Source organism: Acerihabitans sp. TG2 (assembly GCF_035013185.1).
GTDB lineage: Bacteria > Pseudomonadota > Gammaproteobacteria > Enterobacterales > Enterobacteriaceae > Acerihabitans.
On sequence record NZ_JAYGJO010000022.1, the window covers coordinates 1 to 99,223 of the forward strand.

Consider the following 99,223-nt stretch of genomic DNA (forward strand, 5'->3'; position numbering starts at 1 on the left):
AGTACCGGTGGCAACATGGTCATAGTGATATCCTTGTCATAAAACCAATATTCACTGACCTGAAAAAGCGGCATGCTACCGCCCATCGCCGTTAATCCCACAGGCGCATCAGGTCATCAGTGTCACCCGGCGCACCAAACCTGCGCAGCCGGAATTAGTGTCAACGGCGCACCAAACCTGCGCAGCCGGAATTAGTGTCAACCGGCGCACCAAACCTGCGCAGCCGGATGTTGTTGAACGCCACATTTACCCCGGCAGGGCCAATGGCAATAACTGCTGCAGCGAGAGCTGCAATCCAACGAATAAACCCACGGTCACCAGCACGGATAGTACGATCCATAGCACACGGGAATGCAGCAAGGTATTCCGCGCGTGTGGGCGATAATGCACCATGATGGGGGTCGGCAGCGGGTGTTCAAAAGCAGGCACTAACGCATTGAGCGAATCCAGCAAGGCCTGGCGTTCTGGCGAATTCTCGCTGAAGCGTCCATGAAACCCCAGGCTCAACACCCGCTGGTAACAGGTCAGCACCCCCCGGTCAGGGGCTGGTTCGCGCAGCAGGGCGTTAATGCGCTCCACGACCTCGGTACCCGCATTAAGTGTGGAAAAGAAACGCGCTTGAAGCGGTAACGCATGCCAGGCGAGATTGATTTTACTGTCTTTGCCGTGCATTCCAGGATTAAGGCGAGTGAGTACGGTTTCATCCAGTAAGGCGCATTGCGCGTAGGTGATGGCATCAATATGGCGTGCTTCGATGCCACGCTCATTAAGCGCAGTGCGCACATTCTCGACCCGGGTTATTGCTTGATGGTAAGTCGCCTCACTGACAAAAGCCGAGGGATCATTTTTTACCTGTAGCACAAACAGCCAGGTGTCTTGCAATAGGGTATCAATGAGATCAACGGGATTGTCAGCAATACTGTCCATGAATAAACCTGACCAGGATAAAACTAAAAGATTACCATGCGACTCGCGAGGCTATGATAAACATCATTAAAATGAATTTCAGATAGTTGACGTCAGAAGTGGGGCACAAAAAAAAACCCCACCTTTCGGTGGGGGAAGACAGGGATGGTGTCTATGGCAAGGAAAAAAGGTGTACTGATATATGCTACTTACTGCTGGCTTCTGGGGAGAAGTTTGGTTCAATGCAACATCCGCAGCTTAATTTCGGCAATGCGCTGCTGATGTTTTTCATCTAAAATGTGTCTTTGCTCTGGCGTCAGCAGGTTGTACATTTGGTTGCGTATCTTGGCCATGTGTACCTGCCGAACAAGATCTTGTTGCGCGATTAATTCCATTTGCGCCCGAACAGCCGGTTCATCAAATTTTTCGGCTGTTACCAGTGTATGCAGTCGTTCCGTTTCGCTAACATTAATATAAGGTATTCCAAGGCGCTCCTGACTCATCAAATCACGCATTTGCTGTCGTTGTTGCTCAGTGAGCCTTACGCCATCAAACATGCTGTAATGCGTATCGCTGAGATCGTTTGCGATATCATCATGATGCCGACCGCTCGTTATCGTCTGACCGCCGGCGGCAGCGGTACCGGAAACCACCCCGGATGCCAATGCGGCTGCGATGACTAAAACGTTAAGTTTGTGCATCCCTAACCCCTTGGCTTATCTCTTTGCTGCTTGATGATGAAATCATTCTACTGGCGCTGCTGCAAACATGCGTCAGGGGATGTAAAGCTACGTAAAGTCATGGATTGGTAGTGATTGATGAAGTATTTTGCGTCATGAGGTGAATAAAAATGAATAAACTCCTTTTAGTTGATGACGACCGTGAATTAACCGCATTGTTAAAAGAATTGCTCGAGATGGAAGGGTTTGAAGTCCTGGTGGCCTATGACGGCGAACAGGCGTTAAACGCACTGGACAGCTCGGTAGATTTATTATTGCTTGATGTGATGATGCCCAAGAAAAATGGTATCGATACGCTAAAGGAGTTGCGTCAGCAACACCAAACGCCGGTCATTATGCTGACCGCCCGCGGTAGTGAGCTGGATCGGGTGCTGGGGCTGGAGTTGGGCGCGGATGACTACCTGCCCAAGCCTTTCAACGATCGTGAACTGGTGGCCCGAATTCGGGCCATTTTACGCCGTTCCCAGTGGACCGAGCAGCAGCAAAATGGCGATCCGGGCACACCGTCGCTGGAAGTCGACTGCTTGCGTCTGAATCCTGGGCGCCAAGAAGCCACTTTCGACGGCGTTGCGCTGGAACTTACCGGTACGGAGTTCACTTTGCTCTACTTACTGGCTCAACATCTTGGCCAAGTGGTTTCCCGCGAACATCTGAGCCAGGAAGTCCTGGGAAAACGCTTAACCCCGTTTGACCGCGCGATAGATATGCACATCTCCAACCTGCGGCGCAAACTGCCGGAGCGTAAGGATAGGCATCCCTGGTTCAAGACGCTCAGAGGTCGAGGATATTTAATGGTATCCGCAGGATGATCAACAGTTTGACTGCACGCATTTTTGCCATTTTCTGGTTAACCCTGGCGCTGGTATTAATGCTGGTACTGATGGTACCCAAGCTGGATTCACGCCAGCTCACGCCGCTACTCGACAGTGAGCAACGCCAGGGCATCATGCTGCAACAGCATGTTGAAGCCGAGCTCGCCGGCGATCCGGCCAATGACCTGATGTGGTGGCGGCGGTTGTTTCGCTCGATTGATAAATGGGCGCCTCCCGGTCAGCGGCTGATCCTGGTCACCAGCGAGGGTCGAGTGATCGGTGCCCAACGCAATGAAATGCAGGTGATTCGCAACTTTATTGGCCAGTCCGATAACTCCGATCACCCACAAAAGAAAAAATATGGCCGAATTGAATTAGTTGGCCCATTTCCGGTTAAAGATGGGGATGATAATTATCAGTTATATCAAATTCGACCGGCGGGAAATTCCCAATCGGACTTCATCAATCTGATGTTTGACCGGCCGCTGCTGCTGTTGATCGTCACCATGTTAATCAGCATACCGTTGTTACTTTGGTTAGCCTGGAGCCTGGCGAAACCGGCACGTAAACTTAAGCATGCCGCTGATGAAGTCGCCCGGGGCAATCTACGTCAGCACCCAGAACTGGAAGCCGGACCGCAGGAATTTTTAGCCACCGGTGTCAGTTTTAACCAGATGGTCAGCGCGTTGGAAAGAATGGTCAACGCTCAACAGCGTCTGCTTTCTGACATATCCCATGAGCTACGCACCCCCTTAACCCGCTTGCAATTAGCCACGGCGCTGATGCGCCGCAAACAAGGCGAGGGGCACGAACTGGCGCGCATTGAGACCGAAGCACAGCGACTGGACGCCATGATCAACGATTTACTGGTCTTGTCGCGTAATCAGCACAAAAACGAGCTGACCCGCGAAATCATCAAAGCTAACGAGCTTTGGTCCGATGTGCTCGATGATGCCAAGTTTGAAGCCGAGCAGATGGGTAAAACCTTGCGCATTACCACGCCACCGGGTGGTTGGGTCATCGTCGGCAACCCGGCCGCGTTGGATAGCGCGCTTGAAAACGTGGTGCGCAATGCTCTGCGCTACTCTACCGAGCAGATTGCCGTTGCCTTCACCGCCGATCAGCAGGGCATCACTATCACCGTGGATGATGATGGTCCGGGCGTTAGCGTCGAAGACCGGGAACAAATTTTCCGCCCGTTCTATCGAACCGACGAAGCGCGCGATCGTGCGTCAGGGGGCTCGGGGCTCGGTTTGGCTATTGTCGAAAAGGCAGTAGAACAGCACCAAGGCTGGGTCAAAGCGGAAGATAGCCCGCTTGGGGGCCTACGCTTATTGATATGGTTACCCTTGCAACATCGCCGATCGATTGATACCAAACCGAAAAGTTAACACCCACGATCGCGCAGAGTTGCGGCGCGGCGTCGGCTTTTTTGTTATCCTTCGCCCTCGTCAAGGGGGCATCATGCTACATATCGTTTTATTTGAACCGGAAATCCCGCCGAACACCGGCAATATTATTCGCCTGTGCGCGAATACCGGTTTCCAGCTACATCTTATCGAGCCACTGGGTTTCACCTGGGATGATAAGCGCTTGCGCCGCGCCGGTCTGGACTACCATGAGTTCGCCGATATAAAACATCACCATGACTATGAGACGTTTTTGGCTCAGGAGACGCCAGAAAGAATATTTGCATTGACCACAAAAGGCACGCCAGCTCATAGCGAGGTGGCTTATCGACAGGAAGATTATCTGCTGTTCGGCCCGGAAACGCGCGGTCTGCCTTCCGCCATTTTGGATACTCTGGCGCCAGACCACAAGATTCGCATACCCATGCAAACCGGCAGTCGCAGCATGAATCTGTCCAATGCCGTATCCGTGGTGGTGTATGAAGTCTGGCGGCAGTTGAACTACGCAGGGGCGCGAATCTAGGTTAAGCGACCTTCCATCATGGCACCCTAGTACCAGGACTCAGATACCGTCACCATATTCAAAACCATGGTCACCAAACAGCTGGTTCATATCCATAGACGGCGTGTCGCTTTCTGGCCGGCCGACAATTCTAGCGGGTACGCCAGCGGCGGTGGTATGGGCTGGTACTGACTGCAGTACGACGGAACCCGCGCCGATTTTAGCCCCGCGCCCAACGTCGATATTGCCTAAAATGGTGGCGCCAGCGCCAATCATCACGCCCTCGCGTATTTTTGGGTGGCGATCACCACAGGTTTTGCCCGTACCGCCAAGTGTTACCGACTGAAGAATAGAGACGTCGTTTTCCACAACAGCAGTTTCACCGATGACGATACCCGTGGCGTGATCGAGCATAATACCGCAGCCGATATTGGCAGCCGGATGGATATCCACCCCAAAGGACACCGAAATTTGGTTCTGAAAATAAATCGCCATGGCTTTACGATCCTGGCCCCATAACCAATGACCAATGCGGTAGGCCTGCAATGCGTGAAACCCTTTTAGATACAGCAGCGGCGTCGAGTACTTATCCACGGCCGGGTCGCGCAGGCGCACAGCGTGAATATCCCTGGCAGCGGAGATAATCATCTGTTCATCTGCACTGTAGGCCTCTTCGACGATTTCACGAATGGCAATGGCGGGCATGATCGGATTGGCGAGTTTGTTGGCCAGCATGTAGCTCAACGCGCTACCCAGGTTTTCATGCTTAAGTAGCGTTGCATGGAAAAAACTGGCCAGCATGGGTTCACAATCCGCCAGCAATCTTGCCTCGGCCTTAATGTTATTCCACACCCATTCCAATTCTTCTTTCGACATACTCACTACCTTCCAAGGGTTGATTGCTGATCACACCACATCGTGTCAAATGCCGGTTTTTTCGTCTTTTTGTGCGCGTCCAAGCAAGCTTCTGGCTGCTTCACCGGCATTTTTGTTCTGGTACAGCACCTCATATATTTGCTCGGTGATCGGCATTTCGACGCCGAAACGCCCAGCCAGCGCTAATACTTCTTTGGTATTGCGGTATCCTTCCACCACTTGACCGATCGTATCCTGGGCGGAAATAACGTCAATACCCTGCCCCAGCAGCATACCAAAACGCCGGTTGCGGGATTGATTATCAGTGCAGGTTAATACCAGATCGCCCAACCCCGCCATGCCCATAAACGTACTGGCATCCGCGCCCAGAGCGGCGCCTAAGCGGGACATCTCCGCCAGACCACGGGTAATCAGTGCGGTGCGGGCGTTGGCACCAAACCCCATGCCATCCGACATTCCGGCGCCGATGGCGATAACATTTTTCACCGCACCACCAAGCTGAACACCGATAAAATCGGGGTTACTGTAAACACGAAAACTTTTGCCACAGTGCAGCAATCGTTGTAGATCGGCGGAAAAGCGGGCATCGGTTGCCGCCAACGCGATGGCAGTGGGTAAACCGGCGGCCAGCTCGCGGGCGAACGTCGGCCCGGAAATCACGGCCAAAGGAATACCAATACCCAGCACTTCACGAGCCACATCCCCCAACAGCCGGCCGGTTTCCGCCTCCAGCCCTTTGGTCGCCCACACGATCCGCGCGTCGGTCCGCAGGTGAGGTTTCAATTGGGATAGCACGCTACCAAAAACATGGCTTGGAACCACGATCAGCACATTGCGGCCCGCAGCAAGGGCCTGGGGTAAATCGGCCTCCAGGCGCAACGACGGGGGAAAAGGGACGTCGGGCAAAAACGCCTGGTTGCACCGTGCGCGCTGCAAAGCGTGAATATGCTCGCCGTCGTGCCCCCACAACACCACCTGATGACCATTACGGGCCAGGGTGATGGCCAGAGCCGTACCATAGGAGCCAGCACCGATGACCACCATGGAAGCTTGGTTCGAGTGGGCATGATCTTGGGGACCACTCTCTATGGGGGCACCCTCTATGGGGGCACTCTCTATGGGGGCACTAGGTTGCATTATCAGGCTTCCTGAACCGGTTGGCTTTCTTCGCCATCAGTCTGCTGTTGCAGATAGTTCATAAACAAGGCGTCAAAATTGACCGGCGCCAGATTCAGCTGCGGGAATGTACCGCGTGAAACCTGGCTGGTAATGCATTCCCGTGCGTAAGGGAACAGAATGTTCGGGCAATAAGCACCCAGGCAGTGTGCCATCTGGGCACCGTCAATGCCGGACACCGTGAAAATTCCCGCTTGCTGGACTTCACACAAAAATGCAGTTTCCTCGCCCAATAAGGCGGTCACGGTCACACGCAACACCACTTCATAAATATCTTCCGCCAACTGGCTGGATGCGGTGTCCAAATCCAATTTGATTTCAGGTTGCCATTCCAGTTGGAAAACCTTTGGCGCGTTCGGCGCTTCAAACGAGACGTCCTTGGTATAGATCCGCTGGATTTGGAACGCCATCTCGGTACTGTTTTGTTCAGACATTAAAAAAACCCTTTGATTAATTAACCGCATGCGCCCGGGCGCGATGTCTTGTCCCAGCCTATTTAAGCAGGGGGTCCAGGCCACCGCGCGCATCTAGCGCGTGTAAATCATCACAGCCACCCACATGCTGTCCGTCGATGAAAATCTGGGGAACCGTGGTTCGCCCACTGCGTTTTATCATTTCTTCCCGTTTGTCCGTATCCCCATCGATGGGTATTTCCTGGAATACGGCTTTTTTCCGGGTGAGCAATGCTTTGGCACGATGGCAATATGAACATGTTTGTTTGGTGTAAACTTCGATATTGGCCATGGTTCCCCCTCTTCAGATAATCAATTATTTACCCCGAACGAGAGGTAAATTTTCTCCACTCCAGCCGGAGATACCCTCTTTTAGGAAATAAACCTGATCAAAACCGGCTTTATTCAATTTTTCGGCGGGCTCGCGCGACGTGGTACCATTGGCGCAGACGACGATCACGGGTTTGGTCTTGGCTTTGTCTAATTCACCTAAACTGCCGTTTTTAATTTCCGACGACGTTAGGTTAAGCGCGTTGGCAATATGCCCTTTACGGTAGTCATCCCGATTGCGCACATCAACTATCACCGCGTCTTCCTTGTTGATCAAACGGATAGCTTCGCCGCGAGACACTTCATTAACCTTGGAAAAGCGACTTTTGAACGTTGTGACGATGACCGCGATCAATAAAGCGACCCACGCTAGGGATAGCATGGGGTGAGCGCTGACGAACTGCGTAATTTCTTGCATGGGGTGTAAAAGCTCCCGTTAGTTGTTGCCACGTTTCAAAGCCTTCGAGTATACCCTCGCATTACAGCAAATTCAGCCAATATACATGACCGGAAAGAAGAAACTACCGTCAATGCGCGTCATGTCGCTAAAAAACGTGACCTTTATCAAGTGAGATGACCCATTCCAAAGGGATTTGCAGGTAGAGATCCGCCATAGATGACTGGTAAGCTGCTGTTCATCGTGGAATAATCAGGCCAATGAAGGGAAAGGCATTGTTAAACAAATCGCATATCAGGGAAAATGGCCATCATCGCCGACTATCCCCGTTAAAGCAGGTTTTTTGCGCCGGCATGATTTACGCAGGCGTAATACTATTGCCATTTTCCGGCCAGGCTGCTGATAATCAACAGCAACTGAAAACCCTGCAGCAAAGTATTGCCGAAAAGGAGAAAAGTGTCCACCAGCAGCAACAGCAGCGCAGCAGGCTGTTGGCGTTGCTTAAACAGCAGGAAATTTCAATTTCCCACTCCAGCCGGGCTCTGCATGAAACCCAGGAGACGCTTGCCGACCTGGATAAAAATATCACGCGCCTCACCCAATCCATCAAGCAGTTGGAGTCGCGTTTGGCCGCACAGCAAAAGTTATTGGCCCAACAGCTCGACGCCGCGTTTCGCCAGGGGCGTAATAGCGGCCTGCAGCTCATTTTGAGCGGCGAGGAAAGCCAACGTAACGCGCGAATTTTCGCTTATTTCAGCTATCTGAATGAAGCCCGCGAAAAAAACATCAAGGAACTTGGGGCCACTAAGACACAACTGGCGGATCAGCGAAAAGATCTACAACAACAGCAATTACGGCAAACCTCCTTGCTTGAACAGCAACATGCGCAACAAAACACGCTGGAAAGCGCTCAACTGGCACGTAAAAAAACCCTAACATCGCTTGATTCCTCGATTTTGCAAGATCAGCAAAATCTCAGCGAACTGCGGCAAAATGAATCGCGGCTGCGCGATAAAATCGCCCGGGCCGAACGCGAGGCCAAAGCGCAGGCTGAAAAAGAAGCGCGGGAAGCTCAGCGGGTAAAGGATCGCCAAGAGCAGGCCAAACGGCAAGGTTCGACCTATAAAACATCCCCCAGTGAACGCGCATTGGTCTCACGTACCGGCGGTTTGGGTAGGCCGGCTGGCCAATATATTTGGCCGGTAAGAGGCCGCACTCTTCATCGTTTTGGCGAACCGCTGCAAGGTGAGCTACGCTGGAAAGGGTTGGTTATTGCCGCAGCCGAAGGCAGTGAGGTAAAAGCCATTGCCGATGGTCGAGTATTAATGGCAGACTGGCTGCAAGGCTACGGCTTGGTCGTGGTCATTGAGCATGGCAAGGGCGACATGAGTCTTTACGGCTATAACCAGAGCGCGTTAGTCAGCGTGGGTACCCAAGTGAGAGCCGGACAGCCCATCGCGCTGGTCGGCAGCAGCGGCGGTCAAGGCACCCCATCATTGTATTTCGAAATTCGCCGCCAAGGCCAAGCGGTGAACCCTGTACCTTGGCTAGGAAGATAACTAGGAAGATGGTTTGCTCAGGATAAAATTCAACGCCGCGATACTCTTCAGCCTGCTTATGCTCTCGGCCGGCGCAAAAGCAGGCAGGTTGGCTATCGTCATCGACGATATCGGTTACCGCCCCCATGAAGAGCAACAGATTCTGGCCCTGCCCACCGCCATATCGATTGCGATATTGCCCAATGCGCCCCACGCCAGGGAGATGGCCACCAAAGCCCACCAACAAGGACGGGAAGTGTTAATCCACTTACCCATGGCGCCATTGAGTAAACAACCACTGGAACGTGACACGTTGCGCCCCGATATGAGCCAAGAGGAGATTGCGCGAATTATCCGTGACGCCGTGAATAAAGTGCCTTTCGCGGTAGGATTGAATAACCATATGGGTAGCGCCATGACCTCCAGTGCGCAGGGCATGTACCATGTCATGCAGGTGCTCAAGCAGTATCCCTTCTATTTCCTTGATAGCATGACCATCGGCAATAGCCAATCAACCCAGGCGGCTCGTGGCACCGGCATCAACGTGATTAAACGTAACGTTTTTCTGGACAATACCAGCAACGAAGCGGATATCAGACGGCAGTTCAACCGTGCCGTCGCGTTGGCCCGGCGTAATGGCTCAGCGATAGCCATCGGCCATCCGCATCCCAATACCGTGAGGGTCTTGCAGCAAATGTTGCTGACATTACCTACGGATATCGTATTGGTTGCCCCCAGCACATTGCTACACGAAGCCGATCGCTCTGCCCCCGAGTCGTCACCGCAGCCCAACCGTCCGCGTAATCCGTTTAGAGGCGTTCCTTTATGCCTGGCGCATCAGTTACCGCCACCGGTATATGCGAATGCAATGTTCACGGTGATTTTCTCGAGTCTGAATAATACTGTGGGGATAAGGCTGCCACCCACCGTATGCTGGAGCTGTTTAAGTGTATCGATCGTGAAAAATTCGATTCCTGCGGTTGTCTCGACCCTCATTGTGCCCACACAAACGATAAAACGGTGAGTTGTGCATTAGCCGCAGCCACGCTAGCGGCAAGGGGATATGTCTTACTGATAAAGATAAGAATTTGGCTTAAATTGTCGCCAGTTCAAACCTTTTAACGATAGCGCCGTGGCATCTTGATCGCATAGATATTAAGGCCACGGAGGAAATGCTATGATATGAGTATCAGGAGCAGGCGCAGTGCCGACTCCATCAAGTTGAACAAGGGTAACCCATGATCGTCGTCACCGGTGGGGCTGGATTTATCGGCAGTAACATTGTTAAGTCGCTTAATAAGCTTGGGTACAGCGATATCCTGGTGGTGGATAACCTCAAAAACGGGACTAAATTCATTAATCTAGTGGATCTGAATATCACTGATTATATGGATAAAGAGGACTTTATCGCCAGCATCGTCGCCGGGGATGATTTCGGCGATATCGAAGCGGTATTCCATGAAGGGGCCTGTTCCTCCACCACCGAGTGGGACGGCAAGTATATGATGGATAATAACTATCAGTACTCCAAGGAATTACTGCATTTCTGTCTGGAACGTTCCATCCCCTTCCTATACGCATCTTCTGCGGCCACCTATGGCGGCAGGACCGAAAACTTTATTGAACAGCGTCAATACGAACAGCCGTTAAATGTATATGGGTACTCTAAGTTTTTGTTTGATCAGTATGTTCGTAGCATTTTGCCGAAAGTTGAATCCCAGGTCTGCGGCTTTCGCTATTTCAATGTTTATGGCCCGCATGAAGGTCATAAAGCCAGCATGGCCAGCGTCGCCTTTCATCTGAACAATCAGATCAACGCCGGTGAAAATCCGAAGCTGTTCTCCGGAAGCGAAGGTTTTAAACGCGATTTTATCTACGTTGAAGACGTTGCCGCGGTCAATATATGGTTCTGGAAAAACAGTACCTCCGGTATATTCAACTGTGGTACTGGCCGGGCGGAATCTTTCCAGGCAGTAGCAGATGCGGTATTGGACTTTCATAAGAAAGGTCAGATTGAATATATTGATTTCCCTGAAAAACTGAAAGGTCGTTACCAAGCCTATACCCAAGCCGACCTGACTGCGCTACGGGCCGCGGGTTACGATAAACCGTTTAAAACGGTAGCCGAAGGCGTGGCGAACTACCTGGCTTGGTTGAACCGCAATCGTTAAATTCGTGCAAGGAAAGATACTCGTCGTATGAAAATACTGGTTATCGGGCCGTCATGGGTTGGTGACATGATGATGTCACAAAGTGTCTATCGCACGGTGATGTCACTTCATCCCGATGCCGACATTGACGTGATGGCACCGGCCTGGTGTCGTCCATTATTGAATCGTATGCCTGAAGTCAGGCACGCCTTGTCCATGCCGCTCGGCCATGGCGCTTTGGCGTTAATGGAGCGCCGGCGGCTTGGCCTCACGCTGAAAAACCAAGGTTACACTCAAGCCCTGGTATTGCCAAACTCCTTTAAATCCGCTTTGGTGCCTTTTTTTGCCGGTATCGGTAAACGTACCGGCTGGCGAGGTGAAATGCGCTATGGCCTGCTAAACGATCTCAGGGTGTTGGATAAAAAAGCGTTTCCTTTGATGGTGCAGCGTTATGTGGCTCTGGCATACGATCGCACGGATATCCATGACGCCGGCGATTTACCACAGCCATTACTTTGGCCGCGTTTGCAGGTTGCACAGGATGAAATCCTGACCGCCAGAGACAGCTTTGGTCTTGGGACCGGCAGGCCAACCCTGGGATTTTGCCCCGGCGCGGAATTTGGACCGGCCAAACGCTGGCCCCATTATCACTATGCCGCCCTGGCGGAAACCGCAATTGCCCGTGGCTATCAGATCGTGCTATTCGGTTCTGCCAACGATCGCTCGGCGGGCGACGATATTTGTGCCATGCTGCCGCCCTTCGCCCACGAACATTGCCGCAACCTGGCGGGCCAGACCACCTTGGAACAGGCAGTGGTACTGATTGCCACCTGTCAGGCTATTGTCAGTAACGACTCTGGACTGATGCACATTGCCGCCGCACTGGGGCGCCCACTGGTCGCATTATATGGCCCAAGTAGCCCCGATTTCACCCCACCGCTCTCCCACCAGGCCCGTGTCATCCGCGTGATCAGCGGCTATCAACGCATCCGCAAAGGGGACGATAGCCAGGGTTATCATCAGAGTTTGATCGATATTCAACCCGAAAGGGTCATGAGTGAACTCGATGACCTCCTTGCTGCCGGTAAGGAGCATTGATGCGGGTGTTAATCGTCAAAACCTCGTCTATGGGAGATGTGCTGCATACCCTGCCCGCCCTCACCGATGCCATGAGCGCCATACCCGGCATCCGTTTCGACTGGGTGGTGGAAGAAAATTTTGCGCAAATCCCCTCCTGGCATCCGGCGGTGGATCAGGTGATCCCGGTGGCCATCAGGCGCTGGCGGAAAAACTGGTTCGGGAATATTGCCCGCCAGGAACGCTGCGATTTTAAAAAAGATCTGCGGCACCGACAATATGACAAGATCATTGATGCCCAGGGGCTGATTAAAAGTGCAGCCTTGGTCACCCGCGTCGCCAAGGGAGAAAAACACGGCCTGGACGGTAAAAGCGCCCGCGAGCCGTTCGCCAGCTGGTTTTACAATCAGCGTCACGCCATCGCCCGCAATCAGCATGCGGTGGAGCGCATTCGCCAGCTCTTTGCCGTCAGTCTGGGTTATGACGTCCCGCCGGGGAAAGGTAATTATGCCATCGCGTCGCATTTCCGCCTGCCGGCGGACCAGCCTGCTGCCGCGCCATACCTGGTATTTCTCCATGCCACCACCCGGGCTGAAAAACACTGGCCGGAATCGCACTGGCGTGAATTGATCGAACTCATGGCCGCCAGTGGCCTGAAGATCAAATTACCCTGGGGTTCCCAGCCGGAATTTCAGCGCGCGGTACGACTTTCAGAAAATTTTCCCTTTGTTAACGTACTGCCAAAACTGACTCTCAGTGAGGTTGCACAGGTGCTAGCCAGCGCAAAAGCGGTGGTGTCGGTCGATACCGGTTTAAGTCATCTGACCGCCGCATTGGACCGTCCCAATATCGTGCTCTATGGTCCCACCGACCCCAGGCTGATTGGCAGCTATGGTAAAAACCAGATTTTTGTGACTGCACCGGCCGGGAGCAAAGACATGAAAGATATCAAACCCGCTACTATTGCAAAATTGCTTGACAATAATGAGTGAACGATGAGTACATTTTTTAAGCAAATCTATCGGTACACTCGCCCACGGGACTACCGGCATAACGAGAACCTTTGGCCGTATGTAAAAATAAACCGTGCGCACAGTGGTGAGATAACGTCGCTGCGCTACCGAGGCGAATCGATAAAGATGCAAAAGATCTCATCCTTGCAGGAGCGTTATTCCGGGAGGATTCTGATCACCGCTACGGGTCCGTCCATTAATGATATGGATTTTTCACGCTTTCCCCCCATGCCGGTCATCGGAGTCAATGGCGCTTATGCCCTGCAGGGAAAAATAAATTTCCAATTCTATGTCATCGTTGATATGACCTTTATCGACAAGAAGATAGACGTTGTGCAAGGCGTCATATCCAACCCCGAGATCACGCTGTTTACCACCCTGCATGGTATTGTGAAAGTCATCAATGCCTTCAGCTCATCAAAAATAAAATGCCAGGTGGTGATCATTGAAGACGCCTGTTATAAAATATATAAACGTAAAGTGATGCCGGGTAGTATATGGGACACTTATTGCAATGCTAGGGAAGTCTCAATATGCCCTGACCATAAACATATTGCCTTTAATCATGATATCCGCACCGGAATTTTTGATGCCGGCACCGTGGTCTACTGGGCATTGCAAATTGTGGCGTTTCTTGGCTTTCAAACGGTGTATATCGCCGGCCTGGATATGAATAATTTCAATCAGCCACGTTTTTACGAGAACGAGAAAAATAAACTGCCCTGCTTCCTCGATGAAAAATTCGCCAATCTGATAGAACCCGCGTTTAGGCATGCCAGCCAGGTATTGAAGAAAAAAGGCATTATTGTTAAAAACCTTTCCACACACAGTGCATTGGGTAATGATATATTTGAAAAGGTCAATTATGATGACATCCATTAGGATTAAACAATTTTCAGAAAAAAATTATATTTTTTTCTTCCAGTTGTTTTTATTTTTTAGCGCGATATTTTGCGATTACACCAGGGTTAATAATCTATACCACTTATCCCTGATCTTGCTGATAATAACTTTTTTTACCGACAATAAAAATTTGGTGAACAGTTTCCTTAATGATACGGTATTTAAAAAAGGATTTGTTATCACCGCGGTATTTCTTCTTTATTTTTGTATAAGTACGCTGTGGTCGAGTACGCCAAAAGATTTTACCTCTTGTATAACTCATTCCACGTACCTGCTGGCCTTTCTATTTATTTACCGACAAGCCTGTTTAACCGGTAAAAAAAAACAAGTGTTGCTCTTCACATTAGCCGGCATGCTGGTGCTGCTGTTTTTAACGTTTTACTTCGTCGATAAACATACCCTTCTTACCAACAGATTGGATTCCTCTTTTTTTGCCGCCCCATCCAATGTTATTGATCTGGCAGGTTATTTTTGTATTGGTATTTTTTTGTGTCTGATATTGATCAGGGACACAAAAAACAAGTGGTTCTATCTACCAATCCCTTTTTTCTTTCTCGGACTTATGCTTACGCAAAGCCGGGGACCGTTGCTCTCATTCATCGTATCACTTTTACCGCTATTATTAATTAAACCCGCATTACGAAAACACCATATTATTATCTTCCTTATGTTTATCGTTATGCTAGCTTCGTTTATCATGATGATGAATTTCGAATATGTTTTATTATACCGATTCGAGAGCGCCTATCAGCAAAGTTTCATTCGCCTAGGCATTTGGATCCATACCCTGGACATGGTGAAAATACACCCGTTCTTAGGTTGGGGATTTGATAAAGAGCTGAGTTTTGTCAGCAGCATCAATGAACATGTCACGACAACCCACAGCCTCTATCTGTCCACCCTGCTGAAGGGCGGCATCATCGGATTGCTCCTGCTGGCTGCGGTTCTGGCCTATGGCCTAAGCATCGCGAAAAAGCATTTGTCCAATGGGCAGGGATTTGAAGCCTCACTCTATTTATTCATGATTTTTTTCTTTACCACCCAGGGTATGTTTGTCATCGGCAATCCCGGTGTGACATGGTATTTGTTCTGGTTTCCCCTGGCGATTATCCTCAGCCCGCCGGTTAGAAAGATCCGTTGAAAAAAGATGCTCAACTGCTTATTGGCCCGGCGAATCTAACCTGAAGAATTCGAGTTTCAGTGAGGCAGCAACCCAATAAACCCCTGGAGATTACACACGTACGCTCCTGGGGTGAATGGTGGGGCCGGGTAATGCGATTGCGATTTGCAGTATGACGGGTATCGGGAGTCCGGCGCGTCAAGAAAGCTTTTTAATTTCGGTAAAAACCTCATCCGCCGTAATAATGGCCAGCGGAAAATCCTGCGGCGCCGTACCGCCGGTATCCAATCGTTCCCGGGTATAGATAATCTTATGTAGCTCCGGTGATTGCAAAGGTCCGGTATGATGAGGATTGGCCGTTGCAAACAGACTTACCGTTTTAACCTCCAGCGCGACCGCAATATGCAATGGCCCAGTATCGCCGGTCACCAATATATCCAAACCGGCAATGGCCGACAGTAGTTGCTTCAGATTGGTTTTGCCTGCCAACGAGATAACATGCTGTTTTTCATCGGCGGTCAGCAACGCCATGAACGCCTCAACCAGAGGCGTTTCCTTGCCGCTGCCTATGAGGATGATGCAGTATTGTTTCTCCGCCGAGTCAAGCGTCAATATGGCACGGGCCAGCTCGGCAAAACGATAAACAGGCCATTGCCGTATGGTCTCCGAGGCGCCCATCTGAAAACCGATATTGATTTGGCGCGGATGTTTTCCCTGGCGTTCAAAATCCACCGGAATACGCATGCGCACATCATCGGTGTCACAACCCAGGATTTTCAGTAACGCCAGCTTGCGAACAATAATATGCCCGTTGAATTTTCCCGAATAGGCCGCCAGCCAGGAGTTCATCACCCGGGAGTCTGTCGCATAGCTGTCACGCACAACATAATGACTGCCCGCCATCACAGCGATCAGAACATCATAGGGCATATGCGAATGGAGTATCACGGTAAGCTGTGGTTTATATTGGCGTAGTTTTTTAATGACGCCATAAGCATTCCTTATCTTATTATCCCAATATATTATTTCATCGAAATAATGGCTACCCTCCACCAAAACACGGTTTTTATAGCTTGAAACCAGTGTGATATGGGCTGAAGGATAACGTTTGCGCAGCGCATCAATGGCTGGAGTATTGAATAATAGGTCTCCTAATGCGGTGGTAGACATAATAACAATACTATTGAATTCTGAAGCGGCGCTTAATGTTTTGGTATCTTTAAATTGGCCAAAAAATTTATTATAAATAGTGAGAAAAATATGTATCAAGTAAGTTTTCTTTTTCTTCATTTCGCACGGCTCATGTCTTTTTTTGATAAAAATCAGCCAATGTCATGCCAACGACACGTCCTTTTAAGCCTTCAAATAGCTGTTCCAGATCCGCATATAACTGTTCAATCGCGTCTTCATCAGTAAACGTCGGGCTGCCACCGGGCATCAGTTCGGATGAATGCAGCATGAATTCCACATAATCGCTTCCCCGCGCCAGCATGGTATCCACTACCCGTTGCATGTTTGCCACGTTACCGCCATGCGGACGCAGCCAATGCACCGACGGGGTACGGCTTTTGCCTCTCAGACTGTCATAAAGGCTCTTGGCGGTATTCACCCAGCCGGGATGTTTGTAGCGGGTACTCATCGGCACTTCAAGCAACGGGGAGTCACCGGCGAAGGCTATATTTTCCGGATTAATGAAATAGGCCTGATCGGGAAAATCAATATAGTTCGTCCCCCCTTGGCCTTTCGGTGCACCCGGAGAACGACGCCAATCAACCCGCGGCGTAACAGAACAGTCGACACGATAGCCGTTTTCAATCAATACGTTTACATAAAATTCATTGAGCGCCCATCGCCCGGCGCGATGACTGAGCATTTTGGTTTGGAATGTATCTTCCAGCAACTGCGTCTGCGCCTTCACCTTGGCGATGATCAGCTCATCAGGGTAATCAATCAGGTAAGGCTTATGCCGTCCGTCATCGCCGGTTAAATCAAACAGCGGCGGGCTGTTCCAGGCATGAAGATGCATGCCCACTTCCCCCTGGGCGCGAGTGATAACATCCTTGGCGAATTCCACATAGACGTTATCTACCGCCATTTCATAATTGGTGAGATAGACCGGCTTGAAACCAAATTTTTCGCACAACAGCTGAAAACGCGGAAGAAAACGCGCATTTAGCGTTAAAATTTGCTCATGATTGTGCCAAAGATTATCGCCTTCCGTATCAATCGTAATAATAAACGCGGGTTGATTCATTTGAAAAAATCCATGGAAATCAGAGTTCGGTATGTTACGCTGCCGATGCCAAGAGGGCAAATGCCGAAATTAACACGCCCGGTTGATCATTAGAGCAGACACATCGGTAAAATGTTCATTGTTAAATAGGACCGACGATGAAAACCCGCAGGATTTTGTCGCTGTGTTCGGGTACGATCGCGTCTTAAAACAACTCAGGCAAGGCATTGGGATAACGCATGCGTGTATTAATGATCATCGACGGATTGCCGGGGGGCGGGGCGGAGAAAGTCTTATTGACGATCGCGCAGGGAATGATTGCAGACGGCCATCGGCTTTCGCTGTTTTCATTACGCTCCGTTTGCGACTATACCCTTCCCGCGGGTATCCATTACCAGGTTGTCGCCGATACGTGCCGTGTTCCCTGGCGCAAGCTGTCCGAGCTGGGCCGCCGGGCTAAAAAACTTGATTCGGCCGTTATCGAGGCCGAGGATCAGGACGGAAAATTCGATTTGGTCATATCCCACCTGCATAAAACCGACCGCATCGTGGCGCGCAGCCGGGCGCTTGACCCCGGGAGAGTATGGTTTTGCCTGCACGGCATGTTTTCCCCCTCCTATCTTGGCCATCGCCGGGGGTTCTCCCGCTGGTTCAAACGCTACAAAATCGGCCGGGTTTATCGCCATCGCAATATCACTGCCGTTTCGCGCGCGGTATTGGAGGATATGACCGGTGAATTCGACGTGACGCCGGCCAAATCGGCGGTAATCAATAATCCGTTCGATATCGGCAACATTCTCCACATGGCGGCCGAACCCTGCGATATGGCGGGACAGGAATACCTTATCCATGTGGGCCGGTTGCACCCCCACAAACGCCATGACCGGCTCCTGAGAAGTTACGCCCGTACCGGTATCAAGACACCGCTCATGATCATGGGCCAGGGTAGCGACACGGAACTGGCTGCCTTAACAGCCCTGGCCAGGGAACTGGACATTGCCGATCGAGTGATATTCAAGGGTTTTACCGCAAATCCCTACCCCTATATCAAACATGCGCGCCTGCTTATTCTCAGCTCTGACAGCGAGGGGTTCGGTAATGTATTGGTCGAAGCGCTGATTTGCCAAACGCCGGTAGTGAGTACCCGGTGTCCCGGCGGGCCAGCCGAAATTTTAACCGGGGAGTTAGCCCGCGGCCTGGCCGAAATGAGTGATGAATCCTTATCTGAAAAAATCCTTACAATTTTTGAAAATCCGCCCCATATCGTTCCCCAGATGCTGGAAATCTACGATATTGCCGCCATCAGCCGCAAATATGCCGCTTTGGCCGAGCGCTAAATGACAGTACGTCCGTTGGCTATCCGGAAATTCGGCACTCGAGGATCAACAGTTTATGTAATTATTCAGTATGATTTTAACAAGTTTCAACTTGGATAGCTGGTGATGCCAGAGATAAATATTGCAAAATGTTAAATACCAACATGCCGAAACTGCAACTCAGCGTTATTGTACCGCTGTATAACGCCGGTCTGATGTTTGATGATTTTATGCGGTCATTAGTGGCACAATCCCTTAAAAATGTTGAAATCATTATTGTCAATGACGGATCTACCGACGGGTCCGATGCGCTTGCGCGGCAATATGCCGAGTGCTATGAAAACATTATCATCATCAACCAACCCAATGGCGGCGTTTCACGGGCGCGCAATGCCGGGCTGGCCATTGCCCGGGGCGAATATGTCACCTTTCCCGATGCGGACGACCGGCTTTATCCCGAAATGTACCAAACACTAGTGACCATGGCACAGCAGGACCAGCTTGATGTGGCGCAAGGCAATGCCGAACGTTATTTTCTTGGCCGGGATGAAGTCAAAACGCTGATCCCCCTCGACCGGCTGACCTCCACCGGTGTACTCGACGGGCCGACCTGGCTGCATAAGGCCCTGGCCACCAGACGCTACCTGCACGTGGTCTGGCTGGGTATCTATCGTCTTTCATTGATAAAACAGCTTAACCTGCAGTTTGTACCGGGCTTACATCACCAGGATATTCCCTGGACCACGGAATTGATGTTTAACGCCCGCCGGGTAAAGTACACACAGGACGTGCTTTACCGCTATTATGTCCATGACCGGTCCATCAGTAATCAAAAACGAATCGGTATGAAAAATGTCGAATATCAGCGCCATTACATCCGTATTGCCGAATTACTGGAAGACATCAACCAGCGGTACCGGGATAAGGTGAAAATATATCCTGAATTTTCGTTCCAGGTGACCCATGAGGCATTATCCATTTGCCATGCGGTGCGCCGCGAGCCGAATCCGGTGGCCAAGCAGCTTATACTCAAGGATATTTTCGCCAGCGGAACGCATAAGCGCATGATCCGCAATGCTCGTGGAATACAACAGTGGTATCAGCTGTTATTATGGCTTGTCAGAATATACGCCTGGCGTAAGCCAAGATAATCCGCTTCTCTCGCGCCCGGTCTTGACCTAAAATCAACACTGGTTTTTCTCAGGTCAGCGACAACATGCCTATATCTCATGACGTATTACCGACCCCCATCAAACGAATTCTCCTGATTAAGCTTCGCCATCACGGCGATATGTTGCTGACCACGCCGGTTATCAATACGTTGCATCGGCAATATCCCGATGCCGGAATCGATATACTGCTGTACAAGGAAACCGAGGCTATCGTGCGTTATCATCCCGCGCTCGCGCAAATTCATGTGATCGATCGATCGTGGAAAAAACAGGGCATCGGACATCAACTCCAACAAGAAACCGCGCTGATAAAAACCCTGCGTTCGCGACATTACGATATCGTAATCAACTTGGCCGACCAGTGGCGCAGCGCAATAATCACCTATCTCAGCGGGGCGACGTTGCGTATCGGCTTTGATTACCCAAAACGGCGCTCTTTTTTCTGGCACAAAGCACATAACCGGTTGGTTTCCACCGAAAACCACGGCCGGTTGCATACCGTCGAACAAAATCTCAGTATTCTGGCGCCCCTGGACATTGCCCACGTCGACAGCCGCACCTCCATGTATTATCCTGCCGCCGATGATACCCACCGGCAGACTGTGCTGGCATCGCGAGGGATTACCGGCGATTACCTGGTTATCCAGCCCACTTCCCGCTGGAATTATAAATGCTGGGATGATGAAAAGATGGCCGAACTGATCGATGCGTTGCAAGAACAGAATTTACCCATTGTCCTCACCGCCGCGCCGGATAAACACGAGCGTGACATGATCGGGAAGATTCTGGCGCTGTGCCACAATCCCCGGGTGGTCTCCCTGGCGGGAGAACTGACCTTGACACAACTGGCAGCGGTTATCGATCATGCCCGGCTGTTTATCGGCGTCGATTCGGCGCCCATGCATATGGCTGCGGCGCTCAACACCCCTTGCGTTGCGCTGTTTGGACCCACCAAGCTGACCTTCTGGCGGCCCTGGAGTGAAAACAGCACGGTTATCTGGGCAGGCAATTTTGCCGAACTTCCACCGCCGGACGACATAGATACCTCAACCCCGCAGCGTTATCTGAGCGCCATACCGGTGGATGCGGTGCTGCAGGCCGCCAGGGGGTATTTGGCATGAAAAACACCAGACTGGCGATAGTGCGCCAAAAATATCGACCCGATGGCGGCGCGGAACGCTTTATTTCGCGGGCGCTGGAAGCATTGGATAATCATGCGCTGGAGTTGAACATCATTACCCGCCAGTGGTCTGGCGAATCCCGCCCGGATTGGCATGTGCATATCTGCAATCCGATGAAATGGGGACGGGTCTCCCGCGAACGTGGTTTCGCCCATGCGGCCCGGCATTGCTGGCAGCAGGAGCGCTTTGATCTGGTGCAAAGCCACGAACGCATCGCCGGTTGCGACATATTCCGCGCCGGCGATGGCGTTCATAAGGTCTGGCTGGAACAGCGGGCGCGAATTATACCGGCCTACCAACGATGGTTGACACCCCTGAGTCGTTATCATCGTTATGTGCTTGACGCTGAAAAACAGATGTTCCATTCCCCAGCATTAAAAAAAATCATTTGTAATTCGCTGATGGTAAAACACGACATTATGCGTTGTTACCAGGTACCGGAAGACAAATTTGCATTGATTTATAACGCTATAGACTCGGTAGGTTTTTATCCCGCCACGCCGGATCAGCGCAGGCAGGGCCGTAGGCAGTTATCGATTCCTGATGAATCCTGTGCGTTGATCTATGTCGGCTCGGGCTTTGAGCGTAAGGGGCTTAAGGCAGCCATTACCGCCGTGGCCGCCACGGATCGCTATCTGATTATTGTCGGGCAGGACAAACAGCATGATAAGTATCGCGCTTTGGCACAAAGTTTAGGTTGCTTATCACGGGTGCGTTTTGCGGGCATGCAAAAAAATGTTTTGCCGTTTTATCATGCAGCGGACGCGTTGATCTTGCCGACCCTATACGATCCTTTTCCCAATGTGATATTGGAAGCCATGGCGTGCGGCCTGCCGGTGATCACCAGCCACAGCTGCGGCGGTGCGGAGTTTATTGAACAGGACCAGCAGGGTTTTGTCTGTGATGCCTTGGACATTAACATGCTGGAACAATTCGCTGGCGCCATCCGACCACTTTCCCTGGACCCCAAAAGAGGAATTGCAGCCCGTCAGCGCGTTGAGCAATGTACTCCAGCCCGTTTGTCTGAACAGTTAATCCAGCTTTACCAACAGCTGTTACCCGGATAAAGGCACCATTACTACTGTGGGAATTTCACTTATCTGTTAGCATATACGCGCATTAAAGTGCGATCTTAATAATTTGTTTGATAATTAACTCAGCACGCCTGAAGCGGTGCCTTACTGTAGCTAACTATAATGATCTATAACATCATCCTTTACCTCATCCAACCGCTGATATGGATCCGTTTATTATGGCGCAGCCGAAAGGCGCCGGCATACCGACGTCGGTGGGCTGAGCGATACGGATTCTGCCAAAGTAAAGTTAAGCCTGGCGGTATCATGCTGCATTCTGTTTCGGTGGGTGAAACCCTAGCGGCAATACCGCTGGTGCGCGCGCTGCGCCATCGCTATCCGTTTTTACCTATCACCGTCACCACGATGACCCCCACCGGCTCGGAGCGAGTTCAATCGGCCTTTGGCAAAGATGTTCATCATGTTTATTTGCCTTATGATCTGCCGGGTGCCATGAACCGGTTCCTTAATTATGTGAATCCGAAATTAGTGATCGTGATGGAAACCGAGCTGTGGCCTAATCTGATTAAGGCCCTGCACCAGCGAAAAATTCCGCTGGTGGTAGCCAATGCACGCCTTTCCGCCCGCTCAGCCGCGGGTTATAAGCGTTTTAGCGGTTTCGTGAAGAATGTTATGCGGCACATCACACTGATTGCTGCCCAAACCCAGGAAGATGGCGATCGGTTTTTAGCGTTGGGATTAAAACGCAACCAACTGGCCGTGACCGGTAGCCTGAAGTTTGATATATCCGTCACGCCGGAGCTGGCTGCGCGCGCACTCACGCTGCGGCGACAATGGGCATCACGCCGCCAGGTGTGGATTGCCGCCAGCACCCATGATGGTGAAGAAACGCTGTTGCTGCAGGCCCACCGCCAACTGTTGACTCGTTTTCCCGATTTACTGTTGATCTTAGTGCCACGTCATCCGGAGCGCTTCCCTCTGGCCCGGGAGATGACGCAAAAAGCCGGTTTAACCTCGATTATGCGCAGTTCCGGCACCATTCCCAGCCATGATACCCAAGTGGTGATTGGCGATACCATGGGTGAGCTGATGCTGTTGTATGGCATCGCCGATGTGGCGTTTGTCGGCGGCAGCCTGGTTGATCGCGGCGGTCATAATCCGCTGGAAGCCGCGGCCCACGCCATTCCAGTGTTAATGGGGCCCCACATCATTAATTTCAAGGATATATGCAGTAAGCTGGCCGAGGCCGGTGGCCTTATCACCGTGACCGACGTTGCATCATTGGTCAAGGAGGTTTCCACCTTGTTGACCGACGAGGACTACCGTTTGTATTATGGCCGCCACGCAGTGGAGGTCCTGCATCAAAATCAGGGCGCGCTGCAGCGGCTACTACAGTTGCTGGAACCTTATCTGCCGCAGCGGAGCCAGTAAATGCAGACCAGAAAGCGCCTTTCTGTCGTCATGATCACACGTAACGAGGCCGAACTGTTGCCCGACTGCCTCGCGTCGGTTCAATGGGCCGATGAAATTGTGATTGTCGACGCCGCCAGTACGGATGATACCCGTCAAATTGCCCAGCAGGCGGGTGCCAAGGTATATGAAACCAGCGATTGGCCTGGCTTCGGCAAACAGCGCCAGCGCGCTCAGAAGTACGCCACCGGTGAAGTTATCTTGATGCTGGATGCCGACGAGCGCGTCACACCCGCACTGCGTGCATCCATCGAGGCCGTATTGCAGCAACCACAAGCCGCCACCGTTTACAGCTGTGCACGATCAAACCTTTTTCTGGGGCGTTTTATGCGCCACAGCGGGTGGTACCCGGATCGGGTAATCCGTCTTTATGCTCGCCTGGATTACCAGTATAACGATAATGCCGTCCATGAGTCGCTGGATGTCCGTCAGGCCAACGTGGTCAAACTAAACGGCTGCCTGCAACATCTCACCTGCCGCGATTTGATGACGTTTCAGCGCAAACAATTGCACTATGCCGATGCCTGGGCGGTGGAGCGGCATCGGCAAGGTAAAGCCTGTGGTTTTTTCTCTATTCTCAGCCATACTCTGGGTGCCTTTGTTAAGACTTGGCTGTTACGCGCCGGCTTTCTTGATGGCAAGCAAGGCTTGTTGCTGGCGATCGTGAACGCACAATATACATTTAACAAGTATGCCGCCCTGTGGTCGCTCCATCGAGCCAATAAAAGAGATGCCCAATGACAACTAAAGCGATTTACCCTGGCACCTTTGACCCACTGACCAACGGGCACCTGGATCTGATTACCCGGGCAGCAAAGATGTTCGATTGGGTGATTCTGGCCATCGCCTACAGTCCCAGTAAAAAGACCTTGTTCAGTTTGGACGAACGTGTAGCGCTGGCCCAGCAGGCCACCGGACACCTGGCCAATGTCGAGGTTATCGGTTTTAGCGACCTCATGGCACATTTTGCCCGCCAGCAGCAGGCCACTATTCTAGTGCGGGGGCTTAGAGCGGTCTCGGATTTCGAATATGAAATGCAGTTGGCCAAGATGAATCAGCATTTGATGCCGGAGCTGGAGAGCGTGTTCCTGATGCCCGCGCAAGAATGGTCCTATATCTCCTCGACACTGGTCAAAGAGGTGGCGTTGCATGGGGGCAATGTCGATCACTTTCTACCGGATCCGATTGCCAAACAGGTCAGGCTACGGCTTCATCCCTGACTCAATGCTGGCAGTTAAGGCAAAAAAAGGTGCTGCGCTGGCCATGTTTGGCCTGTTGAATTGGCATTCCACAGACCCGGCAAGCCTGACCCACACGGCCATATACCTGCAGCTCTTGCACAAAATAGCCAGGTTTACCGTCAGACTGCATAAAATCACGCAGCGTGGTGCCACCTTGCGCTATTGAGCGCAATAATACCGCTTTGATGGTTTGCACCAATACATCGGCTTCAGCCTCGGTCAAAGAACCGGCTGGACGCCCAGGCAATATTCCCGCCACGAAAAGTGATTCACTCGCGTAAATATTACCGACCCCAACCACCAGCTTGTTATCCATCAGCCAGGGTTTAATGAGCGTACGTTTATTGCGCGACCGCTCAAACAACCACGGACCACTGAACACCTCGCTCAACGGCTCGGGCCCCAAATGCGCCAGCACGTTGCTGGTTTTCAGGTCGTCGCACCACAACCAGGCGCCAAACCGCCGTGGATCAGTATAACGAATGGTACAACCATTGCTCATCAGCAGATCAACATGGTCGTGCTTTTGCGGCGGCAACGGCAACGGCAACACCCGCAGGCTGCCCGACATTCCCAAATGAATAATGATCCAACCTTTGCTCAGCTCAAGCAGCAAATATTTAGCCCGTCGCTGCACACTCAAAACGTCTTGGTTGCGTAAGGCGATAATCTCATCGGATACCGGCCAGCGCAGACGCGCGTTACGCACGATAACCTGTGTTATTCGATGACCAGCAACCCAGGGTTCAATACCCCGGCGACTGGTTTCTACCTCAGGGAGTTCTGGCATATTTTCACCCGCTGGTAAAAAAAAACGAATAAAAAACCCGGCCGAAGCCGGGTTTTTTTGCAATCCACTAAAATTATTTGATTTTAGCTTCTTTGTAAAGTACGTGCTGGCGTACAACCGGATCGAATTTTTTCAATTCCAACTTTTCCGGTTTGGTACGTTTATTCTTCGTAGTGGTATAGTAGTGACCAGTACCAGCAGAAGAAACCAGCTTGATCTTCTCGCGAACACCCTTAGCCATGATTCAGTTCCTTAATACTTTTCACCGCGGGCACGCAAATCGGTCAAGACCGTTTCGATACCCTTCTTGTCAATCACACGCATACCTTTAGCAGATACACGCAGCGTTACAAAGCGTTTTTCGCTCTCAACCCAAAAACGGTGAGAGTGCAGGTTGGGCAGAAAACGGCGTTTGGTCGCATTCATTGCGTGGGAGCGGTTGTTGCCGCTCACCGGGCGCTTGCCAGTAACTTGGCAGACTCGGGACATGTCTATTCTCCAAAAATCTAATCAGCTCGAGCTTCGTAAAAGGTGTTAGCCGCCTCGTCAGGCTTTAGAGCCCATCTCAGCACATTCACTGAGGAGAGACTCTCAACAGATTTAAATCTGCTGAGATAAGCTCTCAACGCCACACCCAGGATTCTCAAAGGTGGCATAGTATACGCTTTGAAGCGCAAGTGCTCAAGTCCCGTGCAACTAAAGATCCCAGTGGATCGCGAGATCCCCGTGAGTCGCGGAAAAAAAGACTTACAACCACCCCTTTTCGGCAAAAGAGACGTATTCTCCCGCACCGATAACCATATGGTCGAGTACCCGAATATCCAGGAACATGCACGCCTTTACGACCAAATCGGTCACTTCCCGATCGGCACGACTAGGCACGGCGCTACCCGACGGGTGATTGTGCGCTAAAATAATCGCCGCTGCATTGATTTTAAGCGCTTCACGCAGTATTTCACGCGGATGCACCTCAACGCTGTTCACCGTACCTTGAAACATCTCCTGATGTTTAATCAACCGATGCTGGTTATCGAGAAACAACACCATAAACACTTCACGCTCCCGGTTGGCCAACAATAGGCGAAGATAACCATGGGTGATCTCGGGACTGGTCAGTGCGTCTTCGCGCATCATATGTGACGAATAAAAGCGTTGCGCCATCTCGCCAATGGCCTGTAGTTGAGTATATTTCGACACTCCCATCCCTTTAACCGAGCATAAGGCTTGGCGATCTGCGCAAATGACTTGATGCAGTGAACCGAACCTATCCATAAGGCTTTCGGCATACTGCATAACGTGAATCCCCCGTGCCCCAGTCCTTAAGAACAGCGCCAGGAGCTCACTGTTGGTCAGCGCGTTCGCACCAAACATCAGTAATTTCTCACGTGGCGCCAGTTTAATATTGTGCCATCCTTTTGGTTGTTTCATATGACCGCCCCCCTTTAGCCGGCTATATTGCCACCACGGACCGGCCGGTTCGACCTGCGAAGATAAGGGTTGCGGCGACGGCTGCAAATTAACAGCGGATGCTACCCACCAAGAGAGTTGACGGTTAACCAGAAGGGTTATGATAAAATGTTTTTTACTTAAGCTTACAAGCGGACAATCGAGATGACGGAACTTTCCGGCAAACATATTGTACTTGGCGTCAGTGGTGGTATCGCCGCCTATAAAAGCCCTGAACTGGTACGTCGTTTGCGTGATCAGGGCGCGGAAGTCAGAGTCGTCATGACACCTGCGGCCAAAGCGTTTATTACCCCACTGACGTTACAGGCAGTCTCGGGTTATCCCGTCGCGGATGACTTGCTGGATCCGGCAGCCGAAGCGGCGATGGGCCATATTGAGCTAGGCAAATGGGCGGATTTGGTTGTATTGGCGCCAGCCAGTGCCGACCTGCTGGCGCGTATCGCCGCTGGCATGGCAAATGACCTGTTAAGTACGGTATGCCTGGCCACCGCCGCCCAGATCGCCGCCGCGCCGGCCATGAATCAGCAAATGTACCGGTCTGCGGCCACCCAGGCCAACCTGCGTACCCTCGAAGCACGGGGCTTACTTCTGTGGGGACCGGACAACGGCAGCCAGGCCTGCGGCGATATCGGCCCGGGCCGCATGCTTGATCCCCTTGAATTGGTCGAGCGGACGCGGCGCCATTTTGTTATTGATCATTCCCTGCAGCACCTCAATATCTTGATCACCGCCGGTCCGACACGCGAATCACTTGATCCGGTTCGTTATATTAGCAATCACAGCTCCGGTAAGATGGGTTTTGCCATCGCTAAAGCCGCGGCGGACAAAGGCGCCCATGTCACGCTGGTCGCCGGGCCGGTTGATTTACCGACCCCACCTAATGTCTGGCGCGTCGATGTCACCAGCGCCCAGGAGATGTGGGCGGCCGTGATGGAAGATATTACGCACCAGCATATTTTTATCGGCTGTGCCGCCGTGGCGGACTATCGCGCCGCCGAACCCGCGCCGGAAAAGATAAAAACCCAGGGCCGGGAAATTGCCTTAAAGATGGTTAAGAACCCCGATATTGTCGCCGACGTTGGTGGGATGAACAGCCATCGCCCCTTTGTCGTTGGATTTGCGGCCGAAACCCATAATATGGAAGAATATGCCCGACAAAAGCGCATCGCTAAAAATATGGATATGATCTGCGCCAACGACGTATCCCTGGCCGATCGCGGTTTTAACAGTGATTCCAATGCATTACATCTATTTTGGCAAGACGGGGATACCCGGCTACCGCTGAGCGGCAAGGCGCTGCTTGGTCAACAACTACTTGACGAGATTGTCAGCCGTTATGATGAAAAAAATCGACCTTAAAATTCTGGATAAACGAATCGGCGATCTGTTCCCGCTGCCGACCTATGCCACCGGTGGCTCAGCCGGCCTGGATTTGCGCGCCTGTATTGATAATGCCCTGGTGGTGGCACCCGGTGAAACGACCTTGATTCCCACGGGTCTGGCGGTGCATATTGCCGATCCCAGTCTTGCGGCAATGGTATTGCCCCGCTCCGGCCTAGGCCATAAGCATGGCATCGTGCTGGGCAACCTAGTGGGTCTTATTGATTCGGATTACCAGGGGCCGCTGATGGTGTCCGTATGGAACCGTGGACAGCATGTTTTTACTATTGAACCAGGCGAACGTCTCGCGCAAATGGTCTTTGTTCCGGTCGTCCAGGTTGAATTCAATGTCGTCGACGATTTTGACCTAAGCGAACGCGGCGAGGGTGGTTTCGGCCATTCTGGACGGCAATAGGCATTAAGGCCGGTCTTTCCCCTGGCATCGACAATTCATTTTATAAATGCTGTAACAGCCTGGTCTGTTACAGCCGATGCCTGATGTTTATTCTTTATTGATGGCGTTTACCCAGGGATCTATTCGGTATGACAGAAAAAAAGAGCGTGAAACGTAACCGCCGCGAGGAAATTTTGCAGGCATTAGCGCAGATGCTTGAATCCGGCGACGGTAGTCAACGTATCACTACGGCTAAACTGGCGGCCACCGTTGGGGTTTCCGAAGCGGCGCTGTACCGGCACTTCCCCAGTAAAACCAAAATGTTCGACAGCCTGATCGAATTTATTGAAGACAGTTTGATCTCCCGTATCAATTTAATATTACAAGATGAAAAAGAAACCATTGCCCGTCTACGCCTGATTTTACAGCTGATATTGGGTTTTGCCGAACGCAACCCTGGCCTGACACGTATCATGACCGGACATGCGCTGATGTTTGAACAAGATCGGTTGCAAGGACGGATTAACCAGCTCTATGAGCGTATAGAAGTGCAGCTACGCCAGGTGCTGCGCGAGCGGAAATTACGTGAAGGCGAAGGATTTGAAATAGACGAGGCGCTGCTGGCCAGTCAACTGCTGGCGTTTTGCGAGGGCATGCTGTCACGGTTTGTGCGTACTGAATTCCGCTATTCACCCACCCATGAATTTGAGGTGCGCTGGCCACTGCTGGTCGCTCAGTTGCGTTAACGCCGGATCGGCGGCGGTGATAATGATTACCCGCCGCGCGTTTTATCGAAAAGAGCATTGCCGGACGCAACCCATAGTGTCCGGCACAGCGCTCAGATGTCACTCAACATCAGACACCGTACTGGCGCTGATAGGCTCGCACCGCTGCCAGATGATCGGCCATCTCGCTCTTTTCTTCCAAATAGTCAATCAGGTCCGCCAGCGTCACAATGGCGATAACCCGGCATTGGAAATCGCGTTCCACTTCCTGAATAGCCGAAATATCATCCCGGCCTTTTTCCTGCCGGTCGAGTGAAATCAGCACGCCCGCCAAGGTTGCCTGATGGGCGGCGATAATTGCCATGGATTCACGAATAGCGGTACCGGCGGTAATCACATCATCCACCAGCATCACCTTGCCTTGTAATGGACTGCCGACCAGGTTGCCGCCCTCACCGTGATCCTTGGTTTCCTTACGGTTAAAACAATAAGGAACATCGCGTTCATGATGTTCAGCCAGCGCCACTACGGTAGTGGTAGCAATGGGTATGCCCTTATAGGCCGGACCGAACACCACATCAAAATCAATGCCGGAGTCCATCAGCGCCGAGGCGTAAAAATGCCCGAGCAACGCCAAATCGCGACCGGTGTTAAACAACCCGGCGTTAAAAAAGTACGGGCTGATGCGCCCTGATTTAAGGGTAAACTCACCAAATTTCAACACCTGTTTGTTTAAGGCGAATTCGATAAACTCACGCTGATACGCTTTCACCAACTGCTCTCCCCGCGATCGGGCGCCCGTGGCGCCGACATAAAATTATTCAGCCAATGCGGCCTTTTGGGCCAGGACCAGACTATCGATACCACCACGCGCCAACTCAAGCAGGGTGATTAACTCTTCCTGGCTGAACGGCTCGCCTTCGGCAGTGCCCTGCACTTCAATCATGCGGCCATCTTCCATCATCACCACGTTCATGTCGGTTTCCGCCACTGAGTCTTCCACATACTCCAGATCACAGCGCGCTTCACCCTCCACAATACCCACCGAAATGGCCGCCACAAAACCTTTGAACGGGTCGGTCTTAAGCTGGCCTTTCTGGCGCATCACCGCCAGGGCATCGGCCAGCGCCACGCAGGCACCGGTAATAGACGCGGTGCGGGTACCGCCATCGGCCTGCAGCACATCACAATCCAGGGTGATGGTGTATTCACCCAGCTTCTTTAAATCCACCGCCGCGCGCAGCGAACGGGCAATCAAGCGCTGAATTTCCAAGGTGCGGCCGCCCTGCTTACCGCGTGACGCCTCACGCGCGTTACGGGTATGGGTGGCTCGCGGCAGCATACCGTATTCCGCAGTGATCCAACCCTGCCCTTGTCCTTTGAGAAAACGCGGTACCCCCTCTTCCACCGTGGCGGTGCACAGCACACGGGTATCGCCAAATTCGATCAGCACCGAACCTTCAGCATGCTTGGTAAAATGGCGGGTAATGGTAACGGGACGCACTTGCTGTATCGCTCTGCCTGCTGGACGCATTGGGTCTCTCCGGGCTGGTATTGGGTGTGTTGGCTGCGCATTATACGGTCTTATGAACCAGATGCCTATCATGCCAGGCCTTGCATCGGTATAATCCCCTAAACTTTCCTAAAGACGGGCACGTATATGATCCGCAGTATGACCGCATTCGCGCGGCGTGAAGTTAAAGGCGACTGGGGCAACGCCGCCTGGGAGCTACGCTCCGTTAATCAACGCTATCTGGAAACGTATATCCGTTTACCAGAGCAGTTCCGCGGCTTGGAACCGGCCATCAGGGAACGCACCCGCAACCGGCTGACCCGCGGTAAAATTGAGTGTAATTTACGCTTCGATGCAAATCCCCATGCCCAAAGCGCGTTGATCTTAAATGAAGCCCTGGCCAAGCAACTGGTCGAGGCCGCCCAGTGGGTCAAGATGCAAAGCGACGAGGGTGAGATTGATCCGATGGAAATCCTGCGCTGGCCGGGTGTGATGGCCGCGCAAGAACAGGATCTGGACGCCATTAGCGCCGATCTGCTGGCTGCCCTTGATGCCACCATGGATGATTTTATCCTGGCGCGAGAAACCGAAGGCGCGGCCATGAAGGTGATGATAGAACAACGCCTGGCCGGGGTCAGCGTTGAAGTCACCAAAGTGCGCCAGCAAATGCCTGAAATTCTGTCATGGCAACGCGAGCGTCTGGTGGCCAAAATGGAAGACGCGCAAGTCCAGTTGGAAAACAACCGCCTGGAACAGGAACTGGTGCTGCTGGCCCAACGGGTGGACGTCGCCGAGGAATTGGATCGCCTGGACGCCCATGTCAAAGAGACCTACAACATTCTTAATAAGAATGAGGCCGTTGGCCGCCGCCTGGATTTTATGATGCAGGAATTCAACCGCGAATCGAATACCCTGGGGTCAAAATCCATCAACGCCAGCGTCACTACGTCAGCCATTGAGCTTAAGGTGCTGATTGAGCAGATGCGGGAACAAATTCAGAATATCGAGTAATCTACCACATAACCTTATTTTCAAATAAATGTCCCTAAAAGCCAGTAGCTTACTGGCTTTTTTTTCCAATAGGGGCAATGTATGATTGCTTTTATGACGGCAACTCGCCTTTGTAAAAGTGCCCTCAACTGGCAGAATTGCTTACAATGTAACCATGACGTATAATTATCGAGAGAGGAATATTTGAATTGGAGGCTATGATGTCAACCAAAGGTGTTCGCCAGAGCGGAATTTTGGCCAAGCCAAAAAAACCTAAGAAAGAATTGTCATATCTTGACGTGCAAGTAGCAGCACGTGGGGGTGACGAAGCATATAGGTTTTATGTCGAGAACGGTAAATTGCCCGTTACTAAGTGAGGCTGATTGTTAGTAGTCAAAGTATCCGACCTTTTTAAACGATCCGAGAATTGGTATTCCTTCTACGTTTATTTTTATAAGCTTTGCGGTGAATTGCCTGATATATTTGGCCGCGATGCTGAGCTTGATTTGGATGATTTTTATCATATACATTTAGCGACCCATGAAAAAATACAAGCAAAATGGCGAGCGACAGCCATTCAATATAATTGAACTACGAAAATCAATGAGCCCAACAATGATTATTGGCTGATTTATGCTTTTGATGAATTACATAACGAATATCTTTTATTAACTATCATTGGACCTGATGCGCATAATCGCACTGATTGGAACTATTTTCTACGAACGATAAACCATGAAATAGTTATACCTTGGATTAATGGCTCTGTTATATACGATGAACCTGAAGAAGAATAACTGGCTACGCATGGAGCAGATGATTGATTTCATCAAGAATTGACCTATTCCATGGTGGTAGAGCGATGATCAGTTTGTCGGCGTTAACCCCAGCATCGTAGGAGATATCGCCACCAACAATATTCACGCCCACCTCAATTTGATGCATACCAGCATCGGATGGCATTTTCCGCCAATGCATTGCTGATGTTCACCTGCCCATGATCGCAATAACCTATTAATGAGGTCCAGTGGTTGAGCGTGTAGTCCATGGCCTGACGGGTCAGCGATCCCTTCATTATCTTGCCGACATTCTGCTCCAGCCATATTTTAAATGCCTTGAGCAACGGCAGGCTATATTGCTGACAGGTCAGGTATTTATCCGTTTCACTGCGCCCCTGCAGGCTCCGTTCAATGCCATACAGTTTACCGATGTAGCCCAGCGCCACATCCGCTTTAGTGGGTTTGCCTTTGGCAGATTTTGCGCCCTTGGGGACCGCTTTGCCCGCTTCAATATATTTGCGCCGGGCATGATCCCAGCAGCCGATACGCACCAGCTTGTTTTCACGGCACACCGCGTCATAACCGGCATAGCCATCGGTTTGCAAAATACCCGTGAATCCCGCCAACAGGCGCACGGGAACGCTACCGGCGCGGCTCGGATCATACTCAAACAGCACTGAGGGTTTATCGGGTGGGCCACCGCGTATCACCCACATCCATTTGTCCGATTGGGCGGTTTTGCCTTCTTCTTTCAGTACCTGGATGCGGGATTCATTCATTTGCAGGTAACGGCTGCTGTTTTACAAATAGTCGGCACGTTGCTGAGATGTCATGATTGCGCCCTGCATTTATGGTAGACAGCGGCAGTGTGGCGCAGTTAATCACTGAAAAAAAGATGTCGACTTAAGGGCGCTTACGTTAAACCTGCCTAATTTATGAAGCTCAAAGGTATAGGACTAACCCATATCAAATGGATTTTTTGGTGTTCCGTCATTCAGTAACTCAGACGCGATGGCATTTACCTCGCCCTGAACATACGCCCAATATTCAGGATTATCGAGGGTTCTCTCTTTAATTTGCTTAGGGATAAAGCGGCTCATTTCCATATTGAAGTCATTACGTACTTCATCTTCCGACATTAGCTTGGCTAACTGAACAGACAGTGCCTGTCGAAAGTCTTCTGTTTGCTTCTGTCTGGCGGTGAGTTTCTTTTCAACCAGTGTCTTGGATAAATCAATACCGCGCTGCTTAATCCAAACAATATCCCAGATATCGCGAGGCTTGATACGTCTTGCGCGATACGCTAACGCGATCAGCTTATCGGCCAGTGTTTCTTGTAACGATTGTACAGGAACCAAAATCCCTTCAGTCGGTACAACAATATCGTAATGATTGATTAACGGGCGCTTTTCGATATCGAATGACGGAATAGCACAGACGTCAATATGCATTTTTTGCCGTGGTAAGTCAGGACGATTAGCCTCTTTTACAATACTAATTTTCCAAGAAACGGTATCCCCTTGCTGCTCGCCAGAGGGTTTGTTTACCCAAACTTCGGTTTCATACTTGTTCTGAATATAGGTTTGGATTTCGGACTCCAGCCCCTCAAACTCCGAGGGTTTGAAATCATGACCGCCATTGAAATCAAGATCTTCCGATAGCCTGCTGCTGTTGTAACACATCCGTAATGAGGTACCACCAATAAAGGTTAATCGCTGCATGACACCTTGTTTGATCAGCACATCCATAATATCATGATGCAAGATCTCTTTTTCTATGGCGGGTGTCACTGCCGCATAGTCAGGGTTTGACTGGACGATTTGGCGAATTTGTTGCTTCAGCATACTTTCTCTCCCACACTCTTCCTCATACTTAGCTCTCCAACATATGTAGATTACGCTGGCAGTGCTTTAGGTCTGCAATCGCTTGTTCTTTATGCGCGCGATACATTTTGATGTCGGGGTCATAGTACAAATTAGGTGCAATTTGCTCGACTGGTTTTTTCGTGTGGGTAAATTCGATCACGCCATAAGGCGTATCAAAACAACCGCTTCGACCTTTAGTGACTACCGTAACTCTTCCCATCACGACTTGTGAAATATCGCCGGTATGACTGAGCTGACTTTCTAAGCTGATGTAGTTCAATACGCCACTGCGCAACTTTTTGATGATTTTATAAATGGCAGTCTCAGGCTCAGGTGGTGTAATAACACTTTCATAGAAGCCTTTCACCACTCGTCTTAGTAGCCCCTTATTAACACAATCTACTAGGAACTTTCTAAAGGCTGAGTCACAAGGCACACCCAGCATAAAAGCAAGCTCTGTTGCACTGTGAATGCCACCGCCAACGTTCACCGCTTTCGCTAATGCGTTTAATAGCTCATCAGATTTAGCCATAGGTCTACACTAAGTTACCAAATAAGTAACTTAGTGTAGACCTGATGCTGGACTTCTGCAAGACAAAGGTCTACAGATTGTTACTTAATAAGTAACAATCTGTAGACCTGTTAAGCCGGAGTAACCTTCGCTCTCGAATCTTGTATACGGCCAGATAGGGACACTATAATGTTCATATTGAGCCTTTTTCTATAGAATTGGATACTATGATATCCACCTCAACCCATAAATCGGTGCCGACTGGCAGCTACTCGGTCAGCAAAAACGCATCGTCACGCCCGGACAGAACGAAAAATAGTATCTGGCCGGTGCATTGCACAGTGGGACGGGCAAAGTCAGTTATGTCGGCGGCAGCAGTAAAAACTCGGCGTTATTTATCAGCCTGCTGAAACATCTTAAGAGCACGTATCGACGGGCAAAAACCATCACACTGATCGTCGATAACGAGAAATCACCGTTGCCGTTCAATGTGGCAATTGCTGAACACAGTGCGCCACTTTATGAAAACGGTCAGCCCATTTCCCGGAGGGAAGCATGGCCAAGCAAAAGTGTAGCGGTATTAGGATCATCTATTTAGTCTCTAGGTGGCATTGCCCGTCGACTTTCCTGTTCCCCCAGACCCTTCGCCGCTGTATCCGTATGCCGGCGTCGCCAACCAGGGCCAGTGTCGGTTATATGGCCTGGGCTCCCAGTCCCGGCAAGCCGGAACCGCATACACCTTATCTTCTGGAACAAAGGCATACCACAAGAATGTATTGGCGCCCCTCCAGGAGGCGACCACCTGATCTTCAACACGCTCCGATTTGTTGCATCACGATACAATTATATGATAAATAAAGTATTTATTTAAACTATCAGATGTATCAAACCTAAAAATCAATGACATTCAGAATGAAAAAGCAAGAATAGGCCTTACCGCTTACGTTAAGCACATGATATTAATAAACGCACTAACTACATCATCCCGGATTGGAATAAACAGATGTCTTATATCATTAAGGGGTTGGACGGCAGTGTTTTTGAACATCTCTACGGTTTATCAGACTGTAAACTGCAAGAGCATGGTGCTATCAGAATTAACGTTGATAAACCCCAAGCCTATCCTGACCGAATTTCATTGAGAGATATTCCCGTTGGAGAATATGCCATATTGCTCAATCACACTTTTTTGGATAGTCCGACGCCATATCGAGGGTCACATGCAATATTTATCTGGGAAGGGAAAAAAGAAGCGGCTATTTTAACCGATTGCATACCCGAGGTTATGATTTCAAGAACAATATCATTACGTGCATTCGATAATAATGACATGATGATTGATGCCGCAATTGCGTCCAATGAGAAAATTGAAGAAAATATATTAATATTTTTTGAAAATACTCAGATAAAATACATCCTTGCTCACAATGCTAAACAAGGCTGTTTTTCATGTCGGATCACCCTGAATAATAGGCAAAACAACACATTTAATGAAGGTGAAGCATGAGACCGTCAGATTATATTCGATTACTTTTTTTAGCCGCAATATGGGGAGCCAGTTTTCTCTTTATGCGGGTTGCTGCACCGGCATTTGGTGCAGTGAACACGGCATTCTTAAGAGTTTTTTTTGGTTTAGCCGGTCTAACTGTCATTCTTTTATTACTTAAATCCTCATTTCGGTTTGATGGTAAATTCAAGCATTCATTAATACTTGGGGTTATTAATTCAGGAGTGCCGTTCTTTATGTACTGCTTGGCAGCCAGATGGTTACCGGCGGGGTATTCAGCAATACTCAATGCCACAACACCATTGATGGGAGTGATAATCGGATTCGCTTTTTTTGGTGAGAAGTTGACGGTAAAAAAATCGCTCGGGGTATTGCTGGGGCTGGCAGGGATAATAGTGATTACCACTGTTGGGGAAGTCAACGCCACCGGTAGTGTGCTTGCAGGCGTTATTGCGTGTTTGGTTGCGACAGGATGTTACGGCATGGCTGGGTTTTTGACTCGTCGCTGGATATCAAACAAAGGCGGACTTGATCCTAAAATAGTCGCCTTTGGCAGCCAGATGGGCGCTACTCTATTTCTGCTGCCGTTCTTTTGCTGGTCAGTTGGCACGGGGCCAGTGATCAACTGGTTTCAGGGATACGTGTGGGCAAGTGTGCTTGCGGTCGGCTTAATCTGCACCGCACTGGCTTATATTCTCTATTTCAGACTGATAGCTGACATTGGCCCCCTTCGTTCTTTAACGGTGACATTTCTGATTCCACCTTTCGCAATATTGTGGGGTTATCTTGCATTAGGCGAAACCATTACGGAAGGTTTTATCATCGGTTCATTCATTGTCGGTATTGCCGTATGGATGTTAGTGAGTCCAGAAAAGACCACTAACATCATAAAAAGTGGTACGGTTAGCTGATCTTTTAGCAAACCGACACGAGAAACAACAGACCCGCCGGTCAGGGAATCTCAGTACACGAAAAGATACCCTGCGACGCACCTAACGACCTGAATCCGCTGGCTTATAGTCGGCAGTAATACCCTTCGTGTTGCCCGCCAGCATAGTATCAGAGGGAACATGAGTAGCCTGAAGCCGGTACACAAGGGTGAAGCTGAACAGCATAACGGCGGCCGAGGCCAGGCACAACGTACCCGCGCCCCATCGGTCCAACATGCCCGAACCGACCAGCGCACCGGTACCCACCGCACCATTGAATATGGCGGCGTAAATAGCCGATGCAGGTAGCGCTGCGTCACCAGCGAGGCGAATCACCCAGGCCTGGATACCCACAAACAGTACCGCGACACCCAATCCCCACCCCAGAACCAGAAGAATCGCCATCGTCACGCCATCCGCGCAGCCCATGCCGATCACCAGCAGGCATAACGCCATGACAAACAGCGCCGTTGCCAGCATGCCCTTGAGATGGCGGTCGATCAATGCGCCGCATAGCAGATTACCCACCAACCCAGCGGCACCGAAGGCGAACAGGCACACAGCAACCCACGCCGTTGAAACATGTAAGCGTGAGGACAACAGCACCTCAACATAAGTGAAAGCCGCGAAATGCGCAATGATCGCCCCAGCCGCAATGACGTAAAGTCGCCGCAGTCCGGCGTTGCGCACGACCACCAGGAACTGAGCACGCTGCAACGGCGCGGTACCGGCCATTCTGGGTAGCAGTCCGGCCAGCGCGATACCGGTGGCGAGCGAAAGAATGCCCAGACAGGCGAAAGCGGTTCTCCAACTGCCATGGCTACTGATCACGTTGACCATCGGTACCCCCAGCACGCTGGCCACGGATACGCCCCCAAAGATGATTGCCGTGGCTAGCCCGACTTGGCGCGCCGGTACAAGCTGTGCGCCAAGCGTCCCTACCATGGCCCAGAACGCGCCATGGGCCAGTGCACCGACCAATCGTGCCATCAGCAAGATGCTAAACGTGGTACTCAATGCGGCAACGCCATTGGACAAAGCAAGCAGCAATAACAACACGACCAATAAGGGTCGGCGCGGCATCGCGCTGAGCGTCAATACGGCAAACAATGCCGCTATTGCACCGATCCAGGCATAGGCGGTCACCACCAGCCCGGCGCGGCCAGGCGTTTGGGCGAGATCGCCAGCAATACCCGATAGCATACCGATGGGGGCGAGTTCGGTGGTCACTACCGAAAACGCACCTACACCCAATAAGGCGACGGCAGTCCAGCCACGCAATCCTGCAGATGAAGAAGCTACGCTCATGCCTTCACTCCGTTCACACCGTCCAAAATGCCATACGGTCCATAGAACGCCTCCATGTCCATGCAGCCCAGTTCCATGGCCGAACCGGTGAGGTTTTTTCCACCTGTATGATGTTGCATATTTCCATCTCCTGTCTCATTGTGTAAGCGCTAGTATGCTTTCTGAAATTGGAGTGGTATATGGACAAAAGTGAAGGTCAGGTTTCCGATTTCGGAAAACAAAAAACCGCTGTATTGCACTGGGATGATGCTCGCGTGTTCCTGGCAGTTGCTCGCTCGGGCACGCTCAGTGCGGCGGCGAAGATGCTGGGTCTGGGGCTGGCCACCGCATCGCGTCGTCTGGAGCGGTTGGAGGCGGCATTGGCCGTTGTTCTGTTTACCAGAGACCAAGGCGGGCATCGGCTCACCGATGATGGCATGGCGCTCGTCAGCAAGGCCGAGATGCTCGAACAGGCGGGTCATTCCTTCGGCGCAGAGGCGATGGGCCGCACTGAACAAGTGGCAGGCCACGTGCGGCTTGCAACAGCACAAGGCTTGGCCGACTACCTGATTATTCCAGCATTGCCGCAGTTGTTGGACCCACATCCTGATCTGACGTTGGAAATCGTCACCGGCGTAACCACAGTCAACCTGCACCGACGCGATGCGGATCTGGCGATCCGCATGGTCAAGCCTGAATCGGGTAACGTGAGCATTCGCCGTCTGGGCGTGCTGGGGTTTGGCCTGTACGCCTCGTCGTCCTATCTGCAGCGGCGGTTATCTCAGGATGATGCCTCGTCATTCGAAGCGGATGCTTTCATCGGCTGGTCAGAAAATCAGCAGCATTTGCCGGCCGCAAAATGGCTAGAGCGCACCTTACACGGGCGGCCCTATCGGCTAACGACCTCTACGCTGTCAGCGCAAGTGGCGGCCACTCGCGCCGGCTTGGGCATGGCAGTGCTGCCACATTACTTGGCGCAAGCGCATGGCCTGACCTGCTTACGCGAAGATCTCGGCGTCGACCAGCCGATTTGGCTTGCCATTCACGCGGATCTGGCGCATTCACGCAGGGTCCGTGTTGTGGCAGACTTTCTCTGCGAAAGGGTGCATCAACAAACCCGGCAGCTCAAACCCGGCAGTGCTGATACGACAACGACAATATAACCCATAGCGATAGCTTTCTATGATTGTGCTTAGCTAACACCGCACGTTGAGCGAACTATTATTTTTCGTCGTTGACCTGCATCATTTAAAAAACGTTACAGAATCAGCGGACTGTAAGGCTACGCCATGTCCGTCCAATTTTAGCACCGGCAGTATATTGTTGTGGTGCACAATAATTTGTTCAAAAGACAGACCGCTTTCGTCGCAGGTGGAATGACCATCCTCAATCAGCGTCACATCAAACCCCAGCGCCACTGCCCGGCGTACAGACAAATCCACACAATATTGCGACATGAAGCCCCCAACCACCAGATGAGTGACGCCCATGGACATTAAAACCGACAGAAGCTCCGTTTGGTAAAAGGAGTCGCTGGTGGTTTTACTGATAATGCGATCGTTATCACCGACCTGAAGTGCCTGATGGATTTGCCAGCCTTCACTTCCCTGCGCAAGGCGATGCCCTTTGATCCCGGCATGTTGAATAACAATAACGGGGATACTGGCTTCATTAGCTCTGTTCTTTACTTGGCAGAGACGTTGCACTGTTTGTGCAAAATAATGATCTATCTTGGGCTGTCGAGCTGGTGCACCGACTCCCCACAAGACATCACGTTGAACATCAATCAGTAATAGCGCTGTTTTCATTAAGCCAAGCCTTAATAATTAGAGCTACTTTTGTGGACGATAAACCATCAAATAGCTATGCCGTGGATTAATAGCTTTGTTATTCATGATAAACCGAAAGATGAATAACCAGCCGTATGTACAGACAAGGGTATCTTAGCCTAAACAATCGCTTAAGGACTGACTTTTAAGTAAATCCTCAATATACGTAACCTAGTGCATTGTTTATATTGATAATTTCACTGGCATGAGTTTACTACAATGAGTCCGACTCTACGTTTAGGCTTCTTTTTTTTGGCTGATGATGTAAACCAACCTTGCAGGGAACTGTGGTAGAGTTGAAGGTATACATACCAGTTTTGAAATAAAAAGATTTATAAAGAAGAACACACTATAAACCCACGCAAACGTGGGTTTATGCTGCATGGTATTAAAAATTCCGTTTTGTCTACTGCCCTTGATATTACCACTGCTATATTGATAGCCAAAAAATAAACGTTATTAACTATTCCGTAAGTGTTCCTTCACAACAAAAATGGACACGCCCCTAAGTTATAGGGACGACTCCTTATGCTTTGATTGAATATTCCCTTTGTGGGTAATGCAGGTTAATGTTATAGGGAACATACTTTACTAAACGCTGCACTCGGTGGGGAATGTCTACCCATCGCTGAAACGCTACACTGAGGGCGGCAGCGCATCCTGGAGAAGATCATGAACTTAACCGACACATTCGATATCTCCAATGACCCGCTTGCCGAATGGCCCACGGCCATTTCCATCACAATGGGAGAGCAGTTCTGAAGGCAGAACTTTCCCTTGCCGAAGCGCGGCGCATTGCGCTTACGGCACAAGGCTTCAACGCGATGCATCGCCACGAGGCCGTCAGCGTGGCGCAACTGCGCAAGGGCGTCGATCGACTCGGGCTGCTGCAAATCGATAGCGTGAACATTCTCGTTCGCGCTCAGTATATGCCGCTGTTCTCACGCCTGGGCGCTTACCAATCCGCGCTCCTCGACACGCTAGTGGCAGCCAAACCCAAACGCTTGTTTGAATATTGGGGGCACGAAGCCTCGCTGCTGCCCATCGACTGCCAACCATTATTGCGCTGGCGCATGGATCGTGCGCTGCGCGGCCAGGGCGTATGGCGGCAACTCGAACCCTTTGCCGGGGAGAAGCGAGGCGAGGCCGAGGCCCTGCTCGCCCGCATTGAGGCGGAAGGTCCGCTCGCCGCTTCCGATATGGCGGGCAGCCGAGCCATGAAGGGAATGTGGGCGTGGAGCAACGCCAAACATGCGCTGGAATGGTTGTTCTGGGCGGGACGGCTCGCCGCAACACACCGTCGGAGCAGCTTTGAGCGAGTATATGATCTGCCTGAGCGGGTGTTGCCTCGCGCTATCCTGCAACTCCCGACACCCCGCGGCGTTGATGCCCGACGAGCGCTTCTCGAGCGCTCAGCGCGCTCACTCGGTATTGCGACGGCAGACGACCTGCGCGATTACTATCGCCTCCCCACCGCAGATGCGCGACGGCCAATTGAACAATTGGTCGAAGAGGGGGCCCTCATCCCCGTGCGGGTGCGTGGTTGGCAGCAACAAGCCTATGTACATAAAGATGCGCGCGCTGGCCGCAAGCTCGAAGGTTCAGCACTATTGTCACCCTTCGATCCACTGATTTGGCATCGTTCGCGAACCGAAAGATTATTCGGGTTCCGCTACCGTCTCGAAATCTACACCCCCGCCCACCTGCGCGAGCACGGTTATTACGTGTTGCCCTTCCTGTTGGATGGGGCGCTGGTCGCCCGCGTGGACCTGAAGGCGGATCGCAAAGCCGGCCGACTCCTCGTTCAGCGAGCACACATCGAGCCCGGGGCGCCGCACTGTACGCCGGAACGGTTAATCGAGGAACTTCGCCTCATGGCCGCATGGCTCGGTTTGCCGATACTCACCATTGCCCCGGAAGCTGTCATCGAGCCTATTTTTACGGCCCGCCACATCACGTTGTAGACATCATTGATAAAGAATTCTGGCTGCTGACCCGTACTCGTTTTTCGTCTAACTGTTCTATTAATGAGTCATTATCAGCTAGTATGACTCATTAATAGAACAAGGTACTTGTATCTTTTGAAAGGTATATCCATAATGTTCTATAAACAGGTCATTAATGCATTTTAAATCTCATTAATGGAACAGGAATATAGCAATGGCAAAACCTTCCACTCGCACGTACTCCCGCTATAGCCGTGATGTGGCCCGGTTGCTCGGGTTGATGATTCACAACAAGCGGATCGAACGTGAACTGACAATCGAGGAATTGGCGGAGCGCGCAGGCGTATCACGCGGCCTGGTCTATCGTGCTGAGGAGGGCGATATGGGATGCACGATTGGAGCCGTTTTTGAGCTTGCTACCATTGTAGGTGTACCTCTTTTTACGACAGATCAATCAACAATGACGATCCATATCGCAAACGCGGAAAAAATGCTCTCCCTTTTGCCGCACGCTATTCATCATTCGAAGCAGGTGGTGAAGGATGATTTCTAAAAAAGTCGTCAACGAAGCCTATGTGTGGATCTGGTTACCTGGGGCAATGGAACCCGTTGTTGCTGGCCTGCTGAGCCGAGAAGGTGAGCGGTTAATCTTCAACTACGGTCGCAGTTACCTAGAGCGGAACGATGCCGTTCCGATTTCTGAGCCGGAACTGCCACTGATGCGTGGCTCCATTGCGCCCGGAGTGGGGCTGAAGCTGGCGAGTGCACTGCGCGACGCGGCACCTGACGCATGGGGGCGTCGGGTCATACTTAATCGGCTGATGGGTGCCAAAGACATGGATAGCAGTGCGCTGGATGAACTGACGTACCTCCTCGAATCTGGTTCAGACAGAATTGGTGGTCTCGATTTTCAGACATCACCTACAGAATATGTCGCGCGTACTGCCCAGGCCGCCTCCCTTGAAGAACTGATGAAAGCAGCCGCAATGGTGGAGAACGGCGTGCCGCTGACGCCCGATCTTGATCAGGCTCTTTTTCATGGAAGTTCACTGGGTGGGGCTCGACCAAAAGCGATCATCGAAACCCAGGACTGCAAATTTATCGCGAAGTTCTCTTCTTCGACCGATACCTACAATATTGTGAAGGCTGAATACATTGCCATGCGGCTAGCTGCTGATGTCGGCTTGTGTGTGGCGCCGGTGCACTTCTGCCATACGGCGGGCAAGGATGTTATCCTGATTGAGCGTTTCGATCGATCGAAGTCTAGCGGTGGCTGGCAGCGCCGGCTGATGATCTCGGCACTGACCCTTTTTGGCCTTGATGAGATGATGGCACGATATGCGAGCTATGAAGAACTCGCGGACATCATCCGTCAGCGTTTCGACGAGCCGAAAGCAACGCTGCACGAGTTGTTTGGCCGCCTGGTTTTCAATATCATCTGCGGTAACACCGATGATCATGCCCGAAACCACGCTGCATTCTGGGACGGAAAAGTGCTGAAACTGACACCGGCCTATGACATCTGCCCGCAGAGCCGGACAGGTAACGAGGCAACACAAGCGATGCTCATTATAGGTGAGAACCGAATGAGCAATCTTGCCGTTTGCCTGAGTGCAGCACCGAAGTTTCGGCTGAACGAAACCGAAGCCATTGAGATTATCACGCATCACATCGAAACCGTGCGTGCTCGCTGGACAAGTATTTGCGATGAGGTTGCATTGAGCGAAGTGGATCGCAAGTTGTTTTGGCGGCGGATGTTCCTCAACCCATTTATTTTTGAAGGGGCACCTGAAGCCATACTGCGGCTGGCATAGGTTTGATTGGCCAACACCAAAACGTCACACCGAAGGCCGGCGTATGCCAAAGAAGAAGATGACCCTATCCTACACGACCAGTCTATCCAATGACCGGCTTGCCGATACTCACCATTGCCCCGGAAGCTGTCATCGAGCCTGTTTTTACGGCCCGCCACATCACGTTGTAGACACCATTGATAAAGAATTCTAGCTGCTGACCCGTACTCGTTTTTCGTCTAACTGTTCTATTAATGAGTCATTATTAGTCATTACGCCTCATTAATGGAACAAAAACCCAATTCATGACAAAACAGTCCACTGCCTCATACTCCCCTGATAACCGTGATGTAGCGCGGTTGCTCGAGGAGCATTGTCTCATGGCTCGTATTGCCGATACCCACCAGCATATTAACTCGCCGTTCACCGTCATCTTCCAGGTCGCCTTCGGAACCCTATTCAAGGATATGATAAACGCTCACTGCATAATTACGTCATACCCAAAGCGTTGCGGGCTGCAGATTTTAGCCGTCTATTTTCGGGTTTATATCCATATCCACTCTATAGATTCCGAGTGTCAAGCGTCGGTCACCACGGGTCGGTAAAATAAGTGAAGCACGTTTCACCCGCGCCCACCGGAAGTATGCGCACCATCACAGATAAGATAAAAAGCAAAAAACCGTAAATATGAAGTTAATTTCCTCAATTGTTTTTATCACTGATCGATTCTTATACTGACCTTATACCGGAGCGTTATCTTGCTTCAGATATCAGAAAGCAGATCACCCTATTCCTTACTCATCAATAACAAGTAACGACGGTTATTGCACCAAATAATGCAATGGCGTTTTAGCCATTCGCTTCCTTAAAAAAATGAGGGAAGTTCATTATGCTTACTTATCCTGTACTCACTATAAAAGATAAAATAGGTTATGGCTTGGGCGACATGGCAAGCGCACTGGTTTGGCAAACCGCAACCTTATTCCTGGCCTATTTCTACACGGATGTTTTCGGCTTGCCGGCGGCGGTAATGGGCACCATGTTTTTAGTGGTGCGCGCCGTGGATGCCTTTATTGATCCCTGTATCGGCGCCATTGTCGATCGGACCCAAACCCGATACGGCAAATTTCGTCCCTGGCTGCTATGGTTTGCCGTGCCGTTCGGCATCAGCTGCCTTATCACCTTTTACGTGCCGGATCTGGCGCTAACCGGGAAAATCATTTATGCCAGCGTGACTTATTGCATTCTTTGTATAGTCTATTCGGCAATTAACGTGCCTTATTGCGCTATGCCGGGAGCCTTGAGTCAGGACCCGCGCGAACGTCACTCCATACAGTCCTGGCGGTTTGCTTTATCTTTTATCGGCGGATTGGTGGTAACGGTCATCGCTTTACCACTAGTTGACTGGTTGGGCAAAGGCGACGCCAAGCAGGGCTATTTTTACGCGATGAGTCTGATGGGTTTATTAGGCATCATCCTGTTTTTCTGTTGTTTTGCCATGACCAAGGAGCGTTATCAACCAAAACGCGAAGGTTCCGGCTCAATGCTCAGCGACCTTAAATCTCTCTGGCATAACCCACAATGGCGAATTGTATTTATCTTCAATATATTACTGTTGGTGGCGGTGGTTACCCGGGGTTCGGCAACCATTTATTACGTAAAATATGTCATGTTAAAACCCGATTTAATATTTCCATTTATCATTAGCGGCATGATCGCGGCACTGTTTGGTGCGTTATTCTCGGAAATGTTGTTGGGTAAATTTGACCGGGTTAAATCCTATCAATGGATGATTCTTTGTTTTGTTATTTGCGGCTCTATACTTTTTTTTATTCCACCCCAAGACGTATGGTTAATATTCGCCATCAATATTGTTTTTAGCTTTATGCAGAATCTGACCACGCCGTTGCAATGGACCATGTTTTCCGATGTGGTGGATTATGAAGAACACAAAACCGGACGCCGCCTGGATGGGCTGGTGTTCTCCACCGCTCTTTTCGCCATTAAATTCGGCCTGGCGATGGGCGGAGCCGTGGTGGGTTGGGTTCTGGGATTTGTCGATTATCTGCCGAATCATGCCGAACAGTCGTCATTGGTCATGACGACCATCAGCGCACTCTTCACGCTGATCCCCTCGGTACTGTTTATCCTGATGGGATTGCTGTTATTCACCTACAAGCTCAATAGCCGCTATGTTCGCGATATTGCGGCAAAATTGGCCATCAAACACCAACAGCCGCAGCACCCAGAGGAACCAACGGGAACTATTGCTCATGTATAAAAGGAGACGTTTATGACAGACCTCTATCACGATACCACCAAGTCGATTGACGCTCGTGTCGCTGATTTACTGGCGCGGATGACCGATGAGGAGAAATTCGCCCAAATGCATGCCTTGTGGCTAATCCTTGCTAGCGATGGTCACCATAAAGAACGGACCGATTTAAGTGATGAGTTTAGCGGAGCCAGTGCGTCGCAGGCGCTGGCGGCCCAAATACAGTTGGGCATTGGGCAAATTACTCGCCCACTGGGTTCCCAACCGGTGGACCCCGAGGAAGGGGTCCGGGCATTAAACCGACTGCAGAAAACGCTGGTGGAGGATACCCGTCTGGGTATCCCCGCGATGTTTCATGAAGAGTGTCTGGTCGGGCTGCTCTGCCAGGGTGCCACCCTGTTTCCCTCGGCCCTTAACTATGGTTCAACCTGGGATCCGGCCCTGATCGAGCTGGCCGCTGCGGCAATCAGAGAAGAAGCCAAAAGCATCGGCTGCCACCAGGGACTGGCCCCGGTATTGGATGTGTCGCGAGATGTCCGTTGGGGACGCACCGAAGAAACCTTCGGCGAGGATCCCTATCTGGTGGGATTGATGGCCTGCGCCTATGTGCGGGGATTACAAGGGCCCAAGCGGGATCTGCTGGCGACATTAAAACATTTTGTCGGCCACTCATTCAGCGAAGGCGGGCGCAATCACGCGCCGGTCCATCTCGGTTTCCATGAGCTGAATGACACCTTTTTGCTGCCGTTTGAAATGGCGGTCAAACTGGCCCATGCCGGCTCGGTGATGCCTGCTTATCATGATATCGATAATCAGCCCGCCCATAGTGATAGCTATTTACTAACCGAGGTGCTGCGCCGCCAATGGGGGTTTGACGGTCTGATTGTCGCGGATTATGGCGGGATCAGTTTATTGCATCAGCATCATAACGTCAGTACAGACGCCGCCGAATCAGCGGCGCTGGCGTTTAACGCTGGTCTGGATATCGAGCTGCCGAAAGGCGACTGCGCCGAACACCTTGCCCAAGCGGTTGACCGTGGCCTGATCACCATGACAACCATCGATACTATCGTAGCGCGCATTTTGCGGGAAAAATTTCGCCTCGGCCTGTTCGAACATCCCTACGTCGCGGAAAACGGCATTCGATTGCAGCAGGAAGAGACTCGTCGGCTGGCACGTCAGGTCGCGCTGCAGTCCATTGTCGTATTGGAAAACCGCGGCATACTTCCCTTATCACCGGCGGCAGGGCAAAAATTAGCGGTGATCGGCCCTACCGCCGATGATCCACTGGCCTTATTGAGCGGCTATAGTTTTCCGGTGCATTTGATCATAAGCGATATTGATGCTCAGGCCGGGCAAGTCATCACGCCGCTGCAGGCGTTGCGCGACCTGTTCGGCCAGGACAATGTCGCTTATGCCAAAGGTTGTTTCATATTGGAAAAACGCCAGGCGGGGGCCCCGGTATTTCCCGGTGACAGTGGCAACACGCTGCAGGTGTCGCCGGTATCGAAAAATCTGAGTCTGATACCTGCCGCAGTGGAATTGGCACGACAGAGCGAGGTGGCATTGGTGTTTGTCGGCGATCTCTCCGGACTGTTCCAGAGCGGTACCGTGGGCGAAGGTTCGGATACCGATAGCTTGCAGTTGCCCGGGGTACAACAACAGTTACTGGAACAGGTGGTCGCCACCGGCACCCCCACCATTGTGGTGATGACCGGTGGAAGACCCTATAACCTTAATGGACTGGAGGACAACATTGCTGGCTTCATGATGGCCTTTGCTCCCGGGCAGGAAGGCGGTTCAGCCATTGCCGATATTCTTGGTGGCAAGCAGTCCCCGTCAGGCCGAATGGTGATTTCGGCGCCTAAAAGCGCCGGCGCATCCCCCTACTATTACAACCACAAGTTGAAAAGCGGCGGCACGCCCATTGCCTTTTCCTTTGGTTCACGCTATCCGTTCGGTTATGGTCAGAGCTGGACTCATTTTACCTATCACGATTTTCAGCTTTGCGGATCGCCGGTGGCGATAGAACAAGGCGAAGTGGTAGCGCGAATCGTGGTGACCAACAGCGGACCGGTGTCGGGGGTTGAGGTGGTCCAGTTATACATCCGCGATATCGTGGCTTCGTTGGTGCGGCCGATCCAGGAACTCAAAGCCTTCCAGCGCATCGAACTGGAGCCGGGGGAAAGCGCCACGCTGGTGTTTCATATTCCCACCGACATGCTTAATTTTACCGATCGCCAGGGGCGCCGGGTGGTAGAACCAGGGGAATTCGAGGTGCAAATAGGTGCCTCCAGCGCCGATATTCGGGCTAAAGGCCGAATAACCGTTGCGGGAGAATGCTATGTGCTGCCCCAGGCTTGGCGAATGGAGAGTTATTGCCAGGTGGAAACGAATAAACAGATCATCGCTAACTAAAGAATATCGAGGACTGACCTGGTGCCAAAATAGGTCAATCCTTGTTTCCTAAATTAGCATTCGTGACGCAGCTCCGGAATCGTTTAGAAGCCCTGCTACTATCTGGTTTAGGCAGATATAAATCTGCTAAGTGCTACCCTGATTCCCGCCTTGTGCGGGTTTTTTTTCCTGAATGTCTCAGGGTAGCAATATGCAGTAAACTCCGGAATCAACACCGTCTTGATTACATCAATAATTAGCGAACATAACTGGCTGTTCAGCCATTCTCTACAGGCGTATTCTCCTGACGTTGTGCATTATTTCTGGCACCATTAGCCACTACCACGGGATTCGAATCATGGCTACGACCTGACATTGGAAGATCTAAAGGGATCTTAATATCCTTAATGGTAGAACGAACACTCACTTTTTCTATCAACATATCATTATTCATCCTCCCAGCCAGCATTAACGGCGTCTCACAGTTATTATTGGGGAGACAGGCATCAGCACCATACTTTATTAACATAGCAACTTTATTATGATCTTTCATTCTCACAGCAAAATGTAATGCCGTATCACCATTATAATTTCTCAAATTAACATTTGGTTTATATTTAGCTAGAATCTGGTTAAAAAAATCATCATTTTTATTTTTTTTAATGAGCAACATAATAACTGTAAATCCATATTTATCTTGAACATTGGCATCCACGCCTTTATTTCTCAGATTTGATAATAATTCTGGATCTGGCTCAATTACATTATTTATGTTAAGCAAAATATGTTGATTATTTCTAGTTACAGACCGTGTAGACTGACTCTGTTTATCAAGATTCTTAGCATACCAAGAATAAACAAGGTCATCATTTATTCTTGGTTCTTTGTTTTTTATGTGTTGAACGTTTAAATTTATCTCTCGCATTATCCTTTTGGGAACGTTCTTCATGATACTATTCATATAGTATTGATTATGCACACTTTTTATAACACTGTAGTTTATTTTTGTAACATGCAAAGGACAATTGACACTTCCAAGTGAAAGATGCGTTTGCACAAGATTAGTCATAAATAACCTCTATATTAAATGTTAATTAAACGACGACGCGTAAGTACACGTTGCTCTATAGCTATATCCGAAATTAACAAGTAGTGAAATAAAAATTGTTATTCATAAGAGCCTTTGTTGATTTTTTTAAGTCAGTCACGTTATGCGTTACATCAATTTCGTTACATCAATTTAAGTGACATGTATCACAGTTTTACATATCCATAGCCGCTTAACTGCATCTCACGAAATCACAGTTGAGGAAATGAAATGAACGTAGAGACCAAGTCTTGTGTGGTGACCGGGAAAAAATCCGTTGCTGTCATTTCACAATCAGTGGAATATTCTGGTAAAGGAACCTTGGTTAAAGTATCAAGAGGGGGAATTTGCGGTTCCGATCTCCATTACTATCAAGAGGGCGCGGTAGGCAATTTTAAAGTTCGGCAACCCATGATTTTGGGACATGAAATTATTGGCCGTGTGGTAAAAAGTGATACGCCAGGATTAATGATTAACCAGAGCGTAGCCATAAATCCCAGCAAACCCTGTAAGCATTGCAAGTACTGTCTTTCCGGCGAGGAAAATCAGTGTATCAATATGCGGTTTTTTGGCAGCGCTATGTATTTTCCACATGTTGATGGCGGATTTACGCAATTTAAAGTAGTGGATACCGAACAATGCATTCCGTTTGACAATGCCCTCGATGAGCATGTTATGGCCTTTGCTGAACCTTTAGCCGTGGCAATTCATGCGGTAAACCAAGCTGGCGACATCAAGGGCAAAAGCGTGTTTGTCTCTGGGGTTGGTCCTATCGGTAGTTTGCTGGTAGCAGCCGCCAAGGCCTCCGGGGCACGGGAAATTATCTGCGCCGATTTAAGCGAACGCTGCCTGGATATCGCGGCCAAAATGGGTGCGAGTCAAACCCTGCATGCGGCCACTGGTGACTTCTCCGCTTACGCCGATCAAAAAGGCTATTTCGATATCTCTTTCGAAGTATCAGGTCATCCCCAATCCATCACGCGTTGCCTGGAATTAACCCGAGCCAAGGGCACGTTGGTGCAAGTTGGCATGGGTGGCGTCATGCCTGAATTCCCCATGATGATGCTAATAGCCAAGGAGATTACGTTGTTAGGAAGTTTCCGTTTTACTACAGAATTCAATACCGCCGTCACCTGGCTTGCTAACGGTACCGTCGACCCGCTGCCGTTGCTGTCAGGTGAATATCCGCAGAACGAACTTGAGCAAGCGCTGATCTTCGCGGCAAACAAATCGTTGGCATCAAAAGTACAATTGGTCTTTTAAAATTAGGAAATTATAATGAACGATCTATTTTCACTTAAGAATAAAAAAGCCTTGATTACCGGTTCCGCTCAAGGAATTGGTTTTTTACTGGCCAACGGTCTGGCGCAATCAGGGGCCGAAATCATCGTTAATGATATTACTGCCGCCCGTGCGGAAAAAGCCGTGCGACAATTGCAAGATCGGGGTTACACCGCCTATCCCGCCGCCTTTGATGTGACACAAAGTCAGGCCGTCAATAACGCTATTGAGCAGATAGAGTCAGATATCGGCCCCATAGATATATTGATCAATAACGCCGGTATTCAGCGGCGACATCCCTTTACTGAATTCCCGGAAAAAGACTGGGATGACATTATGGCAGTGAATCAAAAAGCGGTATTTTTGGTATCACAAGCCGTCGCTCGCAATATGGTGAAACGCAACCAAGGTAAAATAATTAATATCTGCTCAATGCAAAGTGAACTCGGCCGCGACACCATTACACCGTATGCCGCATCGAAAGGTGCAGTAAAAATGCTGACCCGCGGTATGTGTGTGGAACTGGCCCGCTATAATATTCAAGTTAACGGTATCGCCCCCGGTTATTTTAATACCGAGATGACTAAGGCCTTAGTCGAAAACCAGGAATTTACCGCGTGGCTGACCAAACGGACTCCGGCCGCCCGGTGGGGTGATCCACAGGAACTCATCGGCGCAGCGGTATTCCTTGCGGCCAAAGCGTCAGATTTTGTCAATGGACACCTTATATTTGTTGATGGCGGTATGCTGGCTGCAGTCTGAATATAGTTCCAAAAAAACCAATAAAAATAAATGACGAGGGCCACCTCGGTGGTGACTTTTCGTCATTTTCATGGGGATGATATATGCCGATTATAATTATCGCATTGGGAGTAATATTACTTCTGATATTAATGATCAAATTTAAGGTTAATGGTTTTATCGCGCTGGTTTTTGTCGCTGCCGTGGTGGGTGTTGCCGAAGGCATGAAACCACTGGCGGTAATCCATTCAATTCAAAGCGGTATTGGCGGTACCCTGGGTGGATTGGCAATGATCCTGGGCTTCGGCGCAATGCTTGGACGGCTGATTTCCGATACCGGCGCCGCTCAACGTATCGCTACAACGCTGATACAGTTTTTTGGCAAAGAGCGTATCCAATGGGCGCTAGTGATTACCGGGTTAGTGGTTGGCCTGGCGATGTTCTATGAGGTAGGTTTTGTCTTGCTGTTGCCATTGGTGTTTACCATTGTAGCTGCATCAGGGCTACCGCTGCTGTACGTGGGTATTCCGATGGTGGCCGCGCTTTCGGTCACCCACTGTTTTTTACCCCCCCACCCCGGTCCCACTGCTATTGCCATTATTTTTAATGCCAACCTGGGTACCACGCTGATTTATGGCTTGATTATCGCTATTCCGACCGTGATTATTTCCGGGCCACTGTTTTCCAAGCTACTGAAAAAATTTGAAAAAGAGCCACCTGCGGGATTATTTAATCCAAAAATTTTTACCGAACAGGAAATGCCCGGTTTTTTTGTTAGCCTTATCGTGGCCATTACCCCGGTAATCCTGATGGCATTAGCCGCTGTCGCCGAAATGACGATGCCCAAAGACGATACGTTGCGCCTGTTGCTGGAGTTTATCGGCAACCCGGCGGTAGCGTTGTTTGCCGCCATTGTGCTGGGGATATTTACGCTCGGTCTGCGCAACGGACGCCATATTGGTCAGGTGATGGATATTTTGGGCGATTCCATAGCGGCCATCGCCATGATCATTTTTATTATCGCGGGTGGCGGTGCCTTTAAACAGGTACTGGTGGACAGCGGCGTCGGTGAATTTATCGCAGGTCTTATGCGCGGCACCGCGCTATCACCGCTGGTCATGTGCTGGTGCGTTGCAGCGTTATTACGTATTGCGCTGGGTTCGGCCACCGTTGCAGCAATTACCACCGCCGGTATTGTATTACCGATCATTGCGGTTACCCATGCAGATCCGGCGCTGATGGTACTGGCAACCGGCGCCGGCAGCGTTATCGCCTCCCATGTCAATGATCCGGGTTTTTGGTTGTTTAAAGGGTATTTTAACCTTAGCGTTTCCGAAACATTAAAAACATGGACAGTGATGGAAACACTGATCTCGCTTATCGGATTAGCCGGTGTACTATTGCTCAATATGGTTATTCATTAATAGGTTTGAATAGGGCAACTGTGGGGATATTTTCATACGATTAAACCTGGTTGAGCATTCCAAGGATAATTTAATGAACAGCTATTCCCGCGTAACCGGCCATGGCAGAATGCACCAGACATTTCAGGAAATATTGAATGAAAAAATATCGGGTCAGCATGCAAGACATTGCCACCTTTGCCGGTGTAACCAAAACCACGGTGAGCCGTTATCTGCGCACACCAGAAAAAGTCGCCAGTGCGACCGGTAACAAAATAGCCAGTATCATCGAGGAGTTGAATTACATTCCAAACCGTGCTCCGGAGATGATGCTTAATGCAATCAGCCACTCCATAGGCATCCTGGTCCCCTCGTTTAATAACCAAGTGTTTTCCGACGTCCTGGCCGGCATCGAATCAGTTACCTCTGCTAATAATTACCAAACGTTAATCGCGAATTACAATTACAGTAAAGAAACCGAAGAGCGGCAAATCGTTAATCTGCTGTCCTATAGCATAGACGGCATTATTTTGATGGAAAAAGAGCATACCTTGCGCAGTATCAAATGCTTGCTCGCTGCCAAAATTCCGATTGTCGAAGTGATGGATACCCGGGAAGAATATATGGATATCCAAGTGGGTTACGACAATCAGGAGGCGGCGTTTGATATGATGTCGACGGTATTGAACAGCGGTAAGCGGCGGATAGTCTATCTCGGCGCGCGTGACGATTTACGCGATCGCCAACGTTACCAAGGATATGCCCAAGCGATGGAATCCTATGGATTAACACCCTTAATGTTGACTGCCAACGAAATCTCGTCGTTCTCCCTCGGCGCGGGTATTTTTAACTTGGCATTAACGCGCTTTCCTGATTTAGATGGCTTGTTTTGCACTAATGATGATATCGCCGTGGGCGCGCTGTTAGAGTGTTTGCGGCGAGATATTCCCGTCCCTGGGGATATCGCCATCGCCGGTTTCCATGGACTGGATATCGGTCGAGCCATTACTCCCCGCTTGGCCAGTGTCATCACTCCGCGCATCAGCATGGGAAAATGCGCAGCGGAAATGGTATTGAAAAAGATCCGCCACGAAGATGTCAATTATTCTATCGATTTAGGCTATCAAATTTTTAAAGGCGGTACGATCTGATCCCCCTCTAACTCCTTTGTACCATGCCCACTGGTGCCCTAATTCCCAGAGATGCTTGATTGAATTGCAAAAAAATCTGACTAACACCGAGTTCACCTGTGGTATGCCATTTCATTAAACGTATTGAACAGCGGGTAGCTGTCATTCAGCCGTCACGTTGATGTTCCATAATCCACCGGTCATTATTAGAAAGCTGCCTGTGTTCGTCCTAACATTACCCGCGATAAGCGGGTTTTTTTTATGACTAAACACGTTTTTTACTTACCCAGGGGTGCTACAGACAGTGACGTCCCGATCAACGGCATCGCGCCCAACGGTTTGATTTCGCGCAGCACGAAGGTGGTTTCCATCTCTTTGATCCGTGGCAACGCGCGCAGTACCGTCATGGCAAACTCTGAATACTCGTCCAAATCCCGAGACACCACCTGCAGCAGGAAGTCGGCGCTGCCAGCCACCGCGTAACAGGCGATCACCGCAGGCAGTGTTTCAATTTCCACTTCAAACTGTCTGGCTTCGGTGGCGTTGTGGCTGTCAATTTTTATCCGGATAAATGCCAGTATGCCCAGTCCGACTTTTTTGCGATCCAGCACTGCGCGATAACCCGCGATCACCCCTTGCTGCTCCAATTGCCTGACCCGTCGCCAACACGGAGAGGCTGCCATGCCCACTTTTTCCGCCAACTGCTGGTTGGTTATTCGTCCGGCATCTTGCAGCTCACGCAAAATTCTGATATCAGCTGCATCGAAGGAAATATTTGGCATAATTTTTCTCTAATGCGTAAAAAATAGGTAAATAATACCATTTTTAATCGTAATTACGTAAAAATAAACAGGTTCTTCCCGGCATTGCGGATTATGATCTTTGTTGGAATTCGCGTGTTTTACCAGGAGAATATCGTGATTGATGATTTACGCATTGCCATTATTGTTAACCCCTCGCTGCCATTGGGACTGCTGGCCAATACCGTGGCGGCCATCGGCATCGGTTTAGCCGCCAAGTTACCGGAACTGGCCAATCAGCAACTGAGTGACGGACAGGGCATCACCATAGACGTCAGCTCCCGACTACCGGTACCGATCCTGCAAGCAGATGAGTCGGCGATCAGGCTGCTGATGCTCAAGGCCGCCGATGATAGCCGCACCCAGGCAACGGTGCCTTTCCCTGCATTTGCCCGTAACCTACACCAATATCAGGATTATCAACGCGAGTTTCCGTTGCGTACGCTTGCCTCGGAAACCATTGATGGTGTGGGTTTGGCCGGACCGGCAAAATGGATTACCTCGTTGACCGGATCGCTGAAATTATTACGCTGAAGTGGAAAATTAACCGCCACGCAACAATGACTGTCGACGCCGTCTTACTCTTCGCAGGCGCAACCAGGGGCGCAAAATAAATTCAATCATCAATCCACGTTAACCGCCAGAGAGTTAATGCCAGTAATATATGGATTAACGCGTAAAGCGGCATCAACAAGAGCAATGGCGAGTTCAGCAGCGTAAAGGCTAAACTGGCTAGCGCAATACCCAATAGCGATCCGATCTGTCGCAGCGTGGTATGAATGGCTGAGGCGGTACCCGTCATGGATAGCGGTGCGCTGCGTAATACCGTAACCGTCATGGGCGGCACAACAAACGCCGTCCCGCCAGCCAACAGCGCCATGGAAATAATCACAATAGGTGTGATTCGCTGTTGTAGACACAGCATGCCCAAATAACCACAGGCGCTAAGCAATAAACCAGCCACCATCTGTTTTTTCACGCCCAAACGTACCATCATCCTGCCGGCCAACAGGTTACCGGCCATCAGGCATACCGCCAGCGGCAGCAATGCCATCCCGGTTTGCAACGGAGAATAACTCAACCGTTGCTGGAGCAGTAAACTCAGGACATAAATACCGCCAAAATAGCAGGCGTTAACCAACAACCCGGTAAGATTGGCAACATTAAACCTAGAGTGCCGAAATAGGATGGCAGGAATTGCGGGTGAGGCACAGTAGCGTTCCACTGTGATAAAACCAGCGCCAGTGCTCAGGGAGATCACCGCGATAGCTTGCATCAAACCATCGCGCCACCCCAGTACGGGTAGTTGGATCAATATAAAGCTGATACCGGCCAACGTGGCAAAACCGAGACATTGGCCAGCCAGATCACCTTTCTGATCCCTATGACCATCAACCGCCGGCAACAACCAATATGCCGCCACTATGGCGCATAATCCAATGGGAATGTTGATCAAGAATACACTGCGCCAACTGAAATAACTGACGAGAAACCCGCCTAATATCGGGCCCGCCGCCGCCGCGATCGCAACAATCCCACCGAACAAGCCTATCGCCCTCTGCCTTACCACGCTATCCGGCCAGATAACCGGCATTAAAGAAAATGATGCGGGTATAAACATTGCCGCTCCAGCGCCTTGGAGTAGTCTCAATACAATGAGTTGCTCTATCGACCCGCTAAGACCACACGCCAATGATGCGCCGCTAAATACCGTCACGCCCACTATCCATAGGCAACGGGCACCGTAGCGATCAGCCAGCATGCCGGCACAAAGCATAAAACCCGCCAACGTTAGATTATAGGCATCCACTGCCCAGGTAATAGCGGATACCGATGCATGGAATTCAGACTGGATGCTGACAATGGCGATAGTTATCACATTGACGTCCAGTATTGCCATAAACATGCCGGCACACAACACCACCAGAAGAGGGAAGTGCCTTGTTTGGTCTGGGCTATCTATTGATCTCACTTCTGACATGATTGTTCCTCTTTACCAACCGATAAGAGGAGTGTAAAAACAATCATCACCATTTAAAATGCAGCATAACTAGGATGAGGTGCGGCAAAAATGCCGCAGGAAAAACATGAATTGGGACAACACACGTTTTTTGCTGGCCATAGCCCGCACCGGCAGTCTGCGCGCTGCAGCAACCAGCCTGGAGGTTGATCAGGCTACTGTCGCCCGGCGCCTGCGTACGCTAGAACAAGAATTACAGACCCGTTTGTTTACCCGACAACCAGAAGGTTATACGCTTACTACTGCCGGCCAGCTGTTATTACCTGAAGCGGAAACGATGGAAGCCGCCGCCGCCGCGATGCGGCGTAAAACCCTAGGCATGGATACCTCATTGGCTGGGACGGTGCATATCGCCTCGACGGAATCATTGGCAAGCTGTTTTCTATTACCGGCCTTGGCTAAGCTGCGCCAATCGCATCCCGATATTACTGTGATGCTGTCAACCGCCCCCGCGCTAGTGGATATTAAACACGGTGAGACCGATCTCGCGGTGCGCAGCGCTCGCCCGATCGATGAAAACCTGATCATCCGTCGCCTAACCACCTTTCACATTGGCCTGTACGCCTCTGCTGACTATGTCGCACGGCGCGGCTTGCCGGTTTCCGGAAATGCTTTTTCGGGCCATGACCTGATTATGTTTCCCCGTGATGCCGTACCGCAATATTGGCAACGGCTTTGCGACGAACCCATTACTAATGGCAATATTGTATTGGAAACACCCTCCCAATGGTTGCTCATTGAATCCATCAGACATGGGGTTGGGATTAGTATGATGGCGAGGGAGATCGTCGAGCGTCTCTGCCCCGAATTGGTTAACGTTATGCCAGCTCGCCAGGAAAAAGTTGATATTTGGTTAGTGGCGAACCCCGAGGTCTGGTCAGCGGGGCGCGTGCGTGTAGTGATGGATGCGATTAGCCATGCTTTCATGTAGCCATAAAACACTTATAACGGGTCAAACAACCATCAATGCGCGAATCAGTCCACAGCCATGACTGTCATGGATGACGGAAATCCTCCTTTCAGGGCCGGTTGCTCATGCCAATATGCATAATGCCGTCTTCGTCATAGATATCCGTAACCGCTTTAAAACCAAATTGGCGATAAAAGTCTTGTAAATGGGCCTGCGCAGATAGTGAGATGCCCTGGCCCGGCCAATGCGTTTCACAAACCGCCAGCGCCCGTTCCATCAATTGATGCCCCAGTCTTAGGCCACGGGCTGGTGGCGCAATGATCACCCGGCCGATAACCAAACGATCGCCCGTCGCCAAGATCCGCGCATAGGCCACCAAGGTATCGTCCCAATATCCGGCGACATGGCGATTGCCATCCCGCAAATCCTGGCCGTCCACGTCCTGATAAAGACATGCCTGCTCAATGATAAATACCGCGTTGCGCAGTGCGAGAATATCGTACAAACGATGTGTCGTTAGCTCACCCTGATGCCAGTCATACCATGTCAGGTTCATTACTGTTCCCCGCAGCCTTACTCATTTGCTTTGTCTATCATAATAATACCTGGGTCCACCCTCGGTTAATATACCGCGCGTGGTGCAGACGGGAGTAACCAGATTACCCATCCGGCTCTCGATAAGGAACTTAAAGGAACCACTGCGACGCGAATTTGATTTCAACATACGCAGGTTAGGCCGTATGATTGTTGCGCGTATTTTTGCGAATTTATCATTATGCGGTACAGCGCTTTGGAAAAAAACCTATGAATAAAATTCTCATCAGCGCTTGTCTGATGGGCTTTAACGTACGTTATGACGGTTCAGCCAAGTCACTATTACACAGCACACTTACGCAATGGCGTAGCGAAGGACGCGTGGTCACCTGTTGCCCTGAGCTAGCGGCCGGTTTCAGTACCCCCCGCCCGCCCGCCGAAATCATCATCGGGCCTACCGGCAGCACACTCGTGCAACATGGCGCGCGCATCATGGAAAGAACCGGAACGGATGTTACCGACCTGTATATACTGGGCGCACATCTGGCGTTACGCATGGCGCAACTTCACCACTGTCGTTATGCGCTACTGGCTGATGGCAGCCCATCGTGTGGTAGTGAGACCATTTACTCCGGGGACTTCAATGGCCAAACCAAACCGGGCATGGGTTTTACCGCACAAATATTACGCGAACAAGGGATAGCGGTTTTTTCACATCGACAAGTCGATCAACTCGTCACGTCGTTGCGCCAGGATGAAGAATAAAAATAAGTTCTAGACCCGGCCAGATGTTTTTCCGGTCGGGTAATCATTACGTATTGCATATCTGTTTGTTTTTATACTAAAAAAACCGACACACGCCCATAAACCAACATTACATAAAAAAATTAAATCAACTTAATCAAAGAGTTATGATCAATATCACACAGATAAATTCAACCTTCATCACATTTTTCTGAGCACATTATTTATTTTATTTTTAAATTTTTAAATTAATGTCCAATAATAAGATATAAAAAAACATTTTATTTATATTGATGTTTTCTTTAAATATGTTTTATTTCAATAGGTTAGAGTGAGCCCTACTATAAATAAGTTAATAGTAGCGGGACCACTAGGTTAGTGGTGACATAATAAAATTAGCTACACTATCACCACGGTGATATTTCGATATTACATGCGTATTTTTCATTTGGTCATGTTTCAAAATAGAAAATATTCATATAAACTGCGCTGGCATTAAATCATCAAGGTTGTATATCGGTTTCCTTCGTGATGCGTTAATTAACGGCTATCACAACGCAATCATGAGCAATATTGATGGTCGTTTTTTTGAAATCGACAGAAACAGTGTCGACCAAAAAAATTGCAAAAATCGCTGTTTCATATATCAAACGACGAAGGGATAAATTAATCCCTGATTGGATATAACATTTTTTTAACCTGCTATCGCGGTGAGTAAACCGCCTTAATTACACAGAGAGAAACAAAAATGGGAAAGATAATAGATGTCTCAGTAACAGTGGAGTCATTATCACGCATCTACCACCGCTTGCGAAAGGAAGCGAACGGCCAATTGGTCAATGAAGGTCTGTCTTTGTCAAAAATGAAAATTTTGCAATTGATAATCAATGGCAAAACCAGTGCGACCGATATCAAAAATTATATGGGATTCTCTTCGCGTACGGTAGTCACTGTGTTGGATGCGCTGGAAAAAGATGAGATGCTACAACGCCAGCAGAGCCCAACCGACCGTCGTGTTAAACACGTTTATATTACGGAAAAGGGGCTCAGCAAACTTGAAATTGCCCAGCGGATCCACCGAGCCATCCTGGAGCGTATTCTCAAGCCACTTTCTGAAAGCCAATTGGAACAGTTTGGCGAGATATGTGGCACCCTCGATGCGAACCAGCGATAATTAGCGATTCTGTTTGTTCAGAAAATACCACAATGTGAAGGCGGCAACGTTGTTACATAAGCAGCTATAACGTTTTTTCCAATCCGGCGCAGTTTGCCGGGGTGATAGGCTGTTGTTGCCGTAATAACATATAAGCAGCGCTTGATAAATATGTTTGAATAAAACGACCTGGTTCACTTCTGCTATATCTATGTCGAGCGTTTATTAACCAGGTTTGTATCGACTGATATTAACATCAGTCTGTACAAACCAGTACGATTTATTATTACGTTTTCGACTAGTATAACCGTCATATAATAGAGTGGTGGTTGCATTAGTTAATAAAATTTACTTAACAAGGGGGAAAGTTACCCTATTTACCCCCCTACGCCACCTTATTAGGCCACACCCTCACCTGGCGGGTCCTCCCTTAGCCTGTCCGCTGAAATACCCGCCGCGAATGATAAGTCAGGCTGCACCAGGGTTGAATGATGTGTATAATGATTGCCGATGCCCTTTTTATGGGTCGATCTATCGGTTTACCGTCATCAACACGTGTTATCAATCAACTACAGCCGAAAAATTCCACTATGGTTCATGGTACGCTCTACATTGTTTCCGCCCCTAGCGGCGCGGGAAAATCCAGCCTAATCCAGGCGTTGCTTAAAACCCAGCCCCTGTATGATACCCAGGTTTCGATTTCCCATACCACAAGACCTATACGTCCAGGGGAGAGGCACGGGGAACACTACTTTTTTGTTTCCATAGCTGAGTTCGAACACATGATCCAGGAGGGTGACTTCTTGGAATATGCCAATGTTTTCGGTAATTATTACGGCACCTCCCGCGAGTCCATTCAACAGGTGTTGTCCACCGGGGTGGATGTTTTTCTCGATATCGACTGGCAGGGCGCGCAGCAAATCCGCAAGGCCATGCCACAAGCGCGCAGTATCTTTGTGCTGCCGCCGTCCAGGGAGGAACTCGATCGTCGACTGCGTGGCCGCGGTCAGGATAGCGAGGACGTTATTGCCCGTCGTATGACCCAGGCGGTTGCTGAAATGTCGCACTATGCGGAGTATGATTACCTGATTGTAAATGATGAATTCAATACGGCACTGGTGGATTTACAGACCATCATACGTGCCGAACGTTTGCGTCTTGGCCGTCAAAAATTACGCCATGACGCTTTAATCACCAAATTGTTGGCGGACTGAAACAACTTTCAGTATGATGCCCAGTCATTTCTTCTATTTGCGGAGTAGCTCACATATGGCACGCGTAACTGTACAAGACGCCGTTGAAAAAATTGGTAATCGTTTTGACCTGGTGCTGGTCGCTGCCCGTCGCGCTCGCCAACTTCAAGTCGGCGGTAAAGATCCCCTGGTCGCAGAAGAAAACGATAAAGTCACCGTTATCTCCCTGCGTGAGATCGAAGAAGGACTGATCACCAATCAAATCCTAGACTTACGAGATCGCCAGGAACAGCAAGAGCAGGAAGCCGCAGAGATTCAGGCGGTTACTGCAATTGCTGAAGGCCGTCGTTAAACTCAGAAATCGGTTCACAATTGTACCTGTTTGAAAGTCTGAATCTGCTGATTCAGCGTTACTTGCCCGAGGATCAGATAAAACTTCTCCGGCAAGCATATCTTGTCGCACGTGATGCCCACGAGGGACAGTCACGCTCCAGCGGTGAGCCTTATATCACCCATCCGGTGGCCGTGGCATGTATCCTGGCCGAGATGCGTCTCGACTATGAAACGCTGATGGCGGCGTTACTGCATGATGTGATTGAGGATACGCCCGCCACTTACCAGGATATGGAACAGCTGTTTGGTAAAAGCGTGGCCGAACTGGTGGAAGGCGTATCAAAACTCGATAAGCTGAAATTCCGCGACAAAAAAGAAGCCCAGGCAGAAAACTTTCGCAAGATGATCATGGCGATGGTGCAGGATATTCGCGTGGTACTGATCAAGTTGGCGGATCGAACCCACAATATGCGCACTCTCGGCTCGCTACGTCCGGACAAGCGCCGCCGCATTGCCCGGGAAACACTGGAAATCTATAGTCCGCTGGCCCACCGTCTGGGTATCCACAACCTCAAGACCGAACTTGAAGAGCTGGGTTTTGAAGCGCTCTATCCCAATCGCTACCGTGTCATTAAGGAAGTAGTGAAAGCCGCGCGCGGTAACCGCAAAGAGATGATCCAGAAAATTCTGGTGGAAATCGAAGGGCGGCTTACCGAAGCGGGCATTCCTTGTCGCGTCAGCGGCCGGGAAAAACACCTCTACTCAATCTATTGCAAGATGCACCTAAAGGAACAGCGTTTCCATTCCATTATGGACATCTACGCCTTTAGGGTCATCGTGGGCGAAGTGGATACCTGTTACCGGGTGCTGGGCCAAATGCACAGCCTGTATAAACCACGCCCCGGCCGGGTGAAAGATTATATTGCCATTCCCAAAGCCAATGGCTATCAGTCTTTGCATACGTCGATGATCGGGCCGCACGGCGTACCGGTGGAAGTGCAGATCCGCACCGAAGACATGGACCAAATGGCAGAAATGGGCGTCGCGGCGCACTGGGCTTATAAAGTGCAGGGTGAAACCGGCACCACGGCGCAGATCCGCGCCCAGCGCTGGATGCAAAGCCTGCTGGAATTACAGCAAAGCGCCGGCAGCTCGTTTGAGTTTATCGAAAGCGTAAAATCGGATCTGTTCCCCGATGAAATTTACGTGTTTACCCCAGAAGGGCGCATTGTCGAACTGCCTGCGGGCGCTACGCCGGTTGATTTTGCTTATGCGGTACATACCGATATCGGTCACGCCTGCGTCGGTGCGCGTGTGGACCGGCAACCTTATCCGTTGTCCCAAGCCCTTGCCAGTGGTCAGGCGGTTGAGATCATCACCGCGCCGGGCGCACGCCCCAATGCCGCCTGGTTAAACTTCGTGGTCAGCTCCAAAGCGCGCGCCAAAATCCGACAAATGCTCAAAAACCTCAAACGTGACGACTCGGTCAGCTTGGGGCGCCGATTATTAAATCATGCCCTCGGCGGCAGTCGTAAACTGGCCGAGGTGCCGCCGGAAAATATGCAGCATGAACTGGAGCGGATGAAGCTGGCGACGCTCGACGATTTGCTGGCGGAAATTGGCTTGGGCAATGCCATGAGTGTAGTGATTGCGCGTAATCTTCAGGGCGATCAGTCCAATATGACCCCACCCGGCCCCGGCTTGAAAAGGCTGCCAATCAAAGGGGCGGAAGGGGTGCTGATTACCTTTGCCAAATGCTGCCGGCCGATCCCCGGTGATCCGATCATTGCCCATGTGAGTCCGGGCAAAGGGTTAGTGGTGCATCATGAATCCTGCCGGAACATTCGCGGTTACCAGAAGGAGCCGGAAAAATTCATGGCGGTGGAATGGGAGCTGGATACCGAGCAGGAGTTTATTGCCGAGATCAAAGCCGACATGTTTAACCACCAGGGCGCGCTAGCCAATCTTACCGCGGCCATCAATGCTGCCGACTCCAATATCCAAAGCTTAAATACCGAAGAGAAAGACGGACGCGTTTACAGCGCATTTATCCGCCTGACCGTGCGCGACCGTATCCATCTCGCCAATATTATGCGTAAAATTCGCGTTATGGCCGACGTGATAAGAGTGACCCGTAACCGCAATTGACGGTTTTACCCAATAGATTTCGCGTTGCAGGCAGGCAAACGCCAATAAACTTACACCGGTAAGTGATTCGGGTGACGGATGTAGTCCGTGCACTTGCAACTTGAAAGATGAAGGCATCGGCGGTGTGCTGCAAGGTGAGAGGACGCTGCTGGTGACGGTTTACGTGCCAAACCGGACCACTTTATCTGCCACGGAGTGCTGAAATGATGGAAGGCCGTCTGCTGAACACCCTACCGTTAAGCTCCCTTTCCGGAGTCGGCCCAGCGCAATCGGCTCGCCTTGCTCGTCTGGGTCTGGAAAATCTGCAAGATTTATTGCTGCATCTGCCCTCCCGCTATGAAGACCGCACTCGGTTGTACTCAATCAACGACGTTTTGCCCGGCATGTATGTCACCGTGCGGGGGGAAGTGCTGAGTTGTGAGATCAGTTTTGGCCGCCGACGCATGTTAACCTGTCGAATTAGCGATAAGACCGGCATGATCACGCTGCGGTTCTTTAACTTCAATGCCGCCATGAAAAATAGCCTGGCCGTCGGCCGCCAGGTCACTGCATACGGAGAAATACGCCGCGGCCAACAGTGCGCCGAGATCATTCATCCTGAGTATCATGTGCTGGATGAGCTGGCCGACGTGGTGCTTACGGCGTCGTTGACCCCGGTATATCCCACGACGGAAGGGATACGACAGGCTACCCTGCGTAATCTGACCGATCAGGCGCTGAAACTGCTCGATAGCTACCCGATTGCCGAACTGCTTCCTCCCGAGCTAAGCCGTGGGCTTATCAGCCTGCCTGAAGCATTGCACACGTTGCATCGTCCACCACCGACTATCTCTCTGGCCGATCTCGAACTAGGAAAGCACCCGGCGCAGCGACGTTTAATTTTGGAGGAATTGCTGGCCCACAATCTGAGCATGCTGGCGGTGCGCGCCAACGTACGTAAGGATCTGGCCCTGGCGTTGACCGCCGATCATCAGCTCAAGCAGCACTTTTTGGCTTTGCTGCCGTTTACTCCAACCGGGGCGCAGCAACGGGTCACTGACGAAATAGAACGGGATTTGGCACAACCGGTGCCAATGATGCGTTTGGTCCAAGGTGATGTCGGTTCGGGCAAAACCTTGGTGGCGGCATTGGCGGCGCTGCGTGCCATTGCTCAGGGCAAGCAGGTAGCCTTGATGGCACCCACGGAATTACTGGCCGAGCAGCATGCGCAGACTTTTCGCAGCTGGTTTGCGCCTCTGGGCATCGAAGTGGGCTGGCTGGCCGGTAAACAAAAAGGCAAAGCACGCATTGCCCAACAAGACGCTATCGCGGCGGGCACGGTGGCGATGGTGGTGGGAACCCATGCCATTTTCCAGGAGCAGGTCTCGTTTTCCGGGCTGGCATTGGTGATTATTGATGAACAACACCGGTTCGGGGTTCACCAGCGGTTAGCGTTATGGGAGAAGGGTCTGGCGCAAGGTTTTCACCCACATCAGCTGATTATGACTGCGACGCCAATTCCCCGCACCTTGGCCATGACCGCTTATGCCGATCTGGATACGTCGATCATTGATGAATTGCCTCCAGGGCGTACGCCGGTAACGACGGTGGCCATACCGGATACCCGGCGTGCGGATATCATTGAGCGGGTACGGCAAGCTTGCCTGCAGGAGCAACGGCAGGCCTATTGGGTTTGTACATTGATTGATGAATCCGATTTGCTTGAAGCCCAAGCAGCACAGGCTACCTGGGAGGATTTAGTGGCTGCCTTACCGGAACTGCGTGTCGGTTTGGTGCACGGTCGAATGAAGTCGCAGGAGAAGCAGCTGATGATGCAGGCGTTTAAAGCCGGTGAAGTGCATTTGCTGGTGGCGACTACGGTGATAGAAGTGGGAGTGGATGTGCCCAACGCCAGTCTGATGATTATAGAAAATCCGGAGCGTTTGGGGCTGGCTCAGTTGCATCAGTTGCGGGGTCGGGTGGGACGCGGCGCGGTCGCGTCTCACTGTGTGTTGCTTTATAAGTCGCCGTTAAGTAAGACCGCGCAGCGCCGTTTACAGGTGTTGCGGGATACGAGCGATGGTTTTGTTATTGCGCAGCAGGATTTGGAGATTCGCGGTCCGGGTGAATTGTTGGGTACTCGGCAAACCGGTAACGCGGAATTTAAAGTGGCGGATCTGTTGCGCGATCAGGGGATGATCCCTGAGGTACAGCGGCTGGCGCGCCATCTTCATGAGACTTATCCCGCGTCGGCTGCGGCGTTGATCGCGCGCTGGATGCCGGAGCGTGCGCGTTATACTAATGCGTGAGGTGTGCTCTCCCTTGAACAGGCTTACCGTGAGTCTGGTGTTGGCGGGCTTAGCGCACCAAGGGGCGTCGGACGGCCAGGAAATGGCCGCCTCAACCCCTACGGTACGCTCTCCCTTAAACGAGGCTTACCGTGAGTCTGGTGTTGGCGGGCCTAGCGTACCAAGGGGCATCGGACGGCCAGGAAATGGCCGCCTCAACCCCTACGGTACGCTCTCCCTTAAACGAGGCTTGCCGTTAGTCTGGTGTTGGCGGGCTTAGTGCACTAGTCGGCGGGGGAGAATGCTCTGAGGTTGACCTATATCAATGGGTCGGGGTAGAGATACGATGCAATCGATTGCTTTTAAAGTCAGGTTGATTAAAATGCCTGCTTTGCCGCCCAGGAAAGTCCTTTAACATGACCATGCCATCCTCAGTAGTTGATGACGCGCCTATTCCCGTAGTCAAAAGCGAGCTGATTTATCATCTTGATGATCGTCCGCCCTTGATGGAAACCTTGTTCGCTGCCTGTCAGCATTTGCTGGCGATGTTTGTTGCGGTCATCACCCCCGGTTTGCTGATTTGCCAGGCGTTGGGTTTGCCCGCGCAGGATACACAACATATCATCAGCATGTCGCTGTTTGCTTCCGGGTTGGCATCGATACTGCAAATTAAAACCTGGGGGCCGGTAGGTTCGGGTTTGCTGTCAATTCAGGGAACCAGCTTTAACTTTGTTACGCCGCTCATCATGGGTGGCATGGCACTAAAAAACGGTGGCGCAGATGTGCCGACCATGATGGCGGCGCTGTTTGGTACGTTGATGGTCGCGTCATGCACCGAGATTGTGTTATCGCGGGTTTTGCATTTGGCCCGGCGCATTATTACCCCGTTAGTCTCCGGTATCGTGGTGATGATTATCGGTATTTCGTTGATTCAGGTGGGATTGACTTCCATTGGCGGCGGTTTTGCCGCCATGGCCAATCATAGCTTCGGTGCGCCGAAGAACCTGTTATTGGCCGGTATTGTGTTGGTGGTCATTATCCTGCTCAACCGTCAGCGTAATCCGTATTTGCGAGTGGCCTCTTTAGTGATCGCCATGGCGGTGGGGTATTTAGCCGCCTGGTTGATGGGAATGCTGCCTGCCGTCGCTTCCACGCCGTCACAATCGTTGATTATGATACCAACGCCGTTGTATTACGGCTTGGGTTTTGATTGGGATTTACTTATCCCGTTGATGCTGGTGTTTATGGTGACCTCGTTGGAAACCATTGGCGATATTACCGCTACGTCCGACGTGTCTGAACAACCTGTCCGTGGCCCCCTCTATATGCGGCGGCTGAAAGGGGGTGTGCTGGCCAACGGGTTGAATTCCATGCTTTCAGCGGTATTCAATACGTTCCCCAATTCGTGTTTCGGCCAGAACAATGGCGTGATCCAACTGACCGGAGTCGCCAGCCGGTACGTGGGGTTTGTGGTCTCGTTGATGTTGATAGCCTTAGGACTGTTCCCGGTAGTAAGTGGCTTTGTGCAGCATATTCCCGAACCGGTGTTGGGTGGTGCGACTATCGTGATGTTCGGTACCATTGCCGCCTCGGGTGTGCGCATCGTGTCACGAGAACGGCTTAACCGGCGTGCCATTATGATTATGGCCTTATCGTTGGCGGTGGGGTTGGGTGTGTCACAGCAACCCTTGATTTTACAGTTTGCGCCACAGTGGTTAAAAACCTTAATGTCATCGGGTATCGCAGCCGGCGGCATCACCGCTATTGTGTTGAATTTGCTGTTCCCGCCGGAGCATCAATAAGTCATTAATACCTAACGTTTCTGCTTGCAACGTGAAAGATTGTCGGGATATCGTCATATTATGCGGCCGCTGTATCAATACGGCGGCTTTTTTTTGTCAGAAGCGCTTTGGCTATTGAGAAGACCGGCTAATTGCGGCATAAACACAGTAACCTTTAAGACAGCTATGGATTTGTACAATGAAATTTCTTGGGAAATTTTTATTATCAATATTGTTGATAGTGTTATTGATAATTGTCCTGATCTACGTGTTGTTGCAAACATCCTGGGGCGCAGGATGGATAAGCCGAACCGTCACCCAGCACAGTGCTTACCAACTATCGTTGGAAAAAATCGGTCATGACTGGTCCGACCCCGGTGACGTTTATGTTGAAAATATCACGTTCGGCCAAAAAGAACATACGCCGATTTTAGTGGCCAAGCGTCTGGTGGCGGGTTTTAGCGCGCGCCAGCTTAGCGATCCCTACCATTTTGCCCGCATTCAAATGCAGAACGGCACCTTGAACCTGGACCCGACGTCATTGGTATTCCCTTTGGAAGCTGATGTCCTGCAGCTGAACGATATGGCGATCAGCTCACCTTATGGTGGTTGGGAACTAAACGGTAAACAGGTCGACGCCGGAGTGATGCCATGGAAACCACAAGTCGGCTTTCCTCTGGGACGGCACTCCCGTTTTCAAATCAGCGCCCACACCTTGACCCTTAATGGCATCCCGGCTGAAAACGTGCTGGTTCAGGGAGAAATAAATAATAATCAGCTTCGATTGGATAACCTGGGCGCAGATCTTGCGCGTGGGGAGCTAACCGGCAGTGCTGCGCGTGACGAAGACGGCAGCTGGCAGGTGGACCATCTGCGGTTGAGTAATGTGCGCATGCAGACCAAACAAAACCTGGATGAGTTTTTACATCAATTGTCGGCAGTGCCGAAAATCACCATTCACCGTTTTGACTTAATCGATGCCCGCATGGAAGGGCGACTTTGGGCTTTCAGTGATTTGGATTTAACGTTGCGCAATGTGACCTTTCAGGATGGTGATTGGTCGTCCGACGACGGTACCCTGGCGCTTAATGCCAGAGAGTTGATTAACGGTTCGATTCATCTCATTGATCCCATTGCCACCTTGGCATTTACACCTCATGGTATTGATATAAATCAGTTTAGCGGACGTTGGCAGGGTGGGTTAATGCGTACATCAGGCCACTGGTCACGTACCGATAAGCGGCTGGAATTGGATGAATTTATGGTGGCCGGGATTGAGTATGTTTTACCGACACAGTGGCTAAACGACTGGCAACAGCCCTTGCCCAGTTGGTTGTCCGGGGTGGTAGTAGATAAATTCACCGCCAACCGTAATTTGCTTATTGATATCAATCCCGCATTTCCTTTTCAGGTCACCGCCCTGGATGGAACGGGTAAACAATTAGTATTGGCCAAGGATCATCAGTGGGGCATCTGGTCGGGTAGTCTGAATCTTAATGGCAGCGACGCGACCTTTAATAAAACCGATGTGCGTCGTCCTTCGCTGGCGCTGACCGCCGATCAAGGCAAAATTTCGGTGACTGAATTAAGTGCTTTTGCCGGGGAAGGCCTGCTTGAGGCTACTGCCAATATCAACCAGCAAGCTAATCGGGCGTTTTCCCTCAGTCTGAGCGGCCGGGCAGTGCCGTTAAACGTACTGGCGCATTGGGGGTGGCCAACCATTCCGCTGTCTGGTAACGGTAATCTGCAATTAACGTTGACCGGCGGCATATCGGCAGCATCACCGTTAAAACCTACGCTAAACGGTAAGCTGCACGTTTTAGACACCGAAGGTAAGGCTGTGACGCAAACCATGGTGCGCGGTGCGTTGGTGGGCGATACCACCCCCTAGCTGCCGCATCGACTCGCCATGACGCGGGTGCGGTTGGGCCCGCGTCATGGCCGATAAGGGCATACCGCCTAGTCCACCAGCGATCCTCCGCTCTCCAGCGGCTTATCAGGAGACGGGGGCAGCACCAAATAGACCCCCTTGAACAGGGCACCATTGATTTCGTTGCCGGATAATTCAACCTCAAGGCTCACCCGGGCCTTTCGCCCACGCGCCAGACGATCCAGATCCCCACTTAGGGAACCCAGGTCCGCCACGGCGGAAGGCCTTCCCGTGACCGCGCTAGCATAGCGGATATGCGCATCGGCCAGGATGATGGTACCACCCAGTTGACGTTCTCGGAGCAATAACCATATCAACCCCCAGCCGGTCAAGGTTGCCAGAGAAAACAGACTACCGGCAAAAAGGGTATGATGCGGATTTTGATTACCGATTTCCGGCATGGTTGTCATGAATTTTTGACCGGTGTACTGGGTGATACGCACCCCCATCTTTTCGCTCAAGGGAATGTGCTGGTGCCAAGCCTGTTGCAATTGGCCGCACCAATCCGGTCGATGCAAAATATCATCCAGGGTTTCGATAGGTTTGATCATTAAGAAATGACGAATCGGCGTGGTAGAGGGTGTGGTGATTTCGCCCTGATTAATAAAACCCAGCTTGGCAAAGAACTCCACCGCATCTTCGCGGGCGCTGCACACTACCCGTTTCACCCCTTCCTGACGCGCGACTGACTCAAGAGTCATGGCCATCAGCGTGCCCAATCCTTTACCGCGCTGCAAAGGATGGACCGCCAGGAAACGGATTGAGGCCTCGTTGTCGGCATTAATATACAGCCTGCTAATGGCCACCGGCTTGCCATTCTCATCCACCACCATCTGGTGATGCGCCATTGCATCATAAGCGTCCCGCTCAGACCCCTGCGGCTGATGCAACGGTTTACGTAACATTTCCCAGCGAAACTGATAGTAGTCGTTTAATTCTTTATCGTTCTGTGGGACGCGCAAATGATACATGCATACCCTCTCTTTAAGGTCTTTACCGTTTACACCTGAAGCCAAAAAGTGACCGGTCCGTCATTCACCAGCGCGACTTGCATATCCGCAGCAAACCGTCCGCTTTCAGTCCGGATATCCGTTCGGCGGCAACAGTCGGTAAAGTGATGATAAAGCCGTTCCGCTTCTGCGGGCGCCGCGCCGTGGGAGAAACTGGGTCGCAGCCCCTTATTGGTATCCGCCACTAGCGTGAACTGGGATACGACCAGCACCTCGCCGCCAGCCTGGCGGATATTTAAATTCATTTTGCCCTGCTCATCGCTGAAAATACGATAACCTAACACACGGTCGCACAGCTTTTCGGCTGTCGACACATTATCGCCCCGCTCCACACCAAGCAAGATCAATATACCGGGACCTATCGCACCCACGACATCGTTGTTTACGGTTACCGACGCGCTGAGTACCCGTTGGATCAACGCAATCATCGGTCAAGCTCCGGTTTTTGCACCGAGGCGCGAAACTCCGTCATTGAGGCGGTGATTTCTGCACCAAGCAACACAATGCACCAACTCCAATACACCCAGAAAAAAAGCAATGGTATCACCGCCAGTACGCCGTAAATCAGTTGAAAAGTGGGGAACGCGCTGACATACAGGCCAAAGACTTTTTTACCCAGCTCAAACAACAGCCCCGCCACCAGCGCACCGATTAAGGCATCCTTAGCGGGTACCCTTACCGTTGGCACCACGCGATATAATATCCAAAATGAGATATAGGAGAGCAACAGCGGGAAAATACGCAGCATTAGCGTAGACAGCGGCGCCGTACCGCTATCGTTCAACCACGTCAGGGATATCAGGTAGGAGCTTATCACCATGCTGGCACCGGTCAGTAGGGGCCCCAATGTCAAGATCATCACATACACCGCGAACGAGAAAATCATCGGTCGTTTTTTGTTGCTGCGCCAGATGCTGTTAAGCGCCGAGTCCACCGAATAAATCAACAACAACGCGGTGACGATAAGCCCACAGGTACCCACCGCGGTCATCTGGCTGGCATTGAGAATAAATTGCTCAAGATAGCGCCGGATAACATCGCCGGTCGCCGGCATAAAATTGGTAAAGATAAAACTTTTTAATTTATCGCTGGCATCGGAAAATACCGGGAAAATCGCAATCAGGGAGAACAGCACCGTGATCAGCGGCACCAGGGACAACAGAGAAACATAAGCGAGATGACCTGCCAACACGGTTAAACCATCATGATCGGCGCGTTGATACAAAAATTTGCAGAAGGCATAAAAGCGGGTCGCTTTTTTCACATTAAAACCTTTCATCACACCCTCCCCTTTTGCATCAATTACGCAAAATAGGCGGGTATAACACGTGAATCAGTAACGTGAACCGCCGGTAATCCAATACTCTGCGCAGCAGCAATATTTTGCGCGTTATCGTCAAAGAACAAAGCATCAGCCACGTCCACACCTTCCTGCTCCAGGACATATCGATAGATGGCTGGATCGGGTTTACGCATCCTGATTTCTTGAGAAAGATACATCTTGTCGACGCTTTGCGGCACTTCAGGATACTGGTTGGGCCAATAGTCACAGTGCAGACGGTTGGTGTTGGATAGGATGATCACCCTATTTCCCTGTGCGCGTAGCTTTTGCATGATCTCGATAACGTCTGGTCTGACGCTAATAAATACCGCCTGCCAACCGGTGGTGAACTGTTCAAAACTTAGCGTAATGCCTAACTCAGCGCAGAATTTAGCGGCAAAAACCTCATCGGATATCTCTCCGCGCTCATGCTGTTCAAACACCTCGCCCATTTCAAACTTCTTTTTTAAACTGGCCAGGGGTACGCCGCTGAGATGGCTCCACACACCCAGCACGCGACCGAAATCAATATCGATCACCACATTGCCTAAATCAAAAATATAAAGCATGACGCCCTCCCAAGCTGTACAAGGTGTTAACACTGTAGCGGGAAATAGTGCAACTGAACAGCAATGAACGCACGTTGCAGGCTCGGCCGTAACGTGTGCAACGAGCCGATTCGGGGTAAATTCCCTAGGCGGCCAGGCGAGAGGACGAGGAAGTCGCTGGTATGCCAGCCAAGTGGGTTGAACAACCCGCGCTAAGGGATATCAGGCTAGCCCGCAGATAGAGGATACCTGCGGGTCGAGTCTGTTTTCTAGACAAGGATGAACCATCAGCCTTCGCTCACCAACCCGGTAACAACACTGAATTCACGTGTGGCGCCCGCAGCCAGCTGAATCAGCGTTCCCGCCCGGCTGGCCGCTTGATGACCTTCGGGACGACACGTGCCCGGCAGTACAAAAGCCGCGACCTTTTGATCACCATTATACAGAATCCAACGCGTGGCATAGTTAAACTGTGCGGTATCGAAGCGAGTAACGAATCGCGGACCTGAACCCGGCGCCTGCATAAAAAACTCTGCCTTACCATAGGTTTGCTCAGTATAACGGGCGAGATCATCGGCAAAAAATACGATTTCCGGATCATAAAATTCCGGCTGGCTTAACGACTCCAGCATGCCGGGGTTGCGCGCTAACGCCGCCGTATATTCGAGCCATTGTGCCGTGGGATGAACATGACCGGGAATCGAAGTGCGCAATTGGAACGCTCCGTCGGGCAGATTCTCGCTGAACGTGGCATCCGCAACATAGGCATAATTCATATGGCACATATACTGTAACGGCATTGGCACGCTGGCCAGGTTGATGACCCGCATATTGATGGTCAACAGCGTCTCGTCAGCCTTTAGCCTGACCGAGGGCTCGGCCCGATAATGATGGCCGAACCCTTTCACGTACTCATATTCGCCCCCTAAGGTCACGCTGTGCTCATCGACAGTCAGGAACGCCCGATCCATCGGTGCGCAGGGCATTTCTCCGTGCAACGGGTGCACATCATCTTGCGCGGGACACCCATTGCTCAGTAGCCCGGAATGGAAAGCAAAGCAGCCATAAGTATCCACCACCGACTCACCCCGCTTCGGCTCGTTAAACGGATTATCCATTCGTAAACTATGATCGTCGAACTGTGCATCCCAAATCATTTGGCCATAATAAGGCAACAGGGTGATATATCCCCGGCTATTGCTAAGGGTCACGGCTTCTATGCCGGAAGGATATTTAAACAACGTAACGCTGATCCCGGCGCTCTCCAACAGATGAAACGGCTGGTCGCTAAACTGATTACGCTGAAGATAAATGACAGTAGACATCGCTTTCTCCTGGTTTAGATTAATTATCCATCATTGTTCTGGCTGCGGCGACAGTGGGTTGTTTGTTGCGCAATTCAGCCCAGAAGTAGTAGCCCACATAAGCGAAGCACAGTAACGACACCCCAAACGCCTGTTTCATCGACCCAAGATGGTCGGAAACGAAGCCCTGAATGGCCGGCACGACGGCGGCACCAACAATAGCCATCACGATCACTGCACCGGCCACTGCAGTATATTTGTTGTCCACCGTATCAAGCGTACCCGCATAAATAGTTGCCCAACACGGTCCGAAAAGCACGCTGACAAACACGGCCGCATATACGGCGGTAAAATTAGGCACCAGCACGACATAAGCCAGCGTTACCACACCGAGCACCGAATACGCGATCAGGACTTTTTGCGGATTGAAGCGTGTCATCAAAAAATTGGCGATGAATTTACCGATAAAAAAGCATATAAAACTATATATCATGAAGTTAGATGCATCTCGCTCATTGGACGCACCCAGATTCAGCGCCAGACGAATGGTAAACGACCATACCGCCACCTGCATGCCAACATACAGAAATTGCGCCACAATGCCCTTTTTGAACCGAGTGTTACCGGCAAGATAACGCAGGGTTTCGCCCATTCCCGGCGCCGCGGTAAGGTTTGATTTATCCGCCTGGGGTTTACAATGGGGATAACGGGTGATCATAAACAACACCATCACCACCACCAGCACCATAATCAAATACTTATAAGGTTCTAGGGTCAGTTCCAGCATGGTGAGTCGGAACTGGTGCACCTGCTCTGGCGTCATGGTGGCCATTTGGCTACTCAAACTTCCGCCTTCCTGGAAAACCAAATATTTACCCAGCACAATCCCCATCAGTGCGCCAATAGGATAAAAGGTCTGGCTGATGTTTAGCCGCAACGTCGCAAAATCGCGATGACCGATCATCGAGCTATAGGTGTTGGCCGCCGTTTCCAGAAAACTCAGGCCCACGGCAATGGCAAAAATGGCCGCCAAAAACATGGTGTAGGTTGCCATATGGGATGCGGGATAAAACAAGACACAGCCAATGATATAAAGCGACAGGCCGATCATGATGGCCATTTTGTAGCTGCTTTTGCGAATCACCATCGAAGCCGGTATGGCAATCAGAAAATAACCACCGTAAAACGCGCTTTGCACCAAGGCACTGGCAAAATCACTTAATGCGAATACCGATTTAAATTGGGTGATCAAGATATCATTCAGGCTGGCCGCGCAACCCCATAAGGGAAACAGGCACGACAGCAGGATAAATTGGAACAACGGGGTTTTGTTTAAATAGCCGTCAGGCATTTGTACCGTATTGTGGCGCATGATGTTATTCCTGAGAAAGGGTAGCGAGAAAATCATGGAACTGGGCGGTATCGGGATAGGAGCGCTGCGTACCCTTACCCATTACACTGTAGGCGGCGTAAGCGGAGGCATATTCCATTGCTTGTTTCACGTCGCCATCCTTAACCAGGTAATGGGCAAAACAGCCAATAAACGCATCTCCGGCACCACTGGTATCCACAGCATTGACCGCAACGGGTTTTACCCGGTGCACATGGTTGGCGTTTAACCACATCGATCCACGATGTCCCATGGTGATAATTAAGTTTTTCAATCCCTTGGCCAATAATGTCCGCCCGGCGCGCAGGATATTTTCCTCGCTGTCTACCGGCATGCCGGTGAGGATTTCCAGCTCAGTTTCATTTGGCATAAAAAAATCGCACTGGCAGGCATAGTTAATATCCAGTTCCCGGCTGGCCGGTGCGGGATTGAGAATGATGGGAATATGGTATTTTCGTCCAAGATCAATGGCGTGATACACGCTAGCCAGGGGGATTTCCAACTGCAGGATAATCAGCCGGCATTGTTTAAGCTGTTGCTCTGCACGATCAATATCTGCCGGGAGTAGATGGTTGTTGGCGCCCTTGATGATTAAAATTCGGTTAAAGGAATCCCGATCAACAAATATTGGCGCTACGCCGCTGGATACCCCGGGCACCGTTTCAACAAAGCGGGTGTTTATGCCGTAGCGTTGCAGATTATTGACGGTATTATCGGCGAACATATCTTCACCGACTTTGCCGATCATCATCACACCCGCCCCCAGCTTGGCGGCCGCCACCGCCTGATTGGCCCCTTTACCGCCGCAGCCAATCTCGAAATCTGGTGCTTCCAGGGTTTCGCCAATTTTTGGCATTTCAGTGATATAGGTAATTAAGTCCACCATGTTGGAACCGATAACTGCAATATCCATAATTATTAGCCCTCAATTATTTCACTGTATTCAATGTTATTTTAGTCACACTAACAACTCATAAATGTTATTAACGTGACACCAATCACAGCTCGAATTGATAAAATGCCGAAATTATGCCTATTGAAAGCGGTGTTTTAATGTTAGTATTTTAACATTATTAAATGACCATCCCCACCAAGGACTGTAAAATGACTCAACCAGAAATTGATTTTGCCCGGTATATCGACCATACCCTGCTGGCCATGGATGCCACCGAGGCGCAAATCGCCACGCTCTGTGACGAAGCCAAACGGTTTAGTTTCTATTCTGTATGTGTGAATTCCGGTTACGTTCCCTTCGCTGCGCAATCACTTCGCGGCTCGGCAGTGAAAGTCTGTTCGGTGATCGGTTTTCCGCTGGGCGCAGCCCTCACTTGTGCCAAGGTCTTCGAGGCACAGGCCGCTATCACCGCAGGGGCGCAGGAAATTGATATGGTAATTAACGTTGGCTGGCTGAAAAGTGGAAAAATGGATGCGGTAGCCGCCGATATCAGAGCAGTCCATGAGGTTTGCGCCGCTATTCCATTGAAGGTAATATTGGAAACTTGTTTGTTAACTCCACAACAAATTGTCGAAGTTTGCCAGATTTGTCGCGAGTTAAAGGTCGCTTTTGTGAAAACGTCCACCGGCTTTAGCACCGGCGGAGCACGGGAAGATGACGTCAAATTAATGCGTCAGACGGTAGGTGAGCAGATCGGAGTGAAAGCCTCCGGCGCTGTACGCGATCGTCAAACCGCCAAAACCATGATCCTGGCCGGCGCGACCCGCATCGGCACCAGCTCCGGCGTAGCCATTGTGTCGGGAACGGCGGCGACCAGCGATTATTAATGACAGGATCCGGTGGATACCGGATCTCATGACGCAGGATGTCTTATGGAAACGCGGCGCGAAGAAAGGATTAATAAGCTCATTACCGCATTGAAGCGGGAAGATAAGCTTCATCTGAAAGATGCCGCCGTCCTGCTGGGCGTCTCGGAAATGACCATCAGGCGCGATCTGAGCGCCGAACCCGGCTTGGTGGTACTGCTGGGTGGTTATGTGGTCAACGACCCGAAAAACAGCAAAGTCACTCATTATTTTGTTTCGGATCAAAAGGCTAAACATGTTCAAGAGAAAAACATCGCCGGTCGTCTGGCGGCGCAGTTAATCGATCCGGATGATACGGTCTTTTTCGACTGCGGTACCACCACGCCATTAATTATTGATGCCATAGACGAGGATCTGCCATTTACCGCCGTGTGTTATTCCCTTAACACTTTCCTGGCGTTACAGGATCTGCCGAACTGTAAGGTGATACTCTGCGGCGGCGAATTTCATCCCGCCAACTGTATTTTTACCCCACTGACCCAGTACTCAATCCTGGATAATATCTGTCCGGACAAAGCCTTTATCTCCGCGGCCGGTGTTGATATTGGTTACGGTGCGACCTGTTTTAACTTTGATGAACTCACCATGAAACATCGGGCTTTGTCCATGTCGCAACAGGCGATTCTGGTGGCCGATCACAGCAAATTCGGCAATATCAAACCCGCAGCCATTGGTGCATTGAGTCTGTTTCATACCTTAATAACCGATCGATCCCCACAGCCAACGTTTCATGAGTATTGTCAGCAGCATAAGATTGCACTGCTGTATCCGCAAGACTCATCAACGGCATGCCGAGCCTGAATAACAGGCAAAAAAATGCCGGCTCACTGACGCAAACCGGCATAGTCGACAGGCACCGCCTGAAGGAGGGGCTTAATTAAGCTTCTTTACCTGAACGATTGGCACGTTTGCGGTCATTTTCGGTCAAATGACGTTTGCGCAACCGAACCGATAACGGCGTCACTTCCACCAGTTCATCATCATCGATAAACTCCAGCGCCTGTTCCAGCGACATTTTAATCGAGGTAACCAGGGTGGTGGCTTCATCGGTACCCGACGCGCGCATATTGGTCAATTTTTTACCGGTCAGACAGTTAACCGTCAAATCATTAGACCGTGTATGAATGCCGATAATCTGGCCTTCATAAACTTCGGCGCCGTGGCCCAGGAACAAACGGCCACGATCCTGCAGGCTGTATAAAGCGTAAGCTACCGCTTTACCCTGGCCGTTGGAAATCATCACCCCATTCTGGCGCTGACCGATTTCACCCGGACGGATGTCGTCATAGTGACTGAACGAGGAGTAAAGCAAACCGGTGCCAGAAGTCATGGTCAGGAATTCAGTACGGAAACCGATTAATCCACGGCTTGGAATAATGTAATCAAGGCGGATACGTCCTTTGCCATCTGGCAGCATATCGCGCATTTCACCCTTACGGATGCCCATGGCTTCCATAACCGGGCCTTGATTCTGCTCTTCGATATCCAGCGTAACCTGCTCGAACGGCTCCTGCTTCTTGCCGTCAACAGTACGATAAATAACTTTTGGCCGTGAAACGCCGATTTCAAAACCTTCGCGGCGCATATTTTCAATCAGTACTGAAAGATGCAGTTCGCCACGGCCTGAAACCAGGAAGGTGTCAGGGTCAACGGTTTCTTCAACGCGCAAAGCCACGTTGTGTACCAGTTCTTTATTCAGACGCTCAAGGATCTGGCGAGAGGTGACGTACTTACCTTCTTTACCGCAGAATGGCGAGTTGTTGACGCCAAACGACATGGAGACGGTAGGTTCGTCCACGGTCAACGGCGGCAACGCCTCAACCACAGCCGGATCACAGATAGTATCGGAAATATTCAGTTCACCCAGACCGGTCACGGCAATAATATCACCCGCTTCAGCCAGTTTGGACTCAATGCGCAACAGACCCATGTGACCCAATACCTGGCCCACTTTGCCGTTGCGACGCTTGCCTTCATGATCGATGATGGTCACAGCCTGGTTCGGTTTAACTGAACCGCGCTTGATGCGGCCAATACCGATGACACCAACATAACTGTTGTAGTCAAGCTGCGAAATCTGCATCTGGAACGGACCGTCGCTATCCACGTTCGGCGCGTCGACGTTCTTGATGATAGATTCAAACAGCGGCGTCATGTCGCTGGCCATATTTTCGTGTTCATAGCCCGCTACGCCATTAAGCGCGGAAGCATAGATGATCGGAAAATCCAGTTGCTCATCGGTTGCGCCAAGATTGACGAATAAATCAAACACCTGGTCTACGACCCAGTCAGGACGAGCACCGTCGCGGTCGACCTTGTTGATGACCACGATGGGTTTCAGACCGTAGGCAAAGGCTTTTTGGGTCACGAACCGGGTTTGCGGCATAGGTCCGTCCATGGCGTCGACCAGCAACAGTACTGAGTCAACCATGGACATGACGCGTTCAACTTCGCCGCCGAAATCGGCGTGTCCGGGGGTATCAACGATGTTGATACGGTAGTCGTGCCAGTTAATAGCGGTATTTTTAGCGAGGATGGTAATCCCACGCTCTTTCTCCAAATCGTTGGAGTCCATAACGCGCTCGGTGGCGTCGTTGCGGTCACCCAATGTTCCGGATTGTTGCAACAGCTTATCGACCAGGGTAGTTTTACCATGGTCGACGTGCGCGATGATGGCGATGTTACGCAAATTTTCGATCACAACTTTGCCTCAGGCATTAGAAATAGCGCGTTATTGTACACGTAATAAGCGAGGGACTAAACAAGATCGCGATGATCTCTGCATTTGCGTCATTTTCAACGCTTCGTCATCCCTTTCTCAGTGCATTGTTCCACCTCGCCCCACTTGTTGCACCAAAACAGTGCCCAATCATTGTCAAAATGCACCATGGCGACTCATTCCCACCAATCTGGTGCATCAGTACTGCTGGTAAAAAGCCGTATAGTCGGCCCTTTGCATCATTTTAGCAATGTTGGCACAGTTTTAGCTTGAGTTTATTTAAGCTTAGCTTAGCCTAGCCTTGCTAAGGTAAATAAAATTCGATTAGTACGATTTCGTTTCCACGACGACCATGGCACAACCGGGAGAAAATAAGTTATGTCCGCTGAACACGTTTTGACGATGCTAAACGAGCACGAAGTAAAATTCGTCGACCTACGTTTCACTGATACAAAAGGAAAGGAACAGCACGTCACTATACCAGCCCATCAGGTAGATGCCGACTTTTTTGAAGAAGGAAAAATGTTTGACGGCTCCTCCATTGGTGGCTGGAAAGGCATTAATGAATCCGATATGGTGTTGATGCCTGATGTAAGCACCGCGATGCTTGACCCTTTCTTTGAAGAATCAACACTGATCATCCGTTGCGATATTCTTGAGCCCGCCACTATGCAGGGCTATGATCGCGACCCGCGCTCCATTGCCAAACGCGCCGAAGAGTTCCTGAAATCTTCCGGTATCGCCGATACGGTGCTGTTTGGGCCAGAGCCTGAGTTTTTCCTGTTTGATGATATCCGCTTTGGTTCATCAATTTCCGGTTCCCATGTCGCCATCGACGATATCGAAGCCGCATGGAATACCGACAAAGTGTACGAAGGCGGCAATAAAGGCCATCGTCCAGGCGTGAAAGGCGGTTATTTCCCGGTTCCTCCAGTGGATTCATCACAGGACTTGCGTTCTGCCATGTGCCTGACCATGGAAGAAATGGGCCTGGTTGTTGAAGCGCATCACCACGAAGTGGCCACTGCGGGGCAAAATGAAATTGCTACCCGCTTTAACAGCCTGACCAAAAAAGCCGACGAAATCCAGATCTATAAATATGTCGTGCACAACGTCGCACATGCCTTCGGTAAAACCGCGACCTTTATGCCAAAACCGATTTTTGGTGATAACGGCTCAGGCATGCATTGCCATATGTCGTTGAACAAAGACGGCAACAACCTGTTTTCTGGCGACAAGTACGGTGGCCTGTCTGAAATGGCGCTGTTTTATATCGGCGGCGTGATCAAACACGCTAAGGCGATCAATGCCCTAGCCAACCCAACCACCAACTCGTATAAACGTTTGGTCCCAGGGTATGAAGCACCGGTCATGCTGGCGTATTCCGCCCGTAACCGTTCTGCGTCCATCCGTATTCCGGTGGTAGCCAGCCCGAAAGCTCGCCGCATTGAAGTTCGCTTCCCGGATCCGGCTGCCAACCCATACCTGGCGTTTTCCGCCTTGCTGATGGCCGGCCTGGACGGGATCATCAATAAAATCCATCCTGGCGATGCCATGGACAAAAACCTGTACGATTTGCCGCCGGAAGAAGCGCGTGAAATCCCGCAGGTGGCCGGTTCTTTGGAAGAAGCGCTCAAGGCATTGGACGCTGATCGTGAATTCCTGACCCGTGGCGGCGTATTTACCGACGACACCATCGACGCCTATATTGAATTGCGTACCGAAGAAGTGGATCGCATCCGCATGACGCCGCATCCGGTAGAATTTGAGCTGTATTACAGCGTATAACGTGACCGTGTTTTTTGTTGCCGTGGAAACTTTTAGCCCATCTCCGGATGGGCTTTTTTCTCCACCAAACCTTGCGCATAGCCAAGCGCATTTTATCTAATGACATAAATGCACTCGAATAGTGCGGGAGACTGCTTTATGGCTACAGGCTCATTGCCCGATGCTGGGCAGATCCTAAATTCGTTAATTAACAGCATCCTAGTATTGGATAATGCACTCGCTGTCCATTATGCCAATCCCGCTGCGCAACAGCTATTATCACAAAGTTCGCGCAAGCTTTTTGGTACGCCGTTACCGGAATTGTTGGGTTATTTTTCGCTGAATATCGAGTTAATGCGCGAAAGCCTTAACGAAGGTCATGGGTTTACCGATAATGAAGTCACGCTGGTGGTCGATGGCCATGCCCATATTCTCTCCCTCACCGTGCAACGTCTGCCGGAAGGGTATTTCCTTATGGAACTGGCGCCAATGGATAATCAACGGCGCCTGAGCCAAGAACAAATCCAGCATGCCCAACAGGTCGCAGCACGCGATCTGGTGCGCGGTCTGGCTCACGAAATCAAAAATCCGCTCGGGGGATTACGCGGCGCAGCACAGCTACTTGCCAGGGCGTTACCCGACCCCTCCTTGCTAGAATATACCAAGGTCATTATCGAACAGGCCGATCGTCTGCGCAGTCTGGTAGACCGTCTGTTGGGGCCACAACAGCCCGGCATGCACGTCACACAAAGTATTCATCAGGTTGCCGAGCGGGTGTATCAACTGGTATCACTGGAAAAACCGGATAACGTTACCCTTGTACGGGATTATGACCCCAGCCTGCCTGAATTGGCTCACGACCCCGACCAAATGGAACAGGTTTTACTGAATATTACCCGTAACTCACTGCAGGCATTGGGTGCAAACGGCGGCACAATCATTATACGCACCCGTACCGCGTTCCAGCTAACGTTGCATGGTGTACGTTATCGCTTGGTCGCGCGCATTGATATTGAAGATGACGGACCCGGCGTACCGGCAGCACTGCAGGATACGCTGTTTTACCCCATGGTCAGCGGCCGTGAGGGAGGGACCGGTTTAGGGTTATCCATTGCCCGCAGCCTTGTCGATCAAAATTCGGGTAAAATTGAATTTAACAGTTGGCCGGGTCATACCGAATTTTCGGTTTACCTGCCTATTCGCCAGTGAGGTCTTTATGCAACGAGGGATAGTCTGGGTCGTCGACGACGATAGCTCCATCCGCTGGGTGCTTGAACGCGCTCTCACTGGAGCCGGTTTAACATGCGTCGCTTTTGAAAGTGGTAGCCAGGTTCTGGATGCAATCTCTACCCAAACCCCTGACGTGTTGTTATCGGATATACGTATGCCTGGCATGGACGGCTTGGCATTACTTAAACAAATCAAGCAGCGTCATCCAATGCTGCCGGTGATCATCATGACCGCCCATTCCGATTTGGATGCTGCGGTGAGCGCCTACCAGCAGGGCGCCTTTGATTATCTACCCAAACCATTTGATATTGATGAAGCGGTAGCCCTGGTAGAGCGTGCGGTCAGCCACTATTTGGAGCAGCAACAGCCCCCACGCGTTCAGCCTGCCAGCGGACCCACCACGGATATCATTGGCGAAGCGCCGGCCATGCAGGATGTGTTCCGCATTATCGGCCGCTTGTCCCGCTCCTCCATCAGCGTATTGATTAACGGGGAATCAGGCACCGGTAAGGAATTGGTCGCCCATGCCTTACACCGCCATAGCCCTAGAGCCAAGGCGTCGTTTATCGCGCTCAATATGGCGGCCATTCCTAAGGACCTGATTGAATCGGAGCTGTTCGGTCATGAAAAAGGGGCCTTTACCGGCGCGAACCAGGTTCGCCAGGGCCGGTTTGAGCAAGCGGACGGGGGTACCTTGTTTCTTGACGAAATAGGCGATATGCCGCTAGATGTGCAAACCCGATTATTGCGGGTGTTGGCGGATGGCCAGTTCTATCGGGTTGGCGGGTACGCACCGGTCAAGGTAGACGTCAGGATCATTGCCGCAACCCATCAGAATCTCGACGTGCGGGTGCAGGAAGGCAAATTCCGCGAAGACCTGTTTCACCGGCTCAATGTCATTCGGGTACATTTACCGCCTTTGCGCGAACGTCGCGAGGATATTCCGCGTCTGGCACGCTATTTTTTGCAGGTGGCAGCCAAAGAACTGGGTGTAGATCCTAAAATATTGCACCCTGAAACAGAAACCGCGTTAACCCGCCTGCCTTGGCAGGGCAACGTGCGGCAATTGGAAAATACCTGCCGCTGGCTAACGGTGATGGCTGCCGGCCAGGAAGTCCTGATCCAGGATTTACCGCCGGAGTTATTTGAAAGCGCCACCTCGGATCCAACCACTCAATCATTGCCTGATAGCTGGGCTACCCTGCTGGCGCAATGGGCCGATCGCGCTCTACGCTCCGGTCATCAAAACCTGCTGTCTGAAGCCCAACCAGAGATGGAGCGGACGCTCTTAACCACCGCCCTGCGACATACCCAAGGCCATAAACAGGAAGCAGCGCGGTTATTGGGCTGGGGTAGAAATACCCTTACGCGTAAACTGAAAGAGCTAGGAATGGAATAAGCTTTAGTTAACAGAAATGCAAAATAACGCGCAAAATTGACGCTATTTTGTACTTTACTTCCTCATTTCAGTCAGTATGATCTTATCGCTGAATGGAGGAAGATCATGTTGAATTCGTTAATGAGTTTCATCACCCACGGTGCGGATCTAACCGCTGCCGTGGGCCACGCCCCCCAAACTGCGTTGGCTGCAATCCTTTGCGCCGCGCTGATCAATCTTTTTGGCTAACGGCGGTGGCCCGCGAATAAAATCCTATAATTAACCTCTATAGGAATATCGCTATGCAGAGATATGCCTATATAACCCGCGAGAATTGGTGCTGACGCTCTTTATTGCGTAAATAGATATCAAAGCACATGCAGATATTACGAATCAACAGTCGTCCTTTAGCGGTGACCGCAATCCACTGATCGGTAATCTCCACCAGTCCATCATTTGCCAGCGGCGCAAGCAGAGCAAGGTCGTCCGCAAAATAGTGGGTAAAACGCATGGCATAGCGATTTTCCAGCGCGGCATAATCCACCCGGAACTGGCAAATCAACTCTTTAATCACATCCCTTCTCAGACAATCATCAGCCGATAACGCGACGCCGCGCCATAAACCGTTGCCTTGACGCGCGACGCTGTCCTCGTAGTTTTTCATCTCTTTCTGGTTCTGAATATAACTATCCCCGATCATACTTATCGCCGAGATACCCATTCCCAGTAAATCGCAATTACCCTGGGTGGTATAACCCTGGAAATTGCGATGCAATTTGCCCATGCGCTGCGCAATGGCCAGGTCATCATCCGGTCGGGCAAAATGGTCCATACCGATAAATTGATAACCCGCATCACAAAGCGTGGTGATGGTATGTTGCAAAATTTCCATTTTTTCGGCGGCATCGGGCAAATCAGCGGTTTTTATTTTACGCTGGGCGGCAAACAGCGTGGGCATATGGGCGTAATTAAACACGCTAAGGCGTTGGGGATCGAGTTCAATCACCCGCTCCAGGGTATACTGAAAACGCGCCAAGGACTGGCGTGGTAGACCGTAAATCAAATCGATGTTGGTGGATAAAAAACCTAACGTCTTGGCCCGTTCGATCAGCGCAAAAATAAGTGTCTCATCCTGCTGGCGATTAACCAACTGCTGCACCTCGGGGTTAAAATCCTGCACCCCCATGCTGATACGGTTAAATCCCTCGCCATGAAGATGATCGATCATGCCAAGCTCAATCTCACGCGGATCGATCTCGATTGACAGCTCTGCCCCAGGTACGATAGTGAAATGTTGGCGCAGCACCTTCACCAGGCGGGATATTTGCGCCTGAGATAAAAAGGTGGGAGTGCCGCCGCCCCAATGCATTTGGGTGACCAGACGGCCGGCAAATAACGGTGCCCGACTGCGGATCTCACGTTCAAGAACGTCAAGGTAGCGATCGGCTTTTTCCGGGTGGCGGGTAATGATTTTATTGCACCCGCAGAAATAACACAGCTTATGGCAAAATGGCAGATGCAGGTAGAGTGACAAGGGCCGTTCAGGGTATCGCGCTACCGCCGAGCTAAACATCGCCTCGTCATACTGCTCGTTGAATTCCAGAGCGGTAGGATAGGAGGTATAACGCGGCCCGGATTTGTTATACTTTTGAATAAGGGCCGAATCCCATACTATCTCGGGTACTGACATGGCTGGCTACTCCTTTCGATTTCTGCGCCGCGCTCGGCGTCTGACGGGCGTAACCGCTCTACATCCGGCGGCACGCACCTTTCGTAATCGATCTTTACGCCGGGAAAGCCGCCATAGTTTACCCAATAACCACACTAAATAACATGCCGGCAGTACAACGACCAATACCAGTAATGGATTCACGCTTTAGCGGCTGTCTTTTTGGCCACGTTTTAACAATTGCAGCATATCTTCCTTTTTCTCTTCTTCTTCTTCGTCGTCCTCATCGAGCTCGATACCCAGCTGGGTCATCAACTCATCGATGCGATCCAGCGTCTTATCAACATACGCCTGCTCGGCAGTCTCTAAGGTCTGATCCTGTTCCAGACGCTGCAATAATTCGTCCAGACGCTCATCGTTCTCCAGAAGATCCAATTCCTCAGCGGCGGAAAGGGTTTGGATGGGGACGTAAATTTGCGGCTCCATCGATTTTGGTTTTTTAACCACGGCGGTGGCAGCAATCAACGGTACCGGTTTTTTACTGCCGATACGGGGGTCCAGCTTGTTGCCTTGCCCGGCACGTCCACTGTCCTTATTTCCTTCCTGGGCGCGAGAGCCTGAAGCCAAACCACGGCGCTTTTTCTGGCGCTGACGCGCGCGGCCTTCGACATTCAGTTCTTCACGGCTTTTACGTTTATTCTTTGCGACCGCCGGCTTACGCCGCCCGTCTTTACCTGATGGATTCATGATCTCTGCTCTTGAGTAAAATAAATAATGTTGGAATTGCGGCGGAATCTATCAGAAACCCTACCAATAAAAAAGGCGGCAGTTAATCTGCCACCATAAAGATGAAGGTGCTCCGGGAGAAAAAACATCCCGCGCGATGCCCCTGACTCACATCCTGTGTATCGGTTTATCGCTGTGATGATGTTTTATTCTACTCCATATGAAGCAAATTGGTTAGGGTGTATTCCCTTACACTCGCTCATCCTAAGCAAAAATCTTCCATGGAAAAAACAAAAAAATGGCACTCCTTGCCCTCTCAGCTAATGTAGCGCGGTAGGATTACAGCACAAGGCTGCCTAAGGATCACAGTGAGGTATTTTGATAGAGATGATTAGTTAACTTTATGATTATAAATAAATTAAATTTTATCAAAACGAGATAACGTCTTGGCATATAAGCCAATATCTTACACGGGTAAATTAGCAAAAACTTACGTTAAAACGCCATATTGTTAAAAATAAGCCATAACATCAAGCGCAGCCAACAACAGGAAAAGATAAAAACCGCTTTTTTGCTTATTACACGTATAATTGACGGCAATACGCCATCCTGAAGGAGAGGAAGCACTTGACCACCTCATACAACTATCACATGACTCATTTTGTCATGAGCGCCCCCGATATCCGCCATTTGCCCATTGACACCGGTATCGAAGTTGCCTTCGCCGGGCGTTCCAATGCGGGTAAATCCAGCGCGTTAAACACCTTGACCAACCAAAAAGGGCTGGCAAGAACCAGTAAAACCCCTGGACGCACACAATTAATCAATTTATTTGAAGTTGAACCAGACGTGCGTCTGGTCGATTTACCTGGTTATGGTTATGCCGAAGTGCCGGAAGAGATGAAAATCAAGTGGCAGCGTGCGCTGGGTGAATACCTGCAAAAACGTTTTAGTCTCAAAGGATTGGTGGTATTGATGGACATTCGCCATCCCATGAAGGATCTGGACCAGCAAATGGTGCAATGGGCCGTGGGGGTTGATATTCCGGTCTTGGTTCTGCTCACCAAGTCAGACAAACTCGCTTCCGGTGCCTGTAAGGCGCAAATTAACCATGTAAGGGAAATTGCGGCGGCTTTTGATGGCGACATTCAGGTGGAGGCGTTCTCATCGCTGAAAAAAACCGGTGTGGATAAACTGCGCATGAAACTTGATGACTGGTTCAACACCCTCCCGCCAGCGGTGGATACTGAGATAACCGAAGCGCTTTAACCCCGCCAATCGCCCGGCAGTGAACAACTGCCTTAGGTAAGGCCCAATAAAAAACGCCCCAGTCAATAATGACCGGGGCGGCTAATATTTAGCCAAATCCGATTACGTGAAGTAAAAGGTCTGAAAGATAGAACATCTTACCTCTGTACCCTACGTCTGTAATTTTACCTCAATTTACGCCAAGGCAAAAGAATTTTTTGTAGTTTAATTTCATTATAATAAGATCTTATCGCTCATTTTGCGGGTTTGAATCACCCTTTTATGTATTTTAATTACAAAAAAAGCTTATTATTTCGCCACTTAATGCGCTTGATCCCAATTTTCCCCTACACCAATATCCACCCGTAGCGGGACATCAAGGGCAAAACATCCCTCCATTAACGTCTTGATTTTTTGGTTTGCCGATTCCACTATCCCGCGCTGCACTTCGAAGACCAATTCATCATGGACCTGCATAATCATGCGCACCGCCGGCTGCTCTGCCTGCAACCAGGCGTCAATAGCAATCATCGCGCGTTTAATAATATCGGCGGCGGTACCCTGCATGGGTGCATTGATCGCTGCGCGTTCAGCGCCTTTTTTCCGGTTACCATTGCGCGAGTGGATGTCGGGCAGATAGAGACGTCGACCGTCCAGGGTGGAAACATAACCTTGTTTCGTTGCCTGCTTGCGGGTGCGCTCCATATAATCCAACACCCCGGGATAGCGTTCGAAATACAGATTCATATAGCGTTGCGCTTCCGCACGTCCAACCGATAACTGACGCGCAAGACCAAAGGCGCTCATGCCGTAAATCAAGCCAAAATTGATCGCCTTGGCGCTACGGCGCTGTTCATTGGATACCTTATCCAACGCCAAGTCGAACACTTCGGCCGCGGTTGCCCGGTGGATATCCTTCCCTTCGGCAAACGCCCGCAGCAGCCCCTGATCCCTGGAGAGATGCGCCATAATGCGTAACTCAATTTGTGAATAATCCGCCGCCACGATGACCGAATCCTTCGGCGCAATAAACGCTTGTCTAATCCTGCGCCCTTCATCGTTACGCACCGGGATATTCTGCAAATTAGGATCGCTGGAAGAGAGGCGTCCAGTGGCGGTAATAGCCTGATGATAACTGGTATGTACCCGTTTCGATAACGGGTTAATCATTAACGGCAACTTATCGGTATAGGTCGACTTGAGTTTCGCCAAACCCCGGTATTCCAAGATAAGCTTCGGCAATGGATAGTCCAGTGCCAGTTCAGCCAGGACTTCTTCATTGGTAGACGGCGCGCCGCCCGGGGTCTTTTTCAGGATCGGCAATTTCTGCTTATCATAGAGGATCCCCTGTAATTGCTTGGTGGAAGCGAGGTTAAACGTCTCTCCCGCCAGCGCGTGCACCTCAATTTCCAACTCACCCAGCCGTTTGGTCAACTCTACCGAATGTGCAGCCAGAATTTTTTCATCTATTAATACTCCAGTACGCTCAATACGTGACAGTACTGGCACCAGCGGCATCTCGATCTCTTCAAACACTGTCTTCAGACCGCTGTTTTTTTCAATCCTCGGCCACAGCTTTTCATGCAGGCGCAGTGTCACATCAGCGTCTTCAGCAGCATAAGGCCCGGCAAGGTCAAGGGCAATCTGGTTAAATGTCAGCTGGTTTTTACCCTTACCGGCAATGTCTTCGAATCCCACTGTGGTATGTTTCAGATAGCGATCCGCCAGGCTGTCCATATCATGACGTCCCGACACGCTGTTTAATACATAAGATTCCAGCATGGTATCAAAGGCAATTCCGGCCAGTTCGATACCGTAACGTTGCAAGACGCCGCGATCGAATTTGAGGTTTTGACCAATTTTTCGAATCGCCGGGTCTTCCAATAAGGGTTTTAACAACGCCAATGCCTGGTTGAGGTCCAACTGTTCCGGCGCGTCGATATAATCATGGCCTAAGGGGAGATAAGCAGCTTCACCAGGCACCACCGCAAACGAAACACCCACCAGGTGGGTGGTGAGCGTATCCAGACTGTCGGTTTCGGTATCGAAGGCGAAGAGTCCGGCTTGGGTGATCCTGTCCATCCAGCGTTGCAGATCCGCCAACTGGTAAATCACCTCATATCCCTCTTGGGACAACTGCTGTCCTTGCTCCTCGTCGTCGGCGGCGGGCAGCGCATTAAACGGTGTTGAGGGGCTGATGGTGACACTCTTGCGACCCTGAAGCCATTTACCCGCTTCCAGATCCGCCTGCCAGCGTTTGAATTCGTATTTTTTAAACAACTGCTGCAGCTCAACCGCATCGGGCTCGTTCACGATTAATTGGTCAAACGGCAAGTCCAATGGCACGTCGGTTTTAATCGTCGCCAATTGATATGATAGATAAGCCAGTTCTTTATTTTGCTCAAGCTTCGGCGCCAAGGTTTTCGCGCCGCGAAACGTCAGGCCACCGACTTTGGTCAGATCGCCATAAATACTGTCCAGGCTGCCTAACCCCTGCAATAACCCTTGTGCGGTCTTTTCTCCAACACCGGGCACACCTGGGATATTATCCGAACTGTCGCCCATTAGCGCCAGGTAATCAATAATCAGTTCTGGCGGCACGCCAAACTTCTCACGCACCTCTTCTGGACCCAGAATGGCATTGGACATGGTATTAATCAGGGTAATCATTGGCGATACCAACTGAGCCATATCTTTATCACCGGTGCTGATCAAAACCTCTCGACCAGCCCGCTGCGCTTCCAGGGCCAGGGTACCGATAACATCATCAGCCTCGACACCTACCACTGCCAGCAACGGCAATCCCATGGCCTTGACCATCAGATGCAGGGGTTCGATTTGACTGCGCAAATCATCGGGCATCGGGGGGCGATTCGATTTATATTGCTCAAAAAGCGCATCGCGGAACGTTTTGCCTTTGGCGTCAAAAACCACCGCAACGTGACTGGGCTTGTATTGCGTCAATAAGCTTTTAAGCATATTAAGCACGCCATACATGGCGCCGGTCGGCTCCCCTGCGCTGTTGGTTAGCGGCGGGAAGGCATGATATGCACGATAGAGATAAGAGGAACCATCAACCAGAATTAACGGATTGTCTGCAATGTGGGCCATAGCGTATTTCGTTCTTTTTTGTCAGCATTGATGGGGGTAGCATGCCATAGCATGGCTGCCGAACACGAACAATAGCGTAGCATAAGACCAATAAAAAAACTGAATTCATGCAAAGATCTACTGGATCGTTCTGTGGATAACTTTGTGTGTAAAAAAAATTTTTAACTTTTAAATTTCCTCTACAAAACTATTGCTTAACAAAAAAATCATTAAAATCATATATTTATATAATTTAGCAGGCTAATTGCATATATATCAATAGCATTCCCTATTTGTGGATATAACTTGACTCGAATTCGATTTGGAATATAGCCATTTTTGCCACTGCTAAAAACAGATACAAACGTACGGGTTCAAGATGGGAAAACGAGGAGAATAACGACTTGTCGTGGGGGTGGATTCTACACACAAAAAAAAACGCCGGCGCTAGGCCGGCGATACGCAGTATATGCCGTTAAAATCATTTCTGTGTCAGCAGATATTTCACCACATCAACAAACTGCTTAACGTAAACCTCTTTGGACGACATATCCAAACCGTCATTTTTGACCATATATTTGCCATTAACAAACATGGCCGGCACACCGCGTAATTGCAGATCAGAGGCCGCTTTTTCCTGCTGTACCACTAACGATTTAACCACAAAACTATTCCAGGCACCGTCGTATTCTGCCGCGCTGACGCCTGCTTTGATAAAGACGTTACGGATATCAGCAGGGGTTTGGATGGTCTGGGTTTTCTGAATACCTTCAAACAACAGTGGGCTGACTTTATCTTCAACACCCAAGGCCATCGCCACCGCCCAAGCCTGGGTGACCTGTTTGCCCATATCCCCACCAAGGAAATCCACATGGTATTTGGTTATTTTGGTCCCTGCCGGCAGCGCCTGTTTTACGCTGCTGGATATATGATAGTTTTCTTCAAACTCATAACAATGCGGGCAGTAAAAAGAGAAGAATTCCAACACCTGCGGTTCGTTGGCAACCGGTTTATCGAGTTGGATATACTGCTGCCCTTCAGTGAACTGTGCAGCCCCTGCGCTAAATGCCAGTACCAGGCCTAAAAGCGCAAACCAAATTTTTTTCATCAAAACTTTCTCCAATATTTAATAGATAGGCATAAGCTGTAATGGGGGTTCATGCAATAACTTTACTTGTTCCGTAAAGATTAATGTTTGTTGTGACCAGAACGCCCCCTCAACCATCCAGGGGAAACTATAAGGAAATGCAGGATCTCCCCAGCGCCGGCTAATCCAGGCCAAGTAATAAATCATACGCATGGCCCTTAAGGGTTCGATTAAAGCCAATTCGCGTGGATTGAAATCCATAAATTCGCCGTAGGCGTCCAACAATAACGACAATTGATATTGTTGATCGATGCGATCGCCGGTCAGCAGCATCCAGAGATCCTGAACAGCGGGGCCATTGCGGGCATCATCAAGATCAACAAACATCGGGCCATCGCGCCACATAATGTTACTGGCATGTAAATCACCATGCAAACGCAATGGCCGCCATTGCGTGGTCCAACATAACTTAACTTCGGCAATAAGTGTGTCAACAGACTGTAAAAATGCAGTTTTTTGTTTACCGGTAATTAAGCTGCTGTTCTCAAGCTCGCGCCGAGGCTCATATAAATACTCTTCAAGATCGATAGTGGGCCTGGCGGTGAACAATTTATCACCATTGCTGCGATGGATTCGGCCGATAAAACGCCCAACCCATTCAAGCTGCTCGTCATTGTCCTGTTCAAACTGTCGGCCGCCAACGCTTGGAAAAACCGCGAAATGAAAACCCTGATGTTCCAACAGCGTCGCACCGTTAATTCGCAGCGGCGGTACCACGGGAATTTCTGCATCCGCAAGCCCTAACGACAGTTCATGCTCTTCCAGGATTTGATCAACCGACCAACGTTCGGGGCGGTAAAATTTGACCACGTAGCGTTTTTTATCTTCGTCGAGAAATTGATAAACGCGGTTCTCGTAGCTGTTCAGAGCGGTTAACCCCGAATCCACACGTATTCCGACGCTTTGTAACGCATCCATGATCAGATCCGGCATCAATGTCTTGAAATTAAATGCTGTAGTATTCATAAAACGCTCGTTTATTGCCTGCGTCTACTCTTTGATAATGCCGCGCGCACGCAGGATCGCGGTTTTAAAGTCCTCTTCATAGTCCTTTTGCAGCCCAGGAATCGCTTGGGTTTTATCGGTGCCGCGCATCTTTAGGTGATAAATTAACGTATCATCGGACAGTGCGGTTAAATCACCGTTATAGCCGGCCTCTTGCGCCAACTTCTGCAAAAATTGCAGTAAATTAAGGTCAGATTCCTGCTGCCAGGCAGGCTGAAGCAACTCGATTAGCTCGTTAACGCGATGATATTTCATAACTCAGCCCTCATAGGATATTAGTGATAATGTATCAAGATTCAACGGACAGGATAAACATCATTGTTCAACCACCTCTGAAACATTGTATCTTAATATGTGGAACCACCTATGAATGAATCGGTGTCACGGGAGAATACCATTCTGACAACCGAAATAACCGGCGTGATACTGGCGGGCGGACGCTCGACACGCATGGGGGGTGAGGATAAAGGGCTGATAGTGCTTAACCAGGTTCCCTTGTACCGTTATGTTTTAGACCGCTTCTCCCCGCAGGTGTCCCAGGTCATCATCAGCGCCAATCGCAACCAACAGTATTACCGGCAAAGTGGTCTGACGGTGATTAGCGATACCCTGCCTGATTTTCCCGGCCCTCTGGCCGGTATGTTAGCTGGACTGCAGGCGGCATCGACCGAGTGGGTGGTTTTTGCCCCCTGTGATGTGCCGATATTTCCCGCTGATTTGGTGACCCGACTATGGCAAGGCAAGCAACGAGCCGCCGCCGCCTTTGCCTGCGCAGGGGGACGTGATCATCCTGCTTTTTCACTACTCCATCGCACGTTGATCCCGGCGCTGGAAAATACCCTCGCCAGAGGTGATCGCAAAGTGATGCTGTTTTTTGCGCAGATAAACGCCCAACGGGTGGTTTTCCCCGCTGAACCACCGGCGTTCGCCAATCTCAATACCCCGCAGGATTTACAACAATGGTCAGTCAATGAGCCAGGAGCACAAGCATGACAGCGCCACATCCACCACTGTTAGCCATAACCGCGTTCAGTGGTACCGGCAAAACCACCTTATTAACGCAGCTCATCCCCTTGCTCAATCACTATGGGGTGCGTATCGGTATCATCAAGCATACCCATCACAAAGTCGATGTGGATACCCCAGGTAAGGACAGCTATGAACTGCGTAAAGCCGGTGCACGGCAAACCATGGTAGCGAGCGAAGCGCGCTGGGCGCTGATGACAGAAAATCAGGATCTCGCCATGCCATCACTGTCCTGGTTGGCCGAACAAATGGACGCAACACAAATCGACCTGATCCTGGTGGAAGGCTTCAAACATGAACCTATTACCAAGATTGCGTTGTTTAGACAGCAGACTGGCGTTGAGTGGCGCTCGCTTATCGACGAGCATGTCATAGCCGTGGCCAGCGACGTCCCGCTAGACATCACCCTACCGTTATTGGACATCAATCAGCCCGAAGCCATCGCGCATTTTATCAACGAGTGGTTACATCATCGACAGGATTGTAGGACCCCACCTCACATCGACGGGATGAGGTAATCGGCGTCAGATCACCCAGCATAATCGGTTTTTTATTGGGATTTTTACTCTTCTCACCATAAGGGACTATTTGACGTATTTATATTGCTACCGCCTGATCTTTTAGCTTGCTGGTGCGCTGGCAATACTCCTCTCCTCCCTTCCCTACGCCTCGCCCCTAACGGGGCCGCGATCGGTCGCGTTCAAATCCGCGCCGACAACGTTGTCCTCATGCCACTCAGCCACTCCGTAAACTACTGGGGATTGGTGAACCTCATTCTACTCAAATCATTTAGAATATATACCTGTTAATAATCTTAAGAATTATTTTTTAAAATGTTATTAATCGTTTAAATGAACTCAGTTATGATCCTCTAGTTAGTGCTAAACAACAACCATCAAATAAGACTACTAGGGGCAACATCGTAAATTTTATAATTAAACAAGTAACGTAAAAATGGACTCTTATGATGATGAATCCACACAATATTCGTGGAGGACAATTTACATTATTTATTTTAGAGTGATTTTTTAAAAAAACACTACCAGGTAAAACATCACTCATTAATAGAATAACGCTAATTTATCATAAGTTAGCACATTAACGACTAAGACCACATTTCACAATGGCACCCTGTCATCACATATAACTCAATTATATTGCGGCTTTATTTATATGATTAATTTAAAATATTACATGGCAGTTGTTAGTTTAACAACTTTATTAGTGGGTTGTTTTTCCACCGAGAAGAAAAAAGAATTAAAAAAAACCAGAGGGAACAATATTACTGATGAAAGTAATATAACATCAACACGGCGCAGTAAAACTTCGCTGCGAGTCCCTACTGAAAATAAGATAAATGATCATGATAATGACAGATCGGCTGGTGTAGTTTATGGATCTGATGGGGTGGTGAGCCCCAAACGGGAACATATCGGCAGTCATCGCGTTGGTAGCTCGTATATTGATTTTCCACTGTTAGGCAAAGGGTTTTCTGGCACCTCTTTTGATATCATAGTCCCGTTAAAAAACACCGACCAACAACTCATATTCAGTCAATTGGGTTTAAGGAAACAAGATAAGGAGAATATTGTCAATCTCGGTTTCGGACAGCGGTTTTCTTTTGACCGTTGGATGTTGGGTTACAATACCTTTCTAGATGCGCAACTCACAGGCAATCAGCATCGCCGGGGAGGGATCGGGTTAGAACTGTGGCGTGATAATGTAAAATTCTCAACTAACGGCTATTACCGATTATCGGAATGGAAAACATCCTCATTATTAAAAGACAGTCGTGAACGTGTCGCCAATGGCTTTGATATTATCGCTGAAGGTTATTTTCCGGGTTACGCCCAACTGGGGGCGAAGTTTAAATATGAACAATGGTTTGGTCATGAAGTGGCGACCTCAAGCCGTCAAGAACGCCATAAAAATCCTTCGGCATTAACTCTGGGGTTATCCTACACCCCAGTGCCCTTAGTCACCCTAGGTATGGATCATTCTCGGTGGAATCATGGCAAGCATGAGAGCAAGATCAATCTTGGCATCAACTACCGCTTTAACGTGCCGTTAGCACAACAGCTCAATCCGCAATATATCCCGTTGACCAGATCGCTGTCAGGAAGCCGTACAGATAGGGTGCAACGTAATAATAATATTGTGTTTGAATACCAGGCGCAGAAACCGGCGATGGGAAAGATAACACTTCAGTTGCCAACAGAATTGAGGGGCCATAGTGGTGAGCAGCAAAATGTTAATGTTACTGTCACTAGCAAGTACGAACTTGACCGTATAGTTTGGGATAGTGGTTCACTGGCCGCCGGTGGAGGCAGTGTTACCCGTTTTACTAACCGATCGGCTCAGGTTACATTCCCGCCATTTAATCCTCTGGGTGATAATGAATATCGTATCTCGGCGGTGGCCTTCGATAAGCAGGGCGCTAGCTCCAATCGTGCAGAAACCATTATTGTCACCGAACCTTATATTTATGAGCAAGCGGTACTTTCTGGAGAAAGAATCCCACCGGAGGATGACCAAACTGGTCCTGAGAATGACGATGAAAACAAACAAAATCCATCGTTGGAAAACGTTCCGCCTCAACAACCCAAGTATACATCTAAGCCCAGTAACAATAAGCCTCCAACTTTTGAAGAACAAATAAAGAAAAGAGCTGAGGAAATGCGGCTTCGCTTAGAGGCTAAAAATGCTAAAAATGCTGAAAATGCTGAAAATGCTGAAAATGCTGAAAATGCTGAAAATGCTGAAAATAATAATTCAGATAACGAGGACACCTCGGATCAATACGATACAATTCATTCAGATTCATTTGAATCTGATGCTGATGCTGATGCTGATGCTGATGCTGATGCTGATCAGTGTGATCCCACAAGCGAAGAACTTGCGAAAATGCTGAAGGATCTATTAAATTCATCAGAACATCTGAGGCAAGAGAACGTGATAACTTCAGACAACGAGGACGTATCGGATCAACACGAAATAATTCCTTCGGATTCATTTGAGTCTACGTCTGAACCCGAACAGCAATATACACGGGGAAATAACGATCAAATTCCCACTACACCAAATTCTGATTCGACGGAATCACCGAACCGTACGCAATCAGCTTCAACAATAGAAATTGATCCAAGAAAATATTTTAGATATACCTATAAGTCAAGTTGTTTATCTTTAAAGAAAGATAAATATAATGCAGAAACTAGAAAAGAAAAACTTACTGAGATAGAGAAGCTTATCAAGAATGATTCGAGTGATCTAAATATCATATATGGTGAAATTAAGATCATAGCTGAGAATAACAAAAATATAGCAGACTCTGCTGCTATTGCGGCAGAGTTTGCATACAAACAAGCCACTGAACAGAAACCTAGCCACGATAACATTCCATTAATAAAAGATTTTTATGAACAAACCCTTAAATTCGCTGATTTAGCTACTGCCTCATACCAACAGGCTATATTGAATATTGAAGAAGGTAATGTCAACTCAGCTTACGATGCGGCAGTTAAAACTAATGACAATACGACTAACGCTTATAATACAGCAAATAATACCTTCTCATATTTAAATAATAAAAGCATAACACAACCAACAAATGATGAGTTCAGAAATATAAAAAAGGCTAATCTGGGTAAAAGTAGTAGTGAAAGTGGTAGTTAACGTAACAGTATCAACATCAGTGATAAAGGCGGTAATTCATCAGAACAGTTGTCCACGCCACCCAGCGTGGTCTTTCTTTTAAGGTTCCAACACCAAAAGAGGAGGCACCATGTTAAGAGGGGGATACACTAATGCCGTGTTGCGGGAATATATCCAGTCTAAGCAGCATTTCAATGTCACGGTCGTCAGACCATCCATTTTGAAACGCAGTCGGTCTAGTGTTCTCCCATGCCCGGCTGGCGCGTGCGCTGGAGGGTAGCCGGTCTAGT

The 99,223-nt window shown here is 50.3% G+C and carries 93 protein-coding genes and 2 pseudogenes; 55 read left to right on the plus strand and 40 right to left on the minus strand.

The features are described 5' to 3' along the window. Positions 1-246: 246 nt before the first annotated feature. Positions 247-927, minus strand: coding sequence for a type VI secretion system protein TssL, short form (gene tssL, locus SJI19_RS17515; protein WP_323479560.1), 681 nt, complete (start codon positions 925-927; stop codon positions 247-249). Positions 928-1,145: 218 nt separating this feature from the next. Beyond that, a complete protein-coding gene (cpxP, locus tag SJI19_RS17520) occupies positions 1,146-1,607 on the minus strand; it encodes a cell-envelope stress modulator CpxP (RefSeq protein WP_416347560.1) in 462 nt (153 codons plus the stop codon). Between the two features lie 149 nt (positions 1,608-1,756). Here cpxP and cpxR point away from each other — a divergent pair, with 149 nt between their 5' ends. From cpxR to trmL, 3 genes are all read left to right on the plus strand, one after another. Then, on the plus strand, positions 1,757-2,455 hold the full coding sequence (gene cpxR, locus SJI19_RS17525) for an envelope stress response regulator transcription factor CpxR (RefSeq protein WP_323479561.1): 699 nt from the start codon (positions 1,757-1,759) through the stop codon (positions 2,453-2,455). Continuing rightward, entirely contained in the window at positions 2,452-3,849 is a 1,398-nt protein-coding gene (gene cpxA, locus SJI19_RS17530) for an envelope stress sensor histidine kinase CpxA (protein ID WP_323479562.1), read from the plus strand. Before cpxR ends, cpxA begins: the two co-directional genes overlap by 4 nt. 73 nt (positions 3,850-3,922) lie before the next feature. Beyond that, complete coding sequence (gene trmL, locus SJI19_RS17535; RefSeq protein WP_323479563.1) at positions 3,923-4,390, plus strand: tRNA (uridine(34)/cytosine(34)/5-carboxymethylaminomethyluridine(34)-2'-O)-methyltransferase TrmL; 468 nt, start codon at positions 3,923-3,925, stop codon at positions 4,388-4,390. Between the two features lie 39 nt (positions 4,391-4,429). Here trmL and cysE read toward each other — a convergent pair whose 3' ends face one another. Genes cysE through SJI19_RS17560 form a run of 5 tightly spaced genes read right to left on the minus strand, consistent with a single transcriptional unit; the run spans position 4,430 to position 7,621 of the window. Then, complete coding sequence (gene cysE / locus SJI19_RS17540) at positions 4,430-5,245, minus strand: serine O-acetyltransferase (RefSeq protein ID WP_323479564.1); 816 nt, start codon at positions 5,243-5,245, stop codon at positions 4,430-4,432. A 45-nt stretch (positions 5,246-5,290) separates the two neighbouring features. Then, complete coding sequence (gene gpsA / locus SJI19_RS17545; protein ID WP_323479565.1) at positions 5,291-6,382, minus strand: NAD(P)H-dependent glycerol-3-phosphate dehydrogenase; 1,092 nt, start codon at positions 6,380-6,382, stop codon at positions 5,291-5,293. Positions 6,383-6,384: 2 nt separating this feature from the next. Further along, positions 6,385-6,855 (minus strand): protein-export chaperone SecB, encoded by a 471-nt coding sequence (gene secB, locus SJI19_RS17550; RefSeq protein ID WP_323479566.1) that lies wholly within the window; start codon positions 6,853-6,855, stop codon positions 6,385-6,387. Between the two features lie 58 nt (positions 6,856-6,913). Continuing rightward, positions 6,914-7,165 (minus strand): glutaredoxin 3, encoded by a 252-nt coding sequence (grxC, locus tag SJI19_RS17555; RefSeq protein WP_323479567.1) that lies wholly within the window; start codon positions 7,163-7,165, stop codon positions 6,914-6,916. A 24-nt stretch (positions 7,166-7,189) separates the two neighbouring features. Further along, on the minus strand, positions 7,190-7,621 hold the full coding sequence (locus SJI19_RS17560) for a rhodanese-like domain-containing protein (RefSeq protein ID WP_323479568.1): 432 nt from the start codon (positions 7,619-7,621) through the stop codon (positions 7,190-7,192). Positions 7,622-7,860: 239 nt separating this feature from the next. Between SJI19_RS17560 and envC the strand changes: the two genes are divergently transcribed. From envC to SJI19_RS17595, 7 genes are all read left to right on the plus strand, one after another. After that, positions 7,861-9,159, plus strand: coding sequence for a murein hydrolase activator EnvC (gene envC, locus SJI19_RS17565; protein WP_416347561.1), 1,299 nt, complete (start codon positions 7,861-7,863; stop codon positions 9,157-9,159). Positions 9,160-9,172: 13 nt separating this feature from the next. Further along, positions 9,173-10,162 (plus strand): divergent polysaccharide deacetylase family protein, encoded by a 990-nt coding sequence (locus tag SJI19_RS17570; protein WP_416347562.1) that lies wholly within the window; start codon positions 9,173-9,175, stop codon positions 10,160-10,162. 214 nt (positions 10,163-10,376) lie between these two features. Further along, the gene (gene rfaD / locus SJI19_RS17575; RefSeq protein ID WP_323479569.1) at positions 10,377-11,309 is read left to right on the plus strand and encodes an ADP-glyceromanno-heptose 6-epimerase; all 933 of its coding nucleotides are present in this window, start codon (positions 10,377-10,379) and stop codon (positions 11,307-11,309) included. Positions 11,310-11,336: 27 nt separating this feature from the next. After that, the gene (gene rfaF / locus SJI19_RS17580; protein ID WP_323479570.1) at positions 11,337-12,386 is read left to right on the plus strand and encodes an ADP-heptose--LPS heptosyltransferase RfaF; all 1,050 of its coding nucleotides are present in this window, start codon (positions 11,337-11,339) and stop codon (positions 12,384-12,386) included. Beyond that, on the plus strand, positions 12,386-13,357 hold the full coding sequence (rfaC, locus tag SJI19_RS17585; RefSeq protein WP_416347563.1) for a lipopolysaccharide heptosyltransferase RfaC: 972 nt from the start codon (positions 12,386-12,388) through the stop codon (positions 13,355-13,357). Before rfaF ends, rfaC begins: the two co-directional genes overlap by 1 nt. 3 nt (positions 13,358-13,360) lie before the next feature. Beyond that, positions 13,361-14,260: a sugar glycosyltransferase gene (locus tag SJI19_RS17590; RefSeq protein ID WP_323479571.1), complete on the plus strand. Its 900-nt coding sequence runs from the start codon at positions 13,361-13,363 to the stop codon at positions 14,258-14,260. Between the two features lie 373 nt (positions 14,261-14,633). Further along, positions 14,634-15,422, plus strand: coding sequence for an O-antigen ligase family protein (locus SJI19_RS17595; RefSeq protein ID WP_323479645.1), 789 nt, complete (start codon positions 14,634-14,636; stop codon positions 15,420-15,422). Positions 15,423-15,599: 177 nt separating this feature from the next. Here SJI19_RS17595 and SJI19_RS17600 read toward each other — a convergent pair whose 3' ends face one another. Further along, positions 15,600-16,691 (minus strand): glycosyltransferase family 9 protein, encoded by a 1,092-nt coding sequence (locus SJI19_RS17600; protein WP_323479572.1) that lies wholly within the window; start codon positions 16,689-16,691, stop codon positions 15,600-15,602. A 10-nt stretch (positions 16,692-16,701) separates the two neighbouring features. Beyond that, positions 16,702-17,655, minus strand: a complete 954-nt coding sequence (locus SJI19_RS17605) for a deacetylase (protein ID WP_323479573.1) — start codon at positions 17,653-17,655, stop codon at positions 16,702-16,704. Between the two features lie 218 nt (positions 17,656-17,873). On the opposite strand from SJI19_RS17605, the gene SJI19_RS17610 reads away from it, so the two are divergent. The 7 genes from SJI19_RS17610 to coaD all read left to right on the plus strand — a co-directional run bounded on the left by SJI19_RS17610 (position 17,874) and on the right by coaD (position 25,027). Further along, complete coding sequence (locus SJI19_RS17610; protein ID WP_323479574.1) at positions 17,874-18,971, plus strand: glycosyltransferase; 1,098 nt, start codon at positions 17,874-17,876, stop codon at positions 18,969-18,971. 143 nt (positions 18,972-19,114) lie between these two features. Then, positions 19,115-20,101, plus strand: coding sequence for a glycosyltransferase (locus SJI19_RS17615; protein WP_323479575.1), 987 nt, complete (start codon positions 19,115-19,117; stop codon positions 20,099-20,101). Positions 20,102-20,166: 65 nt separating this feature from the next. Then, complete coding sequence (gene rfaQ / locus SJI19_RS17620) at positions 20,167-21,243, plus strand: putative lipopolysaccharide heptosyltransferase III (RefSeq protein ID WP_323479576.1); 1,077 nt, start codon at positions 20,167-20,169, stop codon at positions 21,241-21,243. Beyond that, positions 21,240-22,370 carry a glycosyltransferase family 4 protein gene (locus tag SJI19_RS17625; protein ID WP_323479577.1) on the plus strand — a complete coding sequence of 377 codons (1,131 nt, stop codon included), beginning with the start codon at positions 21,240-21,242 and terminating at the stop codon, positions 22,368-22,370. Before rfaQ ends, SJI19_RS17625 begins: the two co-directional genes overlap by 4 nt. 129 nt (positions 22,371-22,499) lie before the next feature. Next, complete coding sequence (waaA, locus tag SJI19_RS17630) at positions 22,500-23,768, plus strand: lipid IV(A) 3-deoxy-D-manno-octulosonic acid transferase (protein WP_323479578.1); 1,269 nt, start codon at positions 22,500-22,502, stop codon at positions 23,766-23,768. Then, positions 23,769-24,548: a glycosyltransferase family 2 protein gene (locus SJI19_RS17635; protein WP_323479579.1), complete on the plus strand. Its 780-nt coding sequence runs from the start codon at positions 23,769-23,771 to the stop codon at positions 24,546-24,548. After that, a complete protein-coding gene (gene coaD, locus SJI19_RS17640; protein WP_323479580.1) occupies positions 24,545-25,027 on the plus strand; it encodes a pantetheine-phosphate adenylyltransferase in 483 nt (160 codons plus the stop codon). Before SJI19_RS17635 ends, coaD begins: the two co-directional genes overlap by 4 nt. A gap of 1 nt (position 25,028) precedes the next feature. On the opposite strand, the gene mutM is transcribed toward coaD, so the two are convergent. From mutM to radC, 4 genes are all read right to left on the minus strand, one after another. Continuing rightward, positions 25,029-25,838 carry a bifunctional DNA-formamidopyrimidine glycosylase/DNA-(apurinic or apyrimidinic site) lyase gene (gene mutM / locus SJI19_RS17645; RefSeq protein WP_323479581.1) on the minus strand — a complete coding sequence of 270 codons (810 nt, stop codon included), beginning with the start codon at positions 25,836-25,838 and terminating at the stop codon, positions 25,029-25,031. Between the two features lie 73 nt (positions 25,839-25,911). Continuing rightward, complete coding sequence (gene rpmG / locus SJI19_RS17650) at positions 25,912-26,079, minus strand: 50S ribosomal protein L33 (RefSeq protein ID WP_012882902.1); 168 nt, start codon at positions 26,077-26,079, stop codon at positions 25,912-25,914. Positions 26,080-26,090: 11 nt separating this feature from the next. After that, complete coding sequence (gene rpmB / locus SJI19_RS17655; RefSeq protein WP_132924257.1) at positions 26,091-26,327, minus strand: 50S ribosomal protein L28; 237 nt, start codon at positions 26,325-26,327, stop codon at positions 26,091-26,093. Between the two features lie 258 nt (positions 26,328-26,585). Further along, positions 26,586-27,266: a RadC family protein gene (radC, locus tag SJI19_RS17660; protein ID WP_323479582.1), complete on the minus strand. Its 681-nt coding sequence runs from the start codon at positions 27,264-27,266 to the stop codon at positions 26,586-26,588. A gap of 183 nt (positions 27,267-27,449) precedes the next feature. Between radC and coaBC the strand changes: the two genes are divergently transcribed. The 3 genes from coaBC (at position 27,450) to slmA (ending at position 29,825) form a co-directional block, all read left to right on the plus strand. Beyond that, the gene (gene coaBC, locus SJI19_RS17665) at positions 27,450-28,664 is read left to right on the plus strand and encodes a bifunctional phosphopantothenoylcysteine decarboxylase/phosphopantothenate--cysteine ligase CoaBC (RefSeq protein ID WP_323479583.1); all 1,215 of its coding nucleotides are present in this window, start codon (positions 27,450-27,452) and stop codon (positions 28,662-28,664) included. Continuing rightward, a complete protein-coding gene (dut, locus tag SJI19_RS17670; protein WP_323479584.1) occupies positions 28,642-29,100 on the plus strand; it encodes a dUTP diphosphatase in 459 nt (152 codons plus the stop codon). The genes coaBC and dut overlap by 23 nt, the downstream gene beginning before the upstream one ends. Before the next feature lie 128 nt (positions 29,101-29,228). Next, positions 29,229-29,825, plus strand: a complete 597-nt coding sequence (gene slmA, locus SJI19_RS17675; RefSeq protein WP_323479585.1) for a nucleoid occlusion factor SlmA — start codon at positions 29,229-29,231, stop codon at positions 29,823-29,825. A gap of 109 nt (positions 29,826-29,934) precedes the next feature. Here the strand turns inward: slmA and pyrE are convergent, their stop codons facing one another. Then, positions 29,935-30,576, minus strand: a complete 642-nt coding sequence (gene pyrE, locus SJI19_RS17680) for an orotate phosphoribosyltransferase (RefSeq protein ID WP_323479586.1) — start codon at positions 30,574-30,576, stop codon at positions 29,935-29,937. Positions 30,577-30,621: 45 nt separating this feature from the next. After that, positions 30,622-31,338: a ribonuclease PH gene (gene rph / locus SJI19_RS17685; protein ID WP_323479587.1), complete on the minus strand. Its 717-nt coding sequence runs from the start codon at positions 31,336-31,338 to the stop codon at positions 30,622-30,624. Between the two features lie 126 nt (positions 31,339-31,464). On the opposite strand from rph, the gene SJI19_RS17690 reads away from it, so the two are divergent. Continuing rightward, positions 31,465-32,328, plus strand: a complete 864-nt coding sequence (locus SJI19_RS17690) for a YicC/YloC family endoribonuclease (protein WP_323479588.1) — start codon at positions 31,465-31,467, stop codon at positions 32,326-32,328. Between the two features lie 780 nt (positions 32,329-33,108). On the opposite strand, the gene SJI19_RS17695 is transcribed toward SJI19_RS17690, so the two are convergent. The 4 genes and pseudogenes from SJI19_RS17695 to abiEi all read right to left on the minus strand — a co-directional run bounded on the left by SJI19_RS17695 (position 33,109) and on the right by abiEi (position 35,483). After that, the gene (locus SJI19_RS17695) at positions 33,109-33,252 is read right to left on the minus strand and encodes a hypothetical protein (protein ID WP_323479589.1); all 144 of its coding nucleotides are present in this window, start codon (positions 33,250-33,252) and stop codon (positions 33,109-33,111) included. A 7-nt stretch (positions 33,253-33,259) separates the two neighbouring features. Continuing rightward, positions 33,260-33,886 (minus strand): annotated as a pseudogene (locus SJI19_RS17700) (IS66 family transposase); the annotation flags it as partial. A gap of 156 nt (positions 33,887-34,042) precedes the next feature. Then, positions 34,043-34,930, minus strand: coding sequence for a nucleotidyl transferase AbiEii/AbiGii toxin family protein (locus SJI19_RS17705; RefSeq protein ID WP_323479590.1), 888 nt, complete (start codon positions 34,928-34,930; stop codon positions 34,043-34,045). Positions 34,931-34,958: 28 nt separating this feature from the next. Beyond that, entirely contained in the window at positions 34,959-35,483 is a 525-nt protein-coding gene (abiEi, locus tag SJI19_RS17710) for a type IV toxin-antitoxin system AbiEi family antitoxin (protein WP_323479591.1), read from the minus strand. 208 nt (positions 35,484-35,691) lie between these two features. Here abiEi and SJI19_RS17715 point away from each other — a divergent pair. From SJI19_RS17715 to SJI19_RS17725, 3 genes and pseudogenes are all read left to right on the plus strand, one after another. Further along, a pseudogene (locus SJI19_RS17715) lies at positions 35,692-36,037 on the plus strand (transposase); the annotation flags it as partial. 428 nt (positions 36,038-36,465) lie between these two features. After that, positions 36,466-36,969, plus strand: a complete 504-nt coding sequence (locus SJI19_RS17720) for a DUF1203 domain-containing protein (protein WP_323479592.1) — start codon at positions 36,466-36,468, stop codon at positions 36,967-36,969. Beyond that, complete coding sequence (locus tag SJI19_RS17725; RefSeq protein WP_323479593.1) at positions 36,966-37,880, plus strand: DMT family transporter; 915 nt, start codon at positions 36,966-36,968, stop codon at positions 37,878-37,880. The genes SJI19_RS17720 and SJI19_RS17725 overlap by 4 nt, the downstream gene beginning before the upstream one ends. An 81-nt stretch (positions 37,881-37,961) precedes the next feature. Here SJI19_RS17725 and SJI19_RS17730 read toward each other — a convergent pair whose 3' ends face one another. Both SJI19_RS17730 and SJI19_RS17735 read right to left on the minus strand, forming a co-directional pair. Next, positions 37,962-39,206 (minus strand): MFS transporter, encoded by a 1,245-nt coding sequence (locus SJI19_RS17730; protein WP_323479594.1) that lies wholly within the window; start codon positions 39,204-39,206, stop codon positions 37,962-37,964. Next, positions 39,203-39,325 carry a hypothetical protein gene (locus SJI19_RS17735; RefSeq protein WP_323479595.1) on the minus strand — a complete coding sequence of 41 codons (123 nt, stop codon included), beginning with the start codon at positions 39,323-39,325 and terminating at the stop codon, positions 39,203-39,205. The genes SJI19_RS17730 and SJI19_RS17735 overlap by 4 nt, the downstream gene beginning before the upstream one ends. A gap of 60 nt (positions 39,326-39,385) precedes the next feature. On the opposite strand from SJI19_RS17735, the gene SJI19_RS17740 reads away from it, so the two are divergent. Next, the gene (locus SJI19_RS17740) at positions 39,386-40,348 is read left to right on the plus strand and encodes a LysR family transcriptional regulator (protein WP_323479596.1); all 963 of its coding nucleotides are present in this window, start codon (positions 39,386-39,388) and stop codon (positions 40,346-40,348) included. An 81-nt stretch (positions 40,349-40,429) separates the two neighbouring features. On the opposite strand, the gene SJI19_RS17745 is transcribed toward SJI19_RS17740, so the two are convergent. Next, positions 40,430-40,993 (minus strand): cysteine hydrolase family protein, encoded by a 564-nt coding sequence (locus tag SJI19_RS17745; RefSeq protein WP_323479597.1) that lies wholly within the window; start codon positions 40,991-40,993, stop codon positions 40,430-40,432. A 740-nt stretch (positions 40,994-41,733) separates the two neighbouring features. On the opposite strand from SJI19_RS17745, the gene SJI19_RS17750 reads away from it, so the two are divergent. From SJI19_RS17750 to SJI19_RS17770, 5 genes are all read left to right on the plus strand, one after another. After that, positions 41,734-42,978 carry a winged helix-turn-helix domain-containing protein gene (locus tag SJI19_RS17750; protein WP_323479598.1) on the plus strand — a complete coding sequence of 415 codons (1,245 nt, stop codon included), beginning with the start codon at positions 41,734-41,736 and terminating at the stop codon, positions 42,976-42,978. Positions 42,979-43,174: 196 nt separating this feature from the next. Next, positions 43,175-43,513: a helix-turn-helix transcriptional regulator gene (locus SJI19_RS17755; protein ID WP_323479599.1), complete on the plus strand. Its 339-nt coding sequence runs from the start codon at positions 43,175-43,177 to the stop codon at positions 43,511-43,513. Beyond that, complete coding sequence (locus SJI19_RS17760; protein ID WP_323479600.1) at positions 43,503-44,774, plus strand: type II toxin-antitoxin system HipA family toxin; 1,272 nt, start codon at positions 43,503-43,505, stop codon at positions 44,772-44,774. The genes SJI19_RS17755 and SJI19_RS17760 overlap by 11 nt, the downstream gene beginning before the upstream one ends. 868 nt (positions 44,775-45,642) lie before the next feature. After that, complete coding sequence (locus SJI19_RS17765; protein WP_323479601.1) at positions 45,643-47,034, plus strand: MFS transporter; 1,392 nt, start codon at positions 45,643-45,645, stop codon at positions 47,032-47,034. A 12-nt stretch (positions 47,035-47,046) separates the two neighbouring features. Further along, positions 47,047-49,446, plus strand: coding sequence for a glycoside hydrolase family 3 N-terminal domain-containing protein (locus SJI19_RS17770; protein WP_323479602.1), 2,400 nt, complete (start codon positions 47,047-47,049; stop codon positions 49,444-49,446). A 256-nt stretch (positions 49,447-49,702) separates the two neighbouring features. Here SJI19_RS17770 and SJI19_RS17775 read toward each other — a convergent pair whose 3' ends face one another. Next, the gene (locus tag SJI19_RS17775; RefSeq protein ID WP_323479603.1) at positions 49,703-50,494 is read right to left on the minus strand and encodes an ankyrin repeat domain-containing protein; all 792 of its coding nucleotides are present in this window, start codon (positions 50,492-50,494) and stop codon (positions 49,703-49,705) included. 249 nt (positions 50,495-50,743) lie between these two features. Between SJI19_RS17775 and idnD the strand changes: the two genes are divergently transcribed. The 4 genes from idnD (at position 50,744) to idnR (ending at position 55,088) form a co-directional block, all read left to right on the plus strand. Then, complete coding sequence (gene idnD, locus SJI19_RS17780) at positions 50,744-51,775, plus strand: L-idonate 5-dehydrogenase (protein WP_323479604.1); 1,032 nt, start codon at positions 50,744-50,746, stop codon at positions 51,773-51,775. Positions 51,776-51,790: 15 nt separating this feature from the next. Continuing rightward, positions 51,791-52,555, plus strand: a complete 765-nt coding sequence (idnO, locus tag SJI19_RS17785; RefSeq protein WP_323479605.1) for a gluconate 5-dehydrogenase — start codon at positions 51,791-51,793, stop codon at positions 52,553-52,555. An 83-nt stretch (positions 52,556-52,638) separates the two neighbouring features. Next, positions 52,639-53,958, plus strand: a complete 1,320-nt coding sequence (locus SJI19_RS17790) for a gluconate:H+ symporter (RefSeq protein WP_323479606.1) — start codon at positions 52,639-52,641, stop codon at positions 53,956-53,958. Between the two features lie 137 nt (positions 53,959-54,095). Next, complete coding sequence (idnR, locus tag SJI19_RS17795; RefSeq protein WP_323479607.1) at positions 54,096-55,088, plus strand: DNA-binding transcriptional regulator IdnR; 993 nt, start codon at positions 54,096-54,098, stop codon at positions 55,086-55,088. Positions 55,089-55,345: 257 nt separating this feature from the next. Here idnR and SJI19_RS17800 read toward each other — a convergent pair whose 3' ends face one another. After that, entirely contained in the window at positions 55,346-55,849 is a 504-nt protein-coding gene (locus SJI19_RS17800) for an Lrp/AsnC family transcriptional regulator (protein ID WP_323479608.1), read from the minus strand. Between the two features lie 93 nt (positions 55,850-55,942). On the opposite strand from SJI19_RS17800, the gene SJI19_RS17805 reads away from it, so the two are divergent. Next, complete coding sequence (locus SJI19_RS17805; protein WP_323479609.1) at positions 55,943-56,401, plus strand: DUF2000 domain-containing protein; 459 nt, start codon at positions 55,943-55,945, stop codon at positions 56,399-56,401. Between the two features lie 82 nt (positions 56,402-56,483). Here the strand turns inward: SJI19_RS17805 and SJI19_RS17810 are convergent, their stop codons facing one another. Then, positions 56,484-57,848, minus strand: coding sequence for an MFS transporter (locus SJI19_RS17810; RefSeq protein WP_323479610.1), 1,365 nt, complete (start codon positions 57,846-57,848; stop codon positions 56,484-56,486). Positions 57,849-57,954: 106 nt separating this feature from the next. Here SJI19_RS17810 and SJI19_RS17815 point away from each other — a divergent pair, with 106 nt between their 5' ends. Further along, positions 57,955-58,818, plus strand: coding sequence for a LysR family transcriptional regulator (locus SJI19_RS17815; RefSeq protein WP_323479611.1), 864 nt, complete (start codon positions 57,955-57,957; stop codon positions 58,816-58,818). A gap of 88 nt (positions 58,819-58,906) precedes the next feature. On the opposite strand, the gene SJI19_RS17820 is transcribed toward SJI19_RS17815, so the two are convergent. Next, positions 58,907-59,353 (minus strand): GNAT family N-acetyltransferase, encoded by a 447-nt coding sequence (locus tag SJI19_RS17820; RefSeq protein ID WP_323479612.1) that lies wholly within the window; start codon positions 59,351-59,353, stop codon positions 58,907-58,909. Between the two features lie 248 nt (positions 59,354-59,601). Here SJI19_RS17820 and SJI19_RS17825 point away from each other — a divergent pair, with 248 nt between their 5' ends. The 9 genes from SJI19_RS17825 to SJI19_RS17865 all read left to right on the plus strand — a co-directional run bounded on the left by SJI19_RS17825 (position 59,602) and on the right by SJI19_RS17865 (position 70,841). Further along, positions 59,602-60,096, plus strand: a complete 495-nt coding sequence (locus SJI19_RS17825; RefSeq protein WP_323479613.1) for a DUF523 domain-containing protein — start codon at positions 59,602-59,604, stop codon at positions 60,094-60,096. A 727-nt stretch (positions 60,097-60,823) separates the two neighbouring features. Continuing rightward, positions 60,824-61,249 carry a MarR family winged helix-turn-helix transcriptional regulator gene (locus SJI19_RS17830; protein WP_323479614.1) on the plus strand — a complete coding sequence of 142 codons (426 nt, stop codon included), beginning with the start codon at positions 60,824-60,826 and terminating at the stop codon, positions 61,247-61,249. 569 nt (positions 61,250-61,818) lie between these two features. Then, positions 61,819-62,442 (plus strand): guanylate kinase, encoded by a 624-nt coding sequence (gmk, locus tag SJI19_RS17835; protein ID WP_323479646.1) that lies wholly within the window; start codon positions 61,819-61,821, stop codon positions 62,440-62,442. 55 nt (positions 62,443-62,497) lie between these two features. Beyond that, complete coding sequence (rpoZ, locus tag SJI19_RS17840) at positions 62,498-62,773, plus strand: DNA-directed RNA polymerase subunit omega (protein ID WP_323479615.1); 276 nt, start codon at positions 62,498-62,500, stop codon at positions 62,771-62,773. 20 nt (positions 62,774-62,793) lie between these two features. Further along, a complete protein-coding gene (spoT, locus tag SJI19_RS17845) occupies positions 62,794-64,902 on the plus strand; it encodes a bifunctional GTP diphosphokinase/guanosine-3',5'-bis pyrophosphate 3'-pyrophosphohydrolase (RefSeq protein WP_323479616.1) in 2,109 nt (702 codons plus the stop codon). Between the two features lie 206 nt (positions 64,903-65,108). Further along, the gene (gene recG, locus SJI19_RS17850) at positions 65,109-67,190 is read left to right on the plus strand and encodes an ATP-dependent DNA helicase RecG (RefSeq protein ID WP_323479647.1); all 2,082 of its coding nucleotides are present in this window, start codon (positions 65,109-65,111) and stop codon (positions 67,188-67,190) included. 13 nt (positions 67,191-67,203) lie between these two features. Further along, complete coding sequence (locus SJI19_RS17855) at positions 67,204-67,449, plus strand: hypothetical protein (protein ID WP_323479617.1); 246 nt, start codon at positions 67,204-67,206, stop codon at positions 67,447-67,449. Between the two features lie 136 nt (positions 67,450-67,585). Next, positions 67,586-68,971, plus strand: coding sequence for a uracil-xanthine permease family protein (locus tag SJI19_RS17860; RefSeq protein ID WP_323479618.1), 1,386 nt, complete (start codon positions 67,586-67,588; stop codon positions 68,969-68,971). Positions 68,972-69,149: 178 nt separating this feature from the next. Further along, positions 69,150-70,841, plus strand: coding sequence for an AsmA family protein (locus tag SJI19_RS17865; RefSeq protein WP_323479619.1), 1,692 nt, complete (start codon positions 69,150-69,152; stop codon positions 70,839-70,841). Between the two features lie 68 nt (positions 70,842-70,909). Here SJI19_RS17865 and fabY read toward each other — a convergent pair whose 3' ends face one another. The 7 genes from fabY to rbsK form a co-directional block, all read right to left on the minus strand. Beyond that, positions 70,910-71,851, minus strand: coding sequence for a fatty acid biosynthesis protein FabY (gene fabY, locus SJI19_RS17870; protein ID WP_323479620.1), 942 nt, complete (start codon positions 71,849-71,851; stop codon positions 70,910-70,912). 29 nt (positions 71,852-71,880) lie between these two features. After that, positions 71,881-72,318: a D-aminoacyl-tRNA deacylase gene (gene dtd, locus SJI19_RS17875; protein ID WP_323479621.1), complete on the minus strand. Its 438-nt coding sequence runs from the start codon at positions 72,316-72,318 to the stop codon at positions 71,881-71,883. Continuing rightward, positions 72,315-73,169: a virulence factor BrkB family protein gene (locus SJI19_RS17880; RefSeq protein WP_323479622.1), complete on the minus strand. Its 855-nt coding sequence runs from the start codon at positions 73,167-73,169 to the stop codon at positions 72,315-72,317. Before SJI19_RS17880 ends, dtd begins: the two co-directional genes overlap by 4 nt. Before the next feature lie 23 nt (positions 73,170-73,192). Further along, positions 73,193-73,780: a glucose-1-phosphatase gene (gene yihX / locus SJI19_RS17885; RefSeq protein ID WP_323479623.1), complete on the minus strand. Its 588-nt coding sequence runs from the start codon at positions 73,778-73,780 to the stop codon at positions 73,193-73,195. A 266-nt stretch (positions 73,781-74,046) separates the two neighbouring features. Then, positions 74,047-75,084, minus strand: coding sequence for an aldose 1-epimerase family protein (locus tag SJI19_RS17890; protein WP_323479624.1), 1,038 nt, complete (start codon positions 75,082-75,084; stop codon positions 74,047-74,049). 19 nt (positions 75,085-75,103) lie between these two features. Further along, complete coding sequence (gene fucP, locus SJI19_RS17895) at positions 75,104-76,435, minus strand: L-fucose:H+ symporter permease (protein WP_323479625.1); 1,332 nt, start codon at positions 76,433-76,435, stop codon at positions 75,104-75,106. Between the two features lie 4 nt (positions 76,436-76,439). Beyond that, on the minus strand, positions 76,440-77,366 hold the full coding sequence (rbsK, locus tag SJI19_RS17900; RefSeq protein WP_323479626.1) for a ribokinase: 927 nt from the start codon (positions 77,364-77,366) through the stop codon (positions 76,440-76,442). Between the two features lie 191 nt (positions 77,367-77,557). On the opposite strand from rbsK, the gene deoC reads away from it, so the two are divergent. Further along, a complete protein-coding gene (deoC, locus tag SJI19_RS17905) occupies positions 77,558-78,235 on the plus strand; it encodes a deoxyribose-phosphate aldolase (protein WP_323479627.1) in 678 nt (225 codons plus the stop codon). Positions 78,236-78,280: 45 nt separating this feature from the next. Further along, a complete protein-coding gene (gene deoR / locus SJI19_RS17910; protein WP_323479628.1) occupies positions 78,281-79,075 on the plus strand; it encodes a DNA-binding transcriptional repressor DeoR in 795 nt (264 codons plus the stop codon). Positions 79,076-79,151: 76 nt separating this feature from the next. On the opposite strand, the gene typA is transcribed toward deoR, so the two are convergent. Further along, positions 79,152-80,975 carry a translational GTPase TypA gene (gene typA, locus SJI19_RS17915; protein WP_323479629.1) on the minus strand — a complete coding sequence of 608 codons (1,824 nt, stop codon included), beginning with the start codon at positions 80,973-80,975 and terminating at the stop codon, positions 79,152-79,154. A gap of 396 nt (positions 80,976-81,371) precedes the next feature. Between typA and glnA the strand changes: the two genes are divergently transcribed. The 4 genes from glnA to SJI19_RS17935 all read left to right on the plus strand — a co-directional run bounded on the left by glnA (position 81,372) and on the right by SJI19_RS17935 (position 85,617). Continuing rightward, positions 81,372-82,781 carry a glutamate--ammonia ligase gene (gene glnA, locus SJI19_RS17920; RefSeq protein WP_323479630.1) on the plus strand — a complete coding sequence of 470 codons (1,410 nt, stop codon included), beginning with the start codon at positions 81,372-81,374 and terminating at the stop codon, positions 82,779-82,781. Between the two features lie 138 nt (positions 82,782-82,919). Further along, positions 82,920-83,969, plus strand: a complete 1,050-nt coding sequence (gene glnL, locus SJI19_RS17925; RefSeq protein WP_323479631.1) for a nitrogen regulation protein NR(II) — start codon at positions 82,920-82,922, stop codon at positions 83,967-83,969. A gap of 7 nt (positions 83,970-83,976) precedes the next feature. Beyond that, the gene (glnG, locus tag SJI19_RS17930; protein WP_323479632.1) at positions 83,977-85,389 is read left to right on the plus strand and encodes a nitrogen regulation protein NR(I); all 1,413 of its coding nucleotides are present in this window, start codon (positions 83,977-83,979) and stop codon (positions 85,387-85,389) included. 105 nt (positions 85,390-85,494) lie between these two features. Then, entirely contained in the window at positions 85,495-85,617 is a 123-nt protein-coding gene (locus SJI19_RS17935; RefSeq protein ID WP_323479633.1) for a YshB family small membrane protein, read from the plus strand. 67 nt (positions 85,618-85,684) lie between these two features. On the opposite strand, the gene hemN is transcribed toward SJI19_RS17935, so the two are convergent. Continuing rightward, positions 85,685-87,058, minus strand: coding sequence for an oxygen-independent coproporphyrinogen III oxidase (hemN, locus tag SJI19_RS17940; RefSeq protein WP_323479634.1), 1,374 nt, complete (start codon positions 87,056-87,058; stop codon positions 85,685-85,687). Between the two features lie 186 nt (positions 87,059-87,244). Then, positions 87,245-87,784 (minus strand): Der GTPase-activating protein YihI, encoded by a 540-nt coding sequence (yihI, locus tag SJI19_RS17945; protein WP_323479635.1) that lies wholly within the window; start codon positions 87,782-87,784, stop codon positions 87,245-87,247. Between the two features lie 606 nt (positions 87,785-88,390). Here yihI and yihA point away from each other — a divergent pair. Then, positions 88,391-89,032, plus strand: coding sequence for a ribosome biogenesis GTP-binding protein YihA/YsxC (gene yihA / locus SJI19_RS17950; RefSeq protein WP_323479636.1), 642 nt, complete (start codon positions 88,391-88,393; stop codon positions 89,030-89,032). A 300-nt stretch (positions 89,033-89,332) separates the two neighbouring features. Here yihA and polA read toward each other — a convergent pair whose 3' ends face one another. The 4 genes from polA to SJI19_RS17970 form a co-directional block, all read right to left on the minus strand. Further along, a complete protein-coding gene (gene polA, locus SJI19_RS17955) occupies positions 89,333-92,122 on the minus strand; it encodes a DNA polymerase I (RefSeq protein WP_323479637.1) in 2,790 nt (929 codons plus the stop codon). 460 nt (positions 92,123-92,582) lie between these two features. Beyond that, a complete protein-coding gene (dsbA, locus tag SJI19_RS17960) occupies positions 92,583-93,209 on the minus strand; it encodes a thiol:disulfide interchange protein DsbA (RefSeq protein WP_323479638.1) in 627 nt (208 codons plus the stop codon). An 18-nt stretch (positions 93,210-93,227) separates the two neighbouring features. Further along, on the minus strand, positions 93,228-94,214 hold the full coding sequence (locus SJI19_RS17965; RefSeq protein WP_323479639.1) for a serine/threonine protein kinase: 987 nt from the start codon (positions 94,212-94,214) through the stop codon (positions 93,228-93,230). Positions 94,215-94,238: 24 nt separating this feature from the next. Further along, a complete protein-coding gene (locus tag SJI19_RS17970) occupies positions 94,239-94,508 on the minus strand; it encodes a YihD family protein (protein ID WP_323479640.1) in 270 nt (89 codons plus the stop codon). Between the two features lie 144 nt (positions 94,509-94,652). On the opposite strand from SJI19_RS17970, the gene mobA reads away from it, so the two are divergent. The 3 genes from mobA to SJI19_RS17985 all read left to right on the plus strand — a co-directional run bounded on the left by mobA (position 94,653) and on the right by SJI19_RS17985 (position 98,954). Further along, entirely contained in the window at positions 94,653-95,246 is a 594-nt protein-coding gene (mobA, locus tag SJI19_RS17975; protein ID WP_323479648.1) for a molybdenum cofactor guanylyltransferase MobA, read from the plus strand. Beyond that, the gene (mobB, locus tag SJI19_RS17980) at positions 95,243-95,797 is read left to right on the plus strand and encodes a molybdopterin-guanine dinucleotide biosynthesis protein MobB (protein ID WP_323479641.1); all 555 of its coding nucleotides are present in this window, start codon (positions 95,243-95,245) and stop codon (positions 95,795-95,797) included. Before mobA ends, mobB begins: the two co-directional genes overlap by 4 nt. Before the next feature lie 655 nt (positions 95,798-96,452). Next, positions 96,453-98,954, plus strand: a complete 2,502-nt coding sequence (locus SJI19_RS17985; protein ID WP_323479642.1) for an inverse autotransporter beta domain-containing protein — start codon at positions 96,453-96,455, stop codon at positions 98,952-98,954. Positions 98,955-99,223: the final 269 nt, after the last annotated feature.

Coding starts and splice junctions, on each gene's coding strand:
- SJI19_RS17880 (WP_323479622.1), bottom strand. CDS start 73,169: ATGAAAGGTTTTAATGTGAAAAAAGCGACCCGCTTTTATGCCTTCTGC.
- rfaC (WP_416347563.1), top strand. CDS start 12,386: ATGCGGGTGTTAATCGTCAAAACCTCGTCTATGGGAGATGTGCTGCAT.
- SJI19_RS17725 (WP_323479593.1), top strand. CDS start 36,966: ATGAGACCGTCAGATTATATTCGATTACTTTTTTTAGCCGCAATATGG.
- dtd (WP_323479621.1), bottom strand. CDS start 72,318: ATGATTGCGTTGATCCAACGGGTACTCAGCGCGTCGGTAACCGTAAAC.
- cysE (WP_323479564.1), bottom strand. CDS start 5,245: ATGTCGAAAGAAGAATTGGAATGGGTGTGGAATAACATTAAGGCCGAG.
- rfaQ (WP_323479576.1), top strand. CDS start 20,167: ATGCCTATATCTCATGACGTATTACCGACCCCCATCAAACGAATTCTC.
- slmA (WP_323479585.1), top strand. CDS start 29,229: ATGACAGAAAAAAAGAGCGTGAAACGTAACCGCCGCGAGGAAATTTTG.
- rpmB (WP_132924257.1), bottom strand. CDS start 26,327: ATGTCCCGAGTCTGCCAAGTTACTGGCAAGCGCCCGGTGAGCGGCAAC.
- gmk (WP_323479646.1), top strand. CDS start 61,819: ATGGTTCATGGTACGCTCTACATTGTTTCCGCCCCTAGCGGCGCGGGA.
- SJI19_RS17935 (WP_323479633.1), top strand. CDS start 85,495: ATGTTGAATTCGTTAATGAGTTTCATCACCCACGGTGCGGATCTAACC.
- hemN (WP_323479634.1), bottom strand. CDS start 87,058: ATGTCAGTACCCGAGATAGTATGGGATTCGGCCCTTATTCAAAAGTAT.
- fucP (WP_323479625.1), bottom strand. CDS start 76,435: ATGCGCCACAATACGGTACAAATGCCTGACGGCTATTTAAACAAAACC.
- recG (WP_323479647.1), top strand. CDS start 65,109: ATGGAAGGCCGTCTGCTGAACACCCTACCGTTAAGCTCCCTTTCCGGA.
- rph (WP_323479587.1), bottom strand. CDS start 31,338: ATGCGTCCAGCAGGCAGAGCGATACAGCAAGTGCGTCCCGTTACCATT.
- SJI19_RS17740 (WP_323479596.1), top strand. CDS start 39,386: ATGGACAAAAGTGAAGGTCAGGTTTCCGATTTCGGAAAACAAAAAACC.
- SJI19_RS17605 (WP_323479573.1), bottom strand. CDS start 17,655: ATGAATCAACCCGCGTTTATTATTACGATTGATACGGAAGGCGATAAT.
- SJI19_RS17770 (WP_323479602.1), top strand. CDS start 47,047: ATGACAGACCTCTATCACGATACCACCAAGTCGATTGACGCTCGTGTC.
- rbsK (WP_323479626.1), bottom strand. CDS start 77,366: ATGGATATTGCAGTTATCGGTTCCAACATGGTGGACTTAATTACCTAT.
- SJI19_RS17890 (WP_323479624.1), bottom strand. CDS start 75,084: ATGTCTACTGTCATTTATCTTCAGCGTAATCAGTTTAGCGACCAGCCG.
- polA (WP_323479637.1), bottom strand. CDS start 92,122: ATGGCCCACATTGCAGACAATCCGTTAATTCTGGTTGATGGTTCCTCT.
- tssL (WP_323479560.1), bottom strand. CDS start 927: ATGGACAGTATTGCTGACAATCCCGTTGATCTCATTGATACCCTATTG.
- SJI19_RS17765 (WP_323479601.1), top strand. CDS start 45,643: ATGCTTACTTATCCTGTACTCACTATAAAAGATAAAATAGGTTATGGC.
- dsbA (WP_323479638.1), bottom strand. CDS start 93,209: ATGAAAAAAATTTGGTTTGCGCTTTTAGGCCTGGTACTGGCATTTAGC.
- trmL (WP_323479563.1), top strand. CDS start 3,923: ATGCTACATATCGTTTTATTTGAACCGGAAATCCCGCCGAACACCGGC.
- SJI19_RS17720 (WP_323479592.1), top strand. CDS start 36,466: ATGTCTTATATCATTAAGGGGTTGGACGGCAGTGTTTTTGAACATCTC.
- SJI19_RS17760 (WP_323479600.1), top strand. CDS start 43,503: ATGATTTCTAAAAAAGTCGTCAACGAAGCCTATGTGTGGATCTGGTTA.
- rfaF (WP_323479570.1), top strand. CDS start 11,337: ATGAAAATACTGGTTATCGGGCCGTCATGGGTTGGTGACATGATGATG.
- SJI19_RS17690 (WP_323479588.1), top strand. CDS start 31,465: ATGATCCGCAGTATGACCGCATTCGCGCGGCGTGAAGTTAAAGGCGAC.
- SJI19_RS17730 (WP_323479594.1), bottom strand. CDS start 39,206: ATGAGCGTAGCTTCTTCATCTGCAGGATTGCGTGGCTGGACTGCCGTC.
- SJI19_RS17815 (WP_323479611.1), top strand. CDS start 57,955: ATGAATTGGGACAACACACGTTTTTTGCTGGCCATAGCCCGCACCGGC.
- mobB (WP_323479641.1), top strand. CDS start 95,243: ATGACAGCGCCACATCCACCACTGTTAGCCATAACCGCGTTCAGTGGT.
- SJI19_RS17590 (WP_323479571.1), top strand. CDS start 13,361: ATGAGTACATTTTTTAAGCAAATCTATCGGTACACTCGCCCACGGGAC.
- SJI19_RS17755 (WP_323479599.1), top strand. CDS start 43,175: ATGGCAAAACCTTCCACTCGCACGTACTCCCGCTATAGCCGTGATGTG.
- idnR (WP_323479607.1), top strand. CDS start 54,096: ATGAAAAAATATCGGGTCAGCATGCAAGACATTGCCACCTTTGCCGGT.
- SJI19_RS17705 (WP_323479590.1), bottom strand. CDS start 34,930: ATGCTGAAGCAACAAATTCGCCAAATCGTCCAGTCAAACCCTGACTAT.
- SJI19_RS17600 (WP_323479572.1), bottom strand. CDS start 16,691: ATGAAGAAAAAGAAAACTTACTTGATACATATTTTTCTCACTATTTAT.
- secB (WP_323479566.1), bottom strand. CDS start 6,855: ATGTCTGAACAAAACAGTACCGAGATGGCGTTCCAAATCCAGCGGATC.
- rpoZ (WP_323479615.1), top strand. CDS start 62,498: ATGGCACGCGTAACTGTACAAGACGCCGTTGAAAAAATTGGTAATCGT.
- coaBC (WP_323479583.1), top strand. CDS start 27,450: ATGACGGAACTTTCCGGCAAACATATTGTACTTGGCGTCAGTGGTGGT.
- SJI19_RS17595 (WP_323479645.1), top strand. CDS start 14,634: ATGCTGGTGCTGCTGTTTTTAACGTTTTACTTCGTCGATAAACATACC.
- deoR (WP_323479628.1), top strand. CDS start 78,281: ATGGAAACGCGGCGCGAAGAAAGGATTAATAAGCTCATTACCGCATTG.
- SJI19_RS17965 (WP_323479639.1), bottom strand. CDS start 94,214: ATGAATACTACAGCATTTAATTTCAAGACATTGATGCCGGATCTGATC.
- SJI19_RS17625 (WP_323479577.1), top strand. CDS start 21,240: ATGAAAAACACCAGACTGGCGATAGTGCGCCAAAAATATCGACCCGAT.
- coaD (WP_323479580.1), top strand. CDS start 24,545: ATGACAACTAAAGCGATTTACCCTGGCACCTTTGACCCACTGACCAAC.
- SJI19_RS17970 (WP_323479640.1), bottom strand. CDS start 94,508: ATGAAATATCATCGCGTTAACGAGCTAATCGAGTTGCTTCAGCCTGCC.
- gpsA (WP_323479565.1), bottom strand. CDS start 6,382: ATGCAACCTAGTGCCCCCATAGAGAGTGCCCCCATAGAGGGTGCCCCC.
- SJI19_RS17830 (WP_323479614.1), top strand. CDS start 60,824: ATGGGAAAGATAATAGATGTCTCAGTAACAGTGGAGTCATTATCACGC.
- SJI19_RS17790 (WP_323479606.1), top strand. CDS start 52,639: ATGCCGATTATAATTATCGCATTGGGAGTAATATTACTTCTGATATTA.
- mutM (WP_323479581.1), bottom strand. CDS start 25,838: ATGCCAGAACTCCCTGAGGTAGAAACCAGTCGCCGGGGTATTGAACCC.
- SJI19_RS17560 (WP_323479568.1), bottom strand. CDS start 7,621: ATGCAAGAAATTACGCAGTTCGTCAGCGCTCACCCCATGCTATCCCTA.
- grxC (WP_323479567.1), bottom strand. CDS start 7,165: ATGGCCAATATCGAAGTTTACACCAAACAAACATGTTCATATTGCCAT.
- SJI19_RS17615 (WP_323479575.1), top strand. CDS start 19,115: ATGCCGAAACTGCAACTCAGCGTTATTGTACCGCTGTATAACGCCGGT.
- SJI19_RS17825 (WP_323479613.1), top strand. CDS start 59,602: ATGAATAAAATTCTCATCAGCGCTTGTCTGATGGGCTTTAACGTACGT.
- SJI19_RS17735 (WP_323479595.1), bottom strand. CDS start 39,325: ATGCAACATCATACAGGTGGAAAAAACCTCACCGGTTCGGCCATGGAA.
- waaA (WP_323479578.1), top strand. CDS start 22,500: ATGATCTATAACATCATCCTTTACCTCATCCAACCGCTGATATGGATC.
- SJI19_RS17820 (WP_323479612.1), bottom strand. CDS start 59,353: ATGAACCTGACATGGTATGACTGGCATCAGGGTGAGCTAACGACACAT.
- SJI19_RS17860 (WP_323479618.1), top strand. CDS start 67,586: ATGACCATGCCATCCTCAGTAGTTGATGACGCGCCTATTCCCGTAGTC.
- idnD (WP_323479604.1), top strand. CDS start 50,744: ATGAACGTAGAGACCAAGTCTTGTGTGGTGACCGGGAAAAAATCCGTT.
- idnO (WP_323479605.1), top strand. CDS start 51,791: ATGAACGATCTATTTTCACTTAAGAATAAAAAAGCCTTGATTACCGGT.
- envC (WP_416347561.1), top strand. CDS start 7,861: ATGAAGGGAAAGGCATTGTTAAACAAATCGCATATCAGGGAAAATGGC.
- SJI19_RS17865 (WP_323479619.1), top strand. CDS start 69,150: ATGAAATTTCTTGGGAAATTTTTATTATCAATATTGTTGATAGTGTTA.
- SJI19_RS17810 (WP_323479610.1), bottom strand. CDS start 57,848: ATGTCAGAAGTGAGATCAATAGATAGCCCAGACCAAACAAGGCACTTC.
- cpxA (WP_323479562.1), top strand. CDS start 2,452: ATGATCAACAGTTTGACTGCACGCATTTTTGCCATTTTCTGGTTAACC.
- SJI19_RS17610 (WP_323479574.1), top strand. CDS start 17,874: ATGCGTGTATTAATGATCATCGACGGATTGCCGGGGGGCGGGGCGGAG.
- abiEi (WP_323479591.1), bottom strand. CDS start 35,483: ATGGCTAAATCTGATGAGCTATTAAACGCATTAGCGAAAGCGGTGAAC.
- cpxP (WP_416347560.1), bottom strand. CDS start 1,607: ATGCACAAACTTAACGTTTTAGTCATCGCAGCCGCATTGGCATCCGGG.
- fabY (WP_323479620.1), bottom strand. CDS start 71,851: ATGTATCATTTGCGCGTCCCACAGAACGATAAAGAATTAAACGACTAC.
- SJI19_RS17635 (WP_323479579.1), top strand. CDS start 23,769: ATGCAGACCAGAAAGCGCCTTTCTGTCGTCATGATCACACGTAACGAG.
- yihX (WP_323479623.1), bottom strand. CDS start 73,780: ATGCTTTATATTTTTGATTTAGGCAATGTGGTGATCGATATTGATTTC.
- SJI19_RS17745 (WP_323479597.1), bottom strand. CDS start 40,993: ATGAAAACAGCGCTATTACTGATTGATGTTCAACGTGATGTCTTGTGG.
- SJI19_RS17985 (WP_323479642.1), top strand. CDS start 96,453: ATGATTAATTTAAAATATTACATGGCAGTTGTTAGTTTAACAACTTTA.
- cpxR (WP_323479561.1), top strand. CDS start 1,757: ATGAATAAACTCCTTTTAGTTGATGACGACCGTGAATTAACCGCATTG.
- SJI19_RS17775 (WP_323479603.1), bottom strand. CDS start 50,494: ATGACTAATCTTGTGCAAACGCATCTTTCACTTGGAAGTGTCAATTGT.
- glnL (WP_323479631.1), top strand. CDS start 82,920: ATGGCTACAGGCTCATTGCCCGATGCTGGGCAGATCCTAAATTCGTTA.
- SJI19_RS17800 (WP_323479608.1), bottom strand. CDS start 55,849: ATGCCAAATATTTCCTTCGATGCAGCTGATATCAGAATTTTGCGTGAG.
- glnG (WP_323479632.1), top strand. CDS start 83,977: ATGCAACGAGGGATAGTCTGGGTCGTCGACGACGATAGCTCCATCCGC.
- SJI19_RS17750 (WP_323479598.1), top strand. CDS start 41,734: ATGGCCCACGGCCATTTCCATCACAATGGGAGAGCAGTTCTGAAGGCA.
- deoC (WP_323479627.1), top strand. CDS start 77,558: ATGACTCAACCAGAAATTGATTTTGCCCGGTATATCGACCATACCCTG.
- rfaD (WP_323479569.1), top strand. CDS start 10,377: ATGATCGTCGTCACCGGTGGGGCTGGATTTATCGGCAGTAACATTGTT.
- dut (WP_323479584.1), top strand. CDS start 28,642: ATGATGAAAAAAATCGACCTTAAAATTCTGGATAAACGAATCGGCGAT.
- yihI (WP_323479635.1), bottom strand. CDS start 87,784: ATGAATCCATCAGGTAAAGACGGGCGGCGTAAGCCGGCGGTCGCAAAG.
- rpmG (WP_012882902.1), bottom strand. CDS start 26,079: ATGGCTAAGGGTGTTCGCGAGAAGATCAAGCTGGTTTCTTCTGCTGGT.
- SJI19_RS17695 (WP_323479589.1), bottom strand. CDS start 33,252: ATGCATCAAATTGAGGTGGGCGTGAATATTGTTGGTGGCGATATCTCC.
- SJI19_RS17805 (WP_323479609.1), top strand. CDS start 55,943: ATGATCTTTGTTGGAATTCGCGTGTTTTACCAGGAGAATATCGTGATT.
- radC (WP_323479582.1), bottom strand. CDS start 27,266: ATGAAACAACCAAAAGGATGGCACAATATTAAACTGGCGCCACGTGAG.
- glnA (WP_323479630.1), top strand. CDS start 81,372: ATGTCCGCTGAACACGTTTTGACGATGCTAAACGAGCACGAAGTAAAA.